At 56.0% G+C, this 108,035-nt stretch carries 122 protein-coding genes (1 of these 122 running past the window's edge); 70 read left to right on the plus strand and 52 right to left on the minus strand.

Going from position 1 to position 108,035, the window contains the following annotated elements; translation table 11 throughout:
• Nucleotides 1-431: 431 nt before the first annotated feature.
• Together A8B84_RS05705 and A8B84_RS22125 are read right to left on the minus strand one after the other, a co-directional pair.
• Nucleotides 432-1,985: a hypothetical protein gene (locus tag A8B84_RS05705; protein WP_064227718.1), complete on the minus strand. Its 1,554-nt coding sequence runs from the start codon at nt 1,983-1,985 to the stop codon at nt 432-434.
• A 678-nt stretch (nt 1,986-2,663) separates the two neighbouring features.
• Complete coding sequence (locus A8B84_RS22125) at nt 2,664-2,846, minus strand: hypothetical protein (protein WP_064227719.1); 183 nt, start codon at nt 2,844-2,846, stop codon at nt 2,664-2,666.
• Nucleotides 2,847-2,960: 114 nt separating this feature from the next.
• Here A8B84_RS22125 and A8B84_RS05715 point away from each other — a divergent pair, with 114 nt between their 5' ends.
• The 3 genes from A8B84_RS05715 to A8B84_RS05725 all read left to right on the plus strand — a co-directional run bounded on the left by A8B84_RS05715 (nt 2,961) and on the right by A8B84_RS05725 (nt 6,342).
• Complete coding sequence (locus A8B84_RS05715; protein WP_227512681.1) at nt 2,961-3,419, plus strand: thiol-disulfide oxidoreductase DCC family protein; 459 nt, start codon at nt 2,961-2,963, stop codon at nt 3,417-3,419.
• A gap of 179 nt (nt 3,420-3,598) precedes the next feature.
• Nucleotides 3,599-4,510: an alpha/beta fold hydrolase gene (locus tag A8B84_RS05720; RefSeq protein ID WP_064227720.1), complete on the plus strand. Its 912-nt coding sequence runs from the start codon at nt 3,599-3,601 to the stop codon at nt 4,508-4,510.
• A gap of 485 nt (nt 4,511-4,995) precedes the next feature.
• Nucleotides 4,996-6,342, plus strand: a complete 1,347-nt coding sequence (locus A8B84_RS05725) for a S41 family peptidase (RefSeq protein WP_064227721.1) — start codon at nt 4,996-4,998, stop codon at nt 6,340-6,342.
• A gap of 89 nt (nt 6,343-6,431) precedes the next feature.
• On the opposite strand, the gene A8B84_RS05730 is transcribed toward A8B84_RS05725, so the two are convergent.
• Nucleotides 6,432-6,737, minus strand: a complete 306-nt coding sequence (locus A8B84_RS05730; protein ID WP_138103061.1) for a hypothetical protein — start codon at nt 6,735-6,737, stop codon at nt 6,432-6,434.
• 31 nt (nt 6,738-6,768) lie between these two features.
• Nucleotides 6,769-7,344, minus strand: coding sequence for a hypothetical protein (locus A8B84_RS21460; RefSeq protein WP_138103063.1), 576 nt, complete (start codon nt 7,342-7,344; stop codon nt 6,769-6,771).
• 314 nt (nt 7,345-7,658) lie between these two features.
• On the opposite strand from A8B84_RS21460, the gene A8B84_RS05745 reads away from it, so the two are divergent.
• Together A8B84_RS05745 and A8B84_RS05750 are read left to right on the plus strand one after the other, a co-directional pair.
• Complete coding sequence (locus A8B84_RS05745) at nt 7,659-8,453, plus strand: substrate-binding periplasmic protein (RefSeq protein ID WP_138103065.1); 795 nt, start codon at nt 7,659-7,661, stop codon at nt 8,451-8,453.
• A gap of 174 nt (nt 8,454-8,627) precedes the next feature.
• A complete protein-coding gene (locus A8B84_RS05750) occupies nt 8,628-9,236 on the plus strand; it encodes a hypothetical protein (protein ID WP_064227726.1) in 609 nt (202 codons plus the stop codon).
• 85 nt (nt 9,237-9,321) lie between these two features.
• Here the strand turns inward: A8B84_RS05750 and A8B84_RS05755 are convergent, their stop codons facing one another.
• Entirely contained in the window at nt 9,322-9,753 is a 432-nt protein-coding gene (locus tag A8B84_RS05755) for a tautomerase family protein (protein ID WP_064227727.1), read from the minus strand.
• A 148-nt stretch (nt 9,754-9,901) separates the two neighbouring features.
• On the opposite strand from A8B84_RS05755, the gene A8B84_RS05760 reads away from it, so the two are divergent.
• From A8B84_RS05760 to A8B84_RS05775, 5 genes are all read left to right on the plus strand, one after another.
• Nucleotides 9,902-10,357, plus strand: a complete 456-nt coding sequence (locus A8B84_RS05760) for a metallophosphoesterase family protein (protein ID WP_064227728.1) — start codon at nt 9,902-9,904, stop codon at nt 10,355-10,357.
• 5 nt (nt 10,358-10,362) lie between these two features.
• The gene (locus A8B84_RS21245; RefSeq protein ID WP_227512682.1) at nt 10,363-10,512 is read left to right on the plus strand and encodes a 5'-nucleotidase; all 150 of its coding nucleotides are present in this window, start codon (nt 10,363-10,365) and stop codon (nt 10,510-10,512) included.
• A gap of 105 nt (nt 10,513-10,617) precedes the next feature.
• Complete coding sequence (locus A8B84_RS21250) at nt 10,618-12,105, plus strand: type VI secretion system PAAR protein (RefSeq protein WP_082905096.1); 1,488 nt, start codon at nt 10,618-10,620, stop codon at nt 12,103-12,105.
• Nucleotides 12,098-12,493: a hypothetical protein gene (locus A8B84_RS05770; protein WP_064227729.1), complete on the plus strand. Its 396-nt coding sequence runs from the start codon at nt 12,098-12,100 to the stop codon at nt 12,491-12,493. The genes A8B84_RS21250 and A8B84_RS05770 overlap by 8 nt, the downstream gene beginning before the upstream one ends.
• 45 nt (nt 12,494-12,538) lie before the next feature.
• Entirely contained in the window at nt 12,539-13,198 is a 660-nt protein-coding gene (locus tag A8B84_RS05775) for a hypothetical protein (RefSeq protein WP_064227730.1), read from the plus strand.
• 57 nt (nt 13,199-13,255) lie between these two features.
• On the opposite strand, the gene A8B84_RS05780 is transcribed toward A8B84_RS05775, so the two are convergent.
• Together A8B84_RS05780 and A8B84_RS05785 are read right to left on the minus strand one after the other, a co-directional pair.
• Nucleotides 13,256-13,690, minus strand: a complete 435-nt coding sequence (locus tag A8B84_RS05780) for a DUF3010 family protein (RefSeq protein WP_064227731.1) — start codon at nt 13,688-13,690, stop codon at nt 13,256-13,258.
• Nucleotides 13,691-13,719: 29 nt separating this feature from the next.
• Nucleotides 13,720-14,064, minus strand: a complete 345-nt coding sequence (locus tag A8B84_RS05785; RefSeq protein ID WP_064227732.1) for a PBPRA1643 family SWIM/SEC-C metal-binding motif protein — start codon at nt 14,062-14,064, stop codon at nt 13,720-13,722.
• A 264-nt stretch (nt 14,065-14,328) separates the two neighbouring features.
• Here A8B84_RS05785 and A8B84_RS05790 point away from each other — a divergent pair, with 264 nt between their 5' ends.
• From A8B84_RS05790 to A8B84_RS05800, 3 genes are read left to right on the plus strand one after another with little or no spacing between them, the layout of a single operon-like run.
• On the plus strand, nt 14,329-15,381 hold the full coding sequence (locus A8B84_RS05790; RefSeq protein WP_064227733.1) for a nuclease-related domain-containing protein: 1,053 nt from the start codon (nt 14,329-14,331) through the stop codon (nt 15,379-15,381).
• Complete coding sequence (locus tag A8B84_RS05795; protein ID WP_064227734.1) at nt 15,378-16,019, plus strand: DUF1294 domain-containing protein; 642 nt, start codon at nt 15,378-15,380, stop codon at nt 16,017-16,019. Before A8B84_RS05790 ends, A8B84_RS05795 begins: the two co-directional genes overlap by 4 nt.
• Nucleotides 16,013-16,579 carry a hypothetical protein gene (locus A8B84_RS05800; RefSeq protein ID WP_227512684.1) on the plus strand — a complete coding sequence of 189 codons (567 nt, stop codon included), beginning with the start codon at nt 16,013-16,015 and terminating at the stop codon, nt 16,577-16,579. The genes A8B84_RS05795 and A8B84_RS05800 overlap by 7 nt, the downstream gene beginning before the upstream one ends.
• A gap of 31 nt (nt 16,580-16,610) precedes the next feature.
• Here the strand turns inward: A8B84_RS05800 and A8B84_RS05805 are convergent, their stop codons facing one another.
• Nucleotides 16,611-17,780: a DUF4268 domain-containing protein gene (locus tag A8B84_RS05805; protein ID WP_064227736.1), complete on the minus strand. Its 1,170-nt coding sequence runs from the start codon at nt 17,778-17,780 to the stop codon at nt 16,611-16,613.
• Between the two features lie 404 nt (nt 17,781-18,184).
• Between A8B84_RS05805 and A8B84_RS05810 the strand changes: the two genes are divergently transcribed.
• Nucleotides 18,185-18,475, plus strand: coding sequence for a hypothetical protein (locus A8B84_RS05810; RefSeq protein WP_064227737.1), 291 nt, complete (start codon nt 18,185-18,187; stop codon nt 18,473-18,475).
• Here A8B84_RS05810 and A8B84_RS05815 read toward each other — a convergent pair whose 3' ends face one another.
• Entirely contained in the window at nt 18,476-18,967 is a 492-nt protein-coding gene (locus A8B84_RS05815) for an MOSC domain-containing protein (protein WP_064227738.1), read from the minus strand. It abuts the gene before it with no gap.
• A gap of 139 nt (nt 18,968-19,106) precedes the next feature.
• On the opposite strand from A8B84_RS05815, the gene A8B84_RS05820 reads away from it, so the two are divergent.
• On the plus strand, nt 19,107-19,541 hold the full coding sequence (locus tag A8B84_RS05820) for an SRPBCC family protein (RefSeq protein ID WP_064227739.1): 435 nt from the start codon (nt 19,107-19,109) through the stop codon (nt 19,539-19,541).
• Nucleotides 19,542-19,666: 125 nt separating this feature from the next.
• Nucleotides 19,667-19,996 (plus strand): rhodanese-like domain-containing protein, encoded by a 330-nt coding sequence (locus A8B84_RS05825; protein ID WP_064227740.1) that lies wholly within the window; start codon nt 19,667-19,669, stop codon nt 19,994-19,996.
• Nucleotides 19,997-20,027: 31 nt separating this feature from the next.
• Here A8B84_RS05825 and A8B84_RS05830 read toward each other — a convergent pair whose 3' ends face one another.
• The 5 genes from A8B84_RS05830 to A8B84_RS05845 all read right to left on the minus strand — a co-directional run bounded on the left by A8B84_RS05830 (nt 20,028) and on the right by A8B84_RS05845 (nt 23,091).
• A complete protein-coding gene (locus A8B84_RS05830; RefSeq protein WP_064227741.1) occupies nt 20,028-20,774 on the minus strand; it encodes an NYN domain-containing protein in 747 nt (248 codons plus the stop codon).
• A 144-nt stretch (nt 20,775-20,918) separates the two neighbouring features.
• On the minus strand, nt 20,919-21,533 hold the full coding sequence (locus tag A8B84_RS05835; RefSeq protein WP_064227742.1) for a PEGA domain-containing protein: 615 nt from the start codon (nt 21,531-21,533) through the stop codon (nt 20,919-20,921).
• Between the two features lie 36 nt (nt 21,534-21,569).
• On the minus strand, nt 21,570-22,121 hold the full coding sequence (locus A8B84_RS05840) for a hypothetical protein (RefSeq protein WP_227512685.1): 552 nt from the start codon (nt 22,119-22,121) through the stop codon (nt 21,570-21,572).
• Nucleotides 22,122-22,452: 331 nt separating this feature from the next.
• Nucleotides 22,453-22,620: a hypothetical protein gene (locus A8B84_RS21650; RefSeq protein WP_162841248.1), complete on the minus strand. Its 168-nt coding sequence runs from the start codon at nt 22,618-22,620 to the stop codon at nt 22,453-22,455.
• Between the two features lie 27 nt (nt 22,621-22,647).
• Nucleotides 22,648-23,091 carry a YHS domain-containing (seleno)protein gene (locus A8B84_RS05845; protein ID WP_064227743.1) on the minus strand — a complete coding sequence of 148 codons (444 nt, stop codon included), beginning with the start codon at nt 23,089-23,091 and terminating at the stop codon, nt 22,648-22,650.
• Nucleotides 23,092-23,360: 269 nt separating this feature from the next.
• Between A8B84_RS05845 and A8B84_RS05850 the strand changes: the two genes are divergently transcribed.
• The gene (locus A8B84_RS05850) at nt 23,361-23,645 is read left to right on the plus strand and encodes a hypothetical protein (RefSeq protein WP_064227744.1); all 285 of its coding nucleotides are present in this window, start codon (nt 23,361-23,363) and stop codon (nt 23,643-23,645) included.
• Nucleotides 23,646-23,839: 194 nt separating this feature from the next.
• Here A8B84_RS05850 and A8B84_RS05855 read toward each other — a convergent pair whose 3' ends face one another.
• From A8B84_RS05855 to ltaE, 3 genes are all read right to left on the minus strand, one after another.
• Entirely contained in the window at nt 23,840-24,046 is a 207-nt protein-coding gene (locus tag A8B84_RS05855) for a cold-shock protein (RefSeq protein ID WP_008172483.1), read from the minus strand.
• A 288-nt stretch (nt 24,047-24,334) separates the two neighbouring features.
• Nucleotides 24,335-24,880: a nucleoside 2-deoxyribosyltransferase gene (locus A8B84_RS05860; protein WP_064227745.1), complete on the minus strand. Its 546-nt coding sequence runs from the start codon at nt 24,878-24,880 to the stop codon at nt 24,335-24,337.
• A gap of 9 nt (nt 24,881-24,889) precedes the next feature.
• On the minus strand, nt 24,890-25,900 hold the full coding sequence (gene ltaE / locus A8B84_RS05865) for a low-specificity L-threonine aldolase (RefSeq protein WP_064227849.1): 1,011 nt from the start codon (nt 25,898-25,900) through the stop codon (nt 24,890-24,892).
• A 280-nt stretch (nt 25,901-26,180) separates the two neighbouring features.
• On the opposite strand from ltaE, the gene A8B84_RS05870 reads away from it, so the two are divergent.
• From A8B84_RS05870 to A8B84_RS05880, 3 genes are all read left to right on the plus strand, one after another.
• A complete protein-coding gene (locus A8B84_RS05870) occupies nt 26,181-26,525 on the plus strand; it encodes a DUF3302 domain-containing protein (protein ID WP_064227746.1) in 345 nt (114 codons plus the stop codon).
• 3 nt (nt 26,526-26,528) lie between these two features.
• Complete coding sequence (locus A8B84_RS05875) at nt 26,529-27,656, plus strand: HlyD family secretion protein (RefSeq protein WP_064227747.1); 1,128 nt, start codon at nt 26,529-26,531, stop codon at nt 27,654-27,656.
• Nucleotides 27,657-27,882: 226 nt separating this feature from the next.
• Nucleotides 27,883-29,646, plus strand: coding sequence for a DEAD/DEAH box helicase (locus A8B84_RS05880; RefSeq protein WP_064227748.1), 1,764 nt, complete (start codon nt 27,883-27,885; stop codon nt 29,644-29,646).
• A gap of 106 nt (nt 29,647-29,752) precedes the next feature.
• On the opposite strand, the gene A8B84_RS05885 is transcribed toward A8B84_RS05880, so the two are convergent.
• Nucleotides 29,753-30,160 (minus strand): hypothetical protein, encoded by a 408-nt coding sequence (locus A8B84_RS05885; protein ID WP_064227749.1) that lies wholly within the window; start codon nt 30,158-30,160, stop codon nt 29,753-29,755.
• Nucleotides 30,161-30,310: 150 nt separating this feature from the next.
• Between A8B84_RS05885 and A8B84_RS05890 the strand changes: the two genes are divergently transcribed.
• Nucleotides 30,311-31,093, plus strand: coding sequence for a helix-turn-helix domain-containing protein (locus tag A8B84_RS05890; protein WP_082905097.1), 783 nt, complete (start codon nt 30,311-30,313; stop codon nt 31,091-31,093).
• Nucleotides 31,094-31,180: 87 nt separating this feature from the next.
• Here the strand turns inward: A8B84_RS05890 and A8B84_RS05895 are convergent, their stop codons facing one another.
• A complete protein-coding gene (locus A8B84_RS05895; protein ID WP_064227750.1) occupies nt 31,181-31,921 on the minus strand; it encodes an AraC family transcriptional regulator in 741 nt (246 codons plus the stop codon).
• A gap of 81 nt (nt 31,922-32,002) precedes the next feature.
• On the opposite strand from A8B84_RS05895, the gene A8B84_RS05900 reads away from it, so the two are divergent.
• The 6 genes from A8B84_RS05900 (at nt 32,003) to A8B84_RS05925 (ending at nt 36,329) form a co-directional block, all read left to right on the plus strand.
• Nucleotides 32,003-32,452, plus strand: coding sequence for a hypothetical protein (locus A8B84_RS05900; protein ID WP_064227751.1), 450 nt, complete (start codon nt 32,003-32,005; stop codon nt 32,450-32,452).
• Between the two features lie 114 nt (nt 32,453-32,566).
• Complete coding sequence (locus tag A8B84_RS05905) at nt 32,567-33,049, plus strand: FKBP-type peptidyl-prolyl cis-trans isomerase (protein WP_064227752.1); 483 nt, start codon at nt 32,567-32,569, stop codon at nt 33,047-33,049.
• 173 nt (nt 33,050-33,222) lie between these two features.
• Nucleotides 33,223-34,212, plus strand: a complete 990-nt coding sequence (locus tag A8B84_RS05910; protein WP_064227753.1) for an aldo/keto reductase — start codon at nt 33,223-33,225, stop codon at nt 34,210-34,212.
• A gap of 183 nt (nt 34,213-34,395) precedes the next feature.
• A complete protein-coding gene (locus A8B84_RS05915) occupies nt 34,396-35,319 on the plus strand; it encodes a DUF4124 domain-containing protein (protein ID WP_227512687.1) in 924 nt (307 codons plus the stop codon).
• A gap of 135 nt (nt 35,320-35,454) precedes the next feature.
• Nucleotides 35,455-35,835 carry a DUF6152 family protein gene (locus A8B84_RS05920; protein ID WP_064227755.1) on the plus strand — a complete coding sequence of 127 codons (381 nt, stop codon included), beginning with the start codon at nt 35,455-35,457 and terminating at the stop codon, nt 35,833-35,835.
• Between the two features lie 8 nt (nt 35,836-35,843).
• Complete coding sequence (locus A8B84_RS05925) at nt 35,844-36,329, plus strand: hypothetical protein (protein ID WP_064227756.1); 486 nt, start codon at nt 35,844-35,846, stop codon at nt 36,327-36,329.
• Here A8B84_RS05925 and A8B84_RS05930 read toward each other — a convergent pair.
• Nucleotides 36,312-36,905 (minus strand): NUDIX hydrolase, encoded by a 594-nt coding sequence (locus A8B84_RS05930; RefSeq protein ID WP_064227757.1) that lies wholly within the window; start codon nt 36,903-36,905, stop codon nt 36,312-36,314. The genes A8B84_RS05925 and A8B84_RS05930 overlap by 18 nt on opposite strands.
• 95 nt (nt 36,906-37,000) lie before the next feature.
• Here A8B84_RS05930 and A8B84_RS05935 point away from each other — a divergent pair, with 95 nt between their 5' ends.
• From A8B84_RS05935 to A8B84_RS05945, 3 genes are all read left to right on the plus strand, one after another.
• Complete coding sequence (locus tag A8B84_RS05935) at nt 37,001-38,305, plus strand: ferric reductase-like transmembrane domain-containing protein (RefSeq protein WP_064227758.1); 1,305 nt, start codon at nt 37,001-37,003, stop codon at nt 38,303-38,305.
• A 130-nt stretch (nt 38,306-38,435) separates the two neighbouring features.
• Nucleotides 38,436-38,900: an AtaL-like protein gene (locus tag A8B84_RS05940; protein WP_064227759.1), complete on the plus strand. Its 465-nt coding sequence runs from the start codon at nt 38,436-38,438 to the stop codon at nt 38,898-38,900.
• Nucleotides 38,901-38,948: 48 nt separating this feature from the next.
• Complete coding sequence (locus A8B84_RS05945) at nt 38,949-39,251, plus strand: hypothetical protein (protein ID WP_064227760.1); 303 nt, start codon at nt 38,949-38,951, stop codon at nt 39,249-39,251.
• Here A8B84_RS05945 and A8B84_RS05950 read toward each other — a convergent pair.
• Complete coding sequence (locus tag A8B84_RS05950; protein ID WP_064227761.1) at nt 39,248-39,532, minus strand: DUF3175 domain-containing protein; 285 nt, start codon at nt 39,530-39,532, stop codon at nt 39,248-39,250. The two genes, A8B84_RS05945 and A8B84_RS05950, sit on opposite strands and share 4 nt — an antisense overlap.
• 159 nt (nt 39,533-39,691) lie before the next feature.
• Here A8B84_RS05950 and A8B84_RS05955 point away from each other — a divergent pair, with 159 nt between their 5' ends.
• On the plus strand, nt 39,692-40,069 hold the full coding sequence (locus A8B84_RS05955; protein ID WP_064227762.1) for a nuclear transport factor 2 family protein: 378 nt from the start codon (nt 39,692-39,694) through the stop codon (nt 40,067-40,069).
• A 175-nt stretch (nt 40,070-40,244) separates the two neighbouring features.
• On the opposite strand, the gene A8B84_RS21150 is transcribed toward A8B84_RS05955, so the two are convergent.
• Entirely contained in the window at nt 40,245-40,421 is a 177-nt protein-coding gene (locus A8B84_RS21150) for a DUF1328 domain-containing protein (RefSeq protein ID WP_014578073.1), read from the minus strand.
• A 101-nt stretch (nt 40,422-40,522) separates the two neighbouring features.
• Complete coding sequence (locus tag A8B84_RS05960; RefSeq protein ID WP_064227763.1) at nt 40,523-40,726, minus strand: hypothetical protein; 204 nt, start codon at nt 40,724-40,726, stop codon at nt 40,523-40,525.
• Between the two features lie 165 nt (nt 40,727-40,891).
• On the opposite strand from A8B84_RS05960, the gene A8B84_RS21655 reads away from it, so the two are divergent.
• On the plus strand, nt 40,892-41,050 hold the full coding sequence (locus A8B84_RS21655; RefSeq protein WP_162841249.1) for a hypothetical protein: 159 nt from the start codon (nt 40,892-40,894) through the stop codon (nt 41,048-41,050).
• A gap of 47 nt (nt 41,051-41,097) precedes the next feature.
• Here A8B84_RS21655 and A8B84_RS05965 read toward each other — a convergent pair whose 3' ends face one another.
• A complete protein-coding gene (locus A8B84_RS05965; protein WP_064227764.1) occupies nt 41,098-42,393 on the minus strand; it encodes an NAD(P)-binding domain-containing protein in 1,296 nt (431 codons plus the stop codon).
• Nucleotides 42,394-42,625: 232 nt separating this feature from the next.
• On the opposite strand from A8B84_RS05965, the gene A8B84_RS05970 reads away from it, so the two are divergent.
• Complete coding sequence (locus A8B84_RS05970; protein ID WP_064227765.1) at nt 42,626-44,011, plus strand: FAD-binding oxidoreductase; 1,386 nt, start codon at nt 42,626-42,628, stop codon at nt 44,009-44,011.
• A 10-nt stretch (nt 44,012-44,021) separates the two neighbouring features.
• Here A8B84_RS05970 and A8B84_RS22045 read toward each other — a convergent pair whose 3' ends face one another.
• The 3 genes from A8B84_RS22045 to A8B84_RS05980 form a co-directional block, all read right to left on the minus strand.
• On the minus strand, nt 44,022-44,267 hold the full coding sequence (locus tag A8B84_RS22045; protein ID WP_319822972.1) for a DUF6635 family protein: 246 nt from the start codon (nt 44,265-44,267) through the stop codon (nt 44,022-44,024).
• Nucleotides 44,188-44,538: a DUF6635 family protein gene (locus A8B84_RS05975; RefSeq protein WP_227512688.1), complete on the minus strand. Its 351-nt coding sequence runs from the start codon at nt 44,536-44,538 to the stop codon at nt 44,188-44,190. The genes A8B84_RS22045 and A8B84_RS05975 overlap by 80 nt, the downstream gene beginning before the upstream one ends.
• 169 nt (nt 44,539-44,707) lie before the next feature.
• Nucleotides 44,708-45,958 carry a porin gene (locus A8B84_RS05980; protein WP_064227766.1) on the minus strand — a complete coding sequence of 417 codons (1,251 nt, stop codon included), beginning with the start codon at nt 45,956-45,958 and terminating at the stop codon, nt 44,708-44,710.
• A gap of 144 nt (nt 45,959-46,102) precedes the next feature.
• Between A8B84_RS05980 and A8B84_RS05985 the strand changes: the two genes are divergently transcribed.
• The 7 genes from A8B84_RS05985 to A8B84_RS06015 all read left to right on the plus strand — a co-directional run bounded on the left by A8B84_RS05985 (nt 46,103) and on the right by A8B84_RS06015 (nt 54,565).
• Nucleotides 46,103-47,026, plus strand: a complete 924-nt coding sequence (locus tag A8B84_RS05985) for a LysR family transcriptional regulator (RefSeq protein WP_064227767.1) — start codon at nt 46,103-46,105, stop codon at nt 47,024-47,026.
• A 151-nt stretch (nt 47,027-47,177) separates the two neighbouring features.
• Complete coding sequence (locus A8B84_RS05990; RefSeq protein ID WP_064227768.1) at nt 47,178-48,731, plus strand: ABC transporter substrate-binding protein; 1,554 nt, start codon at nt 47,178-47,180, stop codon at nt 48,729-48,731.
• Nucleotides 48,731-49,648, plus strand: a complete 918-nt coding sequence (locus A8B84_RS05995) for an ABC transporter permease (RefSeq protein ID WP_064227769.1) — start codon at nt 48,731-48,733, stop codon at nt 49,646-49,648. The genes A8B84_RS05990 and A8B84_RS05995 overlap by 1 nt, the downstream gene beginning before the upstream one ends.
• Nucleotides 49,649-49,669: 21 nt before the next feature.
• Nucleotides 49,670-50,590, plus strand: coding sequence for an ABC transporter permease (locus A8B84_RS06000; protein WP_064227770.1), 921 nt, complete (start codon nt 49,670-49,672; stop codon nt 50,588-50,590).
• A gap of 1 nt (nt 50,591) precedes the next feature.
• Nucleotides 50,592-52,610 (plus strand): ABC transporter ATP-binding protein, encoded by a 2,019-nt coding sequence (locus A8B84_RS22130; RefSeq protein WP_064227771.1) that lies wholly within the window; start codon nt 50,592-50,594, stop codon nt 52,608-52,610.
• Between the two features lie 29 nt (nt 52,611-52,639).
• A complete protein-coding gene (locus A8B84_RS06010) occupies nt 52,640-53,713 on the plus strand; it encodes a hypothetical protein (RefSeq protein ID WP_064227772.1) in 1,074 nt (357 codons plus the stop codon).
• A gap of 42 nt (nt 53,714-53,755) precedes the next feature.
• A complete protein-coding gene (locus A8B84_RS06015) occupies nt 53,756-54,565 on the plus strand; it encodes an alpha/beta fold hydrolase (RefSeq protein WP_227512689.1) in 810 nt (269 codons plus the stop codon).
• On the opposite strand, the gene A8B84_RS06020 is transcribed toward A8B84_RS06015, so the two are convergent.
• Entirely contained in the window at nt 54,550-55,218 is a 669-nt protein-coding gene (locus A8B84_RS06020; RefSeq protein WP_064227774.1) for a glutathione S-transferase family protein, read from the minus strand. The two genes, A8B84_RS06015 and A8B84_RS06020, sit on opposite strands and share 16 nt — an antisense overlap.
• A 90-nt stretch (nt 55,219-55,308) precedes the next feature.
• Nucleotides 55,309-56,202 carry a patatin-like phospholipase family protein gene (locus A8B84_RS06025; RefSeq protein ID WP_064227775.1) on the minus strand — a complete coding sequence of 298 codons (894 nt, stop codon included), beginning with the start codon at nt 56,200-56,202 and terminating at the stop codon, nt 55,309-55,311.
• 230 nt (nt 56,203-56,432) lie between these two features.
• Here A8B84_RS06025 and A8B84_RS06030 point away from each other — a divergent pair, with 230 nt between their 5' ends.
• From A8B84_RS06030 to A8B84_RS06045, 4 genes are all read left to right on the plus strand, one after another.
• Nucleotides 56,433-58,025: a BCCT family transporter gene (locus tag A8B84_RS06030; protein WP_064227776.1), complete on the plus strand. Its 1,593-nt coding sequence runs from the start codon at nt 56,433-56,435 to the stop codon at nt 58,023-58,025.
• A gap of 121 nt (nt 58,026-58,146) precedes the next feature.
• On the plus strand, nt 58,147-58,602 hold the full coding sequence (locus A8B84_RS06035) for a GatB/YqeY domain-containing protein (RefSeq protein WP_064227777.1): 456 nt from the start codon (nt 58,147-58,149) through the stop codon (nt 58,600-58,602).
• A gap of 99 nt (nt 58,603-58,701) precedes the next feature.
• Entirely contained in the window at nt 58,702-59,196 is a 495-nt protein-coding gene (locus tag A8B84_RS06040) for a MarR family winged helix-turn-helix transcriptional regulator (RefSeq protein WP_064227778.1), read from the plus strand.
• Between the two features lie 42 nt (nt 59,197-59,238).
• Nucleotides 59,239-59,667 (plus strand): organic hydroperoxide resistance protein, encoded by a 429-nt coding sequence (locus A8B84_RS06045; RefSeq protein WP_064227779.1) that lies wholly within the window; start codon nt 59,239-59,241, stop codon nt 59,665-59,667.
• Between the two features lie 35 nt (nt 59,668-59,702).
• Here the strand turns inward: A8B84_RS06045 and A8B84_RS06050 are convergent, their stop codons facing one another.
• The gene (locus A8B84_RS06050; protein ID WP_064227780.1) at nt 59,703-60,575 is read right to left on the minus strand and encodes a hypothetical protein; all 873 of its coding nucleotides are present in this window, start codon (nt 60,573-60,575) and stop codon (nt 59,703-59,705) included.
• Nucleotides 60,576-60,666: 91 nt separating this feature from the next.
• Between A8B84_RS06050 and A8B84_RS06055 the strand changes: the two genes are divergently transcribed.
• The gene (locus tag A8B84_RS06055; protein ID WP_064227781.1) at nt 60,667-61,362 is read left to right on the plus strand and encodes a hypothetical protein; all 696 of its coding nucleotides are present in this window, start codon (nt 60,667-60,669) and stop codon (nt 61,360-61,362) included.
• Nucleotides 61,363-61,645: 283 nt separating this feature from the next.
• Nucleotides 61,646-62,128: a DnaJ domain-containing protein gene (locus A8B84_RS06060; RefSeq protein ID WP_413772183.1), complete on the plus strand. Its 483-nt coding sequence runs from the start codon at nt 61,646-61,648 to the stop codon at nt 62,126-62,128.
• Here A8B84_RS06060 and A8B84_RS06065 read toward each other — a convergent pair.
• The 4 genes from A8B84_RS06065 to A8B84_RS06080 all read right to left on the minus strand — a co-directional run bounded on the left by A8B84_RS06065 (nt 62,106) and on the right by A8B84_RS06080 (nt 66,437).
• Nucleotides 62,106-64,016, minus strand: coding sequence for a PHA/PHB synthase family protein (locus tag A8B84_RS06065; protein WP_064227783.1), 1,911 nt, complete (start codon nt 64,014-64,016; stop codon nt 62,106-62,108). The genes A8B84_RS06060 and A8B84_RS06065 overlap by 23 nt on opposite strands.
• A gap of 25 nt (nt 64,017-64,041) precedes the next feature.
• Nucleotides 64,042-64,785 (minus strand): 3-oxoacyl-[acyl-carrier-protein] reductase, encoded by a 744-nt coding sequence (fabG, locus tag A8B84_RS06070; RefSeq protein ID WP_064227784.1) that lies wholly within the window; start codon nt 64,783-64,785, stop codon nt 64,042-64,044.
• A 108-nt stretch (nt 64,786-64,893) separates the two neighbouring features.
• On the minus strand, nt 64,894-66,111 hold the full coding sequence (locus A8B84_RS06075) for a polyhydroxyalkanoate depolymerase (RefSeq protein WP_064227785.1): 1,218 nt from the start codon (nt 66,109-66,111) through the stop codon (nt 64,894-64,896).
• The gene (locus tag A8B84_RS06080) at nt 66,108-66,437 is read right to left on the minus strand and encodes a 2OG-Fe(II) oxygenase (protein WP_064227786.1); all 330 of its coding nucleotides are present in this window, start codon (nt 66,435-66,437) and stop codon (nt 66,108-66,110) included. The genes A8B84_RS06075 and A8B84_RS06080 overlap by 4 nt, the downstream gene beginning before the upstream one ends.
• Before the next feature lie 110 nt (nt 66,438-66,547).
• Here A8B84_RS06080 and mtgA point away from each other — a divergent pair, with 110 nt between their 5' ends.
• Together mtgA and A8B84_RS06090 are read left to right on the plus strand one after the other, a co-directional pair.
• Nucleotides 66,548-67,240, plus strand: a complete 693-nt coding sequence (mtgA, locus tag A8B84_RS06085) for a monofunctional biosynthetic peptidoglycan transglycosylase (protein WP_064227787.1) — start codon at nt 66,548-66,550, stop codon at nt 67,238-67,240.
• Between the two features lie 218 nt (nt 67,241-67,458).
• Nucleotides 67,459-67,815 carry an NADAR family protein gene (locus tag A8B84_RS06090; RefSeq protein ID WP_264753889.1) on the plus strand — a complete coding sequence of 119 codons (357 nt, stop codon included), beginning with the start codon at nt 67,459-67,461 and terminating at the stop codon, nt 67,813-67,815.
• 40 nt (nt 67,816-67,855) lie between these two features.
• Here A8B84_RS06090 and tenA read toward each other — a convergent pair whose 3' ends face one another.
• From tenA to A8B84_RS06105, 3 genes are read right to left on the minus strand one after another with little or no spacing between them, the layout of a single operon-like run.
• Nucleotides 67,856-68,524: a thiaminase II gene (gene tenA / locus A8B84_RS06095; protein WP_064227788.1), complete on the minus strand. Its 669-nt coding sequence runs from the start codon at nt 68,522-68,524 to the stop codon at nt 67,856-67,858.
• 24 nt (nt 68,525-68,548) lie between these two features.
• The gene (locus A8B84_RS06100; RefSeq protein WP_064227789.1) at nt 68,549-68,761 is read right to left on the minus strand and encodes a hypothetical protein; all 213 of its coding nucleotides are present in this window, start codon (nt 68,759-68,761) and stop codon (nt 68,549-68,551) included.
• A 58-nt stretch (nt 68,762-68,819) separates the two neighbouring features.
• Nucleotides 68,820-69,722, minus strand: a complete 903-nt coding sequence (locus A8B84_RS06105) for a DMT family transporter (RefSeq protein ID WP_064227790.1) — start codon at nt 69,720-69,722, stop codon at nt 68,820-68,822.
• A gap of 112 nt (nt 69,723-69,834) precedes the next feature.
• On the opposite strand from A8B84_RS06105, the gene A8B84_RS06110 reads away from it, so the two are divergent.
• From A8B84_RS06110 to A8B84_RS06135, 6 genes are all read left to right on the plus strand, one after another.
• Nucleotides 69,835-70,698, plus strand: a complete 864-nt coding sequence (locus A8B84_RS06110) for a LysR substrate-binding domain-containing protein (RefSeq protein WP_064227791.1) — start codon at nt 69,835-69,837, stop codon at nt 70,696-70,698.
• Between the two features lie 57 nt (nt 70,699-70,755).
• Entirely contained in the window at nt 70,756-71,403 is a 648-nt protein-coding gene (locus A8B84_RS06115) for a DsbA family oxidoreductase (RefSeq protein WP_064227792.1), read from the plus strand.
• Between the two features lie 20 nt (nt 71,404-71,423).
• A complete protein-coding gene (locus A8B84_RS06120) occupies nt 71,424-71,879 on the plus strand; it encodes a DUF4112 domain-containing protein (RefSeq protein ID WP_064227793.1) in 456 nt (151 codons plus the stop codon).
• A 116-nt stretch (nt 71,880-71,995) separates the two neighbouring features.
• On the plus strand, nt 71,996-73,357 hold the full coding sequence (locus A8B84_RS06125; RefSeq protein ID WP_064227794.1) for a glycine cleavage T C-terminal barrel domain-containing protein: 1,362 nt from the start codon (nt 71,996-71,998) through the stop codon (nt 73,355-73,357).
• Nucleotides 73,358-73,423: 66 nt separating this feature from the next.
• Nucleotides 73,424-74,338, plus strand: coding sequence for a methylenetetrahydrofolate reductase (locus tag A8B84_RS06130; RefSeq protein WP_064227795.1), 915 nt, complete (start codon nt 73,424-73,426; stop codon nt 74,336-74,338).
• Nucleotides 74,335-76,071: a formate--tetrahydrofolate ligase gene (locus A8B84_RS06135; protein ID WP_064227796.1), complete on the plus strand. Its 1,737-nt coding sequence runs from the start codon at nt 74,335-74,337 to the stop codon at nt 76,069-76,071. Before A8B84_RS06130 ends, A8B84_RS06135 begins: the two co-directional genes overlap by 4 nt.
• An 8-nt stretch (nt 76,072-76,079) precedes the next feature.
• Here the strand turns inward: A8B84_RS06135 and A8B84_RS06140 are convergent, their stop codons facing one another.
• The gene (locus A8B84_RS06140; RefSeq protein WP_064227797.1) at nt 76,080-77,204 is read right to left on the minus strand and encodes a GlxA family transcriptional regulator; all 1,125 of its coding nucleotides are present in this window, start codon (nt 77,202-77,204) and stop codon (nt 76,080-76,082) included.
• A gap of 117 nt (nt 77,205-77,321) precedes the next feature.
• On the minus strand, nt 77,322-79,892 hold the full coding sequence (locus A8B84_RS06145) for a GcvT family protein (protein WP_064227798.1): 2,571 nt from the start codon (nt 79,890-79,892) through the stop codon (nt 77,322-77,324).
• A gap of 345 nt (nt 79,893-80,237) precedes the next feature.
• Here A8B84_RS06145 and A8B84_RS06150 point away from each other — a divergent pair, with 345 nt between their 5' ends.
• Nucleotides 80,238-81,266 carry a GGDEF domain-containing protein gene (locus tag A8B84_RS06150; RefSeq protein ID WP_161487079.1) on the plus strand — a complete coding sequence of 343 codons (1,029 nt, stop codon included), beginning with the start codon at nt 80,238-80,240 and terminating at the stop codon, nt 81,264-81,266.
• Here A8B84_RS06150 and A8B84_RS06155 read toward each other — a convergent pair.
• Complete coding sequence (locus tag A8B84_RS06155) at nt 81,263-82,006, minus strand: hypothetical protein (protein ID WP_064227800.1); 744 nt, start codon at nt 82,004-82,006, stop codon at nt 81,263-81,265. The two genes, A8B84_RS06150 and A8B84_RS06155, sit on opposite strands and share 4 nt — an antisense overlap.
• Before the next feature lie 95 nt (nt 82,007-82,101).
• On the opposite strand from A8B84_RS06155, the gene A8B84_RS06160 reads away from it, so the two are divergent.
• Nucleotides 82,102-82,494: a DUF2784 domain-containing protein gene (locus tag A8B84_RS06160; RefSeq protein WP_064227801.1), complete on the plus strand. Its 393-nt coding sequence runs from the start codon at nt 82,102-82,104 to the stop codon at nt 82,492-82,494.
• Nucleotides 82,495-82,507: 13 nt separating this feature from the next.
• Here the strand turns inward: A8B84_RS06160 and A8B84_RS06165 are convergent, their stop codons facing one another.
• From A8B84_RS06165 to A8B84_RS06175, 3 genes are read right to left on the minus strand one after another with little or no spacing between them, the layout of a single operon-like run.
• Complete coding sequence (locus tag A8B84_RS06165; RefSeq protein ID WP_064227802.1) at nt 82,508-82,711, minus strand: DUF3185 family protein; 204 nt, start codon at nt 82,709-82,711, stop codon at nt 82,508-82,510.
• A gap of 45 nt (nt 82,712-82,756) precedes the next feature.
• Nucleotides 82,757-82,981 carry a hypothetical protein gene (locus A8B84_RS06170; protein WP_064227803.1) on the minus strand — a complete coding sequence of 75 codons (225 nt, stop codon included), beginning with the start codon at nt 82,979-82,981 and terminating at the stop codon, nt 82,757-82,759.
• Between the two features lie 35 nt (nt 82,982-83,016).
• Nucleotides 83,017-83,643 (minus strand): class I SAM-dependent methyltransferase, encoded by a 627-nt coding sequence (locus A8B84_RS06175; RefSeq protein ID WP_064227804.1) that lies wholly within the window; start codon nt 83,641-83,643, stop codon nt 83,017-83,019.
• Nucleotides 83,644-83,748: 105 nt separating this feature from the next.
• Between A8B84_RS06175 and A8B84_RS06180 the strand changes: the two genes are divergently transcribed.
• The gene (locus A8B84_RS06180; protein WP_064227805.1) at nt 83,749-84,651 is read left to right on the plus strand and encodes a LysR family transcriptional regulator; all 903 of its coding nucleotides are present in this window, start codon (nt 83,749-83,751) and stop codon (nt 84,649-84,651) included.
• Here A8B84_RS06180 and A8B84_RS06185 read toward each other — a convergent pair.
• Nucleotides 84,623-85,300: a class I SAM-dependent methyltransferase gene (locus tag A8B84_RS06185; protein ID WP_064227806.1), complete on the minus strand. Its 678-nt coding sequence runs from the start codon at nt 85,298-85,300 to the stop codon at nt 84,623-84,625. The genes A8B84_RS06180 and A8B84_RS06185 overlap by 29 nt on opposite strands.
• Complete coding sequence (locus A8B84_RS06190) at nt 85,297-86,730, minus strand: PLP-dependent aminotransferase family protein (protein ID WP_064227807.1); 1,434 nt, start codon at nt 86,728-86,730, stop codon at nt 85,297-85,299. The genes A8B84_RS06185 and A8B84_RS06190 overlap by 4 nt, the downstream gene beginning before the upstream one ends.
• A gap of 107 nt (nt 86,731-86,837) precedes the next feature.
• Between A8B84_RS06190 and A8B84_RS06195 the strand changes: the two genes are divergently transcribed.
• Complete coding sequence (locus A8B84_RS06195; RefSeq protein WP_064227808.1) at nt 86,838-87,440, plus strand: pyridoxamine 5'-phosphate oxidase family protein; 603 nt, start codon at nt 86,838-86,840, stop codon at nt 87,438-87,440.
• Between the two features lie 60 nt (nt 87,441-87,500).
• On the opposite strand, the gene ycaC is transcribed toward A8B84_RS06195, so the two are convergent.
• A complete protein-coding gene (ycaC, locus tag A8B84_RS06200) occupies nt 87,501-88,124 on the minus strand; it encodes an isochorismate family cysteine hydrolase YcaC (protein ID WP_064227809.1) in 624 nt (207 codons plus the stop codon).
• Nucleotides 88,125-88,267: 143 nt separating this feature from the next.
• Here ycaC and A8B84_RS06205 point away from each other — a divergent pair, with 143 nt between their 5' ends.
• From A8B84_RS06205 to A8B84_RS06220, 4 genes are all read left to right on the plus strand, one after another.
• A complete protein-coding gene (locus tag A8B84_RS06205) occupies nt 88,268-89,176 on the plus strand; it encodes a LysR family transcriptional regulator (protein WP_064227810.1) in 909 nt (302 codons plus the stop codon).
• Between the two features lie 26 nt (nt 89,177-89,202).
• Nucleotides 89,203-89,526, plus strand: coding sequence for a hypothetical protein (locus tag A8B84_RS06210; protein WP_064227811.1), 324 nt, complete (start codon nt 89,203-89,205; stop codon nt 89,524-89,526).
• Between the two features lie 74 nt (nt 89,527-89,600).
• Entirely contained in the window at nt 89,601-91,631 is a 2,031-nt protein-coding gene (locus tag A8B84_RS06215) for an alkyl/aryl-sulfatase (RefSeq protein ID WP_064227812.1), read from the plus strand.
• Nucleotides 91,632-91,641: 10 nt separating this feature from the next.
• A complete protein-coding gene (locus tag A8B84_RS06220; protein ID WP_064227813.1) occupies nt 91,642-92,547 on the plus strand; it encodes a homocysteine S-methyltransferase family protein in 906 nt (301 codons plus the stop codon).
• Here the strand turns inward: A8B84_RS06220 and A8B84_RS06225 are convergent.
• Nucleotides 92,544-92,819: a hypothetical protein gene (locus A8B84_RS06225; protein WP_227512691.1), complete on the minus strand. Its 276-nt coding sequence runs from the start codon at nt 92,817-92,819 to the stop codon at nt 92,544-92,546. The genes A8B84_RS06220 and A8B84_RS06225 overlap by 4 nt on opposite strands.
• 190 nt (nt 92,820-93,009) lie before the next feature.
• On the opposite strand from A8B84_RS06225, the gene A8B84_RS06230 reads away from it, so the two are divergent.
• The 3 genes from A8B84_RS06230 to A8B84_RS06240 all read left to right on the plus strand — a co-directional run bounded on the left by A8B84_RS06230 (nt 93,010) and on the right by A8B84_RS06240 (nt 97,575).
• Nucleotides 93,010-93,870 carry a LysR substrate-binding domain-containing protein gene (locus A8B84_RS06230; protein WP_064227814.1) on the plus strand — a complete coding sequence of 287 codons (861 nt, stop codon included), beginning with the start codon at nt 93,010-93,012 and terminating at the stop codon, nt 93,868-93,870.
• A gap of 68 nt (nt 93,871-93,938) precedes the next feature.
• Entirely contained in the window at nt 93,939-95,822 is a 1,884-nt protein-coding gene (locus A8B84_RS06235; protein ID WP_064227815.1) for a monovalent cation:proton antiporter-2 (CPA2) family protein, read from the plus strand.
• A 52-nt stretch (nt 95,823-95,874) separates the two neighbouring features.
• Nucleotides 95,875-97,575, plus strand: coding sequence for a BamA/TamA family outer membrane protein (locus tag A8B84_RS06240; protein WP_064227816.1), 1,701 nt, complete (start codon nt 95,875-95,877; stop codon nt 97,573-97,575).
• Between the two features lie 2 nt (nt 97,576-97,577).
• Here A8B84_RS06240 and A8B84_RS06245 read toward each other — a convergent pair whose 3' ends face one another.
• Entirely contained in the window at nt 97,578-100,853 is a 3,276-nt protein-coding gene (locus tag A8B84_RS06245; protein WP_064227817.1) for a carboxyl transferase domain-containing protein, read from the minus strand.
• Between the two features lie 122 nt (nt 100,854-100,975).
• Nucleotides 100,976-101,893 carry a DMT family transporter gene (locus A8B84_RS06250; protein WP_201257861.1) on the minus strand — a complete coding sequence of 306 codons (918 nt, stop codon included), beginning with the start codon at nt 101,891-101,893 and terminating at the stop codon, nt 100,976-100,978.
• 122 nt (nt 101,894-102,015) lie between these two features.
• On the opposite strand from A8B84_RS06250, the gene A8B84_RS06255 reads away from it, so the two are divergent.
• The 3 genes from A8B84_RS06255 to A8B84_RS06265 all read left to right on the plus strand — a co-directional run bounded on the left by A8B84_RS06255 (nt 102,016) and on the right by A8B84_RS06265 (nt 104,755).
• Nucleotides 102,016-102,912: a LysR family transcriptional regulator gene (locus A8B84_RS06255; protein ID WP_064227818.1), complete on the plus strand. Its 897-nt coding sequence runs from the start codon at nt 102,016-102,018 to the stop codon at nt 102,910-102,912.
• 134 nt (nt 102,913-103,046) lie between these two features.
• Entirely contained in the window at nt 103,047-103,673 is a 627-nt protein-coding gene (locus A8B84_RS06260) for an NAD(P)H-dependent oxidoreductase (RefSeq protein ID WP_064227819.1), read from the plus strand.
• A gap of 116 nt (nt 103,674-103,789) precedes the next feature.
• Nucleotides 103,790-104,755 carry a putative zinc-binding metallopeptidase gene (locus A8B84_RS06265; protein ID WP_064227820.1) on the plus strand — a complete coding sequence of 322 codons (966 nt, stop codon included), beginning with the start codon at nt 103,790-103,792 and terminating at the stop codon, nt 104,753-104,755.
• Between the two features lie 20 nt (nt 104,756-104,775).
• Here A8B84_RS06265 and A8B84_RS06270 read toward each other — a convergent pair whose 3' ends face one another.
• Nucleotides 104,776-105,345 (minus strand): NnrU family protein, encoded by a 570-nt coding sequence (locus tag A8B84_RS06270; RefSeq protein WP_064227821.1) that lies wholly within the window; start codon nt 105,343-105,345, stop codon nt 104,776-104,778.
• 125 nt (nt 105,346-105,470) lie between these two features.
• Here A8B84_RS06270 and A8B84_RS06275 point away from each other — a divergent pair, with 125 nt between their 5' ends.
• Nucleotides 105,471-105,905 carry a hypothetical protein gene (locus A8B84_RS06275; protein ID WP_064227822.1) on the plus strand — a complete coding sequence of 145 codons (435 nt, stop codon included), beginning with the start codon at nt 105,471-105,473 and terminating at the stop codon, nt 105,903-105,905.
• On the opposite strand, the gene A8B84_RS06280 is transcribed toward A8B84_RS06275, so the two are convergent.
• Entirely contained in the window at nt 105,881-106,801 is a 921-nt protein-coding gene (locus A8B84_RS06280; RefSeq protein WP_064227823.1) for a helix-turn-helix domain-containing protein, read from the minus strand. The two genes, A8B84_RS06275 and A8B84_RS06280, sit on opposite strands and share 25 nt — an antisense overlap.
• A gap of 118 nt (nt 106,802-106,919) precedes the next feature.
• Here A8B84_RS06280 and A8B84_RS06285 point away from each other — a divergent pair, with 118 nt between their 5' ends.
• Nucleotides 106,920-107,786, plus strand: coding sequence for a DMT family transporter (locus A8B84_RS06285; protein ID WP_064227824.1), 867 nt, complete (start codon nt 106,920-106,922; stop codon nt 107,784-107,786).
• On the opposite strand, the gene A8B84_RS06290 is transcribed toward A8B84_RS06285, so the two are convergent.
• On the minus strand, nt 107,756-108,035 hold the 3' portion of the coding sequence (locus A8B84_RS06290; protein WP_227512692.1) for a nucleoside deaminase. Its footprint extends 212 nt past the window's final position; the window shows 280 of its 492 coding nt (coding positions 213-492); its start codon lies beyond the right edge, outside the window — the gene reads right to left on this strand; the stop codon is at nt 107,756-107,758. The genes A8B84_RS06285 and A8B84_RS06290 overlap by 31 nt on opposite strands.

The following is a 108,035-nucleotide window of genomic DNA, read 5'->3' on the forward strand; positions in this document are numbered from 1 at the left end:
CTATAGTGAGGTGGGCAGTTACACAGATTTATTTACAGGCTCTATGGCAAGGAAACTTCGTGAAAGCGAATCAAGGACCAGAGTAATATAAATGCGCCTGAAATGGTATACACAAAAGCGATCGTGTTCATCTCATTTCCTCCTTGAGTTAAAGAAAGCCAAAAACGAATTATAGATTAATATAGTATCTCGAGTTCTTTATTCCACTGAGGGGCTCTGCGGGCTGCTTCATCGTCAATCTCGTTTAGTATTATAGAAATTAAAAAATTTCATAATATTTCTCAGAATAAAAATTGTGAGTCTATGGTCTTCTGTCACTCCATATCCATGGTCTTTTTATAGCGATAATTGAAGTTTGAAGTTAGGGGCGTAGCAATTGCCGCTTTCTGGTGAGTTGGTTAGCCTATGAATAAGTAAATCTGCCGTAATAATCAAATCCAATCATCCACGGTTATTTCAAGGTGCCCCTGAAAACCCGGCCGTGCCTTCACTGCTGTTCCCACCGGTACCTTTATCTTTCGCTTGCCATTATCTTTGTGTTCATCCGCCAGATGCGCCGGGTTCCCGATACCATGCTTCTGGGAAAATCCATACCGGATGCTCTCGGAACGAATAGCCAGGGTGATTTGCTCCTCATACATGAATCCCTCGAAATGCTCGTCGAACCAGAATGATTTATTAATTTCGAAGAGGGGGACACGAACACCGAGTGTAATTTGGAACATGAGTGCTCGATCCGAAGCCATTCGCGCCGATTTGGTTAAATGGCCAGTGAACAAATAGGTGGGTTTCTTGTTTGTTATGAGCGAGTCAAAGCTACGTAAGATGGCTGATTCCTGGGAATAGCGACGCTCATTCATTACATAATTGGGGCCGGCCCGAACGCTCATGGAAGTATCAAAGTGATAAGAGCCTCGCACTGCAGCACCTTTGTCAAACTTGTCCTGCACGCCTGGGGGGAGGTCCACTCGATCAACATACAGGACGGCTTTTATCCGAAGTGAGCCGAACAAAAAACGCCGTAGATTCTGATAACCAGACTCGGAATTCACGAGGCCGAAGTGGCCAGAGTGGCTACGGTGTGACACCGCGCGAGGAGAGTCTTTCGTATAGGCGTTGGCTATCATGACCAGCCCATCACTTGCTGGCCCTGTCGCACGTTTAGAAAGGCTGAAAAAGGCTTCGTAGTCTTTGTAGTTAGAGCCGATGAAGCAGAAGCAGCGATCTGGATCAAAGCCACCGTCAAGCTCGTTGACCCCTACTGACTCATCGCTAATCTTCAGGTATTCCCGCATCCGATCGCGGTGAAAGTTAGATACCTGGAAGCGGTCAAGAGGTCCCAGATCTGGAACATTGATTCCCAGAAAATCGATCCCCTTGTGTGGAGTGCCGTACGTGAAAAGCTTGTCCACATAGTGTGGGCTGGGCTTGCCATCCGCCAGTTCCAGGCCGGTATCATCCAATCCTTGAGGCGCTCCGTGGCGACAGATGTTTTGCAGATAGCATCTGCTCACAAGGCCACCCATAGAATGGGCCACCAAGTGCACCTTGAAGTTCGCTTTGAGGTCCGGGTTGTCACCGCATGTTGCGTCGCGAACTCTGAGAATAAAGCGCCTTAGGTCGAGTGCGAATTCTTCCATACTCACTCGCTGGCCGTTGCCCAGGAGTTCCGAGGCCCGCTCGTAGTAACGGAATACCCAGACTGATTTGGCCGGAGCGATTATCGATCCAGTCTTGTTGTTATCCTGTAGCGGGTCGTCGAGATATCCTCCGTCTTTGAACGCATCAACATAGCCGTGATCTTTCATAAGCCTGATCAGTGGCGACTCGAAATAGAAAGGAATTGCGTCGCCCTGATGATTCTGGCGCAGAACACTGGAACCGATGTTAAAGCCCATATAGGGATCTGCGGTGGTTTGGTCGATCTCCGACATCGTCGCCGCAAACCCACGGACGTAAATAATTGGATAAAATGGCGCCTGCATATAGTTATCTCCGCCAGAAAAATTCGAAGCTAAAAACTGGTCTATAACGATACATTTCAGAAAATCGGCTAAAAGCGTGGCCTATTTCGATAAACGCTGGAATTTGGAAATAGGGGAGGGTCAGATGAGCGGTCCATGCGTATTCCTTTTCCGAAACTTGGTAAAGGTGCATGCACTACGACTTTACAAACTGAGCGCAACATCGCACTTGGAGCGCATATTCCTAAGGCGCTAAATTATGTCCAGCAAACCTTATACCTTTTGGGAAAAGTTTCAGTTAATTTAGGTGGTTATGTAGATACTGGGTGTTGAAGTGTGGTATTGCTTAAAGTACGTGTAAAAATGAGATTGATCGCCGTTAAATTTACCGACACTTAAAAATATTTCTAATAACCAAGACCTATATTGCAGGCCTGTTTATTCCTTGATGCGTCGCTGGTTTAATGTTCGAGTTCTCGCGTACTCAAAGTTGCTGGGAAAATTTCAAATTAATCATAATGCGTGTAAGAAATCTTGACTATTTTAACAGTACTGGTATCGGTTGATTCTGCCCATGGAGCTGAGATCTTATTTTTCTAAACTATAGGGCTCTATAGGGGAGGCGGAAATACTCATAATACTGAGCCCAAGGACGATATCTATAATTCAGGAAAACCGGGACAGATTTATTTTCCCGATTTATTTTCCTTCCCTGGAGGCAGGTTCCGCGGCCTTTTCCGGAGAGATATCCTCGCCGCCGGCAATACCGGTCAGCTCGGACACCCAGCCAATGCCGGTGATCATGGGGTCACCCCATTCTTCGAAATACACGCGTGGTCGGTTGTGTTTGGGCTTTTCCTTCCGGGCTTTCTCTGGCCGCACTATATCTTGTAATTCCTCTCGCGGGTCATGCCGCGAGATCCGAACGGTTAACGGGAGCCACACATTGGTTTACCGTGTAGTTAGATGAATGCGATGCAAACAAGGGAGAGGGCGATGACGGCACCAGGCGATCAGCTTCGCGTGTTCTACGATGGCGCCTGCCCGAGCTGCGTCAAGGATCGCAGGCTCTATGAGCGACTCGCGGGCAGGACCGGCGAATCGGTGGAGTGGGTGGATATCACCGGCCGTGATGAGGAGTTGAAGGAACGTGGTATAGATCCGCAAGCAGCGCTTCAGGAGCTCCATGTGGAGGATGGCCAGGGCAACATCCACCGTGAACTGGATGCCTATATCCTGTTGATGTCGCGGGTCTGGCTGCTGAAACCGTTTGCCTGGCTGATTGGTTTGCCGGTGATTCGGCCAGCGCTGGCGAAGCTGTACCACAAATGGGTGAGCGAGCGGCTGGAGAGAACCGGGCGCATGCCGGATTCAAAGGAAACGCAGAGAAGCATCGAATCGCGCAAGGCCGAGGTTGAAGCTGAGGAAAGCGCGGAGGACAGAGAGACGTGGTAGGGGGCTCGGAAACCGGAAAACCGGGACAGATCCATTATTGCGGTTATTTGGGTAAGCTGGCCCGCTTTTCCGAAGACATTCTTTTTTCCACTCAGCTTCCTCTCCCGGCGCTGGCAAATTTGATATTGAAGCAATGAGCTATCCTGAGACTCTCGACCTTCCAGCATGCGAGCCAAACAATGATCGAAACGCCCCAGGAATTTCAGAGCGAAGGTACAACCTGTCGCGGAGTTCTTTACACGCCGGATGCCGACAGTAAAGGTTTACCGTGTGTCGTCATGGCCCATGGTTTTGGGCTGACTCATGCCAGTGGTCTGGCACCGTTCAAAGAAGCCTTCTGCAATGCGGGTTACGCGGTCTTTGCCTTTGACTACCGCCATTTCGGTGACAGTGATGGCCAGCCACGGCAGACGCTGAGCCCTTGGAAGGAAGTGGCAGATTGGCTGGCGGCACTGAATTTTGCGCGGCAGCTCGATCGTGTCAATGGCAGCCGCATTTGCCTGTGGGGAACGTCGTTTTCTGGCGGGCTTGTTATAGCGGCCGCGGCAAGGGATGGAAACGTGCAATGCACCATCTCCCAATGCCCGATGATGGATGGCTTGGCGTCTTTGCTGGGGGTTGTCGGTTATGCCGGCCTCATGCAGGCGATGCGCCTGACCTGGCACGGAACGGTCGACTGGCTTCGTCGTGGGCTGGGGATGTCTCCCCGATATATTGCGTCGGCCGGCCGCCCCGGCGAGTTGGGCATGATGACCGCCGAGGACTGCCAGGAGGGGTATGTTCCTTTGCTGGCCGATAACGCGTCGAATTACGTCGCAGCGGGTGTGAGTTATGCAATTCCTCTTTTCCGGCCCATCCGTTTAGCCAGTAAAGTCGCCTGCCCGGCACTGGTGTTGATTTGCGACCACGATACCGTCGCCCCTGCGAGTGCTGCGGTCAAAGCGGCCGAGAGAATGCCGAACGCGGAAGTGAAGCACTATCCGGTGGGTCATTTTGATGTCTATCGGGGCGAAGCTCTGGAGATGTCCATCGAAGATCAGCTTGATTTCCTGGCGCGGTTTTTAAAACAAGTTGGAGCCCGAAGTGATTAAGCCCAGTTGTTACAGTTGCCGACAAAGATTTGAGCCGTCTGAGCTGCGGGTCTCTTACTCGAAAAACTACTGTGAACGCTGCGGTGTTGGTCTGTTTGGTGAGGATTATTTCAGTTTCACCGCTAAGCCCGCCCCAACTATCCGGAAGAACCTGGCTGTCCATTTTGCAGTGCTTCTTTTCGGGGTTGCTGGTTTGTTGTTATGGCTTTTGACTAGCGGATCATGACCACTCGTGAAAACCGGGACAGATCTATTTTCAGCCCCGGTTTTCCCTAACATTGTCGGCGTTTGAAACCAGGTTGCTAAACCAGCGGTATTGAGTTGAATAGACCTGGCTTTCGGATCGGGTCTTTTCCTGTGCGCTACACTTCCTGACAACAGTTATCTTCTCAACTGTCAGAGTGGGAGAGTCACAATGCAGGACTACGAACTCTATTACTGGGGCCTGACGTCTGAAAACAACAGAAGTGGACCTGGAGTCCTCTATGAAAACCGCCCAACGCCGCGGCAGTTCTCTTTCCAGCCCTGATTTTGCGCGCCTGCAGGGTGTCTGGCGTTCCCAGGGTTACGGCACTGTGTTGCTGATCGAGGAAGATTGGTACACCCTTTTTGAAGAAACCAGCATCAGCTGCCTGAAGATTCATGCGGGCAGTATTGAAGAACTTGGCCACTATTACGAAGACTTGGCGGTATCCCCTGGTGGCCAGGCGTTCAGTGCCCATCGGGTAACTGGCGTAGCACGCATCAGATTCCGTCGCCTGAAAGGATTGCCCGCCAGTGTCACTAAAAGTCTCAGGCACAGGGCAAAGGATCCGCAATACAACTTTGACGTTTTCTGGCGAACCTTTCACGAGCAATACGCCCTGTTTGAACTCAAGGGTGTGGCCTGGGACCGGGCGCATCATGACTATCTTCCCCAGATTAACGCGAACACATCACAGGAAACGCTCTTCGCCATAATGGTTGCGATGCTACGGCCCCTGAAGGATGGCCATATTCGTCTGCATTCACCCTGGGGTCATTACAGCGCAGGTGCCCAGCCGGCGCTCTTCAGGCGGCTGACAAAGGAACTTGAAGACGCCAATGATGACCGGGAGCTCTCCAGCTACCTGGGCGATCTCAAAGAGTCGGCGCGTGACGTGATCCATGAGGATTATCTCGCAAGCGCCGTTAGCCATGGCGGCAACCGGCTGGTGGAGTGGGGGCGCCTTAATGACCTCATCGGTTACCTGAACATCCGGGCCATGGCCGGGCAAAGCGGCAAGTCAGGCAAACCGGCTGCGGATCTCAGTGCGGTCGATAGTGTGATGAAGAGGGTGCTGGCAGATGTTGGCGAGCTTCCCAATCTGGTGGTCGATCTTCGCAATAATGGTGGGGGGTACGATGGTGTCGCACTGCGCTTTTCAGCGTACCTGATGGATCGCAAACGGCTGGCTTTCACCAAGTCAGCCCGTCATGGCAATGGATTCACCGGAAAACAGTCTGTCTATGTCACGCCTGTCAATGAGACTTACCAGGGCAACCTGTTTGTGCTGACCAGCGAGCTAACGGCCAGTGCCGCAGAAATCTTCGTGCTCTCATTGCTGCAGCATCCCCGTCTTACTCTTATTGGCGAGCCTACTCAGGGCATCCTTTCCGACACGCTCGAGCGCCATCTGCCAAATGGCTGGCACCTGACCTTGTCCAATGAAATCTACCGGGCCTACGACGGTGAGATTTACGAAGATGTCGGCATCCCGCCACACATCCGTCTCAAGTACCTTGGCCGAAAAGGGCGCGAGGAAGGCAAAGACCCGATGCTGGAGCGGGTAATTAAGCTGGTCGGCGGGTGATGGTTGAAGTATTAATCAGAAAACCGGGACAGATCTATTTCCCCTGTCTTGCCGGTGCGACCGGCAAGGAGTATGCGGATCACGCGAGCCTAAAAAGTAGAGCGATAAATCTCCGTCCCGAAATTGGCCGCAACCTGATGCCGGCAGGCCACTCCATCGAACTGGAGCTGTTTGTCTCGAAGTGCCTGAGCAATCTTATCCAGTGACTGCTTCAGCCAGCCTCGGGTAAAGACTGAAATCCCCATTGTTAATCCGGTCACCAGTTCCTTCATCCTGTTGTTGCATTTGATCAGTTCTTCCATGGCTTGCTCGACAACCTCTGCGGTACGTTCGTTCAGGTTCGGCTTCAAGCCCCGCAATTGGTTATCGTCGAAGAGTATGTTGATGACCGTCATGAGGTCATCCTTTTCCTGCCTCGTAAGCATATTAATGTCCCTCGATTCCTTTCAGGATTTCGTTCTCGATGTCTTGCCAGCTGAAGTTGTCCAGTACCAGCTGAGTAAACAGGTCCGGCTTTCCCGGTGAGGTGAGCATAATGGTGGTTTTTGTGGGGCTGAAGGCAATGTAAGCGGTGAGGTCGCCAACGGTTACCATGCTGTTTTCCTTCTCTTCCGCAGGCTCCAGCGTCATTCTGATTATGCCTTCAAGCTCCCTCCGGAATTCAGGGTCCTGAATGGAACTCAGGTCGCGCCGGAAGATAAAGCCCGGTGCCTGGTTCATCTGAATGGATGGATTGCCCCAGTCCTCCGGTGTGACCACTGTGGCAAAGAGACTTTTCTGGCCGGCGTAGAAGATCATTTCTCCGTCGCTGCCAATAAATGATGCGTTCGCAAGGGTCTCCAACGGGAGCCTGACGGGGTGGCCTGCTCGGCCGATGGTGACTACGGGTGTCTCGGTTCGCGGCTCAGGAGTTTCGAGCTTAATGAGATTCGAAGAGGATGCGCAGGCCGCTGCTGAAAGACAGAGCAGCAACGCGAGAGCGGTTGCACTAAAACGTTTCATTTTCCGGTTCCTTTGGAGGTTTTCAGTCCGTTGGATGCAAGGTTACTGTTTGGATGGTGTGATGGAAAGGTTTGGTCTGGCGTCATATTTGTGGGGAAGTCGTCCCCAAGAGCAATTTCTTCCGCTGCAACCACCCGCGCTGTGATTCCTCCGTGCCCGCCCATAAGCTCACCGCGTGTGGGGCGGATTCCGACTAGGGAAACCGCTACACATCTATTTCTCGGAGGATATAACGACATAGAATTGGCGAATGATATCGACTGTGTGTTTAGGTGGCACCCAGGTAACAAGCTCACAGCTCCTCAGAGGTAAACTTGGCGAATAAGCATCTTTTGGAAGGATTTTCGGCGTCATTTTGCCACGCGCTTCTGGTTGTATTCCTTGCTTTGCCTGGTGTCTCGATGGGAAGCAACAGTTTGAAATTCGCGTTCGGCGAAAAGTCACCGCCTTATAGTTCCTCGCTCGACGAGAGGGCTGTCGGGTTGTTTCCGGATTTGGTGCAGCTGACGTTCAGTTTCATCCCCGCCTATAGCACGGAACATGTGGTGGTGCCCTGGGCCAGGGCGCAGTACAACGTAAGGCTCGGCCTCACCGATGGCCTTCTCACTTATCCCTCGAAGGCGCGAGAGGAATACGCCGTCTTTTCAGCCAGGCCGCTCTTCACGCAGAACTTTGGTCATCTGGTTTACTCGGCTGACAACCCCAACATAGACCTGATCGAATCTGCTACCAGCTTTGCTGACTTGTCCAGTCTGACGGTGATCGTTGAAAGGGGCTCTCAATGGGAAGAGGACAATATTCCCGGCTATCTGGAGCGCGAGCCGGGCCGGGACATGAAAGCGATGATGCATCTTCTGATGCTGCGGAAGGCCGGCGATTTTATGGTGCAGCCCGCTGAAGACGCCCGATTCATCGCTCGACAACTTGGCTATTCGGAGAAGCTGAAGGTTCGAGAGGTTGATTTTATTCCAAATTCCCAGATCCCTTTCCACATTGGCGTTTCGAGGCAGCTTCCGTCCGCTATGGACGTGATCAATCAGGTTGATGCGGTCATGCAGGATCCTGACTTCCAGTCACAACTGAACGCTTTGATCGAAAGTTATCGGTAACGCGGTTAGAACCGTTAAAACCGCGCCGGATTAAGTTTCTGGGTTTCTTTGAAGACTCGGAGCTAATCTGGGTCACTACCAAGCCGCTCTGCAATTCAGTTAGTATCATTCGCCAGTCCACAGGGCGGGTTCTGTGGTTAAAAAGTAAAGTAGGGAAACGACAAGGAATCTACAATGCGAAGGAAACGCACAACAGACTGGCCGCTGCTCTGGTCAGCCGTGAAAGATCATGCTGGCGCTTTTTTCACCCTCCTGATCATAGGGCTGATATTCGGATTTGTCGGGGGCGGAATTTTCTTTCTTGGCTTTGGTGAAGCAGGGGCCATGGTTTTCGGTGGATTCTTTGCGCTGATCGGTTTGGCTCTGTTTGTCTATGCCTTTGTGAGCGCCCACTCAAGCATAGGTTACTACTACGGTCAGGCCCTGCTGAGACAGTACGGCATGGACGTGGATGGCGTTCTGACCCGGAAAGAGGCGGATTGCCAGTTGCACCAGGTTCTCGACAATAACAACAGGGTGAACGGTGAGTATTACAGCTGCAATCTGCTTGTTGAATTTGATTTCCAGTTCAACGGACGCAACCACAGTGGGGCTTTTTATCTGAACAAGGCCGATCTGTTCGATAAACTTCGAGAAGGGGATCGATTGCCGTTAAAGGTGTTGCGGCTGGACCCTTCGGTTCACAAGGTCCGGGAGCGGCGGCTCGCCAACATGCTCAAGGGGCGTGAACCCGAGCAACCTTCTCAAATTCCCTCTGGTGCCGAGATTACCCAATTGGCGTGAGTGAATCTTCACATGCAGCAGCAACAGGGAAGCTGGGACAGGTTTATTTCCTGTCCCGATATTCTGGAAAGTCGGTACAGATCTATTATTTGGGTAGCCTGGCCCGCTTTTCCGGAGTCATTCCTTTTTCCCACTCAGCTTCCTCTCCCGGCGCTGGCAAAAACCGGCCAAATTCGATCATCTGCGCGGCGGGAATGTCCTGCAGATAGATCCAGACGTCCTCGGCCGTTATGCCCGCAATTCGCACTATCTCTTCAAGCATCTGGCCCATCAGCGCTTGCTTGACCTCGGTACTGCGGCCTTGCCGCACCAGGCCATGAACATACACCTGGGGCTCCCGGTTCACGGTGCCACCCACAAAGTGCCCACCCTCATTGGTAGCAAAAAACAGAACCTGGGCAAAGAAACTGGGCGCGCCGGTTTGCGTGTTATGGGCCGTTGTTATGGCCTCCGCTATCTGCGATTTCTGCTGCTGTGAGAGGGAAAGATTCGCGACCGTGACGGTATACGTGGGCATGGGGAAGTCCTACCGGGAGTGACATGGTTTTACCTGTTCTGGCCGACATTGAGAATCAGGTGGTCTTGTTTCACTATAGCAACGCTTACCGGCATAGCCATGCGTACGGGCAGGGTGGGCGCAATTGGGAAATCTGGAGGGCGTAAGCATGCAAATCGGAGTGATCGCGGACACCCACAGCAAGATGCGTCCCGAAGCCCTGGAGGTTTTGAAAGGCTCGGATCTGATCCTTCATGCCGGTGATGTGGGGCGGGACGAGGTTCTGGATGCGCTGGAGGCGATCGCGCCGGTGGTTGCGATCCGTGGCAATATCGACAAAGCAGGCCGCGCAGCGACTCTTCCGAACGTTCAGGATCTGGAATTTCTCGGCCACGCCTTCTACATGCTCCACGACGTCAAAACCCTCGACATCGATCCGCAGGGCCGTTACCGCGTGGTGATCGCCGGCCATTCCCACAAACCCCGTAACGAGTGGGTTGGCGATGTGCTTTACTTCAATCCAGGTGGCGCCGGGCCCCGGCGCTTTACTCTGCCGATCACGGTGGGGCGGCTGCAGGTGAGTGAAGACGGTGTAGTGGGTGAGATTATTGAACTGCGGGTTTGATCGGGTTGGATAAATCGAAAATCATCAAGACGTTCAGGGCGCACGTCTTCTTCGATGATCAGGATGTGCATCTGGAGCCTGCTGCCAAATATACCCCTGCGGGGAAGGTGCCTTACAGGACCGTGTCGCCTTTGAAGGATTCTGAGAAACAATAGAGAATTTGGGCATTGTAGATTCTTTGTTTACTATTGCGGACCAGGTTGCCAGTGACGGCAGCCACATAAGATGGATAAACCTTCAAGGACAGAAGGAATAAAGGAATGAGCAAGAAAGTCGTATTGTTGGGCGATATTGGAACCGATCATGAGGGTTTCCCTCCCACACCCGTTATCGCCGGCTCCCCCAATGTGCTGATTGACGGCAAACCCGTCGCCCGCGTTGGCGATCCCCTCGCGCCTCACTCCAAGCCCAAACACCCTCCCCACCCGAGAGCGATTGTCGCAGGATCGGCAACGGTGCTGATCAATGGCATTCCCGCAGCGGTGACTGGCGGTTCCATTTCATGCGGGGGTGTGACCATTGGCAGTGGCAGCGTTGTGATTGGGGATACGCATAAACCGGCACCTTTCTCTGGTGTCTCGCCGGCGCCGTTGAAGCGTGCTTCAGGGAAGGAGTCATCTTATGTTCGTCATTCTGGTGACAGCACGGACGCCACCTTATCATCGGCCGCCAACGGTCCAGCGAATATTGCAGATGGCGCGACGGCTGGCGTGGCGGCTGCACCTAGTGTGTCCGGTCCACTCCCAATTACTTCTGAACGGGAAGGTACCGTCGAACCTGGCTACTATGTGGTCCGGAGCCCGATGAGCAGAACGCAGTTGTTGACTGCATTGTACGGAGACGCATCCGCAAAGCCGGATCACTTTGATCGGTTGAACCCGGGCCTCGGAGACAGGGTTCTGCCGGGAGAGATGATTGTCCTGGGTGACCCGGAAGGAAAGGCGTGCACCACGGAAGAAGCTGATCTGATGGAGGTGGCGGCACAAGTAAATGCTCAGGTTCGGGCGCTCGATCCAGGCGAGGCGCAGTTTATCGTCGATTACTACGATCTGCTGGAAGCGGTCACTTCGACAGGGTCGGCGGGTTTGGGAGCTGGCGCGGTAATGGTCTCCAGGCAGATTGGCAGTATTGAGAAGACACTGAAGAGTATTGAGCAGCTTTATCAGGACAGTTACCGAACGCATGGCCATCTTAATCATTCCGGGTTCTTCGATAAGCGGCGGGCGCTTTTAAGGGAGCTGGATTTCGCTCTAGGTCGTGTCGCACGCAAGGGTATGTCAATAGACAGCGATGAAAGGCTGAGGCGAGCGCTGGGATTGTCATCCAAGAGTATCGTGCATCATTGGAAGACTTCAGGGGTTGGTGCCATTCCAGGTTACTCCACGTACTATGAGCGACTGGCAGCAGGAGCCCGCTATGCCCGAAATGTCGGCTATGTGGGGATCGCTCTGGATGCATCTATCTCGGCATCAAAGATCAAAGAGGCATGCACCACTGGAAGCACGAGCGAATGTCAGGTCGTTGCTTACCAGGAGGGAGGTAAATTTTCTGGTTCGCTTGTAGGAGGCAGTATTGGTGCAACCGTTGCAGTTTCGGCTTGCACAGTCTTCGCTGTGACTACCGCAGGAATAGGTGGTATTGCTTGTGCAGTTATCGCTGGAGGGCTCGGCGCAGCGGCTGGTGGCCAAGTTGGTGGAAACACGGGTGAGGCCATTGGCGAAAACCTCCGGGAGGTGATTCATGAGTGAGGAGCAGTGGACAGAGTTAGCGGCCATCACCGGCGCTGCTTCGCTCGTTCTTGCCATCATTTTGATGTTCCTGATGGTCACGTTTTTTTTCCGAAAAACCGAGGAAGTTGAACGGAGAATTGCGACTCGAGGCAAACAACTGGATAGCATTCGCATCATCTGGGGGAACGGCCCAATTGGTCGATGGATGAGAATTTCGCATGTTTACGTGTTCTTTCTATTCAGGCACCTGCCGCGAATCGGGCCGCGGATCGAAGCCAGAATGGGTGACGAGAATGAACCGCTTCCGCTTTCGCTGAAATTGTGGGTGATTGTGCCTTTCTCCGTGTATGCGGTCTCAGTGGTTTTGTTTTTTTTCACCGGTTGGTACTTGGAGGCGTACGACTAGCGGAGGCGTCCGGAGTCGCGTTCATGAAGCTCAAGGAGGAGCGATATGCCTGTCAAATACGTACGGGGCCACAAAAAGGCGCTCGCTGTTAGCGGAGTGATCCTGGCCATTGTCCTGACATTATTTCCTATGATCTATCGCACCTCGGCTTTCGGCTCGGATGCCTGGGGGCTCACAGTTATCGCGCTTCTTGATCCTGAAGAAATGCCGTGGAGTCCTTTCGACTCCGATAGCCTGGCGATCAGGCCTGCAGTAGCGTATTGGCTATTAATGCATTCCGACTGGCCATATGAGCGATGTGGAAAAGCGATGAGCGCGATGGGCGGCTGTTCGCAACCCCTGATCAATTTCGTGGGCGCATCGTTAGATACACACGATGCTGATTCGATCATGAGGAGACGTGGTTACGCGTTGCTTCGACATTTTGCGGCAAGGGGAGAGCCCGTTAACGGCTATTACCACGGGCTTGCACCGGTGCATGAGGCGGTACTGTACGCCAATATTGACTACCTACACGCATTGCTGCGCCTGGGAGCGGATCCGGAACTACCGATTGATAGCCCCGAAAAGGCTTTCCACGGTTTTAACGCTTTCGAGTTTGCTGCGTTTTTGGAGTCGCGGAATCAAGAGGCTTATCGAGACTTCCGGAGAGAGCTTGAAGCCTATGCTCATCAAACACATTTCTCATCCGGGGTCCCGAACTGATCAAACTCAATTGTTACAGTTGTCGGAGAAAAATCTAAGCCGTCTACGCTGACAGCTTCAACGACCTTGCAGCTGCCCCACATAAGCAGCGATAAAAGCAGTTTCCTGAAAGGCCTTCAAACCCGTATCGGCAAACGCAATCGGCAGCGGATTGGCTGCCAGGGTGGACTTGATCAGGGCCGGGGGCAGCAGGGTTACCGTCAACTCAACATTGCTGATCAGTTGAATGGCCGCTTCCATTTTGAAGCTGATGGCACCGCCGGCAAATTTGCCTTTGGGCATTCGCTCTTTGATCGCGACCTTGCTAACCCCATACTCGGCCATTAACTCCGCAAAGGCCGCCTGGAACCGCTGCAGATCTTCACGGCTATGATTTTTCGGCAGTGACAATTTGCGCACCTTGCACTCCGGTAGGTTGAACTGCCCCCTGTCCATATTCAGCAAACACACCACCGCATCGCTGCCAGTCAGCTCAACCCCGCAAATAATCATAGCCATTGCCCTCTATGCCCCGGCTGTCGTTAGCCGCAGCACTTCTTGAATTTGAGTCCGCTACCGCAATTGCAGGCGTCGTTGCGGGAGGGCGGTTTTACCGTGGTGACCGTTCCTCCTTTATTCAGGATAGCGGTGAGCTCGTTGATAGATTCAACGGCGCCCTTGCGGGTATCAACCGAAATACTCGCGTGCAGCTTCGCCCCGGCCACCTGTGCCTCAACCTCCTGCTTGCGCGCCTCACTGGTAACCACCAGCGTGAGCGGATACTTCCGGCTGCCACTCTTCTGGCTGGCGTTGGTCTGAAAGCCGCCGTAAGCGGTGTGGTGCTGGCGTGCGTCCTGCCGGCCCTTGAAGAAAAATTTGTCTGACATGCTGAGATCCTGATGGGAAGAATGCCCGAGCTACTGCCGGGTGGAGTCTTTTAGCATGGTTGTGGGAGCGGGGATATAGGGAGATATAATTTCCTGAATCGAGAAAGCCGGGACCTTGAGAGACGGGAAAGCTCTGGTTTCCAGGCCATAATGGCTTGGAGTTACTCCAAAAGGCGTTACAAAAATCCTAAGGCACTGAAGTAAAGACTGATTTATCTTTCAGGTCGGATTGTTTGAAGGACGCGAAACAAGGATGTCTGAGAAATGGATTTGAGCCCGGTCTACCAGCCTCTTATTGCTGCACTCTGGTATCTGTTACCTCTGGCCGTAGTGGCTGGCCTGATCAAGTCGCCCTGGTTCAAAGGCAAGTTCGGTGAATTTCTGGTGAACCTCTCTGCACGGTGGTTCCTGGAGAAGTCCCGCTACCATCTCATCAAGAACGTTACCCTCCCCACGGAAGATGGCACTACGCAGATCGATCATGTTCTTGTTTCGGAGTTTGGGGTCTTCGTTGTCGAGACCAAAAACATGAGGGGCTGGATCTTCGGTAGCCCTCATCAACGCACCTGGACTCAGAAGATTTACCGGTCCAACCACAAATTCCAGAATCCGCTGCACCAGAATTACACGCACGTTAAAACACTGCAGACGCTGCTCGGGCTGGGTGACAATCAGATGCATTCGGTGGTGGTGTTCGTGGGGGACAGCACCTTCAAAACGCCCATGCCGGCAAACGTGACTCAGGGGCTCGGGTATGTCCGCTTTATAAAATCCCATCAGGAGTTGGTGCTGACCCCGGAGCAAGTTGCGGAGGTTCGTGAACAGGTGGCGTCCGGTCGCCTCAAGGCATCCTTCGCCACCGACAAGGCGCATGCTCGCCATGTGAGGGCTCTGGTGGCCGAACGCTATGGTGCTGAGCCCCGGCGGCCCAGTAGGGGACTTCTAAAGTTCCTGATCTTCCCGGTATTGATGTTGGGGGTTGGTGCGATCGGCGTAAATGCCTATTCGAACTTTGTCTCGGGGGCGATGGCGACAGGCACCAAAAGGAACGCTGAAAACAGGATTGAAGTCGCACCGCAGGCAGTTCCTCGTCAATCCGTCGGCGAACCCAGAACTGATTCGGGAGCCGTTGCTCGATCGCCTTCCTCAGCCAGCGGTGTCCAGCGTGTGAACCAGCCGCCCTCCGAGTTGTTTTTGGCAAGGCAGGAATGTAACGCCCTGATTGCTGCAGCTCTTGGCAATCAAGATCCGCGCCTTCTCAGAGACAGGGATAAGGCGTGTACTCGGTATAAGGTTCTGCAAGGGGATGTGCATTGAATCAGAAAGGGTTACTCACCGCATGGAATGATACCAAGGGGTTTGGCTTTATTACGCCGGAGGGCGGTGGTGAAAGAGTCTTTGCTCATATCAGCAGTTATGCCGGCCGGGGCCGGCCGGTTTCCAATCGCAAGGTGACTTACACCATCACAAAGGATGCTCAAGGCCGGCCAAGGGCAGGGCGCTTTCAATACGCTGGAGCGGCAAAGGTGGGCGCCAGCATGGCCCGGGGGTTCTGGGTGGTGGCTGCTTTGGTGCTGTTGTTTTTCACCACTCTGGCCGGGCTGTTCTATCAGAGGTATCTGCCGGTCTCAATTCTGGCTGCCTACGGTGGGGTGAGTCTGGTTTTGTTCGTGATGTACTGGATCGATAAGCAGGCGGCGCAGCGGGGTGGCCAGCGCATCGCAGAGAAAACGCTGCACCTTTTCGAGCTTTGTTGTGGCTGGCCCGGTGCACTGGTGGCCCAGCAGGCGTTTCGACACAAGACGCGGAAGGGCAGCTATCAGTTCGTTTTCTGGCTGGCGGTCTTGTCCAATCTTGGCGCTCTGGGGTGGCTGCTTGTGGCCCCGGAGGCAATGAGCTGGCGTCAACAGTTGGGCTTTGATTTGTCGAAGTCTTTGCAGCCGCATGTTTGGTAGTAGACAAAGGAGAAACCTTTATCGGTTTTTCCGATTCTGGACTAATTTCGGAGCATAAAATCTTGGACCCGGTGAGTTTGGTGTTCTCCGCATACCTGAATACCCTGCAGACGACGGTATCGAATCATTTCAATGAAACCAGAAACCTTGAGATTACTCCCGTCGTTGTCGAATACGAGGGTACGCCTGTCTCATACCAGCATCAGCTATGGCGAGTGCGTCCGGAAAGTGTATGTGCGAATTACCAGCAAAATATCAGCAAGTTCTCCAAATGCACTGTTAAGGCCTCAAGGCTATTCAATGCCCTTTGTCTGGAGTTGAAGCAATCAGGGGTAGAAGGCTTGCGGCAGGTGCAGGTTCAGAATATGTACTGTAATGCTGCAGTGTCTTTCAAACCTACTGTTGCCGATATCGGTTCCGCACAAACGCTCTCCGGGCTGGAAGAGGCCCGGCGGGCGTGTAATGCGGCGACCGTATCCTCTATGGGCAATAGCGATCCCCGGTTGGCGCGAGAACGAGATAAGGCTTGTGAGGTTTACCGGGATTTGAAGCGGCGGTGACATTAAGCTCTGAGAGCCGAGCATTTTGCACTCAGTCGGGACTCGAACTTAACCGGTCCAAACGTGGCCTGAACGTATTCACAAAAGCGTTCACAGTGTCCGAAAAATAGGCTTTTGTGTTTTGATCTTCCACCGGAGGCCAGTCACCCCGAATTCGTTTATGTGTAATGACACGGCAATTTTTGTCATCCCACTCGATCGGATACGGAAGCTCACTCCCAATAGTCTCGGCGTCCTCTTTCAATGCATGGTAAAGGGAGACACCTTTATCAGAGCTAGAGAGTCGTAAAAAACAGCCAATCTCAGAAGAAGCTTTTAAAAAATAGAGAGTTATCCAAGCTGTAGTAGAGGAGGGCGGCAATGAAAAGAAAACGTTACCTCTTGCGAGAGGATTCGCCATTGGTTGGTCTGGATCGTCGAGCCTAAGTTCACCAATGAACTCTTTCCAAAATTCATGGTATTGCTCGGAAAGAGGATTTATTTCTTCTTGAATCTGTTCTTGCTGTGATGTGGGCTCCGCAAAGTCCGAAACGTAAACCGTTCGCTGAATCTCTTTCGTTTGGAACAATGTACGCGGCTGGATAAATGTCAAGTCCTTGTCCTCGGTTTGATATACCGCAGTTTCGATCATTGCCAGAGTAAATTTCATGTTAGCGGTGAGATCTAGATATTGAACCATCGCCTGCGTGTCACTGCGAATTCCGTCGCCTGCGATCACGAGCATGAAATCACCTTGTGCGAGCGAGTTACTGACGCCATCAACAAATTCGCTTTCCTCTGTGTTTGGAAAGTGTCGTTTGACCAGCTCATAAGGAATATTTCCTTTATCCCCGGTTCTACGAGTGACCTCGCGTTGGAGGTCGGAATAGCTCCAGGTTTGTAGCTCCTTCGCGTAGTCGAGAATCTGGCCGATAACTTTTCTTCGAGCTTCCGGGTTTCGCCAGAGCTTGGTTTCCACGATGACCACTTTCCCTTGTGGGGTTACATAGACGATGTCTATTGGTCCAGCGCCTGTTCCCATCTCCATGCACAGGGGAACCACATCTCTATAGCCCGGATTGATTTCGCCGAAAGGCAGGCTGTTGGGGTTTTTAAACAGTTGTTCTTGTAGCCACTGCTCGGAGAAACCCTCATGGAAGGCGAGGCGAAAAAGTCGCCGGGTGTTTGAGTTCGCATCTATGAGAAAGGGTGCTGCGCGCAAAGTTGTGATCCTGATGAAAGTGGTTTGTTTAGTATCCTAGTTGAGAGGGTATGGACTTCAAGGGTTTGGGGAGGGGCCGAGTAAAAACGGGACGGCTCTAAACAAAGCTCGTGCCGGTCTGGGCAGGTTTCTGATCGTTACTGAACGTCATAGACCTTAATAACCGTCTTAGTCAGTTCAAGGTCATCTCATTCGCCAGCGCAAGCTGTCTCAATGCCCGGATGGTTGATGCTTTCCCCGAGGGGGGTAATACCCAGTATATGCTCCATGTTGTTCACTTGTTTGTTTAAACCGGGGCTAGATCAGAACTATGGTAGATGGATTTAAGAGCATAGAATTGGCGAGTGGTATCTACTGAGTGCTCATGTGCGCCCAGATTACAAACGCAGCGAAAGGCTCCGATTATGCACGTGGATAAAGCAAAGAAGCGTATTGCAAAGCAGGTCAAGAAGGGCTTTCACGGCTATCCGTTAGTTTCGCTGGAGTACTTTGGTAAAACGCCGGATTCAGCCAGCGAGGTTGTGATTTCATTTACCGAGGAAGAGGGCGCGGAACCCCAGAAGCAAACGTTTGTGAGTGGGGGTGACGCCCGGGAAGACGAAACCATTCAGTCCACCCTCCTTAAAATCATTGAGCGGGCGGATGCCAAAACGGTGACTGAGGTCAGCGGTATTTCCATTCTCAGTGAAACTTGATTACAGACAGGCCCGGACGTCGTCTCCAAGGGCAATGTCACCCGCTTGAACCACCCGTGTCGTGATTCCTCCGTGCCCGCGCATGGCGTTGTAACCGCCGGGCCCCAGTGATGTTTCCATTTTGCTGCAGGGGTGGCAAAGGCCAGTGTATTCCAGCACCACATTGCCGATTCGGAATTGCTTGCCCTTCAGGGCCAGCAGGTTCAGGCCGGATACCACGATGTTGCGCCGGAAAACCTCGGGTGCGATGGCCTCACGTTGAAGGCAGGATGCAATGGCGTACAGGTGTTCTTGCTGGATCAGGGTTACCTGCCGTTTGCTGGTTTCGCGACCCTTGAATCGGTCGCCCTCCAGGCCCTTGCCAGGGGTTATCGCCACGCTGTCGAGTGCCTGCATTGGCTCACCGCGTGCCGGGCGGATTCCAATCCATTCCACGCGACCGCATTGCGGGAGGGTGTCTAGCAGGGTTTGAAGTGGGGTTGGTTCAGACATCGGCGCTCGCTCGTGCACAGAGGCGAAACAGCTCCGCCTTTCCATTTTCAGGAAGGTATCAAAAAATAGAAGAAAACCCATTCTTTTGATGAGGCGTAAGCGTATCGTTTTGGTCAGCGCGTTTATTTGAGGAGTAGGTATGTTTCGCATTCACGTCGAGAGAGTTGTTGGAAAGGATATCGACACGGTCTTTGAGGCCATCGCAGACCATGCCAGCTATGATCGGTTCCCAGGGGTTAGCAGGTCTGTGCTGATTGAAGAGGGAAACGACGAGAAAAATGGGACCGGTGCGCTCCGGGTTATCGGAGCCGGCCGGCTTGAGCTGACTGAACGTATTACCCGGTTTGAGAGGCCAAACCGGATGCACTATCGCATTGAAAAATCGAGCCCGTTCTCCGTTCAGCACACGAAGGGGGAAATTGTTTTAACGCCCGAGGGTGATCAGACGCGTGTGATCTGGATTTCCGAGGGAGCTGTGCAGGTGCCCTTGCTTGGTCGGATGATGGATCGGATGGCTGAACGCAGCTTTTCGAAAGCCTTTAGCTCCCTCCTGAAGTCGATTGAGAAGCTTTAGATCACCCTTCATGGGGGCTGGTCGATGTTTATGCAGCCAATCTTCGGGACCTAAACTCGCAGTGAACTTATCTATGAGGTTAAATCGTAAGATCAGTTGTAATCGCACATTTCGAGGAGCTTGTTATGGGTAGGTTTGTTTCGGTGAGGGCTGTACTGCTTTTTCTATCACTGGTGCTTACACCGATGCTCGCCCAGGCGAAGCCGGTTTGGATTGATGTTCGTACGGAAGCGGAGCACAGGCAGAATCACATTGATGGAGACCCTCTCATTCCACATCAGAACATTGTCGCGCGGGTTGCCGAACGGTTTCCGGACAAAGATACGGAGATTAACCTTTACTGTCGCAGTGGAAACAGAGCTGGCAAAGCGAAGTCTGCTCTGGAAAGTGCGGGCTACACCAATGTGAACAACATGGGTAGCGTTGCCGAGGCGCGGGAGGCGCGTAATCTTTAATTGATGGGAAACCGCGAAAACCGGAACAGGTCTATTTTTCGGGGCTCTTGATATAGAAAACGTTTTTATCCCGGACGCTTATCTCGAAGAGTTCACTGGCCCGGATGAGATCGCTCAGTTTCTTGTACCCGTAGTTCACAGGGGAGAAGGAGCTGTTATTGGAAATGTACTGGCCAACCTTGCCCAGATGGGCCCAACCGTCGTCGTCAGCCGTTTGCTCCACCGCAGTGCGCAGAGTCCTCACCAGCACGGTGTCGCCCCTCAGTTTGTTCCGCTCCCACTTGGTTTCCACAGCTGGTTTGGGTGTGCCGCCGTTGTTGACGCTGTCGGGCTCCTCCACATCTTCGCGCAGGTTCTCTGTGTAGATGAATTGCGAACAGGCGTTGACGAAGGGCATGGGAGTTTTACGCTCGCCGAAGCCAAAGACTGGTAGGCCGGCCTCAAGAATTCTCATGACAAGGGGCGTAAAGTCGGAATCACTGGTCATGAGGGCAAAGGCATCGACGTTTCCGCTGTAGAGCAGGTCCATGGCGTCAATGATCATTGATGCATCGGTAGCATTCTTGCCGGTCGTATAGGCAAACTGCTGAACTGGTCTGATGGCGTTGGCGTGGAGCTTTTCGATCCAGCCGCTTAGTTGGGGGCCGTTCCAGTTTCCATGGGCATGGCGTACGTTCACGGCACCGTACTTGGCAAGTTCCTGAAGTACACCTTCGATGGATTGATGACTAACGTTGTCGCAGTCGATGAGTAGAGCAATTTTGTAGTTGCTGTTCATTGTCTTTGAGCTGTCCCTGTCTCAGATGGCGGGTTCCTATGTTAGCAGTAAAAAGCTGGACAGATTTGAATCCCACCTTATGACGATCCCGGGAGAGCCGGAACGGATCGAACATTGGTCCGTCCCGGTTTCGACAATGGACCGTTACTGAACGTCGTAAACCTCAATAATGGTCTTGGCCAGCTCCAGGTCGTTCTCATTGGCCAGAGCAAGCTGGTTTAGTGCCCGGACGGTTGTTGCTTTCTCCGAGGCATCGACACCCAACAGTTGCACGATGGTGTCGACCTTTTCACCGCCGCCGCTCGCCAGTTGGTGGCGAAACTCTCCGCTGAACGCGATGATGATTTCCTTGATCTGTCGCGGTTTGGAGGTTGAGATTCCCGTCGGGGTATCAGGCTTCAGAGTGACGAAGTACTGGTCCGGGGAAAACTCGTGAATGGCACCGGAAACGCCATCGGTGGTGGAACCCAGCAGGCCGCCAATCACAATGTTACCGAAGAACCACGGATTGGTTGTGGTCGAAAGCTGAGCAGTGTAGGTCTCGTAGCCTTCCTTTTCGAAGGTAATAGACTGGTTAGAGCCGCGGTCCACCGGAACTGTCAGCGGCGTTTTACCCAGCACGCGGCCGGAAACTGTAACGGTGGCTTCTTCAGGTTCGCTGTTGAATGTGAGTTTCTGGTCGGTTCCGGAGACCACCGATGCGCAACCGGTAGACAGAAACGCGATGGCGGCCAGAATAATTAGTAGCGGGTATTTCATGGTGCTTCCTTTCAATGGAGCTGAGTTCCAGCAGGGTTATTGCGTGAGGGACACATCACCGGGTTGGATCTGCAGTTCGGAAAGTTTGTCGAGCAGACCCCGGATGTTGGCTTTTCCGGAGCCTTCGTTGGCCAGCCTCAGGCGCTTGATGGCAGCGAAGGCATCGCCAATGGTGGCGGTGTAGGGGGCGACAACCGTTTCGTTCAGGATTACAGTGCCGTTGTTTTCACGGTCGGTGAGGATGTACCTCACGTGGGTGGTTACCTCGAAGTCCAGCCCGAACATGGGTTGGTCAACTTCCAGCAGGAGCGCTTCGAGCTGATAGCGGCCGGAGCCTGCGAGCAGACCTTGTTTCTGAAGGGTTTGTTTCAGGGCGCCTGCGAAGGCGTCGTTGTCGATTTCGGAGGTCCATGCGGGGTTCGTTTCTTCACCGCCTGATACGTCGGTGACATCCACATTGTCCTGCAGGGCTGTGTCATAGGCCTTCATTGGCCCTTCATACACCATGTTGCCCATTTTGGCGCCGGAAGCGCAGCCGGTGAGGTACAGTAGAGCAGCCAGCACTGCCAGGATCCTTGCATTTCGCACAGTAGATTCCTTCTTACTTAATTGATTATTTTGGTTTATTTCCCGCCGTTAAGCCGGAGCCTACGGCGGCGCGCTATGGTAGCTGAGCGTTGGTGAGCTTGCTATGAACTGAGTGGGTAACCGAAGTAAAATCTCGTGAAATCGCATTGAGGGGACTGGCAGGATGCGAAACTTGGGCGGCAGGCGTTGGAGATTAAACCGGGCATGCTAATCAGGATTCAACGGAACAAAAAATCTGCTCGAAGTAGCACTCGTGGGGCGTTGATGAAAGCGCCGTGGGTGAGAAGTGAGCGGGAAGGTTTATTTCCCCGGAAGACTTCGTAGTATTTCTTTAATCTCCCTTTTTGAATTTTGCTTTGCAATTGCCGCTCATGCACATGGTGCAGTAGTGCTCACGGTCCTCGTGTTTCGTGCCCTCTGCGATCGTGATGCCGCACCCGTTGCAGAGCAGTACGGCAACGTCTCCTTTTACTTCTACAACTGCGTGTTCGTAGTTCATAAAAAACTCCGGTCTGGGCTTTTCTCGTCATTCCAGAACTTTCGGCCAGTTTGCGTTGGCTTGCCGAATGAAACCGTCAGTGTCCTTCAGCCATCGGTCCTGAACAGACTGGTTATAGTTCAAATACAGACGGCCGTCCCGAATGGCCCAGTGTTGTGGATCTCCCTTCGCAAGATAGCCCTGGGCGACGGCCCAGGCGCAGTAGCCGCCATAAGCGGGTACAAAGCGTTCAGGGCTGGCTTCAAAACGTGCCTGGTTTTCTGCGTTCGCAAATCGCCAGGTCACGCCCTGATAGTCTGCAGTATAGTCGCGCGAGCCTTTGGTTGGTTTTCCGGTCTCAAAATAACTGACTGTGTCGTAGCCGCCGGCTCCGGTATTGCTTAGCAGACCCGTGTAAACGGCAGGCTCGGAAGCCCAGGCGCCGGCAGTGAAGAATAGGGCGAAGGTGATGAATAGCAGTTGTCTTTTCATGTCGGTTTCTCCTCCGTCTATAGACACGGGCGAGGTGGATTTGTTTCAAGCGCCACCGGTAAAGCCGGAGGTGGTTACCAGGGCAAGGCATTGAAACCGGTAGGGCTCGTTCGGCCGTGAAGGTTTTGTGACCTCTCCTTTACCGACTCTTGATCGGGCCGTGACGTCCACGTAAGCGGTACTGTTTATTCTGCATTCTCACACTGACGGCCTTCAGGCAGGGGCCGGGCAGTGTCGAATAGAAAATATTCCACAAAGGAGAATGCATAATGAAAACCCTGACAGCCACTATTCTGGCTCTTGGCACCACCCTGGCCCTGATGTCCCCGGCCCATGCGGACGACATGGATAAAGAAAAAAAGGGCATGGACGAGACGATGATGCATGACGATATGAAAGATGACGGCATGGCAAAAGATTCCATGAAGGCCGACACCATGGATGACGGGATGAAGACCGAAAGCATGATGGATGAGGGGATGAAGAAGGAAGATATGGACAAAGACACCATGAAAAAGGATGGAATGTCCGACGGGGATCAAACGTCAATGTAGTAGACGCGATTCCATAGAATCAGCACGTTATGAGACTGAGGGTGTCGCAAATCCTATCAAGGATGCCATCTTAGTGCGGGTTGCGCTTCCATCGCCTTGACTGGGTCTTGGTCTTTCGCTCGATGACGACTTCCCTGTTCCAATAAAAAAGGCAGCCCGAGGGCTGCCTTTTTTGATCACGTATTGGCTGTTATTTACAGGCCAATAACGTTCTCTGCCTGCGGGCCTTTCTGGCCCTGGGTCACGGTGAACTCAACTTCCTGGCCTTCGGCCAGAGTTTTGAAACCGCCACCCTGAATATTGCTGTAATGAACAAAGACGTCTGCGCCGCCTTCACGAGTGATAAAACCAAAACCTTTTGCTTCGTTGAAGAACTTAACGTTGCCGGTAATTGTAGACATAAAGAATTATCCTGAAATTAATCAATAAGGTGCCGCTAAAGGATCGTTGTGATCTTTAATCAGCGATATGCGGGAAACAAAAAAACGTGCAGGATCAAAAACAGGACAAAAGGTGTGGCAACACAAGAGGTCTTATTCGTGAAATGCTTTGCTAAATCTTTCCAACGAGAAAGACAGTACGCTAATTAAAGGGCCCTGCATAGCAAAGTTTTTAAATATTAATAAAAGACCATAGGTTTTCTTTAATCTGCGTGCCTTTGTATACCGCGGGATTTGAAGTGGGGGTTTTCAGGCATGGGCCACTGCCTGCACGCAGCGGCGAAAGAGCTCTGTTGAGAAGAAGTGATGCTCGCCTGGCTGGTCCGCGACGAAGAGCTGGCCACCAGAACCGTAGATGCCGCCCTCAATCATAAGGTTGTCGCTCATTTCGAAATCCTCAATGGTATGGCCGAGCTTGTCCATGTCGGTGCCGCCTGCCCGTTCCCGGTAGTACCGGTTATTCAGGGTAAACCCGAAGGCGGGCTTGCCCTGTCCGATCATATAGCCGACTTCGAAGACCGTACCAGGGTCGGCACTGATGCCACGAAAGGGCGTCAGGTTGGCGATGATGGCATCGCAGCTGTCCATAAGTTTGCGATTGGCCCTGTAGATCCGATGGCCGCGCCTGAATTTCGACTCGTTGTCGGACGAACTCAGCTCGGTGTCCAGCGGGTCTATGCCTATCAAACCATGTCCCAGTAGCAGACGCTTTTTCTCGGCCACGATGGCCTGGTGTTCTTCAGCCGGGAAGAAGACTTCCGGGCCGGCGAGATAGATTCGTCTTGGCTTTGCCATGGGGACCTCTTATAACTGGTAGAACCGCCGGATAGCATCCAGCAACCGGTCGACATCCTGGCGGTTCACATCCAGATGTGTCACGAAGCGAATGGGGTCTCCTGCTGTGATCAGGATGCCCTGGCCAGCCAGGTAGTCCCGCAGCTGCGCCGCTTTGCCTGACCGGCAGCGTGCGTAGACGATGTTGGTCTGGGTGCTGGCGGGGTTTATCTCCAGCTGCGGGATGTCGGCCAGGCTGGTGCTCAGGTACTCGGCGTTCTCGTGATCTTCAATCAGGCGCTGCGGCCCTTTTTCCAGCGCGATTCGCCCGGCAGCGGCCAGTATGCCGGCCTGGCGCATGCCACCACCCACCATTTTACGAAGCCGTGTTGCCCGCTCGATAAAGGCTTTGGAACCCAGCAGAAGCGAACCGACAGGCGCGCCCAGCCCTTTTGAGAGGCACACGCTGACCGAATCATAGTGTCTGGTGATTTCGGTAACGTCGCAGTTGGATTTCACTGCGGCATTGAACACACGGGCGCCATCCAGATGCAGCAGCAGGCCGTGGTTGTCGCAAAAAGCCCGGGCCTGGCGCTGGTAGTCCAGCGACAACACTTTGCCACCGATGGTGTTTTCCAGGGAGAGTAGGCGAGTAGGGGCGAAATGGAAATCGTCGGGTTTTATGGCGGCTTTGGCATTCTCAAGATTGATGCTGCCGTCCGGCTCGTTCTCGATGGGTTGCGGTTGAACGCTGCCAAGCACAGCGGCACCACCACCTTCGTAACGATAGTTATGTGCCGACTGGCCACAGAGGTATTCCTCGCCCCGGCCACAGTGGCTCATGATCGCCAGCAGGTTGGCCTGGGTGCCAGTGGCGGTAAACAGCGCGGATTCGAAGCCCAGCCGTTCGGCGGCGTACGCCTGCAGGCTGTTAATGGTAGGGTCATCACCGTATACGTCGTCTCCCACCTCGGCGCTGGCCATGGCTTCACGCATTTCAGGGGTAGGGCGGGTTACTGTGTCGCTGCGGAAGTCGATCATGTTTACATCGTGCTCACCTGCATCGATGGCTGCTTTGGAATCAATCATCTTTTATAGCCCTGGAGAAAATCTGGTTCCAGCTTATCGGGAAATCGGAGCAGATCAATTTTTTAGTGCGGGTTTAGTGCAAAACCGGGACAGGTTTATTTTCTGTTCGGTCTCGGCTCATTTTGGACGGATCTGGCATGCAGCACTGGTTAGCATGTACTAATCTGAACGTGGGCCTGACAATGACTGCTGCTCATGTTAGAGATTTGTGATTGGTGAAAAGGATTCGCTAATGCTCAGCTACGTCGCTCTGTTCCTGTTGATTTTCGTGGTTTTAGTGCTGTTTTATGGCGTCATTGCCATCCACGACATTCCCTACGAAATTGCCAAACACCGTGATCATCCCCATCAGGATGCTATTCATGTGGCAGGCTGGGTCAGCTTGTTCACCCTGCATGCTATATGGCCGTTCCTGTGGATCTGGGCAACGATTTATCGGCCTGATCGTGGGTGGGGAATTAGACGGCCAGAGGAGGCGCAACGGGCGGATGAAACCCTGTTGAACGAGCTGAATGAAAAACTGGCGGAGCAAGCCCGGCGTTTGGAAATCCTCGAGCAGAAGCAGGGAGGGGAGTAACTTATGGACCTCCTTCTACTTCTGACCTATGCCGCTATCTGCATCGCTATCTTCAAGGTTTTTCGAGTTCCTCTCAATAAATGGACGGTGCCTACCGCCGTGCTCGGTGGCGTGGTTCTGGTCGGCACACTGGTGCTGTTAATGAACTACAACCACCCGTTTACCCACAAGGCAAGGCAGGTTTTTGTGGTGACTCCTATCGTGCCGGAGATTAAAGCCAGGGTGGTTGATGTTCCGGTATCGCCAAACACACCCCTTCAGCAGGGGGAGCCCATGATCGTCCTGGACGACACTCGGGTCATGGCCCGTATCCGCCAGCTGGAAGCCCAACTGGCAGATACAGGCCAGGGTGTGGCCTCTAATGTTGCCAGTGTCTCCGAGGCCCGTGCCAGAGTGGCTCAGGTGACAGCGATAAGGGACCAGGCGTTGCAAACCCTGCGCCGTTACGAAGGGGCGGCCTCCGCTTTCAGTCAACAGCAGATCGACACCCAGCGTCAAAGGGTGGCGGCCAGCAATGCAGATCTCGATGCGGCCAGGGCGGCATTGGAAAGAGCGGAGGCGCAGCTGAGTGGCTCGGTGGATGGCCAGGATCCGGCAGTGGCGGCCATTGAGGCTCAGCTAGAGGAAGCTCGTTTTGATCTCGAGAACACCATTCTGCGGGCACCAACGGATGGCTTCGTGACTCAGTTGGCGGTTAGGCCGGGAATGATGGCGGTGCCGTTCCCGCTCAGGCCAGTGGCCAACTTTGTAAATGAAGAGGAGCGCCGTTTCGTGGCTGCTTTTCGCCAGCAATCACTGTTGCGCCTGAAGCCGGGGTACGAGGCAGAGCTGACCTTCACCGCGTTGCCCGGCGAGGTTTTTCCAGCGCGGGTGGTTGAGGTACTTCCTGCCGTCGCGGAAGCACAGCTTGCTGCGGGGCAACAGTTAATCGGTGGCGAAGCGTTCCGGAGAATGGACAATGAGACGCTGGTTGTCCTGGAAATGGAGGATGCCAGCGCGATCGAGGATCTACCTCTTGGCGTCAGCGCCCAAGTGGCGGTGTATTCCGATCACATGCACCATGTGGCGATCATGCGCAAGATCCTTCTCAGGATGTTGAGCTGGCAGCACTACCTTTACCTGGACCATTGATCCTTACGCCTTCAACGCGCCGCCTTCTGATCAGTATCTTATGCAGTTTATGGGGTCATGGAGGATAGGGAGTGCCGGGTACGGGAAGTAGGGGCGCCCTTGTGCTGGAGGGTTAGGCGAGGCGCTTATGCGAGCGCCGTTCTCGCTTTCTGCGCCAGCAGGTAATAGCACCGTTATTTGTTAGTATGGCTGCACTATTATCCTGAGAACGACCAAGCCCGCCAGAATGAATGCTCCTTTCAAACTCCGGCCATACCAGCAAGAAGCGGTTGATGCCACGCTGAATCATTTCAGAAAGTCCGATGAGTCCGCTGTTATCGTGCTGCCAACCGGTGCTGGCAAAAGTCTGGTTATTGCCGAGTTGGCGCGCCTTGCCAAGCGGAAAATCCTGGTGCTGACCCACGTAAAGGAGCTGGTGGAGCAGAATCACGCCAAGTACCAGAGTTACGGGTTAACCGGCGGAATCTTCTCCGCCGGGCTGAAGCGGAAGGAAAGCCGCCACCAGGTAACCTTTGCCAGTGTGCAGTCGGTGTCGGCGAATCTGGACCAGTTCCGGGATGAATATTCGCTGGTCATTATTGATGAGTGTCATCGGGTGAGCGGAGAGGAAACCAGTCAATACCAGCGGATCATTGAGCTGCTGCGGCAGCAGAACGACGCCCTCAAGGTGCTCGGGCTAACCGCCACCCCCTACCGTTTGGCCATGGGCTGGATCTATCGCTATCACTACCGGGGCTTTGTCCGGGGTGGGGATGACAAGCCCTTTCAGCACTGCATTTACGAGCTGCCGCTGAGTTACATGATCAACCGGGGGTATCTCACCCGGCCGGAGCTGGTGAACGCGGCGGTGGCGCAATACGATTTCTCAGCGCTGCCCCAGGACCGCTTTGGCGAATACGCCGAGAAGGACGTAAACGAGCTGCTGGGCAAACACAAGCGTGTGACCCGCGCCATCGTTGAGCAGGTGATGGAGCTGGCTGCCGAACGTCAGGGCGTGATGATCTTTGCGGCGACGGTAGACCATGCCAGAGAGATCACCGGATATCTGCCGGATCACCAGACCGCCCTGATAACCGGCGCGACCGATCTGAAGGATCGGGACTTGTTGATTCAGCGCTTCAAGCAGCGGGAGCTGAAATATCTGGTGAATGTGTCCGTGTTGACCACGGGCTTTGATGCGCCCCATGTGGACTTCATCGCCATTCTTCGGCCCACCCAGTCGGTGAGCCTGTATCAGCAGATTGTGGGGCGCGGGCTTCGTTTGAACGAGAGCAAGCAGGATTGCCTGGTGATCGATTACGCCGGCAACCATGTGAATCTGCATCATCCGGAAGTGGGGGAGCCAAAACCGAATCCCGACAGTGAACCGGTGCAGGTGTTTTGCCCGGGCTGTGGGTTTGCCAATATCTTCTGGGGCAAAGCCGATGGTGACGGCCGTGTGATTGAGCACTATGGCCGACGGTGTCAGGGGCTGCTGGAGCCAGCGATAGGGGATGACTCTGCAAAGCTTCAAGGGCGCCCGCAACAGTGTGATTACCGTTTCAGTTTCAAGGAGTGCCCGCACTGCGGAGCCGAGAATGATATCGCAGCCCGCAACTGCCATCAGTGCCAGAAAGCCATTATCGACCCGGATGATCAACTCCGGGATGCCCTGAAACTCAAGGATGCCATGGTAATCCGCTGCGCCGGGATATCGCTGGTTGCTGATGGAAGCAAACTGAGGATCACCTATCACGGTGAGGATGGGGAGGAACTCAGCGAGTCGTTTGATTTCAGCAAACCAGGACAGCGCACTGTGTTTAACAGACTGTTCGGGCGTCGTTTTGCCAATAGCCAGGCTCCGAGAGTGTTCAGCTCAGCGGATGAGGTGTTTGAATTGCAGACCCTGTTGCCGGCACCGGATTTCGTGATTGCTCGAAAGCAGAAGCATTATTGGCAGGTGCAGGATCGGATTTTTGATTATCAGGGGAGTTTTCGTAAGGCGTATTAAGTGTAGGGCTTCATGGAAATCGCCAAGAGGTGCGCCAGTAATATCGTGAAAACCCATATTGGGTAAAAAATCACCCAATATGGGTAGCGTCCGGAGTGATGGGCCATCATCCGAACGCAGGCTGCTGAGGCTTACTGCCAGCAACCCGCTTCATCCACGCCATGTCCAGTGGCACCAAAACGTTCAGGGCGAACAGCACCCAGCCCAGGGGCTGCAAGCTCTCTGCAAACCAGACCATCAGGGCGGCGGCCAGCAGGCTCCAGGCAACATCGGCAGCAATCATCACGTTCAGGTACCTCTCCTGCCACCGTTCATTGATGGCCATGGCGGCCATATCCACGCACCAAAGTAGCATCACGATGCCGACCACCAGGTAGAAAGTTGCACTGGGGCCACCGGCCCATTGGGCAATCGGCTCAGCGGCCAGAATGAGAGCCAACGCCAGGGGCGTGGAGACGAAGACATCGCTCAGAAGGATTTGCTTCACGCTGAATCGACGGATTAAGTTTTTCATGGGATCACCTCAATCGGGTTTCGCAATGTGTTGAACTACACTGCAAAGCTTCTACCCGGGCGGTGATAGTCTCAATTACCTGTGAGGTAATGGTTCCGCCTACCCTCAGCTACGATAATGGCTGAACACTCGGAATTTACGGGAAACCCAATGAGCGCCTTCGGAACGCTGTTCAGAGAAATGCGGCAGGGCAAGCGCCTGAGCCAGATGGATTTTGCCCTGGCGTGTGAGGTGTCGCCGAAACACATCAGCTTTCTGGAAACCGGCCGCAGCAAGCCCAGCAAAGGCATGGTTCTGCATTTAGCGCAGATGCTACAGGCAGACCTGGCCGGCACCAATCGGCTCTTGTCGGCGGCGGGATACAGCCAGGTCTATTCCGACCAGGATCTGAACGCGCCTGGCATGGCCATGATCAGGGAGGCGCTTGGGCACCTGTTGCAGGGACACCTGCCTTACCCGGCGGTGGTGTTCGACCACGAGTATTATCTGGTGATGGCCAACCAGGCCATGCAGGCGATGATGGCGAGGATGATTGAGCTGGGGGCCCAGTTTCCGGTCCGGCCGAACTTCTTGCTGTCGCTGCTGGATGAACACGGCATGAAACCCTTCGTGGGTGATTGGGAGAATATTGCCTGCCACATGCTGCAACGCGTCTACCATGAGCATCTTGCCGGTCCCTTCCGGGATCAGCCCAACCGATTGCTGGAGCAGGCTCTGACCGTACCCGGTGTTCCTGAGAACTGGAAAAGCCACGTGGTGGAACACCTGGACTACCCGGCGATTCCTTTCACGCTGAATCTGGGGGATCAGCAGCTCAGGATCTTTTCCACCATCGCAACTATCGGCACGCCGCTGGATGTGACTGCTCAGAATTTGCGGATTGAGCATTTCTTTCCGATGGATGAGCAGAGCAAGGCGTACTGGTGCAGATAGGGGAGGCGAGGGCCTTTGACTCGTGATTCCCTGGGCCGGATATGTCTGACCTTCCATAACGGGATAATCGCACAGTGCGGTTGCCGGTCATTTCAAAACATGCAAACCCTGCAGATCACGAAGCACCTGCGTTGGTGCCAGACCAATCATATTCCGGAACATCCGGCTCAGGTGGGCTGAATCATGCATGCCAGCGCTGAGAGCGGCATGGGTGAGTGATTGGTTTTTCGCCACGTGGTAGAGAACCGAACGCAGGCGCGACCAGCTACGGTAGCGGCGAAAACTGATGCCCACCTCGGCCCGGAACAGGTGGTTAAATCGCGATTCCGACAAGTGCACCTGATCTGCCAGGTCGGCACGGTCGGAGGGCAGGTCGTCAAGGTTGCGCAGGTAGTTCAGGCTGAGGGCGATTCGCTTGTCCAGGTCAGTCTGTCGCCCCAGGGCGGAGGTGGGAAGGAGCTTTGCAAGATCGAAGGATTGCAGAGTCCGCGTCAGAGAACGGGAGCGCTGAAATGGCTGGATCGGGTCAAACACCACCGGTCGATCATTCAGCCATCCGGCATTCAGAAGCCGGGTTTCCGGCGCGTCTGGTTCCAGATAGAGCGAGGCCATGTATTCGCCCCCGCTGTCCATTTCGTGCTCGACATCTGCATCAACCAGGGCGCTGTGGCAGGTTTCACATCGGCCATCCGGGAACCTGATCGTGATGGGGCCGCTCAGGCCAATCAGCAGTACCGGCGCGGCATGGGCGTGCAGTCGTGCGGGAGGCAGCTCGCCCAGGAATAGTGCCCGGTCACGCGCAAGCCAGATTTCTTTATCCTGTGTCATTGAACAGCCCAAACGTACAAGTTCTGCCGCAGGCCCCCGCAGCATAATTCGGCTTCACAACTATAACCAAGGAGAAAACGTATGTCTCTGGCTGAAAAAATATGCCTTTCAGCGGCTTTTTTGTTTTTCATGACCGGGCTACTCACCGGTATCTGGAAGTACATGCACATGGCCAGGAGCGAGGACGCTTCCTCGCCGGTGTATGTTGATATCGCTCATCGCAGTTCGCTGCTCTACAGCTTTGCAGCACTTTTGTTAGCCGCGTTCAGCGGCTACAGCGTTCTGGCAGCCTGGATCAATGCCGCTGCAGCCATCGCGGCTCTGGCGTTTTTCGCGTTTGCCATTGGCACGTATGTGCTGCACGGTTTGCTCCGGGATACTGACAACCAGCTTCGTCGTCCGCATCGCCTGGGTAAGCGGATACTCCCACCCTGGATGACCGGGTTGTTCATGGTTCTGCTGATCGTCGGAGAAGTGGGCGGTACCCTGGTTCTTGGAACCGGTGCGATGCTGGGCATCTGGAAGGGCTGAGGACCAGTGGCCCGAAGAGGCCATCCCTACTGTGAACATCCAGTTACCTGTGGCGCTGGAGTCAATTTAAACGCGGGTTATAATGGCGCATCATGAATCTAAGCAGAGCCCCTTATGCCAATCGAAAAGAACCAAGTCGTCCTGTTTCATTACAGCGTACGCGATGAACAAGACAACGTTGTTGAAAACTCCCATGGCGGCGAGCCGAATGCCTATCTGCATGGTCATGGCGGCATTATCAAGGGCCTGGAAGAAGCCCTGGAAGGTCGCGATGCTGGCGATACATTCAGTGTTACCGTCACTCCGGATAAGGCCTACGGGCCGCGCAAGGCAGATGCCATCCAGCGGGTTCCGATCAAGCATTTGATGGGTGCCAAACGCTGGAAGGCGGGCATGGTCGCCCAGGTTCAGACCGAGCAGGGCCCTCGCCACGTGGTTGTTGCCAAGGTAGGCCACAAGTTTGCCGATGTAGACACCAACCATCCGATGGCCGGAAGAACCCTGACGTTCGATATTGAAATTATTGACGTACGCGCGGCCACCTCGGAAGAGCTGTCCCACGGCCACGCCCATGGCCCCGGTGGGCACCATCACTAAGCGTTCGGTTTGATCGATTCAGTCCGCCAGTTTCGCCTGATGATGCAGAGCGAATTTGAATCGATGTTGTTGTCGGGGTTGAATTCATGCGCCCTCCCTCGCATGTCCATGGTACGAAGCATTCACAGTGCCACATTTTCTCCAGATGATTTTCACGACAACCGGGGGGAAGCATGGAGACGCGAAGATTCGGAAACACCGACATTCAGGTAACACCGGTCGGGCTTGGTACCTGGGCCATCGGCGGCTGGATGTGGGGCGGAACGGACGAAGCCCAGTCCATTGAGACTATTCACCGAGCTATTGATAAAGGTATCGGTCTGATCGATACGGCACCGGTTTACGGTTTCGGGCGCTCCGAGGAAATAGTGGGCAAGGCCCTAGCCGATGGCCGGCGAGATCAGGTTGCCCTGGCCACCAAAGTAGCTCTGAACTGGAACGATGATCACGACAAAGTCTGGCGGGATTCTACTGCCTCACGCATCGAGCGGGAGGTCGAGGATTCTCTGAAACGCCTTCAGACCGACCGGATCGATATTTATCAGGTTCACTGGCCCGATTCGAAGACGCCCATGGAGGAAACTGCCCGGGCGCTGGAAAAGCTGTACCAAGCTGGGAAAATTCGCGCCATTGGCGTCAGTAATTTTACGCCGTCCCAGATGGATGAGCTGCAAAAAAATGTGCCTCTTCACAGTTTGCAGCCCCCGTATAACCTGTTTGAGCGCGATATCGAGCAGGAAATTCTTCCGTATTGCCGGGAAAACGGTATTGTCACCATCACTTACGGCGGGCTTTGTCGCGGTTTGCTGACCGGCAAAATGCGGGAATACACCCAGTTCACTGGTGATGATCTGCGCAAGAATGACCCGAAGTTTCAGGGTGAGCGCTATCGCCAATACCTGAACGCGGTGGCTGAGCTGGATGCGTTCGCCAAAGAGCACTATCAGAAAAATGTACTGGCCTTGGCACTTCGCTGGCTGGTGGACCAGCCAGGCGTTACAACCGCACTTTGGGGCGCCAGACGGCCTGACCAGCTGGATCCGGTGGACGAGATCGACGGCTGGTCTCTCGACAAGGATGCGATGGCCGAAATCGATGGCATTCTGGAACGGTGCATAAGTGATCCCGTTGGGCCCGAGTTCATGGCGCCGCCGACTCGGTAAACTTCCGCCATGGCCGGGTTCTTTGCAGCGGTGAGTGCACTGACTGCTGGGAGCCCGGTGGCTACTTCACGCTTAGCCAGCATTCGTGTTGGCACATCCTGACTTTCGCTGTACCTTTTTAGCTGCCGCAATCACTTTTCATCTGTCGGGTAAAGCGCAGTGTTTAAAAGGTCAAGGAAAGTCGTGTATCCGTTTATGTTGTTTGCGTGGCTTCTGACGGTTGCAAGCTCTGGCCACGCAAAGATCTATAAATGGGTGGATGAGGACGGAAAGGTTCATTTCAGCGACCGACAGGACCACAGGGTTAAGCAGGAAGTGGTCAACGTTAAGCCGGGTACCTCAGAATGGTCACGCTTTGAAATCGATATCAAAACGGTTGATGTTAAGCTGAGCGAAGAGGAACACCAGCAGATCGTTGAGGGCGTTAACAACGTCTATGAGTTTTTTGATCGGGTGATGTCCTTTGATATGCACAGGACGGTGCCGGTCAACATTCTGATCCTCAAGGACGGCGCGACATACCGGAACTACCTCGTCCGTCGGGACGGGGGCATGGCTGTTGCTTCCTACGGGCTTTACATACCTTCCGAACACCAGATCGTCGTCTATATACGGAAAAACAGAAGCCTCACCTTCAAAACAATCAAGCACGAAGTGAGTCATGCGGTTGTTGATTCCATCGTTCCGTATTCGCCTGCCTGGTTGAATGAGGGGCTGGCGGAGCAGATGGAAATGCTGAAGCGGGATGAATCGGGTTTGTACTTTGAACGCCACCACGAGAACCGGTGGGTTGTTGATCAAGCCCGTGAGCAGGGCCGTCTAACGGCCATCGACCAGTTGTTGAAACTGTCCAGCAATAACTGGCGACACTCCGACTTTTCGGGGCGAAGCAGCCTGCGGGCCCAGTCTGGACAGTTCGTTTATTTCCTGCTTTCCAAACCGACCAGCCGTAACTTTGTGGTGCGGCTGATGCACAACTTTAACCGGGGAGATCGCACCCTCTCGTATTATCTGGTGGATGATAATTACATCGGTGGTGTAACCATGCTGGCTCTGGACTGGCGGCGGTGGTTGCACGATCAGGGGGACAGTGTCGTTCGGCTTTAGTGGTCTGCTGCTGTTCGGGCACGAATTGCAGGCTTACCTGTCCTAGTCTGGTGTAATGGCAATCTCGTACATTTTCCTGAACATTGAATTGTGCGTGAGTAATTGCCCTGATAAATCGCGATAAGAGGATTGGATATGCCTCAGCTTCGTTTTGCCTATCTCGTTTGTTTCGCTGTTCTTGCTGCTTTTCTCGCCGCCTCTGCTGCGCAGGCCCATCACGGTTGGGCGTGGGCAACCGACGAGGAGTTTGAAATCACCGGTGTCATTCAGTCTGTGCGTCTTGGTAATCCCCATGGCGAGGTCACCATCAGCGTGGATGGAGAGGATTGGGTTGTGGAAGTCGGCCAGCCTTGGCGTAACGACCGCGTTGGGCTCACAAAAGAGATGTTGAGCCAGGGCAGGGAAATCACCGTGCATGGTCATCGCTCTGCCCGAGAAGGCGAGCGCCTGGTCAAGGCTGAGCGGGTTGTGATCGACGGCAAGGACTACGATCTGTATCCGGGCCGTAAGTCCTGATTCCGGGGATGTTTGAGCAAGCACTGGTTTCCGTCGAAAATCTGGCCTTTGTCTCAGCCCTGCGCAACTCTACATTGATGTACCCGGTGGTAAACGCCGGGCATATTCTCGGGGTTTCGTTGCTGGTTGGTGGCATTGTGCCGCTGGATTTGCGATTGATTGGTTTCTGGCGTACATACCCCGTGATGGTGTTTGTCGATGTGCTGCGCATAACGGCAGCAGTTGGTCTGGCGCTGGCGGTTATCTGCGGAGCGCTGTTGTTCGCCACCGCGGCCCCGGATTACGCCAGATCCCCGCTGTTCCAGGCTAAAATTGCGCTTGTCTTGCTGGGCGTGTTGAACGCGTTGACTCTGGGGCGGGTAATGACACGCCGGGACATACGGAGCCTGCCGATGGAGTCACCCATGCCTTTGGACCTCAGGGCAGGGGGCTTGCTTTCGTTGGTAGTCTGGATCAGCGTACTGATTCTCGGCAGGTTACTGGGGTATTTCTGACCTTGTGTTGATGCCCGTCGCCAGCAACTCCTGCAACATGCTGTAGCTCAGCCCCCAGATACAGGCACCTTGATAGCGGCAACAGGGCATGTTCAGCGTGCCGATGGGCGTAGGCCAGGGAAGCTGGCTCTGGTTCTCGCAGGCGGCGAGGTAGTCCAGAGGGACCCAGACCACCCGCTCGACTTCATGGTTGAGCAACACGGCCTTGGGCCCCTGCCATTCAAACACATAAGGGGTGACAACCATCGGGCGCCAACGGCTGTGATGGCGGGTTATCAGGTCGGATAGCCGGGCCAGATAGCGGCCATGGCGGTTGAGTTCAATGCCGGTTTCTTCCAGTGTTTCCCGCTCGGCGGCAGCCCGGGCAGACCTATCTTCGGGTTGCAGCCGGCCGCCGGGGAAGGCCATGTCGCCGGACCAGGGATCACCCTCCCGTCGGGCCCGCTGAATGAAGAGCAACTCCTTTCCCCCGCTTTCCGTTGTTCTGACGATCAGCGCGACGGATGCTCGAGCGAATCGGCGTCGAAACGGTATTTTGTGAGGGCGCAAATGGCTTACCCAAGACTTAGGACGCACGAAAAACTGTCCTCTGCTGATTGATGACTATAGTTAAACACATCCTGTATTCGCCGGGTGTATGCATTGCGACCTCGCTGCCATAGGTTCTGGAAATGAAACCGTTTTTATTGATCATTATTTACCTCGGTGCTGTTACCTTGCCATTGATCTTGTCCGCCGTGGTTGGAGGGCCGCCGCGCGAATGGCACCAGGAACTTGCATCCGGACTTGGCATTCTCGCCTTTTCGATGATCCTCATGGAATTCATTCTGTCCGGCCGTTTTAAGGTCATTTCAAATGGCGTGGGCATGGATGTGACCATGCGGTTTCACCAGATCATGGCCCGCACCGCGCTGGTCTTTGCGCTTGTCCATCCCTTCCTCTATCAGGGGACGCCCTCAGGGGGCACACGCCCGTGGGATCCTACCCGTCAATTGACGCTTTCGACGGATGTTTCGGCGTTATTATCCGGCATCGGCGCCTTCGTGCTTCTCCCAAGCCTTGTGCTGCTGGCCATAGGGCGTACCCAGCTCGACTATAAATACGAAACTTGGCGCCTTATGCATGGAGTTGGCGCGTTCCTGATTGCACTGCTTCTGTTGCACCACACGGTCTTTGGCGGGCGCTACGGGGCGGAGCCTGTGATGAGCTGGGTGTGGCTGGTTATGACGGTAATCGCTGTCGGATCACTACTGATGGTTTACCTGCTGGTTCCTCTTCTTCAAAAGGCGCACCCGTGGCGTGTGAATTCGGTAGTTCAGTTAACGCAAAAGCAATGGGAATTGACCGTGACGCCAGAAGGTCATCGGGGCCTGGATTACAAAGCCGGCCAGTTTGTGTGGCTGAATGTAGGACACAGCCCTTTTTCGATGAAAGAAAACCCATTCTCGATTTCCTCAGCGCCTGCAGCCAGGCCAAAGCTATCCTTCATGATCAAAGAGCTCGGCGACTTCACGCGAACCATAGGTCAGATAAAAGCTGGCACTGTGGCCTATCTCGACGGGCCCTATGGCAATCTTTCGGTGGAGGGTCGCACAGAACCGGGAGTCGCTCTCATTGCAGGTGGTGTCGGCCTCTCTCCGTTGCTGGGCATCCTCCGACAAATGCGTCTGACCGGCGATTCGCGCAAGGTAAAGGTGATCTATGGAAATCGGGTGATCGACCAGATTGCCTGTCGTGATGAATTGGATGAAGAAGATGTCGTCTATGTGCTCTCAGAACCACCAGAAACCTGGCGAGGAGAGACGGGCGTTATCGATGGAGGGCTGATCAATCGGGTTTTTTCGGAGGAAGAGTTCCGCGAATGGGTTTTCGTGATGTGTGGTCCGGCGATCATGATGGATGTCGTTGAAGATCAGCTGGTCAAGCGGGGCACGCCCGGTCATCGCATCCTGTCGGAGCGGTTCCAGTATGACTAATCCAATCAGACGCTTGAGCCAGCGACAGCAGGTTTCTTTGACCATCTGGGTTGTGAACATCACGATAGGCGTGACGCTTCTCGTTTTCGTATTGCGCTAATTCATGTCGATTGAGTCTTGAGGAGGCCAAGTGACCTTTGAACACATCGTTCAGATAAACGACGTGACCAAGCCAGAGATACCGATGCTGACCCGATTCCAGGTATGGGAAGGCCTCGTGCTCCGAGCCCGGCGCCCGGACAAATTCCTGGTAGGTGTTGACGATTACGAGATTCTCGAACAGGAGCCGGCCTACATGAAGCGTTGCCTGCAGCTCCCGGGGCTACAGGTGATTGATGAAGTTACGTTTTGGCATGAGGCGAGGATCGAATATCGAACCCAGCCAACTCAGACCGTTCCGGCAGCAACCCTTGTCATGGATATTGAGGAGCCGGAACCCGAATCGCTTTTTGTTCGGTTCCGGTATCATACGGCGAGCATCGAGAATCGCGGTGATTCAATGCCCTATGATCAGTATCTCCACGAGGCGTATGTGGCCACAGATGTAGAAACCATTCAGATCATACGGCAATTGGCGGAGACGGGTGTTTTCTGAGATCTAGTCAATCCGGTTTTCATCACCCAGATAGGAAGTGAGAAGTCCATGAAATTTCTGATCGTCGGCATTTTCGTTATTGTCGTTGGATTTCTGATCTGGCGAGCCAAAAAGAACATTGATCCGAAAGAACAGGCCTGTGCCAGGGAAATTGGTCAGTTGCTTAAATCGAATCCGAATGCCGAACCGCAGTTCATCGCCAACGTTTTCGAGAAGCACAACATCCCCCGATCCCGCTGCAAGAGTATCGGTCGAATGGTGATGCCGCAGTTGGCAAAGCAGGGCCTTGAGCCGGATGATGCACGGATTGCCATGGAGAGGGTTAGGGCTGCGTATTCACGGGTTTCCTAGCGGTGGTGCTTGCCGAACAGGGCTCGTAGCTCTTCCTTGGCGGCCTCCAGCCGGTCTTTTTGTTCTGCTGGCAGTTGTTTGCCCGCACGATTGATGTAGAACGTCAGCATAGACATCGCGGACCGGTAAGGGTCCGATTTGCGCCGGGTGCTCTCTTCAGCAGACTTTTTAAGTGACAGGGCGATTTCCCTGGGATCTTTTAGGGAGAATACGCCATGCTCAAGCTTCAAGGCATCGCTGGATTCAGTTACTTTCTGCGACCAGTTTTCGGCCTTAGCCATGCTCCACCTCCGCCAGTTGCCCGAGTGCGGTTTTCTAAAAGCCTTCAGCCCTCTGCTCAAGGCTAGTTAGAGGCTTTGTTGCTGCCGGGGCCGAATAGGCTACTGTTTATGGTAGTAGGAGCAATCAACATTGTCAGTGCCTGATTCTGGAGTGTGTTCATGCAGCCAAAGGAAATTGTGGCTCAGTTCATCGAAAACATCCGCGCCCAGCGGTTGGATGAAGCCAAGGACCTGCTTGCCGACGAGGGCTTTGAATATGTGGGACCAAATATGCGTTTCCTCAGCCGGGATGACATGTTGGCCTATCAGTTCGGTATGTTTGCCATTCAGAAAGACCTTGTTCTACGACAACTGAGTGCCGAGGGTGAGCACGTGTTTGCGATCCTGGATTACCGGACCTACTTCGAGCCAATCGGAGATGTGCGCCTGGCAATCTGGTTTCGTGTGGGAGAGGAAAAAATCCAGTGCGTTGAAACTTTCTACAACGCGGCGGTGATCGAAAACATGTTGGGCGGGAGTCTGCCCGCCGCTGATTAAGCGTTTCAAAGCTCCGGGCTCATTCCTCAATGACGTCCCGTTCAAGCCCCAGAAGCAGGGCCAAACCCACGGCCATCAGCAGGCGGACGGTCATGTCCAGTGGTGGGATTTCGCTCCCTAACATGCTTGATCTCCTGCGGACAATCAAACCCGGTTTGAACGGCCCAGCCACCCGCTAGACTTTTGGTCCCTTGCCGCGGAAGACATTCACGATCAGTGACACGACCAGCAGTACCAAGAAGATGAAAAACAATATCTTCGCAAAGCCGGCGGCCGTTCCCGCAATACCTCCAAAACCAAGAACACCCGCAATGATTGCAATTACCAGACAGACGATAGCCCAATAGAGCATTTTCTATCCTCCTTTCGAGAGCTGTCTTTCAACCGTGGCACGCGGATGGTGTATGCGCAAATTTCAGGCGTGTTTGTGAAAGGATAGTAACGGGGCATCCATCAGAGCTCGATAAACCGAGGCATAACCATCAGCCCCACACCCACGGCCAGCATCTCCCAGGCGCTGCTGGCCAGATAGGGATAAAGAATCATGGCAATTCCGCAGTATCGGGTGACGATGTTTTTTCTGCGCCGCCCGTACATGAAATACCCGAAGCCGATGCAGCCGAACAGTAGCGACAGGAAGATGTCAGCGGTTTCCATGCAGTGAAGTCCTCCGGTGAGTTTGTTCGCATAGACTGATACTAGCGCAAGCAGAATCAGGACGGGGCTACACGTGATCTTTAGGAACCGAACAATTTTTCGCCATTTAGGGTATGATGAAGGGCCAATGTTGGTAATCAAGCCAACGTTAACCTGGATATCATTATGAGCAAGAAGCCCGAAAAAGTGACGTTAACGTCTGCAACGATTGAAGAGCAGACCGCTGCCTTTTTGAAGTCTGGCGGGTCTGTTGAATACGTGGGCAAGGGTAAAAGCGGGCAGGTTGCCTATCAGGGGTCGAAGCAGATTAACCTGAAAAAGTAACAGGCAAAGGCGGATCCACGCTCCGACTTCGAGGTATGCATTGCCCCTCAAGGAATAGGCATCGGTCGTTTCCAAGGGTGACATAGTGCGAGCCAGAGGTACTTCAGGTACCAGATGCCTGATGTGTAGTTCTCGCGATCCTTGGTCGCCAGTAGCTTGATGAGATCGAAATGGTTGGTGAAGGCTTCACTTGGGGGCTTCACAAACACCGGTCTTCCCCTGATGTGAGACATGATGGATTTGGCCACATGGGCATAGGCCCAGGGCGTTGAGGTGTTGGTGTCAAGTACGCCTGGTGCCAGAAGGAAGAGGTTGGGCGCGTCGGCAGAGAGGAAGCCGGAGTAGCAGCGACTACCAATCTCGTTAAGGTTCTTCGCCTTGTTGATGGCTTCGAGGCCAAGAAATCCGAAATCAACGCCATACCCGGTGCCCCAGAGCAGCAGATCCGTTTCCAGCTCTTCCCCGTTTGACAGCTCAATGGTGTTGCCGCAGAGCGAGCGCACTTCTCCCCGATGTCGCTCAATGTCTGCAAAGTGAATGAGCATCCCTGGCCGGCCAGGGATGAGCTGGTCGCGGCGGATGTCGAAATCGCCCTCCGGCATTATTCCGGTTATACCCGCTTTCGCGTACCTCGCCCGAAGATCCTTGTTAGTCAATCGATGTATCAGACCGGCGGGCAGGCAGAGCATCTGGTACCTGGCCAGGACTCGCATGTCGATTCCAAGGTGCTTGATTCGTCGCGTTGGTCGCATCCACTTGGTGGATCGATAGATCCACGCAACACGGTCTGCACCGTGAGCGAAGCAGAGATCCAGCAGATCGTAAGCAGACGCGCCACCTCCCACCACGGTCACCCGTTTGCCTCGCAACTCCTCGGGATCGCGCAAGGCGGAAGAGTGATATTCGGTGATTGAAGAATTGAACCTTGCGACTTGCGGTACGGTGGGGCGATTGTGCCCACCAGTGGCGGCAATGAGCCATTTCGCTTGGTGTGTTCCAGTGTTGGTGAATATCTGCCAGCCACTTTCGTTCGGCAGTGCGCTTGTGACGGTCGCATTCAGGTGGATATACGGAGATAGCCCAAAGCGCTCCACCCAGGCTTCAATGTTGCCCAGTATGTTGCGCTGGTCCTCCCCGGCAAGGGGCAGGCTGCCAAGTGTCCAGTCTTCCTTGCGGAACTGAATGTCCTGCCAGTAAGGGAGGTCCCGCCATAAGCCACCGATGCAGTCACCGCGCTCCAGAAGAATGACATTCAGCCCGGCGTCTTTGGCGTATTTCAAGCAGATGATGCCGCCGATGCCCCCGCCGACGATAACCAGATCAAGGTCTTCATTGGTGTTCATGGGGTGCTCCTGCAAATGCGGTGGCATCCCGAAGAGGGTAGGGGTGATCGACGCATTGCGTTCAATTTTTAAACTACACCCTCCCGGTGCCCAGTGCCAATGTTCCTCACTCCCCTGGCCAAAAGCGGCTAACAGTTCCGCCATAGTCCTTAAACGGTCTAATAACCCGCTGGTGTTCCCCTTGAAATGGCGCAGGATGAAGAGTGGAGTCCTTCGGGGCAAGGAGATAGCTATGACTCAGTTGCAGCAAGGAACGATAGACACCTTCAGGGGGCTGTTTGGTGGCCCTGTGTTTGAACCGACAGATGCGGGGTATCACGAGGCCCGCCAGATATGGAATGCGATGATTGATCGGAAACCGGCGCTGATTGCCCAGTGCCATTCGGCGGAGGATGTGGTGACCGCGGTTAATTTCGGGCGGGACCAGTCGATGCTGGTCTCGATCAAGGGCGGTGGCCACAACATCGCGGGCAACGCTGTGTGCGACGACGGTTTGATGATCGATCTGTCGCAAATGAAGGACGTAGAGGTGGATGTTGAAAACCGGAGAGCCTTCGTTGGGCCGGGTTGCACACTGGCAGACTTTGACGCGGCTGCACAAATGCATGGGTTGGCCACGCCGCTGGGGATCAATTCCACCACAGGCGTGGCAGGCCTGACCCTGGGCGGCGGCTTTGGTTGGCTCAGCCGAAAACATGGCATGACCGTTGATAACCTGATCTCCGCCGATATGGTGACCGCCAATGGCCGCCAGACTCGCGCCAGTGCTACAGAGAATCCAGACCTCTTCTGGGGCACTCGGGGTGGTGGTGGCAATTTCGGTGTAGTCACCCGGTTTGAGTTCCAGCTACATCCGGTGGGGCCTGAGCTGTTGAGTGGCTTGATGGTATTTCCCTTCGATCAGGCCAAGTCGGTATTGACGCAGTTTGCACGTTTCACGGAAACCATGCCCGACGAACTCAATGTGTGGCTGGTGATTCGGCATGCGCCTCCGTTACCTTTCCTGCCTGAGTCGGTTCATGGCGAGCCCATTGTCGCCCTGGCGATTTGCTACGCGGGGAACCCGGAAGTGGGCGAGAAGCTGATCGCACCCTTACGTTCGTTTGGTGAAGCGCACGGCGAGCATGTTGGCGTTCAGCCCTACGCCAACTGGCAGCAGGCGTTTGACCCGCTGCTGGCGGACGGAGCGAGGAATTACTGGAAGTCCCACAACTTTGTGAAGCTGACCGACGATGTGGTCCGGGTTGCGTTGGAATTCGGGGAGAAGCTGCCATCGCCCCACTGCGAGATTTTTATTGCCTCGATCGGCGGCCAGACCGGGCGCGTGGCGCATGACGCCATGGCCTATTCCAGTCGCGACGCAAACTACGTGATGAATGTTCATGGACGCTGGGAGACACCCGGGGAAGATGAGCATTGCCGCCAGTGGGCGCGCGCGTTCTTTGAGGCTGCCAAGCCCTATGCCAGTGGTGGCGCATATATCAATTTTCTTTCACACGACGAGACGGAGCGGGTCGAGTTTGCCTACGGCGACGCCTACAAGCGATTAATGGAGGTCAAACAGAAGTATGACCCGGAGAATCTGTTCCGGGTGAATCAGAACATTCGGCCGGGCTAGAGTTCGTTCACTAGAGCAGACTCGATCTGATCATGTCGAACGTGTCCAGAATCCTCGCAACAAACTGGTCCTTTGGTCGGAAGCTGCTTTGGGTGTGGAGCGTAATGTCTCTCTGCAGATGATCAAGCAGTTTGTGCAGTCGCCTTCGGTGTAAACCCACCGCAGCCTGGATGGGGTCAAAGATCATGCCGGATAAAGCCGCAAACGCAGCCAGTGCGGCCATGACGGCAAACAATACGCCGGCGGTTGTTGCCAATGAAGGCTCCGGTGGAAATACGCTGCAGTACCAGCCACTTAAGCACGCAGGCGAGTGCATAGACCGGCGCCCACAGCAAATTGATCGGTGCCCGAAGCATGTCCCATCCAAGTGCCATCCGATTGGTTGATATAGCGCCTGGATAATGAAAATGTCGGTCGATGAATGCCGGGATCCGGGCCCGACAATCGTCAAAGTAGCGCTCGACGGCTAAACGGATTGCCTGCTCTACCTGGGCTTCGGAAACGGTTTGGTCCTGCGTTTCGGGCATGGTTGGTCACTTGGATGAAAGTGACTGATAGAGTGTCATCGGGCAAAGCGACGTGCAATGGCATCGAGAAATTGAACTGAACATTTGAGCATGATGCCCAAGGCTTCTATAAAAAAGCCCCTGCATGGCAGGGGCAAAAGACCACAACAATGACGCTGTGTGGAGTGTTCTAGAATTTCACTCGCAAGCCAGTCGTAACCAGAATAATGTCCTCATACTCCGGCGCATAACAGGTGTTGCCGGAAGTGGTGCACCATTCGGCCCGCTCGTGGCTGTGAATCTTTGCGCCGGCGTAGGCGTCAAACAGATCGGTTGGGCTGAATACGTAGCCGACACCAATAACAGACCCCTTCTCGTCGTTTTTGTTCCGATCCCGGGTTTCGCCGTAATGGATGTCGAATGCGTGCGTCCGGTTCGGGCGGTACCCCAGCTTTACATAGCGAAATTGGCCAAGCTCTGAGTCGGTGGCGTCAAAGGTGTCAGTCGCTTCTTCCGGGGTAAGCTTCTCTGCGCGGTTCACGGCAGCCAGCGAGAGGTTCAGGCCGGTATCACTGTGGAAGTAAGATACGGAGCCGCCGTAGGTGTTTACGTCTGGTTCGTCGCTGCTGAGATTGTCGATGTTCTGGGTTGAGCGGGAATACCCTGCGCCAATCAGCATTCGGCCGCCCGGAACCCGCAAGCCGGATTTAACGCCCATCTGAAGAATGGAATCCTGGCCGTCGTCGCCGTCATGGCCGGCACTCACGGAGATGGTTACCGGGCCGATGCGAGGGCTGTCGTAACGGATACGGTTGTGGCGGCCCTCAAAGTTGTAATCTCGAATACTCCCGGAAATGCTCACCTCGTTGCCGAACGGGTTGGCTTCGTCAAAGGGGTTGGTTTCAGGGGGCGTCCTGTTCGGCCTGGAGCGAAACGATGCCGGGAATGGTTTCAGAGCAAACCGGAGTTCGCCGCCAATCAGGCTGGGGTTGCGGAAACTGATCACGCCCGTGCCGGAATAATCCCGGCGCCCGGCATTGTAGGCGGCGCCTTCGCCAAGGCCTACTGTGAGCTTGCCGTAAGGAGTGTCGAGAAACGCATCGGTGATCCGCTCATCAATTTCCGGGCCGGTATTCTTCTGGGCGGGATCGACATCATTGGACGCGTTGGCGAATACGCCGACTTCGATCAGAGCCCCGGCGGTCCAGCCATCGATAATGCGCTGGGTACCGCCGATGTTGAACCTGGTCGGGCTGTTGCGGTTGTCCACATGATAGATCTCGGTATCAGAACCAAGCCCCAGTTCGTTCGCGTTGTAACCGTCCTTCGCGTACATGATTGCCCGGTTAACCTGGCCACCTACTTCCACTTCAAGGGCCGATGCCGGGGATGCTGCAATGCTGAAAATCCCAGCCGCCAGCAGCGTTTTTGAAAACCTCATATTGCCTCCGGTTTTTGTTTTGTACTGATTGCTCAGTGGCGTTTTCTGTGTTGACACCCTCTTTATCGGCTACAGTTGATACCTATGTAAATTGAAAACATTAGATAGATATATGCGTTTTCTGCATCTGATCCGGAGATCAACATGAATATCAAAAAGTTGAGGTGCTTCCGTGCGGTGGTAATTCATGGCTCATTGGTGGCGGCGGCGTCTGTGATGAATCTGAGCCAGCCAGCAACCAGTCGCCTGATCTCTACGCTTGAAGACGAACTGAAGCTCAAACTGTTCAAGCGGGAGAAGCGCCGTCTGGTGCTTACACCGGAGGGCAAGGAGTTCTATCGAGAGGCGGAAAAAATTCTGGCCAACCTCGATGATTTGCCGCGCATCGTGCGGGAAATCAAGGATGGTGGCACTCGCACCCTTCGTATTGTGGCACTGGCGCGGCTTGCGAATAGCCTGGTTTCTCCGGCGCTCGCCCGGTTCGTGGCAGAACATCCCGAACAGCGTTTTAGTGTAGACGTTCGAGGCCATCGTGATATCGAACAATGGGTGGCGGGCAGGCATTACGATATTGCAGTGGCACTGACCAAGCCCTGCAACCATCCGTCAGTGATCCAGCGGCCCTTCTTTGATACTGATGCCATGGTGATGGTGCCAAAGGGGCATCCACTGGAGCTGCTGGAGTCGGTAACGGCAGAGCAGATGGCGGAACACGACATTATCGCTTTGGCGCCGGGACTGCGTCCCCGCTTTCAGATGGAAGAGATCTTTCATTCCGCCGGTGTAGAACTCACCTGCAAAATCGAAACAACCTCCAGTGTGCTGGCCTGCCAGATGGTGGTGGAGGGTTTGGGGGTAACCATTATTGACCGACTGGCAGCATTGGCGGTGGACGAGAGCCGGTACAGTCTTTTGCCCCTGAACCCCTCCTACAGACTTCAGTTTGTTCTGCTTTTCCCGCCAGGCTTTGAGGAGACACCGGCGACCAAAAGCCTGGTTCGTTGCCTGAGTAACCAGGTTCGTGAGTCGCTGGGGGAGCACGCCGTGATGACAGGCGACACCGATTAAGGATGCATTAATTGCATAGAAATATGACTTATATTCAATTTTAAAATCAATTCGCCCTACCTAAACTGGCCTCATTCAATGATCGCCCGTCAATGAACCTTGCCAGGGTGGGCTGATCAGATTCTCCAAATAATGACAATCAGGAGGAGAGATGAGGACCCGGACCCCGGTGCCATTCAAAAATCGACTGATAAGCTTGGTCGTCGCTGGCCTGTTGCCGGTGTGCGCAAACGCAGGCAAGGATGACAACACTCTGGTGGTTGCGTTTGAAAAGCCACTCACCACCGTCGACCGATTGTATTCGATTCAGCGCGAAGGCCTGATCCTCTCCCGGCTGACCGACGACGGTCTGTTTTATGTGAACCCCGATTCCCTCGAGTTCGAACCACTGGCCGCTGAGTCTTATGAATGGGTCGACGAAACCACGCTGGATGTCACCGTTCGGGATGATGTGCGTTTCCACGATGGCAGCAAGCTGACCGCCGACGATGTGGTTTATACCTTTGAATGGGTACTCGATGACGAGTCCGACACCAGCCGTGGACCGGTGATTCAGTCGTGGCTTGAGAGTGTCGAGAAAACCGGGCCGAGAACGGTGCGCTTTAATCTCCATCTACCATATCCCATGGCGCTGCGGGACATGGCGATCAGCATTCCGGTCCGCAAGGAAGGTACTTATGAGGGCGCCGATGGCATGGATAACGCGGCCGAAGACCGGCCACTCAATGGTATCGGCCCATACAGGATCAAAGAGTTCAGCGCCGGCCGAGAAATTGTGATCGAGCGCTTCGAGGGTTACTACCACACTAGCCCGAAAGCCAATCCGGCCATTGAAACCATGGTATTCCGGGTGATTCCCGACCAGGGAACCCAGCAGGCGGAGCTGCTCAGCGGCGGCATAGACATGATGATGGGGGTGCCGCCGGATGTGGCCGATAACATCAGCCACCTTCCGGGCGTAGAGCGCAAGGAAGGCAACGATATCCGCATTGGCTACATTACCCTGGACGCTGCCGGCTATTCAGACCCGGACAGCCCGTTTACCAACCTCAAGGTGCGTCAGGCGATCAACCACGCTATCAACCGGGAGGAAATCACCCGATACCTGGTGCGCGGTAGTGCAGAGGTGGTTCCCTACGCCTGTCACCCGCGGCAGTTTGGCTGCAATGCGGACGGGCCTGTCTATCCCTACAACCCCGAAAAGGCGAAACAGCTTCTGAAAGAAGCCGGTTTCCCCAATGGTTTTTCCTTCAAGCTGTGGGCCTACCGCGAGAAGATCATTGCCGAGGCGGTCGTCAGCGACCTGAAGGCGATCGGTCTGGACGTTGATCTTCGGTTTGTGAAGCTCAATGTGTTCGCCAAAGTACGAAACGACAAAGACATGGAAGCCTTCTTCGCCTCATACGGCAGTGGCGGCACCGCCGATGCTTCCGCCTCCACCGGGGTGCATTTCGCAGCAGGTTCTGCCCGCAACTACACCGATGACGAAGAACTGGCCGAAACCGTATTGGCGGCCGAACGCACCATTGATCCCCTTGAGCGCAAACGCCTTTACAGGGAGGCCCTGAATCGCATTGCCGAGCAGGCCTACTGGGTTCCCATGTTTTCCTACAGCCAAAACTACCTGCTGTCGCCGGGGCTTGAGTTCCCGGTTCCCAAAGACGGCGTTCCGCGTTTCTGGCAAGCCAGCTGGAGCGACCAATAATGTTTAACTATATCCTTCGACGTGGGCTGATGGCCCTGCTGGTAGCACTTACCGTGTCTTTCGGCACCTTCGCTCTGTTCCATTTCGCAACGGACCCGGCCCAGACCATTGCCGGTGAAGATGCGCCCCAGGAGATGGTTGACGACATTCGCGAGCAGTACGGCTTCGATCGGCCGGTGTCTGTCCAGTACGGGGATTGGCTAGGCAGTGCCCTTCAGGGCGATTTTGGCCAGAGCTACTTCTGGAAACAGCCAGTGGTAGAGCTGATCAAGGAGCACGCCAAAGTCACCATCGTGCTGGCGCTCTCCGCATTGGGTGTCACCATCCTGATCGCACTGCCGTTGGGGATAAGTGCCGCGCTGAAACCCAACAGTTGGGTTGACCGGTTTGCACTATCGACGGCGGTATCCGCGCAGGCCATTCCGAACTTCTGGCTGGGCCTGATGCTGATCATCCTGTTTTCGGTGACCTTTCCGATCTTCCCGGTGTCTGGCGACGCCACCTGGAAACACTACGTACTGCCCGCCCTGGTGCTTGGCGCCAGTTCGGTGCCGGCGGTGATGCGCCTGACCCGAACCGGGCTGTTGGACGTGCTCTCCTCTGATTACATTCGCACCGCTCGCGCCAAAGGCTTCGTCGGCTACCGGCTGATTCTTCAACAGGCCATGCGCAACGCGTTGCTGCCCATCGTCAGTGTGTTGGCAGTGCAACTTGGCCACAAGCTGGGCGGCTCGGTGGTAACCGAATCGGTATTCAGCATGAATGGCCTCGGCCGCCTTGCCGTGGAGTCCATTTTTAACTCGGACATTCCGACAGTGCAGTCTCTGATCCTGATCTTTGTACTGACTTTTGTACTGCTCACGCTGGCGGCTGATCTGATCAACGCCTGGCTTGACCCACGGATTCGGATGGGGTGAACCATGACTGTTAGAAACACTATGAGTCCGTCTGAATTGACCGCCGACGAATCTCGCATCGATTCGGAAGAGACCGGCCTGGGCCTGAGTCCGACCATGGCCGCCCTGAAGCGTGCCCGCAATCACTATGGCCTGAAAATTGGTTTCGGCATTCTGCTGGTGATGGCTGTGTTTGCCCTGTTTGCTCCGTGGCTGGCGCCCCATGATCCATACCTTCAGAACCTTCCGATGCGCATGTTGCCACCGGTCTGGGTTGAGGGTGGCAGCTGGGAATACCTGCTGGGTACTGATCATCTTGGCCGGGATTACCTCAGCCGAATCATCTACGGCGCGCGCATTTCCATGACCATCGGCATTGGTGCTGCCACCATTGGCATGATCATCGGTGTCACCCTTGGTCTCATCGCCGGGTACTTCGGCGGCTGGCTGGACCAGGCAGTGAACTTCCTCGTGACTTGCCAACTAGCGGTACCCAGCCTGCTGTTGATCATGGCTCTGGTGTTCGTGATTGGCCAGTCAATAACGGTGGTGATCTTTGTGATTGGCGCGACGCACTGGGTGTTCTATCTGGTGGTCACCCGGTCGGCAACTCTGCGACTGCGCGAGCTGGACTTTGTTGCTGCGGCTCAGGCCATGGGGTGCAGCAGGTTCCAGATTGCGGTCAAGGAAGTGCTGCCGAACCTGGTGAACCAGATCATGGTGATTTTCACCCTCGAGGTGGCGGTGGCCATCCTGAACGAAGCCACCTTGTCATTCCTCGGCCTGGGCATTCCATCGCCCATTCCGTCCTGGGGCCTGATGATCGCTGAAGGCAAACAGGCGATGTTCTTCCAGCCCTGGCTGGTGATCCTGCCCGGCATCTCACTGTTCATTCTCGTTATTGCCATCAACCTGCTGGGCGATGGCGTGCGGGACGTGACCGTTACCAATCGGAGGAATTGATATGAGCACTGCATCCATTCTGGATATCCAGGATCTGTCAGTCGATATTCCGACCGATTCCAGCACGCTGCATGCAGTGCGGGGCATCAGCCTGGAACTCAAACGGGGCGAAACCCTCGGTATTGTGGGCGAGTCTGGCTCCGGCAAGTCCATGACAGCCCTGGCACTGATGAACCTTCTGCCACCGGCTGCCCGCCGACAGGCGTCCTGCATCGACTTTGATGGCAGTGACCTGACTCACGCCACCGAGCGGGAGCTGGCCAGCAAGATCCGGGGCCAGCGCATCGGCATGATTTTCCAGGAGCCGATGACCAGCCTGAATCCGGTGTATTCGATCGGCCGGCAGCTCAAGGAAACCATGACGCTGCATAGGAAGGTATCCGACGCAGAGGCCGAAAAGCGGGCAATCTACCTGCTGGAGAAGGTAGGCCTGCCAGACCCTGCCAGCCGGCTTAAGCAGTACCCCCATGAATTGTCCGGTGGTCAGCGTCAGCGGGTGATGATCGCCATGGCCCTGATGAACGAGCCGGAACTGTTGATTGCCGATGAGCCCACGACGGCTCTGGACGTGACCATCCAGGCCCAGATCCTGCATCTGCTTCGAGACCTTCAGCGGGAATTCGGCATGTCCATGATTCTGATCACCCACGACCTGGGTGTGGTGTCGCGGGCTGCTGACAACATAGCGGTTATGTATGCCGGTGATATTGTCGAAACCGGCAAGACCGCCGAGGTACTGGAAAACCCATGCCATCCCTATACCAAAGGGTTACTGGAGTGTGTGCCTGGCTACCAGGGGCACAGCCAGCAAAGGCTCGGGGCTATTCCGGGTATTGTTCCTGCCATGACCGGCGAGATCTCGGGCTGTGCCTTTGCTTCCCGGTGCCCGAGGGCGGCAGATGTTTGCAGGACAACGAATCCGCCAACAAAGAAGCTCCATCAAGGCAGGTACTTTGTGTGCCATGAGCCTGAAATTGAGCAAGGAGAAGGAACTGCGGAGCAGCCAGTCGGCAGTGAAAGAACCGGAAAAACCGATTGTCGCGGGGCCGAAGACATTCTGACGGTGGACCACGTCAGCTGTACCTTTTCAGTGCGCCGGGGCCTCTTCGGCAAGCGCAAACCGCTGCAGGCACTGGATGACGTCAGCCTGACCCTGAAAAAGGGCGAGGTCCTGGCACTGGTGGGCGAGTCAGGCTGTGGCAAAACCACGCTGACCCGAACCATCATGGGTCTGCAGGCTCCCTCAACCGGGTTCGTCACGCTCAATGGCCAGCGGATTGGAAACCTGCCGCCCATGGAACGGGCCCGCATGATCCAGCCGATTTTCCAGGATCCATATTCTTCTCTGAATCCCCGGAAAACCATCGGCGAGATTATCGCCAAGCCCTTGGTTGTTCACGGCATTGGCTCGACACAAGAACAACACCAGCAGGTCCGGAAGATGATGGAACTGGTCGGCCTGCCCTCAAGGGTATTTAACAGCTACCCCGATCAGCTTTCCGGTGGTCAGCGCCAGCGTGCGGCCATCGGACGTGCGCTAATCCTGAATCCGGAAGTAGTGATTTGCGATGAGCCTACCTCGGCTCTGGATGTTTCGGTACAGGCCCAGATCCTGAACCTGCTGCTGGACCTGCGGGACGAGCTGGATCTGACCTATCTGTTCGTAACCCACAACCTTTCTGTGGTTCAGCACATGGCGGATCGGGTAGCGGTGATGTACCTGGGCGAAATCGTCGAATGCGGCGAGCGTGACCAGGTAATGTCCAGCCCGAAGCACCCCTATACCCATGCGCTGATGGATTCCGCGCTGAGTATTTCTCCGGGCGAGAGCGTGCCTGATCCAGGCTTGTCCGGCGATTTTCCGAATCCGATGAATCGTCCCAACGGGTGCCCGTTTCACCCACGCTGCCCCATTGCCGGGCAGCAATGCCGTGAACAGGCTCCGGGGCCGGAGCTCATCGACAACACGCTGGTTCAGTGCTGGAAAGCAAAAACCGCCGGCAGCCAGTTGAAACCCTGAACCAAACAACAAAACAGAGGACCTGTGCCATGAAACTCATCGCCATATTTCTAGTAGGGCTTATGTCAGTCCTCTCCGGTTGTGCCTCGGTGCAACCCGGTAGTGCGGCATACAGCGAAGAATCCGAATCTGAGCTCTTTCAGCCGGAAACCTTTGAGAGCTACGGCTCTTTTGTGGTCTCTGCTGGCACTGATGCCAAGCCGGTGGACATGCGGCTTTGGTATTCCCGACCCGATCAGATCACACCCGACACACGGGTCATCATGGTGATGCACGGCGGTCGTCGCGACGCCGACAAATACCGTGATTACTGGGGCGCTTACGCAAAACAGTACGGCGTACTGATCGTTGCTCCGGAGATTTCAGACGAAGACTTTCCTACGGGCTGGGGGTATCAGACCGGTAACTGGGTAACGCCGGATTCCGATTCTACAGACGAAACCAAGGGTGAGCGGGTGCCCGTGGAGCAGACCTCCTTTGCTGCCTTTGAACGGGCATTCGATGAACTGAAAAACCACTTCAATCTGGATGCTGAGACCTACGATATCTGGGGCCATGGCAGTGGCGCACAGTTTGTTACCCGCATGATCATGCTGTATCCCCAGGCCCGCATAGGCACGGGCATCGCCGCTAACTCAGGCACATACACTTTCCCGGACTGGACCTTGCCACTGCGTTACGGGTTGAAGAACACCGGTGTTGAGCCTGAGGACCTGAAAGCGTCCTACAAGCATCACCTGGTGATCATGCTGGGCACCGATGATGACGATACCTCTCATCGTCTGCTGAGCCAGCTTGAGATTGCCAGGGCCCAGGGCGCGCATCGCCTCGAGAAGGGTAAAAACTTTTACCGGGTGAACAGGGAACAGGCCGAAAAGCTGAACACGGAATACAACTGGGAGCTGCAAACCGTCTACGGCATTGGCCACAGCGGTCGCAAAATGTCGGAAGCCGGGGCCGAGTACTTGTTGGAGGGTAAGGCTGAGGAGCCATTGTTCACTGACGATATGCAGCTGAACGAGTCCTATCGCTCGGACGGTGATTCCGGAGAAGAAAACGAATTGCTGAAAGGCTCAGACGACGGTGAAGAATCTCCGTTCTGAAGACACCCAACTATGAGCGAAGGGACCACTATGGAAAAGCAAATGCCCCGATCGATTGTACGCCTCGCGCATGGTCGGCTTAGCTATCTGGAAAACGGCAGCGGTACGCCGGTGCTCTTCCTTCACGGCCTTAATGGTAACGGATCGAGCTGGGTTGACCAGCTGTCGGGCCTGGCAGCATCAATGAAGATGTGGGCCTGGGACGCACCGGGCTATGGGCAGTCCGATGTTGCTGGTGATTCGGTTACAGAGCTTGCAAAAGTCGCCATCGAGTTTCTTGAGACCTGTGCCACCAGACCGGTCAATCTGGTCGGGCATTCCATGGGGGGGCTGGTGGCCATGAAAGTAGCCATCATGAAACCCGAGCTCGTGAGGCGACTGGTTCTCTCATGTACGCACCCCGGCCACGGTTTGACAGACGGTGCCAATGAGCGCTACCAGCGCAGGTTGCGTGAACTGGAAGAGCTGCCCAGGGAGGAATACGGCAGGCGACGCGCCAAGGGCATGTTGCCGGATGAAACCAGCGAGGCACTGTTCCAGCGGGTTGCAGCCATTGCGGCCGAATCCCGGCCGGGTGGTGTTGTGAATGCGGCCTGGGCCATCCAGACCGCCAACCTGATACCAGAGCTGGCAAGAATCAAGGCAAAGACTCTGGTCATCACCTGCGACAAGGATTCGGTGGCACCGCTGAAAAAGGCCGAGCCGCTACTGGAGCATATTCCGGATGTCCAACACCTGGAATTGAGTGGCTTGGGCCATGCGCCTTACCTTGAAGACGCGAAGCGTTTTAACGCTGTCGTCTCGGACTTCCTGCTGGGGTCGGGACAACCTGTCATTCAGGCAAAGTCGTAGTCACCGCCTTTCTCCAACGCCTTCTGATAAGCCGGTCTGGCGTGAACCCGTTTCACCCAGCCGGTGATATGAGGGCGGTTTCTGCCGACGATACCTCTGGCTACCGAGGCCTCGAGAGGGAAGCTCATCTGGATATCCGCAGCGCTCAGTTTGTCACCCAGGAACCAGGTATTTTTCGCCAGGTGGCCTTCCACAAAATCCAGATGGGTCTTGATCATCGGGCCGATGAAGATTTCATTGGTTTTGTCTGAAATGCCTTTGGCGACCGGTTTTATAAAGAACGGCATCGGGCTGGTTTTGACCTTTTCAAACACCAGACGCATAACCAGTGGCGGCATCAGTGAACCCTCGGCATAGTGCAGCCAGTAGGTGTAGTCGAGCCAGGCCTGGCCGCCGCTCTCGGGCAGCATCGTGTCTTTGCCGTAGGTGTGGGCCAGGTATTCAATAATGGCGCCGGATTCGGCCACCACCAGATCTCCGTCGGTAATCACCGGAGATTTACCCAGAGGGTGCACCTTTTTGAGGCTTTCTGGCGCCAGCATGGTTTTGGGATCACGCTGGTAATGCTTGATCTCATAGGGCACGCCCAGTTCTTCCAGCATCCAGAGAACGCGTTGTGAGCGGGAATTGTTGAGGTGGTGGACTGTAATCATGCGCAAGCTCCATTCGCATTGAAAAATGATCGGGTGTGAAGAGTAGGCTTCAAACAGCGTTTTGGTTCACCGCTGACGATGATTGAGTGGCTAATGCCGATTGCGCACCGCAAAGCCGTGGCGTTTGAGTTCCTTGAGAATCTCCGGCACCTTGAAGGGCATTAATGTCCGGGTTGTTTTCAGAAGACTGATGGCAAGGTGCATCCGCTTGTACCAGAGCACCTGGCGGATCTTTTTCTTCATGGGGTGATAGCCTTCCAGGTACAACTCCTCAACACGGTCTGCGTTATTGGTGAGGCTGTAGTCGCTCAGATCCAGCGGTACCGCTATGTCGGCGTTCCTGAGTTGCTTGCGGGTGTTGAAATCGATGCCGATGTTGATGGCGTTGGTAATCACATCGAAGGTGTTGTCTGGCTTCGGGTAACGGCTGACATGGCTCAGATCAACTGCCACCGTAATCCCGGCTCCCATTTTCGCCAATGGTGAAATCGGTACGTTCTCAACCAGCCCGCCGTCCACAAGTGTTCGCCCATCGATCTCTACCGGTACAAACAGGCCGGGCACCGCCATGGACGCGCAAACAACATCCGCCAGGTTGCCTTCCCGGAAGATCAGCTGTTCGCCGGTTTCGATATCGGTTGCACAGATTGCCAGCGGAATCTCAGCGTCTTCGATCCGGACATCCCCCAGGTCACGGTGGATCATCTCCCGAATGGCATTGGTGCTGAAAAGGCCGCCACGCTCGAAGGTAAAGTTGATGATTTTCGAGAGGTTCAGGGTCGAGCATATGGAAAGGATAGACTCCGCCGGGCGGCCGAAGGCGTAATAACTCGCGATGAGGGCGCCTGCGCTGGTGCCGGAAATACAGTGAATCCTGATTTGCTCCTCCTCGAAAGCTTTGAGAACGCCGATGTGGGCAATGCCTTTTGCCGCGCCGCCCCCCAGGGCCAGGCCTATCCGGGTGTTAAAGGGGTTGAGTCTCATGGTTCTGGGCCTGTTGCCGTGTTCGAGGAGGTAAAGTCTACCAGAGTAAGTGGCGTGTTTGATTCAGCGTAATGCGAACAAAGTTGGATGTGTGATTACCGGGGGCTTGGTCTGGGTTCCGGAGACAGGTTGGAAATTTTAATTCTTAGAGTTCAAAATATTGGCGTAGCACTTAAGGAGGTAAATTTTCCAACCGACTGCCGCATTTTGCAGTCATAGGAGTCCTCACATTGGGTGACGTCATTAAAGATGATTATCAGACCGACTACGTAGCAGGTCAGGATAATATCGAGAAGTTTGGATTTGATATCCACAACATCGTGTTTCCTCTGACCGCATTCCTGATCGTTGCTTTTGTTGTCGGAACACTCATTTTTCCTTCGGGTGCAAAGGAATTGCTCGATAGCGCCAAGAATGGTGCGATCGCTGTCTTCGACTGGGGCTTTCTTCTCAGTGCAAACCTGTTTGTTCTCTTCTGCCTGGCACTGATTTTCATGCCGGTGGGCAAGATTCGGATTGGTGGGGTTGATGCCAAACCCGAATTCTCCCTGCTCTCCTGGTTTGCCATGCTGTTCGCTGCAGGCATGGGCACGGGGTTGATGTTCTGGTCGGTTGCAGAGCCGGTTGCCTATTACACCGACTGGTATGGAACGCCGCTTGGCGTTGAGCCTAACACCGCAGAAGGTGCGCGCCTGGCGATGGGGGCAACCATGTACCACTGGGGCCTGCATCCCTGGGCGATTTACGCGATTGTCGGGCTATCATTGTCTTTCTTCGCCTTTAACAAGGGCCTGCCGTTAACCATACGCTCTGCGTTTTTCCCGATACTCGGGGACAAGGTCTGGGGTTGGCCGGGGAACGTGATCGATACTGTGTCCGTTCTGGCAACGATCTTTGGTCTTGCGACCTCGCTCGGCTTTGGTGCCCAACAGGCGGCATCGGGTATTTCCTACCTGTTCGATATTGAGGGAGGTCTGAATATTCAGGTGGGCGTCATTGCCGGCGTTACGGCCGTTGCCACCTTCTCTGTGATTCGAGGCATTCACGGCGGTGTCCGGATTTTGAGTAACGCCAATATGGTGATGGCAGGGTTGCTGCTCTTGTTTGTCATCTTTGCCGGCCCCACGCTTGCTGTATTCCAGTGGCTGTGGGATACGTCTGTGTCTTACGCCTCCAACATGGTTGCACTCAGCAATCCGTTTGGCCGCGAAGAAGATACCACCTGGTTCCACGGCTGGACTGTATTCTATTGGGCCTGGTGGATCTCCTGGTCACCGTTCGTGGGTATGTTTATCGCCCGTGTGTCCCATGGCCGCACGGTACGTGAATTTGTCACCGCCGTGCTGATCATTCCGACCATCATCACGCTGTTCTGGATGAGCGCCTTCGGTGGCGGCGCGCTCCATCAGGTTCAGAACGACATTGGGGTGCTGGCGTCCGAGGGGCTGACCGATGTATCGCTGGCCATGTTCCAGGCACTAGAGAATATTTCTCTTTCGGGGATTACCTCTTTTATCGGGATTACGCTGGTGCTGACCTTCTTTGTGACCTCTTCAGATTCGGGTTCGCTCGTGATTGATAGCATCACGTCAGGTGGCAAGACCGACGCCCCGAAAGCTCAGCGTATTTTCTGGGCAGTTATTGAAGGTTCGATTGCCGGTGTGCTGTTGTTTGTGGGCGGAAAGGAAGCGCTGAGCGCCTTGCAGGCCGGCGCCCTGAGTGTTGGGCTGCCCTTTACCCTGGTGCTGTTGGTGATGATGTATAGCCTGTTCAAGGGCCTTCATCACGAACGCCGCTTGCTGATCGCGGAAGGTAAGATGTAAATGGCAGGCTGCCCCCTGCAAACCCTCCTACGACGTCAAAGGCCCCTCACCGAAGGGGCCTTTGTATTTTCCGGATTCTGTCCCCATATAAACAGAAAACAGACAAAGCAGGAGATCGGAAATGACGGCACCAACTCTGAAGGAACAACTGAGCAGTGCGGTAAAAGAGGCAATGCGGAACAAGGATAAAACCCGGCTTGTTACCCTGCGCATGGCCCAGTCTGCGGTGAAGCAGATCGAGATTGACGAACGCCGCGAGCTCAACGACGAGGATGTTCTTAAGGTGCTGGACAAGATGCTCAAACAGCGCCGCGACGCCGCGAGCCAGTATGATGACGCCGGCCGTGAAGAGTTGGGCGACAAAGAGCGTGCTGAAATGGTGATCATTGAGGAGTTCATGCCCGCGGCCCTGAACGAGGATGACCTGGATGGGTTGATCCGAATGGCCATCAGTTCAACCGACGCCCAGGGGATGCAGGATATGGGCAAAGTGATGAACGAGCTCAAGCCTCAAGTGCTTGGTCGGGTTGAAATGGGCCATCTGAGCAAGAAGGTGAGGTCCGCTTTGGCGGGTTGATTCTGATTCGCCCCCGTCTGGCCGAGACTGGCGGGGGTTGCAAACTGACTACTATTTGGTTAATTTAAATCGTGCACAAGGTAATCGCGAGCAAGTTAAATGTCAGAGCATGAATCTTCAGATCAATCGATTCCCGGCGCAGATCTGCTGACACTGGATCGGCAGATGTGTTTTGCCCTCTATTCCGCGTCTTTAGCCATGACCAAACTGTACAAGCCGCTACTGACCGAGCTTGGGCTGACCTATCCGCAGTACCTGGTAATGCTGGTGTTGTGGGAGAAGGATGGTATTCGGGTGTCGACCCTCAAGGAGCGTTTATTTCTGGATTACGGCACTCTGACGCCCCTCGTCAAACGGCTTGAGAAACACGGGTTACTGGTTCGCCAGCGTTCACCGGAGGATGAGCGGCAGGTGATCGTTCGCCTCACGGAGAAAGGCCGGAGTCTCCAGCAAGCAGCAGTCGGGGTACCGCAGCGGGTAGCCAGTGCATCTGGTTGTTCACTGGCCGAACTGGAGGGTTTGAAGACCGAGCTCTGTGCATTGAGAAACCGCTTGCACAGTCATCTGGATACTCATCTTGCAGAGAGTGCCTGAACAGGCATTCCTGTTTAAATCCAAAGCAGAGAGGAAAGCGTTATGTCTATCGAACAAGTGTTGTATAGAGCCCATGCAGAAGCAACCGGTGGTCGTGACGGCCGGGCCATTTCTTCAGACGGTATTCTCGATGTCGAGCTGGCAACGCCGAAAGAAATGGGCGGTGCCGGAGGCAAGGGAACCAACCCGGAGCAGCTGTTTGCCGCAGGTTACTCTGCCTGCTTCATCGGCGCGATGAAGTTTGTAGCCGGTCGTGACAAGCTTAAGATGCCGGAAGATGCTTCCATCGAAGGTGTTGTTGGCATTGGCCAGATTCCCAATGGGTTTGGCATCGAGGTGGAACTGCGCATCAGCCTGCCCGGTATGGATGATGCCGAGGCCAAGAAGCTGATCGATGAAGCTCACAAGGTTTGCCCTTACTCCAACGCAACCCGTGGCAACATTGATGTAACACTGAACCGGGTGGACTGATACCCGGTTGGTAGAGTCAGGCTCTGCTTCTGGATCTACCAATCGAGCCTGAGGCTGGCCAGCAGCGCCTCACCCAGGCTCAGATCCACCGTGCCCGTGTTCAGGTCCTCATACCGGACACGGGTATCCACACTGGCGCCTACGCCAACAACCACTGCCGGCCAGGCTCCGCCTCCGTCGTGAATCCGGTACGTCAGTTCTGTTCTCCACTCTTCTAAATAGAGCGCGCTTTCAATTTCCCTGGCCTTATCCAGCGTGGCCCATCGATCTCCGTTTCGCTCTACCCGAAACTCCCAAAGCTGCACGGGGCTTTGCCATTGGATCAAAACCGGCAGATCGAACAACCAGTGCCCACGTTCGTTGCTCTGTTGCCAGCGTACCCTGGGAAGCCATCGGAAAGATCCGAAGCGATGGTCACCGCCGATGCCGAAGCTGAGGTCGCTGGTCTCATCCAGGGCCCGGAACAGGGCCATACGGCCGTTTATCATATCACTGTGGAAGTCTTGGTACTTGAACATGTTGGAGGTGCCGGCAATGCCGGCCTGTGCTTCCAGGCGGTAAAGCTGATGCTGCCATTCACCACCGAAGGTTAACCGATGCAGGTGCCCGTTGTGGGCCGGGTCGCCGGTGCGGATGCGTAGTGGCTGGTAATCGTAATCGATACCGAAAGTGCCGGCAGAGCCCTGTTTTTGCCAGCCGAGCCCGCGCTGCAAACGGGTCACCTCGTTGGCAGATGGCTGATTCTCCGGCCAATCGTAGGGCTGCCATTGCCGATAGAGCAGGTAAACGTTGTTTGAGGCCTGCACCACGCATGGCAGCGCGAGAGAGACGAAAAGAAGCGGGGCCAGAAGGATAAACCGGGATGTGGCCAAACGCCTGATTCGATAACAGCGCCCTGATTTCACCATGCGTTGCCTCTTGCCAAGCCTGTGAATTGCGCGATCTATGCCCTACTATTTTAGCGTCAGATTCTTCAGTCGCTGCGATTTTCAGGAGCCTATGTCCGACAAAGAGTTACGCACCCGATCCGACAAACAGGCGATCGATCAGTTCATCAACGAGGTTCGCACGCTGCCTAAACAGGGCGGCGGGCGGGGGCGGCTGATTTTCGCGCTGGACGCGACCGCAAGCCGGGAAGCAACCTGGGACCAGGCCTGCCATCTGCAGTGCGAGCTGTTTATGGCAACCCGCGATCTGGGCGGGCTGGCCATTCAGCTCTGTTACTATCGAGGCTTTGGCGAGTTCAAGGCCACGGGGTTTGTGACCGAGACCGGCCAACTGCTGAACCTGATGAACGGCGTTTCCTGCCTGGGCGGCCGTACCCAGATCAGCCGGGTATTGGCCCATGCGGTGAAGGAGACCCGCGCAAAGCCGGTCAAGGCGGTGGTGTTTATCGGAGATTGCTGCGAGGAACCGGTGGATGAGCTTTGCCATACCGCCGGGGAGTTGGGCATGCTGCGCACGCCGGTGTTTATGTTCCACGAGGGCAACGATGCCCATGCCAGAGCGGTCTTCCAGCAGGTGAGCAAGCTGTCTGGAGGCGCATACGCGCCATTCGATCGTAACAGTCCTCAGGTTCTGAAGGATCTTATGGCGGCGGTTGCGGTCTATGCTTCCGGGGGAGCGAAGGCGTTGCAGGACTTTTCCAGCCGTAGCTCTCCTGAAGTGAAGCGCCTGACCAAGCAGATCCGGTAGCGCTGCTAGACATCCACTGAGGGGCCTGTAAGCCCGGAGTAACCGAGTGCCATTAACGCTTGTTGCCATCGTTGTTGCGGTTGTTGCCTGGATCTGGTTGCGTAACCAGCCGGCCAGCCAGCGCAATGCCGCCATTCTCAAGCTTGCTTTGTTGGCGGGTATCGGCGTAGTGGTGTTGCTGGCTGCGACCGGCCGCCTGCATTTCCTGTTCGCAGGGCTGGCATTTCTTTATCCACTGTTGCGTCGCTTGCTGCCCTCCCTGTTGCGCGGAGGGCTTGGTGGTATGGCGGGTGGTACCAAGGCCAAATCTGGCAACCAGTCCCATGTGTCCAGCGATATTCTGGAAATGACTCTGGACCACGACTCAGGAACCATGAGCGGCAAAATCATCAAAGGCCCGATGGAAGGGAGAGAGCTGGCAGACTTGAGCGAAACCGAGTTCCTTGAACTACTACGCTATTGCCGCGGCCAGGATGAGGATTCCGCCCGCCTCCTTGAAACCTACCTGGATCGCCGGTTCGGAGACTCCTGGCGAGCAGACGATGCTGCTGCCTCTGAAAACGATCAGTCGGGCGATAATGGCAATACTAGCGGCCCGCTTAACGAGAGCGAAGCGCTAGACATTCTGGGGCTCGAGCCGGGGGCAAGTCGAGAAGAAATCATCAAAGCCCATCGGCGGATGATGCAGAAGCTGCACCCGGACCATGGTGGCAGCAATTATCTGGCGGCACGTATCAATGAGGCTAAAGAGTGCCTGTTGGGCTGACTTTCTCGGATGATGTGGCCTTCTGCTTATCAGACGCCGATTTCTTTTGTGGCGGTTGCCGCCGCTTCCGGGCTGCCGGGGTTGGCGGTGCCGGCTCGTTGCGCAGGTAGGCTCCCGGTGCGGGCTCTATCAGGGGCAGATTGCCCTCTCCGGGAGTGCGTGCACTCACTTGGCCGCCACTGAACTGTTCAGCCCAGGCTACCCAGTCTGGCCACCAGGAACCTTCGAACTGCTCGGCACCTTTCAGCCATTCCTCCGGGTTGGATGGGTTGTCTTCGTTCAGGCGATAACCGTACTTCTTCTTCTCGGGCGGATTGATGATGCCAGCGATGTGTCCTGAGCCGCCAAGCACAAAACGCAGTGGGCCGCCCAGGTTACTTGCGCCTTTGTAGCAGGAGACCCAGGGTGCGATGTGGTCCTCAATGGCGGATGCGAAGTAGCTGGGAATCTTCACCTTTCTCAAGTCGATCGGCGTGCCCGCCAGGGAAATGCCACCGGGTTCACGCAGCCGGTTGTTCAGATACATGTTGCGCAGGTAAAAACTGTGCATGGCCGCTGGCATGCGAGTGGCGTCCGAGTTCCAGTACAGCAGGTCAAAGGGGGCCGTGTCGCGGCCGAGAAGGTAATTATTGACGAAAAACGACCATATCAGGCTGTTGGCCCGCAGCATGTTGAAAGCCGTTGCCATGGAGGCGCCCTCAAGATAGCCCTGTTTGTTCATGGCCTTCTCGATTTTGGCGATTGAGTCCTCGTCGATGAAGACAGCCAGATCTCCGACGTCCGAGAAATCCATCATGCTGTTAAGAAACGTCGCGCTTTTTACGCGATCATCCCCGCGAGCAGCCAGCCAGGCCAGAGTGCAACCCAGCAGGGTGCCGCCGATGCAGTAGCCGACAGTATTGATTTCTCGCTCACCCGTCGCTTGCTCAATGGCTTCCATGGCGGCAACCGGACCTTCGAGCATGTAATCCTCAAAGGTTTTGTGTGCCAGCTCTGGACCGGGATTCACCCAGGAAACCACAAACACGGTGTGCCCCTGTTCCACCCAATAACGAATGAAGGATTTTTTCTCGCCAAGATCGAGGATGTAGTACTTGTTGATCCAGGGCGGTATCACCAGCAAAGGCCGGCGATGGACGGTCTCGGTGGTCGGCCGGTATTGGATGAGTTGCATCAGATCGTTCTGGAACACCACGTCGCCGGGTGTGTTGGCAAGGTTGTCCCCCACCTCGAAGGCGTCCGGGTCGGACATGCGGAAAGGCATGGGGCCCTTGCCTTCGTCCAGATCGCGAAGCAGATTTGCCAGGCCTCGCAGCAGGTTCATTCCCCGTGTCTTGACGGTTGTGCGTAATACTTCCGGATTGCTCAGAATGAAGTTGCGCGGGGCGAGGGCATCGGTCATCTGGCTGGTGAAAAAACGGACTTTCTGTCTATCGTGTTCGTCCATATCCCGGACATCGTCAATAGTGTCCATAACCCAGCGAGTTGACAGTAAGTAGGCCTGCTTGACGGCGTTGAAGGCTATGACGTCGTTCCAGGCCTGATCCCGGAAGCGGCCGTCGCCGGGCTCCGGCTCGGCTACAGTCAATGGTTTCTTGCCTATACCGCTGGCCAGCAGGCCAGACCAGAACAGACTGGTGTCCTTTAGCAGTCGCATCTGCGCAAAGAGAAGCGTGTCAGGCTGGGTTGCAAGTTTGCCGGTCAGGGTGACAAAGGGTTTTGTCATGCTCCCGACGCTGGCCGGATTCGGCGGGCCACCGCGCAAACGGCGCATTATGGAGCGCTTGAGCAGGTGGCCACCATGGACACCCACTCGTGCCAGAGAGCGGCTTACCACATTGGGTTCGAAGTCAGGCGTTGATTGCTTTTTTATTGGTTTATCAGCCATTTTTTCGCCTTCTGCCTTTCACGTGTTACATGTAAACGCCGCCGTTAACGTTGATCTGCTGGCCGGTAATGTAATCCCCCTCTGCGGCCAGAAAAACCACGGCGCGGGCAATTTCCTCCGGTTTGCCAAACCGGCCCATGGGAACCCGGGCAATGATCTGTTCGCGGATGTTCTCTGGAACCTGAGCCAGCATTTCGGTTTCTGTGAAGCCCGGGGCAATGGCGTTGACCGTAATGTTGTACTTGGCCATTTCCAGTGCGAGGGTCTTGGTAAACGCGATAATGCCGCCCTTACTGGCCGCGTAGTTGGCTTGCCCGAAGTTGCCGGCCTGCCCGACAAAGGAAGTGATGTTGATGATGCGACCGTATTTCTGATCCATCATGATCTTCAATACTTCGGAGCAGGTGGCGTAGACGCTGCCCAGGTTGGTGTCGAGGACGTCGTTCCAATCGTCGTCGGTAAGCTTTTTCATGGATTTGTCTTTGGTGATGCCGGCGTTGTTCACCAGGATGTCTATGCGGCCCCACTGATCCTGAACCTGACGGACCAGGCTGCGCGCTTCCGGCATTTTGGACAGGTCTGCTTTGAAGGAAAGTGCCCGGACGCCAGTTGCCTCAATTTCCCTGGCAACCTCTTCTCCTTCGGACTGGCGGGAGCGGTAGTTGATGGCGACGTCGGCGCCGCGTTGAGCAAGTTGCAGTGCGATGTGACGACCGATACCGCGTGAGGCACCGGTTACCAGGGCGACCTTGCCCTTGAGATCCTGCATGAAACCCTCCCTGGAGCGGTAGTCCGCTCTGATTGTTATTCCTTATTATTGATCACCTCATTCAAGCTAGCAGAGCACCTGAATCGCGACAAGAAAATGTGACGCCTGTCACGCATTGCGAATGAATGTCTTTAGTCGCGGCGCAATGGATCCGCGCCATTGGCTGCCGTTGAAGACACCGTAGTGGCCAACCCCCTCTTGCAGGTGGTGCAGCCGTCTGGCGTCCGGAATATTCACGCATAGGTCGTGAGCAGCGCGGGTCTGCCCGGGGCTGGAAATGTCGTCCTTCTCGCCTTCAATCGTCATCAGTGCTGTTTTTTCGATAGCCGCCGGATTCACTTTTCGGCCCCGGTGCATGAAGCAGCCCCGGGCAAGGTGAAATTCTTGGAAGACACGCTGGATAGTGTCCAGGTAATAGGTGGCCGGAAGATCCATGACCGCGAGGTATTCGTCATAGAATTCACGATGACGTCTGATCTTTTCGACTTCCTTGTCACGCATGGACTTGAACAGGCCCCGGTAGGCATCAACGTGGCGGTCGAAGTTCATGTTCACGAACCCGGTCAGTTGCAGAAAGCCGGGATAAACTTTCCGCATGGCTCCTGGATAGGGCGCGGGTACCGGGTGAACCAGGTTGCGCCGGAACCAGGCGAGATTGTGTTTGGTGGCCAGTTCGCAGGGTGCGGTGGGATCAATGCGTCCGTCGATGGGGCCGCTCATGAGGGCCAGCGAGCGCGGTGTCGCCGGGTTTTTATCTTCGGCCATGAGGGCGGTGGCTGCGAGCACCGGCACTACGGGCTGGCAAACTGCCAATACATGGGTGTCTGGCCCAAGCTGTTCAATAAAATCGATTACATAGTCGATATAGTCGTCCAGTCCAAAATCGCCAGCGGACAGAGGGACTCGGCAGGCATCGCGCCAGTCGGTGATGTAGACGTCGTGGTCTGGCAGCATTTCCTTCACAGTGCCACGCAGCAGTGAGGCAAAGTGCCCGGACAAGGGCGCAACGATCAGGAGTTTCGGGTCATCGGGGCGGGATACGCTGCGCTGGAAATGCTTGAGTTGGGCAAAGGGTTTGCGTTTGACGATGACTTCAGTGATGTCGACCTCCTCCCCATCGCACACTGTTGTGTGCAGATTGAAGGCCGGTTTCGGGTAGCGTCGAGTCAGATCGCCGAACACACCGTAGGCCGAAGCAATACTGCGAGCGCCCGGCAAGCGGGACAGGGGGCTGAGAGGATGCCTGAGCAATTTGCTCTGTGTGTCTGTCATCATGCGCAAGGGCATCAGCGCAGCGCGGCTCATTTCATGGGCAAAATACATCATGATACTGTCCTGCTTGAGTTATGGAGTCCGGAAGTCAACGCAAAACTTAACAGCCATCGATTTCCGCGCTCGATCTTTGATACCCGATGCTGATAAAGATCCGGGCGAAACAGATACAATCTTCCAAAAAGGTTGAAAATGTTCTTGTCGCAGATGAATTCGCCACCGGCTTTGGGTTTGGCCAGAACCCAATTGAGTTTGTAGAGCCGGCCCTCGGAAATCATGTCCACGTGCGGCCCTACCTTGTGGCCTTCTGGATATCGGACCAGGTATATATTCAGGCGTCTGGAATTAAAGAGAATCCGGGTTCTTACTTTTGCAGGCATGGTAGTGGCATACGCTCTTGCAGAGTCACTAGCAGCAGTTTGCGCGCTATGCTGCGCGTTGGTCAATTATGGCCGGGAACTTGCTCATACAAAGATGAGGATTTGAACTGATGACCAGAGCATCAGGTGGTCGCAAGCTTTTGCGATGGTTTTTGCTGCTATGCGCTGGCGCTATCGTGCTGATCCTGTTGGTGGTTCTGATGTTCCGGTTTGTAAATCCACCCACGTCGGCCTTCATGCTGGGCTATCAGATTCAAAGCACGGGCAAATCCCTCGCTCAGGAATGGGTGCCCATGCGCGAGATCTCACCCTGGATGCCCCTGGCAGTGGTTGCCAGCGAGGATCAGCGATTCCCGCATCATGTGGGCGTGGATTTTGAAGCCATTCGCCAGGCTTTGTCCGAATACAGGGCGGGCGAGGGGCTTCGAGGGGCGAGCACCATCACCCAGCAAACGGCCAAGAACCTCTTTCTCTGGAACGGGCGTAGCTTTATCCGCAAGACGATTGAGGCGGGATTGGCGCTTGTTATAGACGGCTTTTGGTCAAAACAGCGGATCCTTGAAGTCTATCTGAATATCGCTGAGTTCGGTCCCGGTATTTATGGTGTTGAAGCCGCCAGTCAGGCCTACTTCGGCAAGCCTGCCCGTCACCTCACCGAGTACCAGGCCGCGCTGCTCGCGGCCGTACTCCCGAATCCGAAAGTCCTGCGGGTCAATTCGCCATCGTCGTATGTGTTGGAGCGAGTGGCCTGGATTCGGGGCCAGATTGCACAGCTGGGTGCTGGATACCTGCGAGATCTCTAGTCTTGCAGATGAGCAGATTTATTGGCGTGACCCCTGGCGCGGACTCGTTGATACTAGGGGTATTGCAGGACCACTTATTTTTAAAGGATTGCACGAATGTCTCTCTTCCCCGACGACAACGGCGAGAACGATCTGTTCATGTCACGAACCGACCCGGAAAACCCGCTGGGCACCCATGCTCCCTATAATTTGAGTTGGAAGGCAAGATCTGGCCAACCGTGGAACACTATTTCCAGGGCATGAAGTTTACCGACGATAACCGCCAGGAAAAGGTGCGCAACGCCGATACGCCTGGAAAGGCCGGAAAGCTTGGGCGCAAACGCCACAAGAGCCTGCGGCGGGACTGGAAGCAGGTGCGCGAAACCGTTATGACACGGGGGATCTACGTGCGCTGCCGAACCCATCCCGAGCTGGCGGAGGCTCTGCTGGATACCGGCGAGACGAAAATCGTTGAAAACAGCAATTTCGATTATTTCTGGGGCTGTGGCCGGGATCGGCGGGGCGAAAATCGTTATGGGAAAGTGTTGATGAATGTGCGGGCCAGGTTGCGGGAGGAGCGGGCAGCGCAGGATTGAGCTTCAACCTGCGCGCCACCTGCCACACCAGTAGTGCAGGTCAATCGCTCTGCTTCAGGCCCATTTCCCAGAAATCGATCTCAAGCCGGGTGGCGTCGCTGAAAATCCGGGTTAGTTCCTTGAAGCGGGCAGGGGAGGCTTCGGCCAGTCGCTCGTTGAGCCAGCTGATCTCTGCCTGCATAGCGTCCTGGAACTCTTCGCTTTCGTACATGGCGATCCAGGCATCGTAGGGGTTGTTTTCACCCCGAATCGTTTCCGACCGGCTGTTCAGCCAGTTGGCGATTTCACCGTAGCCCACCATGCATGGCGACAGGGCGACGTGGAGGTCCAGCAGATCACCACGGTTGCCGGTATCCAGAACATAGCGCGTGTAGGCCAGCGTGGCGCGGGCTTCCGGCAGGTCGGCCAGCTCTTGTTCGGAAATGCCCCACTCCTTGCAGTAGCTGACGTGCAGATCCAGCTCCACATCCACGATGGCCTGCAAACCCTCCTTGGCCTGGCGAAGGTCCGACAGTGTCGGGCTTTTATAGGCTGCAAGAGCAAAGGCACGGGCAAACTGGATCAGGAACAGGTAGTCCTGCTTCAGGTAATGCTGGAACGCCTCGGGCGCTAATGTCGCATTACCGAGTTGCTTTACGAAGCTGTGCTCGATGTAGGCCTGCCATTCGTTTTGGCAGCTCTTTTTCAGGTCTTCGAACTGATAAGGCATGCGCTCTCCTGAAGTGCGGTAGGCTCAGTAGCAGGAATTGGGTGACGAGTCCGGGTTGATTTCACCGGAGACTTCTTCCGGATCAATGCCGTGACTGATCAGTATTTCCCGCACAAAATGTACCTGGGCCAGGATTCTGTCAGCATCATCCCCGTATTCAAACCGGTTGATCTCGACCGGCTGGGGCATGAAGGTAAAGGCGGTTTTCAGGGCGGTGAGCGTATCTTCGTCGGCCATTGGCATACTCCTCGTGCGATTTGAGTTTCACAGGAGGAGTATACGCAAGTCTTCAGGTTCAGGCCCGCCGACGGCTGGATGCCACCAGCGAACCCAGAACCACGAGTATCGCAGCCAGCGGAAGCCGCCAGTCTGGCGCGGCAATCCCGGCCAGTACCAGGAAAAGAGCGGCCAGCACGGGCACCGCATAGGCGAGGCTTCCCACCAGGGCTGTAGGCCCCTTCCGAAGGGCCAGATCCCAGGCCACCATGGCCAGTCCGTATGGCCCCAGGCCCAGGGCGACGCCAGCGGCCAGCGCGGTTCCTGAAGGCAGCGCATGGGCAGTGCCGGATACGGTGTCTGCGGCTGCTGCTCCGGCGCCTGCCAGAAGGAACAGGCCGGGCATTACCGGAGCGATCGCAACAGGTGTTGCCTGGCAGATCCACGAGTACAGGGCCCAGCAGCCCCCGGCCAGAAGAGCCAATCCGTAACCAGTCAGATTGCCTGAGAAACCATTACTCAGGGCCTCCGGGCCCAGCAGCAAAGCCGCCCCGGAAAAGGCAATCAGTGCCCCCGCAACAACCGGGAGGGCGATCCGCCGATGGAAAGCCCACTGGCTGATCAGGATAAACATAACCGGCCAGGTATAGGTGATCAGAGACGCCTCTGCGGTGGGCGCCATGCCCAGGCCGGCCAGATACGCGCCGACCGCCCCCAGTACCAGCAAAGGCACAAGACCGAAAATCACCAGTTTCCATTGCCAGGACACTTTCACAGATCTGCGCGCTTCGCGCCCCCGGAAACTCATGGGCAGCACCGCGAGGGCGCCACTGATCAGGGCGATGGTTGTAAGTTGAAACGGAGGGATGGAGCGCGCTGCATCCACCAGCAGAGGTGCGACGGCCCACAGCACCACGGCAGCCAGAGCCGCGATGATGCTCAGGATGTTTGGCAGACCGATGGTCGCGTCAAGAATCCTCATGGGCAGTCCTCCTTTAGCCGGTGTGTTGCGATCTGACAGTGGGAGGATATACTCGGATTAAAGATCACAAAAACAACGGTTTTTGATACAAAGCATCACAGGAGTTGATGATTTGCGTCCCAGGATTCTTGATCTGAACGTGCTGCAAACGCTGGTGGCGATTGCCGACACCGGTACGGTTACCGCGGCGGCAGACCGGCTTGCTTATACCCAATCAACTGTCAGCATGCAGCTGCATCGCCTGGAGTCTCTGCTGGAGGTGCCCCTCCACGAGCGGGAAGGGCGGCGGATACGGTTTACCGCGGAGGGCGAGCAGCTGATCGGTTATGCCCGGAAGATGCTGGCCCTGAACAATGAGGCATTGGATTCGCTTCGGCAGAGGCAGGTTTCAGGGCAGCTGAGCCTGGGTATCCCGGAAGACTATGCGTTTTTGCTGACCTCCGTTCTTTCCCATTTCAGCCAGTTGTTTCCGGCGGTTCAGCTGCAGGTTATCTGCGGGTCGAGTGTCAGGCTGCTTCAGCAGGTGCAGGCCGGTGAGCTGGATCTGGCGGTTGTAACACGCCAGACCCGTTCTCCCGGGGGCGAGGTGATTCGCCGGGAGCCACTGGTGTGGGCCGTGGGCGCCGAGAAACAGCCGTCCCTCACAGATCCCATCCCGCTTGCGCTCTACTCGCCGGGCGCTGATGTGTTCAGGGAGGTGGCGGAGCAGGCGCTGTTTTCTGCGGGTCGGCAGTGGCGCCTGGCCTACTCAAGTCAGTCGATGACGGGGCTGATGCCGGTGGTAGTGGCCGGATTGGCGGTGGTACCGGTAACCCGCGATATGCTCACACCCCAGTTGCGGGTTCTGGACGAACGAAGCGGTATGCCGGCCCTGCAGTCCATCGAGATGGCCCTGCACCGGCCACCGGGCCGCCCGACTGAACCTGCACGGCAGATGGCGGAGCTGATCCGGGAGCATCTGGCGGGAGATGGCTGATCTGTCTCCGTGTTAGGCTGACAATATCGTGTCTAAATGCAATGAACGGGATATGCCATGAAAACGATCAACATCGACATTGTTTCCGACATCGCCTGCCCCTGGTGTGCCATTGGCTACGCCCGCCTGGAGCAGGCCATGAAACAGTTGGCGTCTGAGTACGAATTTGGCCTCCAATGGCATGCCTTTGAACTGAACCCGGATCATACGGGTGAGGGTGAGCCCATACTGCCGGCTCTGGCCCGCAAGTACGGCCGGAGCGAGGATGAGATGCGCGCTACCCAAAACCAGATGATGACGATTGCGAAGGATTTGGGCCTCAATTTTGAGAAAATGCAGGAGCGTTTCACCTGCAACACCTTCGATGCCCATCGGCTGGTCAAGTGGGCTGCTGAGCAGGGCAAACAGACGGAGATGAAGCAGGCGCTGTTCGAGGCTTATTTCGGAAAGGCAGAGGATGTTTCAGACCCGAACGTGTTACTGGGCTGCGTCGAGAGCCTTGGGCTGGATCGCGACAAGGCTAAGCAAATTCTGGATTCTGATGAATTTGCCGACGTGGTCCGGGAGGACGAAGCTACCTATCAGCGGGCCGGCGTTTCTGCGGTGCCGGCATTCATCGTGAACGGGAAATACCTGATCTCCGGCGCCCAGGAACCCGATACCCTGGTACAGGCGTTCGAGGAAATCAGCGCAAAACCTGAGTGAGCGCCTGAACTGGAGAAGAAATGCCGAAACCTTCCGAAGCCCGTCAGCGGGCCATTCTCGAGCGGCTGGACAAATTCAGCCGGTTCACCGATAGCAATATTGCTATTCCGTTTACCAATGTAAGGATAGGTGCGGAGGCAGTTATTGGCTTGTTGCCCGTGGTGGGAGATGCCGTGGGCCTGGTGCTGGCCGGCTACGTGTTGGTGGAAGCGCAGAGAGCGGGCGCCAGCAAGGCCGTTAAGCTTCGCATGCTGCGCAACATGGGCATTGATTTCCTGGGTGGCCTGCTGCCGGTAATAGGTGATGGCTTTGACGCGGTATACAAAGCCAATACCCGCAACACCCGCTTGCTCAGAAACTACCTGGAAAAAGAGTTGGCGATTGAACCGCCTCCTCCGCCTTTCCCCTGGATGACCGTAATCTGGTTGTCCGTGCTGTTCGCTGTTGTTACCGGTGGCTTGACGCTGATCCTTTAGAGCGGCTGCGGTCACTCTGACGTTTTTAGTCGACTCAGTGTCGTATTGGTTCCTTCCGAAAAGATCAAAGAGGGCCACATTAGGGCTATCGACAACCCGGGAAGGGGGAGATAGCAATGGCTGTTAAATTCGAGCAAGCACTTCTGGATTATCCACAACAACGGGCCGGTGCGGCACGCCAGCCCGACAGCGTCGACCAGTCTGATCGACGCGTTCCCATCAACCTGCGCCAATCTGGACCCACGCCGGTGGAGATGCTGATTTCCACTCGGGTCCGCAAGTCACCTTACTGGCATCTGGCCTATGAGGCGGGCTGCTGGCGCGCGACGGTCTACAACCGTATGTACCACCCCCGGGGTTATGTCCGCCCGGAAGACGGCGGCGCCATGCTGGAGTACGAGTCGCTGATCCACGACGTCACCATGTGGAACGTGGCGGTTGAGCGTCAGATCCAGGTTAAAGGCCCGGATGCCGAGCGGTTCGTGAATTACGTGATCACCCGGGATGCTACCAAGATCAAGCCCATGCGTGGCAAATACGTCATCCTCTGCAATGAAGAGGGTGGCATCATCAATGATCCTGTTCTGCTGCGGGTCGCCGAGGACGAGTTCTGGTTTTCGCTCTCCGACAGTGATCTTGAGCTGTGGATGCGGGGCGTAAACGTTGGCATGGGATTCAATGTCACCATTGCGGAAATCGATGTGGCGCCCGTGCAGATTCAGGGGCCCAAGTCTGAAGCCCTGATGGCGGACCTGTTTGGCGACGCCGTCCGGGACATTCCTTACTACGGCTTGATGGAAGGCCAGGTGGCCGGCCACGACGTGATCGTGTCCCAGACCGGCTTTACCGGAGAGAAGGGGTACGAGATTTACCTCAAGGATGCGACCAAATACGCCGAGGACCTCTGGTACACCGTGCTTGCCGCGGGCGAGCCCCACAACCTTCGGGTCATAGCGCCCGCCCACCATCGCCGGATTGCCGCGGGCATTCTGTCCTGGGGCCAGGATGTGGATCAGGAAACCCTGCCGTTCCAGTGCAACCTGGCGTACCAGGTGCCGCGCAACAAGGAGGCCGATTACATCGGCAAGCAAAAGCTTGAGCAGGTCCGTGAGCAATTGGACGCCGGTCGCCCGCCTTTCAGCCACATCATGGTGGGCATTCGTTTTGGCGGCGGCCAGGTGACCGACTACTCCAACGATTTCTGGCTGATCAGCCGCCCGGACGGCGGCGAAGCGGAGGGCTATGTTACCTCCCCCTGGTACTCCCCGGAGCTTGAGACCAACATCGCGCTGGCGTATGTGCCGTTTGACCTTCGGGCTGTGGGCACGCGGCTGACTGTGCATCTTCCTGTGGAATATGCCGCCGCGGATGGCTCAACCGCTGTAGAGGCGGAAGTGGTGGAAGTGCCCTTCCGGCCTTCGGTGAATCCCAACGCCCGCGAAAGAGCCCGGGCCAAGGGGATCGACTTCGCCGATTAACCGAACGGCAGGAACCGGCGATAGCAGCTGTCGGGTAAACACCGTTGGCAATGGGGTGCGCGGTTTATGACACTGGTTAGCGAGAGACAGGCGTTCAATCGGCCCGATGACGAGGCGGCAGCAAGGTTTCGTGATCTGGTGCGCTCGGCATCCATCGAGGCCACACCCCGCCAGATCCTGACGACAGAACATTTGCCGGATCTTCTGCCGGCAGGCACCTGCGTGTACGTGCCCTTCCTGCCAAAGGGGCAGTTCAGTGACACGCTGGAAGCTTCCCGTCGTCTGCTGGATCTGGGTATGCAGCCAGTGCCGCATGTGCCCGCCCGAATGGCCCAGAGCCGGGGGCAGTTGCGGGACTGGTTGGCCCAATTAGATGAAAGCGGGGTAGACCGTCTGCTGCTGATCGCGGGCGACAGCGATGCGGTGGCCGGGCCGTTTCCCGACACTTTAGCCGTGCTCGAATCGGGATTGTTGGCGCAGTTCCGGTTCCACGGTATCGGTGTTGCGGCTCATCCGGACGGCCATCCTATGGCGGATCGGGCAACCCTGGCTCAGGCATTGAGCGTCAAGCGTGAATACGCCCGTACGACCGCTACCAGGCTCTGGGTGGTCACCCAGTTCACCTTCGACGCTGAGGTGGTGATCGACTGGCTGCAAGGGCTGGGCAATATTCTGGAAGAGGTGCCCGTCTATATCGGCATGGCGGGCCCAACCCGGGTTAAAACGCTTATCGCTTACGCAGCTATGTGCGGGGTAGGCGCATCCGCACGTATGCTGCTTCGTCGCCCTGGCAGTGCCCGGATGCTGGGTGCCTGGAAACCCGACGATATGGTCCGGGCACTGGTGCAGTATTGCCTGGAAAATCCGGAGACTTTGCTGCGGGGCATTCATCTGTTTCCGTTCGGAGGCCTGCGCCAGTCAGCGCAATGGATTCGGGAGCACAGTGGGTCCTTTGAGACCAACAGGGAGGCAGTGCCATGAGTCTTCAGTACAGTAAACTGACACCCGACACGCCAGCGCCGTCCGAGTTTCCGCCGCCGGGCACTCCGGATATCGAGATTGCCCGTTCGGTTCAGCCACAGTCTATCCTTCTGTTGGCCCAGCAGCGTTTCGGGTTGCCGGCGGAGAGTCTGGTGCCCTTTGGCCATTACAAGGCAAAGCTGGACATGGCCTACGTGGATACGTCCGACTCGGCACCCAGAGGCAAGCTGGTACTGGTGACGGCCATTACGCCAACCCCGGCGGGGGAGGGTAAGACCACCACCAGTGTAGGGCTGAATGATGGCTTCAACCGGCTGGGTGTGCGTTCCTCCGTGTGTCTGCGGGAGCCGTCCCTGGGGCCCTGCTTTGGCATGAAGGGTGGTGCTGCCGGCGGAGGCCGGGCTCAGGTGATCCCGATGGAAGACATCAATCTGCATTTCAATGGCGACTTCCACGCCATCACCAGTGCTCATAACCTGCTGGCGTCACTGATTGATAACCACATTCACTGGGGCAATGAGGCCGGGCTGGATCCGCGTTACATAAGCTGGCGCAGAGTCATGGATATAACCGACCGGTCGCTGCGAAACATGGTCTGTGGCCTGGGCGGGGCGGCACACGGCGTGCCCCGTGAGACCGGGTTCGACATCACTGTGTCATCGGAAATCATGGCCATCCTTTGCCTGGCGGATGGCCGGGCGGACCTGAAGCAGCGATTGGGAAATATCATCGTTGGACGGCGTTCGGACATGTCGCCGGTAACCGTTCGTGATCTGGGTGTCGAGGGTTCACTCACCGTTCTGCTGAAAGAAGCCCTGCAGCCAAACCTGGTGCAGAGCCTGGAGCACAATCCGGTGTTTATCCATGGCGGCCCCTTTGCCAATATTGCCCATGGCTGCAATTCCGTCACCGCAACCCGGGCTGCGCTGGCCCTGAATGACGTGGTGGTTACCGAGGCCGGTTTTGGCGCCGACCTGGGCGCGGAGAAATTTATTGATATCAAGTGCCGGCACACGGGATTGCGCCCGGATGCCGCCGTAGTGGTCTGTACCATTCGGGCTCTCAAAATGCAGGGCGGTATTCCCCGCAGCCAACTGGGGATTGCCGACCTGGCAGCGCTGCGAAAAGGGGCCGCCAACCTTGAGCGGCATATCCGCAATCTGCAGCAGTTTGGCCTGACCCCGGTGGTGTGCATCAACCGTTTCCCGGATGACACCGAGGAGGAGATGGCGCTGGTCCAGTCCATCAGCGAGGAGCTGGGCGTGCGGGCAGTGCCCGCGGATCACTGGGCAACCGGTGGTGAAGGCGCCACTGAGCTGGCCCAGGCGGTGCTGGACCAGATGGATGAGGGCGAACCGGAGGTGAAATTCCTCTATGAAGACAGCCTGCCCCTGGCGGACAAGATTCGCACGATTGCCACCCGTATCTACCATGCCGGAAGTGTGGAGTTCACAACGGTCGCCAAACGACAGCTGGAAGAATACGAAAGCCTGGGCTTTGGCCACCTGCCGGTGTGCATCGCCAAGACCCAGTACAGCTTCTCGGTGGACTCGTCGGTGAAGGGCGCGCCGTCCGGGCATATGTTGCCGGTGAGAGAAGTGCGCCTGGCGGCGGGAGCCGGGTTCGTGGTGGCGGTCTGTGGCGATATTATGACCATGCCGGGGCTGCCACGGCGCCCTGCCGCCCTGGACATCGCGCTGGATGAAAATGGCCTTGTGGTGGGGTTAACCTGAGACTGGGTTTAACCTGGGACAGTATGCCCCGGGGAATCCTCAAAGGTTCCGTAAGTGGGCTCGGTTCTGGCCCGCTTCAGGGCTTGCAGTGATGACGACGGCAAACTGGCCATGGTTTCGGTCAGGAGGCCGTCGGCCCTGGCCGGAGTAAAGACTTCCATTCGTTCATACTTGGGCGCGCGCCCCATTGTCTTGCGATAACAACGGCTGAAGTGGGTGGCGGAAACGAAGCCGCACATAGAGGCAATCTCCACGATGGAACAGGAGGTCTGCTTCAGCAACCGACGGGCACGGTTCAGTCGCACCCTGAGGTAATAGCGCGACGGCGTGCACCCCATGTGCTTCAGGAACAGCCGCTCCAGTTGACGGCGTGATATGCCGGCCAGAGTCGCCAGTTCCTGCAGTTCGATCGGCTCTTCGATATTGGATTCCATCAGCTGGGCAGCCTCCGCCAGCTTGGGTTGCGCCCGGGCCAGGCCCGGATGCATGGGCATGGGCTGTTGCTCACTCTCCTCCCTGACCCGGTCGCAGACAAACATGTGGGAGATGGCATTGCTGAGCTCCTGACCATGCCGCCGTGCCAGGAAGCTGAGCATCATGTGCATTGGCACGGTGCCTCCGGTGCAGGTCATGCGTTCACGCTCTACCGTAAACAGGCGGTTGTTGGTCTGAACCCGGGGAAAGTCTTCCTGCATGGCTTCCAGGCATTCCCAGTGGGCACTGCAGGCGTAGCCGTCGAGCAGGCCGGCACTGGCCAGCACATAGGGGCCGGTACAGACAGCGCCAAGCAGGACATGCTGCCGGGCCATCTGTTTCAGCCATTGGACCTCCCGGCGTGAGAAACTGCGGGTGACGTCAATTCCGGCAACCACGATGACCAGATCGAAGCTGTGCTCTTCCTGAATTGAGGCATCCGGCACCATGGTGATGCCGTCACTGGCGCGGGCGTAATCGCCCTCGGCAGTAAGCAATTTCCAGGAATAGAGTTCGGTGCCCGCCAATTGGTTGGCCATTCTGAGAGGTTCCACCGCAGTGGCAAGGGCAATCAGGGTGAAGTTGTCGATCAGAAGGAAGCCGACCCGATAGGGCTGCTGGACGGGCTTGTCTGTTTGCGAACCGGTATCAGTGGTCATAAACAACCCCCTTTGCCCTGTCTGGGCCAGTCGCAACGGCCAGCACCGGGATTGCCTGTACTGACCACCACCACTACCTGAACACTAGCTGTTGCACCTAAATCGTGCAATAAATGATCAGGATTTGACCCGCTCGTTATCCGGATCAAACAGTGCCCGGTAACCCACCGCTTCGATTCGGATAGGGTAGTGCTCCTGGAAGTATTCCAGGGTGAGCTCACGCCCTTCCTGGGCATACTCGGCGGGGATGTAACCCAGCAGAATGATCTTCCCTACTGAGGGCCCCCACGCCACACTGGTGTTGTAAGAGCGGCGACCGTGGCTATCCACCAGCACTTCACCGGTTTGTGGGTCCAGAATCGGCCATTGGCCAACCGGGTAGCGCAGAATGCCGTTGGCATCCCGGTGCTCGGTCATGGTCATGGTGCACAGGTAGGCCGATTGCCGTGGCCACTCCCGCTGCTCCAGATACGCGGCCTTGCCGTGAAAATCGGCTTCCTTGACCTTGGGCCGTTGCAAACCGGCTTCGTAGAGATTGTATTCCGTTTCCAGGTCCACGTTCTGCAGTCGCAGGCTCTTCTCCAGGCGACGGGTATTGGCGTAGGTTTCAATGCCCACCGGCGTAACGCCCGCATCGTAGAGCAAGTCCCAGATTCTCAGGCCATAACTGAACGGGAAATAGAGCTCCCAGCCCTGCTCGCCCACGTAGGAAATCCGGAAGGCCCAGACCGGGACCCCTCGAATGTTCAGTTCCCGGGCGGTGGCAAACGGGAAATTGTCCGCGGACAACTGGTCCGGGTCGGTCACGAACTGGGCCAATGTCTCCCGGGCCTTTGGTCCCCAGAGGCCAAGGGTCGCCAGCTCGTCGGTGCGGTCATGCACCTGGATGTTGTCCAGCCCCTTCTCCCGGGCCATACGGGTGATCCAGCAATAGTCCCGGTGGCCGGTGTCGCCGCCGCAGACGACCCGATAGCCTTGCGCGCCCCGCCGAATGATGGTCAGGTCGGAACGCACGCCCCCGCGCTCGTCGAGGAAATGAGTGTAGACACCTTTGCCGTTGGGCGTGGTACCGCCGACTTTGGCAACCGACAGATATTCCAGCAGCGCTTCCGCGTTGTCACCGGAAATGTCGAAGATGGCGAAGTGCGAGAGATTGATCATGCCCACGGATTCGCTCATCTCAAGCTGTTCAGCGTTTGATACCTCCCAGAAGTGTCTGGCGTCCCATTCGTGTTCCCGCACCGGGATCCGGTCGCGATATTTCGCCAGCAGGGTGGACTCGTTGGCTGCATAACCGTGAGCACGCTCCCAGCCTGCGGCCTCCATGAAGTAAGCACCCAGACCCACTTCCCGCAGGTAGAAAGGGCTGGTTCGCATCTTGCGACCGGTAAGGTACGGCTCACGGGGGTGAACCGCCGGGGTGTAGATCTTTTTGGCGGTCTCGTAGCAGCGGTTATACACGTAGTCCGGGGTTTTCTGCAGCGGGTAATGACGCGCAATGTCGATACTGTGGGGATCCATTTGCGGGGAGCCGTGGGTCATCCAGTCGGCCAGTACCTTGCCCGCTCCCGGGCCGTCCTTCACCCAGACCGCCTCGCAGAACCACAGATTACGGACTTCCGGGGATTCGCCCATGAGTGAACCGCCATCCGGTGTGACGGACAGCAGCCCGTTGAAAGAGTGTTTCTCCTCCCACCCCAGTTCGCCGAGGATTGGCGTCATCTCAATGGCCTTTTCGTAGGCATCCATGACCTGGTCCAGTGAAAGATCCCGCATTGAGGGGGACATCCGCGCGTCACCGGGCTCCGCAATGGCGCCGGGGTAGACCAGCCGCGGGTTCTCCGCTTCGTAATAGCCCCACTCGATACGGCCGCCTTCGGTGGTGGTCGGGTCGCCGGTGTCCCGGACATAGGCGGAATTGCCCTGGTCGCGGAACAGGGGATAGACAATCTGCTTGCCGGTGCCATTGAGCTCTTCGTAGGGGCCGAAAAACAGCAAGGGATGCTCCAGTGGCATCAGTGGCAATGGTGAGTTGGCGGTGTTGGCCATCAGGGGCCCCCAGATGCCCATGGAGAGCACGACGTATTCAGTCTCAATGTAGCCCTTGTGGGTTTCAACGCCACGCACCTGTCCGTCCTGGACATCAATGCGGATGGCCGGCGTATAGGCAAAGGCCTGAAGTTTGCCGGTGGCCACGGCTTCTTCCACCAGGTCGCCAGCAACACTCTGGGACCGGGGCACCACCAACCCGGCATCCGGGTCCCACATCGCGCCCTGAATCTGACTTTCATCCAGCAATGGAAACAGCTCCTTTGCCTGTTTGGGCGAGATCATGCTGACATTGGTGCCGAACGCTTTTCCGGAACCCACCTTGCGACGAAGCTCGTCCATTCGCTCGTCGTCGTCAGACCGGGCCACTTCCATGCCACCGCATTTCACGTAATTGCCGCGTTTTTCATAAAACGCCTGGCTGTATTTGGTGGTGTATATGTTCAGCTTGTCGTGGGAGGTGGTGAAGCAGAAATCCGATGCGTGGGACGTTGAACCGATATCCGAGGGAATCGCGGATTTTTCAAGACCCACGATGTCATCCCAGCCTTGCTCGATCAGGTGGTGCGCTACCGACGAGCCAACGATACCGCCCTGGCCAATGATTACGACTTTTGCCCGTTTCGGTAGTTGTGCCATTTTGGATCCCCTCTACCTGCATTGAATGCCACCGCGCTGCCGCATTTCGGGCAGGGCCTTTAATCAATGTGGCTCTAATTGCTGATGGCAGGTAAATCCAATACGACACCGAGCCGTCTAAAAGCGGCAGAGACTCGGCCAGTCGAATGGTGGAAATTCTGATTTTCGAGTGAGGCCTGGATCAAAACTGTACAAGTAGTACCTCTTTTGATCCGCATATTTACTGGTGGTCAGGGCGAGAATTTGTTTAGATTCGGCATGTACAGGGAATAAAGTGCGTTGTGAGCTCTTTTTATGCCGACCCCTTCGGTTGAATCAAATACCGTATCCCCACGCGACATGCTTATGCTGCGACTCTCCATCGTGGTTGGCGGCATTCTGATCTCTTTGTTCATGATTGGTGACCTTCAGTTGATTCCGCCTGAACTGGCGGGCTCCTACATCACCAGCAGAGCCCTAATTCAACTTCCGATTCTTGCTGGCTTGCTTGCTTTCACCTTCGCACCGCAATTTCTCCGTTTCGCACAAACGGCCTTCCTGGCGACCGTTCTGAGCATCACCTATGCCAATTACTACCTCATCCATGTGGCCTGGGAACAGGCGGCATTCAGTTTTCCCTACGAGGGCACGCTGCTGTATGCCTTCTTCGGTTTCTTTGTTTTCGGAATGAAATTCTATTACGCGTTAACCGCGATGCTGATCAGTTCCCTCGGCTTTGTCGGTTTGATGCTGCTGGATTCGGTCTACGGTGAGCGAACCTGGATGAATGCCGGGTTCGTGGTTGGTTCACTGTTTGTCGGTGTGATTGGCAGGCACAGGATTGATCGATTGCTGGGGAAGCTCGAGGATGCCAACGAGCAGTTGATTGGGCTGAGTACCGAAGATGGTCTCACGGAGTTATTCAACCGGCGAGCATTGATGAGTGAATCGGAGCGCCTGTTTTCCTTGCAGCGGCGTTCCAATCAGCGACTCGCCGTGTTCATGATGGATCTGGATCATTTCAAGCAGTTTAACGATCGCTATGGCCACCAGGAGGGCGATCGAGCTATTCGTCTGCAGGCGGACATCATGAGGCAGGTATTCAAACGGCAGACAGATATCCTCGGACGCTATGGTGGCGAGGAGTTCATGGCTGTGATTGAGGGCGAGCATGCCGACCGGTTTGAGCTGCTTGCTGCGGAGGTTCTGAAGCAATGGCAGGAGAGTGCTGTGCCAAACGAGGACAGCCCGGATAGCAAGGTGCTCAGCTGCTCCATCGGGGTCTGTCAGGGCCTGGCCAACGAGTTCGATTCAATTGACGACATGATCCGAAGGGCCGACGAAGCCCTGTATTGCGCGAAAAAACAGGGCCGCGCCCGATACGTAATGGCCTAATCCTCGGGCATGTGTTCGAACAGAGTGCCCAGTCCCGACTGGGGAGTGAGCTTGCTGCACAGTCGCAAAGCCTCCCAGAAACTGACCTGATTAGCGGTCAGTATCGGCTGCCCGATTGCCTGCTCCAGATCGGTGAGCCAGGCTGAAGAGTGGAGCGCTGTGTCTGGCATCAGCAGGGCGTCGGCCTCTTCCCTGACGTTAGCCAGGGCGAATTCGATAACTGCGTCTTTCTCAAGCAGACCGACTTCCGCAGCTGTGATGATGCCGCGGCTGGCCAGGTGCACCACCTCTATGTCGAAATGATTCAGGAATGCCCGGAATCGCTGAGCGACCTCCTCCGGGTAGGTGGCAGCAATGGCCACTCGTTTGGCGTCAATAGCTTTCACCGCTCTGGCGAATGCCATTGCCGTTGTCGAAGCCGGTACACCCAGCAGCTTCTCGAGCGTATCGATCTGCTGGCGAATACCGTCGAGGCCGAGCACAAAACTGGCGCTGGTGGAGGTCCACATAACCGATTCAATCCCTGAGCCAGCCAGCGCTTCTGCACCTTTTGAAAGCCGGCTGACGCTGCCCATCTCTGTGAGGGCTTCAACGGTATGGGCGTCCTCCAGGAATTCGGTGTGGATGAGGGTTACCTGCGCCGGGGGCTCTATCATGGAGCCCATCAGGGGATAATCGTCTTCGGCCGCATGGCCCGGGTAGAGGAACCCGAGTCTGGCTGGAGGCGGGGTGTGGCTCATAGAACGCTCCCTCACTGGCAGAGATTGACGTGCCTGTACAATAGACCAAAACTGGCAAGTCAGCAGTCTTTGGAGAGTAGTGATGGAGAGTAGCGATGGACAGCCAATGGTTACTGATCTTTGCTGATGCGCTCCTGATCCTGCACACGATACTGGTGGCCTTCGTCATCCTGGGGCTGGTGGCGACCTTCGCTGGCTATTTGCTGAATTGGCGGTGGGTGCGCAATTTCTGGTTCCGCCTGAGCCACCTGGCGGTTATTGCTGTTGTGGTTCTGCAATCCTGGCTGGGCTTGTTGTGCCCGCTTACGAGCTGGGAAATGGCGCTTCGGGCTAAGGCCGGGGAGGCAGGCTATGAGGGATCGTTCATCCAGTACTGGCTGCAGTCCATCCTCTACTACAGCGCTCCGGACTGGGTGTTTATTCTGGCTTACACGGTGTTCGGCGCGCTGGTCCTGGCCAGTTGGTTTCTGGTCAGGCCCCAGAGATGAAAAACAGGCAGGGTTATTTCTTGAAAAATGTCAGGAAAACACCCGCTGCAGCCGCGGCGGCCCCGCCGATCAGATACCACATGGTGTCGTCGGTAAATCGGCCTGTGACCGTCTCGGTAAGCTGGTTTCCCAGGGACTGTGTTGATTGGTAGCCGAAGTAGAGCAGCCCAATACCAATGACCAATAAAACAATGCCGACCAGTTTGGAACTTCCCATTGAATTCTCCTTATGATTGGCACTGCCATTCAGCGTGCCTCGGGTTCAGGGCAGCTTGCCATCGGATTCCGGATTTTCCAATAGATCCTTTCGTTCTCGCTGGTATTCCTCAAAGGATTTATTCGCACGCTCTAGGCATTCAAAGTAAGTCGGCGGTGGTTCGTCGGCGCAGTCGTTGCGTTGATTGATCCTTACGTTTTCGTAGACAGCCCTGTGGCTGCAGCCGGTGGCCAATGCCAGCAGGGTTATTAGAGAAAGTACTGTCTTCATCGGTCGACATTGCTCTTCTGAGGATGAGCCCAGCCCTATTCTGGTTTCTTGGCAATCAGGAAGTAAACGTCTTTTGAAGTTTCCGGTACCCAGCGACAATCGATATGGAATCCGGCATTTTCCAGATGCATTTCCAACTGACGACGCGATACGAATTTTACATAGGGTGCAAATCGCAGTAGGCGGGCCAGGCAGGCTACTGGCTTGAGATATGGGCGCGTGTCCTGAAGGCAGGCGGTATTGCTGACGAACACGCCGCCGGGTTTGAGCATGCTGAAAACCTGGTTTATGGCGCGCTCCGGGTCACGGAGCAGGTGCAGGATGTTCAATCCCAGAATAGCGTCGAAGGCTTGCTGCCGATGTTGCATGTCCTCAAGCGTGGCAACGACGAAACGAAGATTGTTGAGAGTATTTCCTGCCATCCTTTCCCGGGCAATGTCGATCATTCGGGAGGAAGCGTCGGTTGCAAGGTAGCTGCGGACTTTTGGAGCATGAATTAATGCTGTGGAACCGGTACCGCAGCCGAACTCCAACACGTCCATTTCGGGGTGGAAGTATTTTTGGGTAAGGGCAATCTTTCTTAAATAGGCATTCTGATCTGAGATAGGGCGACGGGCGTAACGCGCTGCGCTGCGGTTCCAGAAATTGACAGACGAGCTCATGGATTCCCCTTTCCAGCCTGGCGGCATAAATTCAGTGAACCCATTCTATCTGTGCGAAGCTGTTGGTAATATTGCCAGAATCGAATGTCTGGTATGCAAATCTGAATGAATTGGCAATCTGTAAAGTTTGATTGGAACCGGGCTCGAGCCTTTCTCGTGACTGCCGAGGAAGGGTCTCTGTCTGCTGCAGCAAAGGCTCTGGGGGTATCTCAGCCAACCCTTGGCAGGCAGGTCGCTGCGTTGGAGGAAGAATTGTCCACCGCGCTTTTTGAGCGGGGCGGTCGGGGGTTGGAGCTAACGCAGGCGGGTCTCGATTTGCTGGCGTATGTTCGAGCAATGGGTGAGGCTGCCAGCAGCCTTTCGCTCGCGGCAACCGGCCGGGCAAGGTCCATTGAAGGCGAGATTGCGATTTCGGCGTCGGAAATCACCGCCGCTTTCATTCTGCCGCCGATTCTTCAAAGGCTTCGGTATGAGTATCCGGGTATTCGCGTTAACCTCGTTGCCTCCAACGAAGCCAGCGATCTTCGCCGCCGCGCAGCAGACATTGCTATACGTAATTTTCGACCTACCGAACCTGATCTGATCGCCCGAAAGGTGGGTGAATTCTCTGCGACTCTTTTCGCCACACATGAAATCCTTACCAATCTGCCATCACTGTTGCCTGAGGATTTTTGTGAGGGCCCGTTCATAGGCTTTCTTTCGAATAACGCTGCTTACCTGAGTGCTCTATCGACACGTGGCATCAAGCTGCGGGAGGAGAACTTTGTTGCAAAGACCGACAGCCATCTGGTTCATTGGCAAATGGCTCGGGCGGGTATCGGTATTGGTATGATGCCCGTCGAGTTGGGCGATGCAGAGCCTGACGTTGAGAGGGTCTTCGAGGATAAAGTTTTCGGCGGCGATGTCTGGCTCGTCTCCCACCGGGAGCTCAGGATGAACCTTCGGGTTCGGACGGTCTTTGATTTCCTCGCTGCTGAACTTACCGAGTACTTTGAACCACAAAAATAACCGATTGCGGCGGTTGGCCCCCGGTTGAAGGTTCCCTGATCTCCCGCAACGTCAATCCCGTTTTCGTGAACAGGTTCAGCCAACCAGAGAGCGTTCGAAAGTACCAGGGAGCAGGCTCGCCGAAATCGCCAGGAAGGCCAGCCCAGGTGCCAGGCTTCCAGCCATCCGAGTATTCCCCCTCATGGAAAAAGGCGACAGGGTGCAGCGTCTGGATGACGCACGCGCCACTGGGGTTGAGAAGCTCGGACAAAGCTTTGAGAAACGCACAAGTTGAGGTGTCTCCCAGCAAGGCAAAGTTGTTCACAACAAGATCAAACGTTCCCAGATCGGCATTTTCCAGTTGTTCGTAATTGAGGACCCTGAACGTTTCATTTCCCTGCTGCCGGGCGTATTCGATCAATTCCGGCACGGCATCTGTTCCTGTGCCCTGGTAGCCAAGTCTGGTTAATTCTCTGATCAACCAGCCCTCGCCACATCCTGCGTCGAGAATTGAGCCGCCCGAAGGGGCGTAATCTTCAATCACTCTTAAAACACTACTGCTGGAGAGGTTGCCTGGCGCTCGTATGCCTGCTTGTTCCACAGCCTTGATCCAGGGGCTGGCATTCGAGTTCCATGCGGCAAGAATTTGTTTTTCGTGCTTGGATGTCATGGTTTGGTGAGCCCCGATCGCAGGGTGTTGACGCATTCTCTGATCTCGCGCTCGTTGGCGCTAGCAAATCCCATTACCAGGCCGGTTCTGGCAGAATCTCCCAGAAAATGCGCGCTCAGCGGTGTACTGCCAAATCCCCTGGTTTTCAGCCATTGGCTGAGCGCCCAGTCGTCAAAATCTCCTTCAAGTACCAGATGCATCCCGGCGCTTTCCGCCACCGGTTGAGCAAGACCGCCGAGCTTTTCCGTAACCTCGCTCTGGAAGAGTTGCCACTTGTCCCGATATAGCTGGCGCATGCGCCGCAGATGGCGTGTGAACTGACCACTCTCAATGAATTCGGCGATGGTTGCCTGGGTAAGAAGGGGCGTTTCGCCACCGCTAATCTGCTTCGCCCAGAGCAAGGGTTCGACCACCGCCTCCGGGACCACCAGATAGCCTATCCGTAATGCCGGCAGCAGCGTTTTGCTGAAACTGCCCATGTAGAGCACGGGCGCATTTTCGAACAGGCCCTGAATGGCAGCGAAGGGCTTGTTATAGAAGTGGAACTCGCTGTCGTAGTCGTCCTCGATGATCCAGCACTCATTGCGCTGGGCCCATTGAACAAGCGCCATTCGCTGGGACAGGTCCAGGATGCCGCCCATGGGGTATTGGTGCGTGGGTGTGCAGAAAAGGAGTCTGGCCCTGGCAGGCTCAAGGCCGGGCAACGCTTCCACGTCCAGAACCTGGTTTCTAAGGGGTATTGGAATCAGTGGGTTGCCAAAACGGCCAAGTGCATTCCGGGCGCCACGGTATCCGGGGTTTTCACACAGGATGCTGTCATCTCGCTGCAGAAACACATCCGCAAGCAGCGAGAGCGCCTGTTGTGCGCCGTTGGTGATGATGACTTGACTTTCTTCGCAGCGAACACCGCGGGAGGTTCTCAGGTAGGCGGCGATGGCGCGTCTCAGGGGCTGATACCCCTGGATGCTGTCATATCCCCGCAGTGACCGGCGGCTTTCCTGATGGTGCATGATCCGGTTCCAGGTACGGATCGGAAACGCGTCAAGGTCCGGCAGGCCCGGCTGGAATGGCAAACTGGCGTCTTCAACAGGCTTCGACTTCCCCCGTGGAAGGGCAGGCAGCGGGGGCAGTTCCATAGAGACGCCACGAGGTTTGCCAAAGCCAGGCCCTGAGGGGTTCACGGCCGATTTGATATCTTCATGGACGAAAATGCCCTTGCCAGCACGACTTTGAAGAAAGCCCTCGGCCTTGAGCTGTTCGTAAACCGCGTTCACCGTGTTGCGGCTGATGCCGAGGTCCTTTGCCATCTGGCGGCTTGGCGGCAGCTGGCGCCCGGGTGGGTATCGCTGGTCGAGTATCCGTTCGGATAATCGTTGATACAGCTGATATTGCAGCGGATGCTTGCCGTCCAGCCGGATATCGTCGATCACATCAACTGGTCCTATAAAAATTCACGATCTGGATCTTTCGATGGTATCAGAAGTGCCTTTCAATAGAAGTACATTTTGTGAAGTGCAAGTGCGGAAAGGAGCTTTTGATGACAACGACTGATCTGGCAGGGACCACAGTGTCCCCTCTCACTTCCTGTCCACGCAGCAGGGTGCAGAGGGCAGTAAAGCGAGCAAGCTATGACAGAGAAACAGCGTACAGGCTGATTGATCGTCTCAAAACGGCGCATGTCGGATTTGTGGAAGATGGCGAGCCTCGCATCATCCCGATCACAGCCTGGCGGCTTGGTGATGATCTTTATCTACACACATTGAACGGCGGACGCTTGTCCCGACGCCTCGGGTCTGGAGCGTTGCTTTGCATCTCGTTCGCAGTGACGAATGAATGGGTGATGACCAAGTCGGCGTTCCATCACAGCGCTAATTACGAGTCACTGGTGTTGTATGGACGAGCTGAGCCGGTACATGACGATGCCGCTTTTGATGCCGCGTTTCGCTCGATCATTAACCAGATCGAGCCGGGGCGGTGGGAGCAGGTCAGGGCGCCCAATGACAAGGAGCGAAAGGCAACGGCGTTATTCCGGATACCGATAGAAGAAGGCGCGTTCAAAAGCCGCACCGGCGGTCCGAATGACGATCCGGAGGATCTGGGGTTGCCGGTCTGGCATGGGACCGTTCCTGCCAGGGGCTGATTCCCGGCTGAGCACCTCCAGCCAATCCGCTCTGGTGGCAGGTGGCGCTCAGCCTGGATATCACTTTGAGGTCAACGCTGTGTAGCTGTTCATAAGGTTCCGGTAATCGGGAATGTGGTTGGAGAACAGCTGGCCGAGGCCCTCAATGTCGTTTCTCCAGTCCCTGTGCAGCTCGCAGGCCACGCCAAACCAGGTAATCAGCTGGGCACCGGCTGCCGACATACGATCCAACGCCGAGTCCCGTGTCAGTTCATTGAATGTTCCGGAGGCGTCGGTTACGACAAACACATCGAAGTCTTCAGCAAGGGCCGACAGGGTCGGGAAGGCCACGCATACCTCGGTCACCACGCCTGCGATGATCAGTTGTTTCTTACCGGTTGCCTTGACGGCCTGCACGAAGTCTTCGTTATCCCAGGCGTTGATCTGGCCGGGACGGGCAATGTACGGGGCGTCCGGAAACGTCTTTTTCAGTTCTGGAACCAGCGGGCCGTTCGGGCCGTCTTCAAAGCTGGTAGTCAGGATTGTCGGCAATTGAAAGTACTTTGCCAGATCCGACAGAGCGAGAACGTTGTTCTTGAATTTGTCCGGGTCGATATCGCGTACCAGAGATAGCAGGCCGGTTTGGTGGTCTACGAGGAGCACCGCGGCATCGTTTTTGTCGAGGCGAACATAGGGCTTGCTCATGATTATCTCCTTTCAGATGTTGGGGCCGAATCCGCTGGTAATAAAACCAACGGTGGTCAAATTCAGGGTAAATCAGAGTTGAATTGGCGATAAGAGTGCTAAAATAGGCTTCAGTGTTCCATTTTTAGAACATCGGTTAGGCCATGCAGGATCTGAACGATCTTTATTACTTCGTGAAAGTTGTCGAATCCGGTGGTTTTGCGCCGGCGGAGCGTGCCATTGGCATTCCCAAATCAAAGCTCAGCCGACGCGTTGCTTCGCTTGAGGATCGGCTTGGCATAAGACTCTTGCACCGATCGACCCGGCGTTTTTCAGTTACGGATATTGGGCAGCGGTATTACGAGCACTGCCAGGCAATGCTGGTCGAAGCGGAAGCGGCTCAAGAGGTGGTGGAGCAGGTTCGGGGAGAGCCTTGTGGAACAATAAGAGTCACCTGCCCGGTGGGCCTCCTGCATTTTCATGTTGGCGAAATGGTGGGTGAGTTCATGAGTCGCTACCCGAGGGTGTCGGTCGAGCTGGAAGCAACCAACCGTCGTGTGGATGTGCTTGCGGAGGGTGTGGACGTGGCGCTTCGTGTTCGTCCTCTGCCGCTGGAGGACAGCGATCTGGTATTGCGTATTTTGTCGGACCGCGGGCAATGTCTTGTGGCCAGCCCGGACCTTGTCGACCGAATGGGCGGGCTGCCGGAGGATCCAGCAAGTCTTTCGCAGTGGCCGGCCCTGACTCGCTCCGGCTCGCTTTCAGAGCAGGTATGGACTCTGTATGACAAAACCGGCGAGCGAAAGGACATCGCCTACACTCCTCGCTACGCAACCACGGATATGGAAGCTCTCAAGAAGGCGGCTCTTTCAGGAGCCGGGGTTGTCCAGCTACCCTTGCTCATGCTTAACGAGGAACTCAGCAGCGGTGCCCTTGTCTGGTTGCTGCCTGATTGGGAACCGCGGCGGGAGGTCATCCATTTGGTGTTCCCCTCACGTCGAGGGATGTTGCCGGCGGTGAGAGCCTTCATCGACTACCTGGCCGAGTGCTACTCTGAGATCAGTGAGAACTGAGCGTTTGTCTTTGCATAAGGATTCCAATGTCTGAAGATCCCCTGAAAACCCTCTCCGACCTTGCCAGCGATGCCCATGCCCGCATCCAGGCAACCCACCAGCACATCAATCCGGTGGTGGAGGTTCGCCGTGGTATGCGCGACGCCGGTATACCGGCGGATGTGATGACGATTGACTGTCTGCGGACCCGCCGAAGGATTACGCTCATATTGCATGATGAACAGCCCGGCACTCTTCTTTTCCAGTTCGTGACCATTGAAGATGAGGTAGGGAATGACTTCCAGCAGATGGCGCTCGGTGACATGACAACCACCAAGCTGTTCGAGTGGATTCAGGAGTATTTTGGCTGACTTGCGCAGATTCAGGCCCACTCTGAAGTAAACTTGGGGTAACCAATAACAACAGACCGACAAGGTTTCCCCGCATGCCACTATCTCGAAAGCTTCTTCTTGTTCCTCTGCTGGGTATTGCCCTCGTCATTACGGGGTGCGATTCCGGTCCCGATTCTTCTGCAGCCAACAGTGCCGGACACAGTTCGCCCACTGCCACTACCGGCAAGGCCAATGAGGAGGTGCTTGAACAGCGACCATTTGAAAACCGTGATGATTTCGAAAATGCGCGACGCGGACTGATTGCCCAGGATCCGGATCTTGTTATCGATCATCTTGAGGGTGGTGAAGTCTGGAACATGCCGGCCTATGGCTTTATCGATAAGGACGGAGAGAACGCGCCATCCTCGGTAAACCCAAGCCTCTGGCGCCAGGCTGCCCTGAACAATATTCACGGGTTGTTCAAGGTGACTGACGGGCTCTACCAGATCCGGGGTTACGACCTGGCGAACATGTCGATTATCGAGAGCGAAACCGGGTGGATTCTGGTGGACCCGCTGACCGCCCGGGAGACTGCCAGTAAAGCTTTCCTGTTTGCCCGCGAACACCTGGGCGAAAAACCGGTGCGGGCGATTCTCTTTACCCACAGCCACATTGATCACTTTGGCGGTGTGCAGGGCATTCTCCAGCACCTGTCGGACGAGGAAAAAGCCAACCTGCGCATTATCGCACCAGCCGGCTTTGAGGAAGAGGCAACCAGCGAGAACATCATTGCCGGCCCTGCGATGACACGGCGGGCCATGTTCATGTATGGCAAGCGCCTGGAGAGGAATGAACGTGGCCATGTTGGCACGGGGCTGGGAAAAGGACCGGCGTTCGGCACCTTTGGCTTTGCCCCGGCGACGGACCTGATCAGCGAGACCGGCACGGAACTGACCGTGGACGGTGTGCCCATGGTGTTCCAGATTGTCTCCGGTTCCGAAGCGCCTGCAGAGTTCACCTTCTATCTCCCCGAGCAGAAGGCGTTTTGTGGTGCCGAGCTGGTAAGCCGCAACATGCACAACATCTACACCCTGAGGGGCGCGAAGGTTCGGGATGCCCGTCTATGGAGCAGCTTTATCGACGAAGCAAAGACTCTGTTTGCCGACGCCGATACCTACTTCGGCAGCCACCACTGGCCGCTGTGGGGGCAGGAGAATATCCAGGACTTCCTGGCTGTTCAGCGGGATACCTACAAGTTCATTCACGATCAGACGGTGCGCTTGATGAACCAGGGTGCCACGCCGAGGGAGATCGCCGACCAGCTCAAGCTGCCGCCGGAGCTGAACCGGGCTTTTCATAACCAGGGCTACTACGGCACCGTGTCTCACAACGCCAAAGCGGTGTATCAGCACTACCTGGGCTGGTTTACTGCCAACCCGGCCCAGCTCAATCCACTTCCGGAAAGTGAATCGGCACAGCGTTATGTCAAGATGATGGGAGGCGCTGAAAAGGTTCTTGAAAGAGCCCGCGAGGATTTCGAGGCGGCTTCGGACATGGGCGCCAATGAGGGGCGCGATACCTACCGGTGGCTGGCGGAATTGCTCAATCATGTGGTCTTCGCCGAGCCGGGGAACGACGATGCAAAACAGCTTCTGGCCAGCGTCTATGACCAGCTTGGCTATCAGGCGGAATCCGCGCCCTGGCGTGACTTCTACCTGACGGGGGCATACGAATTGCGGCACGGTTCGCCGGAGGAGGGTATCAAACCGGCGATGATGAGAGAGGTGCTGCTGAACACACCGGTATCCCTGTTCTTTGACAGCATGGCGGTGAGGCTGAAGGCTGAGGACGCAGGAGGCGAGAGCACCACCATCAAGATTAACTTTACGGATCTGAACGAAAATTATTTGTTGACCCTGAAACATTCAGTACTTCATAACCGTCTGGTCAGTGAGGACACTCCCGCTAATGCCACCTTGCGTCTGACGAGGCCTCTGTTTGTAGACCTGTTGATTGGACGGGCAGGGCTGAAGGAACTTCTGTTCAGCGACGAGATCAGCTTTGAGGGAAGCAGACTCGACCTGATAGGCTTTTTCAGCATGCTGGACAAGCCTCAGGGCCGGTTCAACATCGTTACACCCTGACGAGTACTTTATGAAATCTGTTGCACTTCTTGATGGCGGCCTGGGCCAGGAAATCTACCGCAGGGCCATGAATGTTACGTCACTGCTCTGGTCAGTGGCGGTAATGCGGGAACAGACGGACGTTGTTACCGATGTCCATGCCGATTTTATCAGGGCAGGCGCCCGTACCCTGACACTGAACACCTATGCCGCAACGCCAACGCGACTGGCCAGAGAAGGCCTTGGCGACGAGATCGGTGCAATCCATCAACGGGCGTTCGAGGTATTGGAGCGCGCCATCGCGTTAACGGGCGCCGACGTTGATATCGCCGGTTGCCTGCCGCCCCTGGTCGGAAGTTATCGGAGCCAGCCTGCCCGGACGTTTGAGGATTTGAAATCGGAGTTCGATATTATCGTTGAACTGCAGCGTGGGGCAGATGTCTTCCTCATCGAAACCATGACGAACTCGCTGGAGGCGAAAGCTGCCTGTGCCGCCGCCGCTGAATCAGGCAAGCCCTTTGGGGTGGCGTTCCGGCTGGAAACGGATGGCAAACTTCGGTCCGGGGAAACGCTTGCAGAGGCTGTCGAAGCGGTTAAGCCGTTCGCGCCAACGGCTATCCTGCTCAATTGCTGCGATCCGGAAGTGATTTCGCGGGCAATGCCTGAACTGGCCGGCCTTTTCCCCTTAACGGGTGGCTACGCTAACGCGTTCAAAACGGTTGAGCCGATGGCCAGCGGAGCATTGGTGGATGAACTGGAAGCCAGGCCGGACGTGTCTCCCGGAGTGTATGCGCTTCAGGTGAAACAGTGGCTGGAGGACGGCGCGGGCGTTGTTGGTGGCTGTTGTGAGATTACGCCGGAGCACATCAGCCATCTGGCCGATGTGCTGACAGGCGAGTTTAACCTGGTACGGTTCTCGGAATTGGCCCGCAATTAGCCGGCGAGTCGAGGGCTTTTTGTCCTGCGCGCTTCCATGGCACGTTTGGAGCGACGTGCCTCAATGTATTGCATCGCATCGTTCCGGATAGGAAGGTGCAGGGCGCCTTCCAGATCGTGGCGGTCGTAGCCGAGATCTGACAGCGTGTCATCGTTTTCCTTCAGCAACGACTGCGCCATACGGCGGAATTTCTGGCGCCTGGCATACCCTTCAAACCATGAGGTGATCGGCTGGATTGCGGCGCTTGATTGATGCTCTGTGCTCTTCTGCATGTCTACGGCCCCGACAGTTGGTAAATGGCTGCACCAGCTCGCTTGGACGTTGTGTAACTCGCATACGGGTGCCTTCAGTGAGTATTCTGATCTCCTCTAAGTCTTCAATCAAACGAAAAGAATTTAAGATCTCGTTCAGTTATGCTTAAGTCAGTTTCAGGCCACAAAAATCGACTCGAGAGGTGCATTCGTGAAGATCCCGCTACTTGATAACGATGTCTTGAGGAGTTTCGTAGCCATCGCTGAGAGTGGCACATTCACCAGTGCGGCCAGAGTAGTGCACCGAACACCTTCCGCCCTGAGCATGCAAATCAAGCAGCTCGAAAGAAACCTGGGCAAAACCCTGTTTATTCGAGAACCGCGGCGCGTCACCCTGACGGCGGAGGGTGAGGTTCTGCTCGATTACAGCCGGCGGTTGTTGCGGTTGAACGAGGAAGCCGTCCAGCACTTCATATCGCCGACCCTCGAAGGAAAAGTGGGAATTGGTACGTCCGATGACGTCGGCACCCGGATTTTGCCTGAGGTGCTTGCGGAATTCGCCAGATCCTATCCCGCGGTTCTGGTTGATGTGGTTGTGGGCTCAAGCAAGCAAAACCTGGCTCGCCTCGACGCGGGTGAGCTGGATATGACCCTGGTTACTGTGGCGGACGAGGCCGGTATTGGCCGCGGTGAGCTGGTTCATGAAGAGCCTTTGGTCTGGGCTGGTAGGGAAGGGTCATCCGCTTACCAGCGTTCACCGTTGCCCATCGCCATGGCTCATGAAGGGTGCGCCTGGCGCCGGATGACGCTGCGGGCACTGGACAGAGCGGGTATTTCCTACAGAATTGCCTATACGTGTGAACATTGTTCAGGTCAGGAGGCGGCGATGCTGGCAGATCTTGCTGTGGCACCGTTTCCGCAAAGCCTGATACGCCCGCCCCTGAAAGAGGTGGTCAGTGGCAGCCTGCCGGAAATCGGCTCTTATCAGCTGGCCCTGGTAAGGCGGGGTTCCAACCCCTTGAACGATGCGCTTGCGTCTCACGTGAAGGAAGCATTTCAGGGCCTGAGCTGAATAGCTCTTCCATGAATGATCTTCCGGAAAATCTTTAGCCGATCGATTCGGAATCAAGGAAACCATTGATGACAGTTTATTTCGTCCAGGCCTTTATCTACCTGGTGGCAGCGGTGATCGCCGTGCCCCTGGCAAAACGCTTGGGGCTGGGCTCTGTCCTCGGGTATCTCGTGGCCGGTGTGGTGATTGGTCCGGTTACAGGGCTGGTGGGTCAGGAAGCCAACACCATCCAGCATTTTGCCGAGTTCGGCGTGGTAATGATGCTTTTCCTGGTTGGTATGGAGTTGGACCCCAAAGCACTCTGGGCCATGCGTGTCCGCCTGGTTGGCCTTGGCGGGCTTCAGGTGTTGCTGACGGCGGCAGCCGGCATGGCGGTGGCCGCCTGGCTCGGGCTCCAGTGGCAGACGTCACTTGCCGTAGGCTTGATCTTTGCGTTGTCTTCCACTGCGATTGTCCTGCAGACCCTCAATGAAAAGGGGCTGGTCAAAACCGAAGGTGGTCGCAGTGCCTTCTCGGTGCTGCTGTTCCAGGACATTGCTGTCATCCCGATGCTTGCGCTTATTCCATTGCTGGCATTACCGGAACTCATGGATGCCTCGGGTACCTCCGATGGTCATGGCGGCAACCTGAGCCTGGTGGACAGCCTTCCTGGCTGGGCCCATGGGCTGGTTGTGGTTGCAGCCATCGCGGCCGTGGTTGTAGGTGGTCATTACCTGAGTCGGCCCCTGTTCCGTTATGTGGTGCAGTCGGGTTTGCGTGAAGTTTTTACGGCCACTGCGTTGATGCTTGTGATCGGGATTGCAGCCCTGATGAGCCTGGTGAACCTGTCGCCGGCGCTTGGGGCTTTCCTGGCCGGCGTGGTACTGGCCAACAGTGAATTCCGGCATGAGCTGGAAGCGAATATCGAACCATTCAAGGGACTTCTACTGGGGCTGTTCTTCATCACCGTTGGCGCGGGCATCAACTTCGATGTGTTGTCTGAGCAATGGAGTACGGTGGTGTCACTTGCGGTTGCGGTGATCGCAGTCAAGGCCGCGATTCTGCTCGGCCTGGCTTTGCTGTTCCGAGTTCATGGCAGTAATGGCTGGCTGTTCACGCTGTCCCTGGCCCAGGCTGGTGAATTTGGCTTTGTGCTTCTGACCTACAGTGTCCAGAACAGTGTGATTGCCGTGGAAACCTCCCAGGTCCTCTCACTGGTGGTGGCGCTGTCGATGTTCCTGACGCCGTTGCTGTTTATCGTGTACGACCGGATTGTGTTGCCCCGTTATCGTCGTTCACAAAACGATGAGCGGGAGGCGGATACCATCGATGAACAGGCGCCGGTTATCGTTGCCGGTGTTGGTCGTTTCGGCCAGATTGTCTGCCGGCTGTTGCGGGCCAATAATGTTCCTATTGTTGCATTGGACCACGAGATCGAGCAGATCGAGAACCTCCGGCAGATCAACATCAAGAGCTTCTTCGGGGATGCGAGTCGGCCGGATTTGCTGGAAACTGCAGGCATCGAACAGGCCCGACTGTTGGTAGTGGCTATCGATGATCGTGACCGTTCGGTCCAGATGGTGGAGCACGTGAAGCAGTTCTTCCCCGGTGTCTGGGTACTGGCTCGCGCTTTCGACAGAGGCCACGGATATCGACTGCGGGAGGCCGGGGCCGATGATGTGGTGAGTGAAACCTATCATTCGGCACTTGAGCTCGGCGGTCATGCACTGACCGCCATGGGCGTGCACCCAATGCGTGCCCGTCAGATGACCTGGGCTTTCCTGGATAACGAGAAAGCCCACGAGGATGAGCTGTTCGAAGCCTGGAAAGAAATCGAGGAAGGTATCCGGTTCAGTCCCCGCTACGGTGAACTCTTCATGAAGCTCGAAGAAGCGCTTAGCAGCGCCATGCATCGGGACTGGGAAGAACCAAAGCAGGAGGATGTTCCCATATGGCGACCGCCGGACCGCTGACAGTGAGGAAACGCTAGGCTAAATTATTGCCTATGCGGCTGTAGAGGTCAGTATGGTGTTCAGGAAAACGCTTGTTGTTTCAGGTCTGGTTTTCGCCGGGTCCTGCGCTGCTGCCGAGTCGGGCAGGTACGATTGCATTGCCAGCAGTATTCAGCCGGAAGCCATTGATCTGGACAAACCGAGGGATCAGCTCGCCCGCCAGAACGATCTGTTGATTCCTGAGGGCGCGCGCATCGGCAGCATCCGAATTCTCCGCCGTCCGATCTTTGATACCACTGATCCGGAGCAGAACAACGCGCTCTATCGAACTTTGAACGCACTTAACACGCCTACGTGGGAATCTGCCTTGCGTGCCCAGTTGGTATTCGAGGAAGGCGATGTCTACGAGGCCGAGCTTATTTCCGAGTCCGAGCGGGTGCTGCGCCAGCGGGATTATTTGACTGCTGCATGGGTGGGCGTCACCCGGGTTTGTGGGGACGAAATCGAGGTAAGTGTTCTTACGCGGGATACCTGGACACTTTTCCCCAGCGTTGGCGTGTCGCGATCTGGCGGTGAGAACACCACCAACTTCGGGCTGTCTGATCCCAACTTTGCCGGGTCAGGCAAAAGCCTTGGCATCGGCTATGCGAAAGACCCGGACCGCACCGAAACCAGTCTGTATTTTGATGACCCGAACGTCTTGGGCTCTCACTGGCAGGCGGGGTTCTCGTTCGATGAGAGAAGCGATGGACGGGGTCGCGGCGCCTACCTCGAGAGGCCTTTCTTCAGTGAGACCACAAACTGGCGGTTTGGCCTGAGCGGCATTGATGACGTACGGGAGGAATCCCGTTATGTGGGTGCTGAGTCTATTGCGGATTATCGACGCAGCCAGGAGTTTTTCAGTATTGATGGGGGCTGGCGCCTGGCTGAGCGGAATGAACGCCAGCTCCGATTACTGGCGGGTTATCGATACGATGCCCTGGAATTCGAGAGGCTCCCCAACGAACCCAATCTGGACATCCTGCCCGACGACCGGACCCTGAGTTACCCCTGGATTGGCTTCGATTACCGCCAGAACCGCTTCCGGGAAATGACCAATCTGACGCGGCTCCAGCGAGTGGAGGATGTGCGTGATGGCTTCGTGTGGCGAACCGAGCTGGGCTACTCCGGCAGCGGGCTTGGTGCCACCGAGGACCGTGTGGTTCTGAATATGGATTTCCAGGATGTACTGCATGCATCGGAAACCAACTACGCCAGCTACACCCTCAGCCAGAGTGGCACTTACCGGCTCGACGAAGACCGGGTGGAAAACCTGTTGGGGACAGTGAGCGTTCAGTATTTTCACGGTGGCTCCGAGCAATGGAATAGCTGGTACACCAACCTCGCGTTCACGGCAGCGCACAATCTGACAGCGGACCAGCAACTGCTCATTGGCGGTGAGAACGGTTTGCGCGGGTACCCTAGTGAGTACCAGCAGGGCAACCGCCGCGCGCTATGGACCCTGGAGCGGCGTTATTTTCCGGACTGGCATCCGTTCAAGCTGTTTCGGGTGGGCGGCGTACTCTTCACCGATGTGGGCCGGGCCTGGTTTACCGATGACCGGAACAATGGACCGGACGAAGGCGTGCTGAAAGATGTTGGCTTCGGCATGAGGCTGGCGTCCAGCCGCATCGAGGTGCAACGCATGCTGCACCTGGACTTTGCCTTCCCCCTGGATGGCGACGACAGTATCGATGATGTTCAGATTCTGTTGCGGGGGCGTAGCCAGTTCTAGCGTCACCAGGTGTCGACAAACTGTCCGCCGCCGTCAGAGCAACCTCCGGAAGCGGAATTAAGCCCTCGTATTAACCACGCCCGCGTTTCCTGCGGGTCGATGACCGCATCAATCTCCAGGTAGCTGGCCACGTTGAGCGCTTTACCCTGCTCGTAGGCTTTGGCCACCAGGGCATCGAACATGGTCTTTCGTGATTCTTCGTCGGGCTGGGCGGCCAGCTCTTTGGCAAAGCCCAGACGCACGGCGCCTTCCCAGCCCATGGGCCCGAACTCACCGCTGGGCCAGGCTGCGGTGAAAAAGGGCGTGAGCATGCTTCCCGCCGCCATGGCCTGTGCGCCAAGCCCATAAGCCTTGCGCAGAACCACGGTGAAGAAAGGCACGTTGAGCTTGGCTGCTGCCACGAACATGCGCGAGACATGGCGAATGGTGGCCTGTTTTTCGGCGTCAGGCCCTACCATGAAGCCCGGGGTGTCGCACAGTGACACGATCGGAAGGTTGTGGGCGTTGCACAACTGCATGAAGCGGGCCGCCTTGTCCCCCGCGTTAGCATCGACCGCCCCGCCCAGGTGGCTCGGGTTATTGGCGATCAGGCCCATGGGACGGCCTTCAATCCGCACCAGTGCCGTGATCAGCCCGGGCGCAAATTGCCTGCGGAGTTCCAGAACACTGTCCTGATCTGCCAGGGTTTCGATGACCTGGCGGATATCGTAAACCCGCATTCGGTTTTCCGGAATCAGGTGGCGGAGCCGTCGTTGATCGGCGCACTGCCAGTCCTTCAAAGTGCCCTGGAAGTAAGACAGGTATTGCTTCGCCACGCGGACTGCCTCGGCTTCGTTCTCAACCAGGATATCAATCACTCCGTTGGGGCCCATCACTGAAACCGGCCCCACTTCTTCCGGACTGAACCGCCCAAGGCCGCCGCCTTCAATCATCGCGGGCCCTGCCATGCCCAGGTTGGCATCTTCGGTGGCGATGATGGTGTCGCAGCAGCCCAACAGGGCCGCATTGCCCGCGTAGCATCGGCCGGAGACAATGCCGAGCGTGGGCACCACGCCTGAGAGCCTGGCCATGCTGACAAAGGTATGACAGTCCAGAAAGGACACGCCGTTGGTGTCGGTGTCGGATGGGCGACCACCGCCGCCTTCCGCAAATAGAACCAGTGGAATTCGCCATTGCTCGGCCAGAGCCAGGATGCGGTCCGCCTTGCGGTGGTTGGCCAGCCCCTGTGTGCCGGCAAACACGGTGTAGTCGTAGGCCATGGTGGCGCAACGGCCGGCCTCTGCTCCGAATTCGGGGGCGTTCACGCTGCCGATGGCGGTAATCAGGCCATCCGCCGGGCTCATTTCAATCAACTTATCCACCGAACGTCGGCGGCGCTGTGCCGCCAGTGCGAGGGACCCGTATTCGTTGAAGCTGTCCGGATCGAGCAGGTCTTCAACGTTTTCGCGAGCGGTTCGCTGCTCGGTTTTACGCCGTTTTGCGACCGCCTCCGGTCGGCGCTCGTCAGTCAGCAGGTCATGGCGCTCCAGAACCTCTGCTAAATCGGCCCGGATGTACTCCAGATCAACCGTCTCTTCATCCTGAATGCCGCTCGCGTCCACGTCGGCGGGTTCCAGATACGCTAGCGCTTGCCCTTGGTTCACCGTTGCCCCTGGTTCCGCGGCAAGTGTATGGATGATGCCGGATTGTGTTGCCTTGACCACGAATTCCATTTTCATGGCTTCAAGTACCGCTATGGGATGGCCAATGGCCACTGCATCTCCGGATGCGACATCAATACTGACAACTGTGCCGGAGCTGGGCGCTGTGATGCCGATCGTTCCAGCCGGCGCGGGGCTGGCCCCCGAGCTTTCGATCGCCTCCGGGGCATTCGTGTTGCCAAAGTGCAGACTTGGATGGGATGAGTGGGTTTCTTCCGGGAGCAGGGTTTCCAGATGGTTTTCGACAAAGCGAGTGGTAACCGCCCAGGTTTCGACGCTCGAGTGGCGGACCAGGTTCTGAAGCAGACCAATATTGCTGCTGACACCGGTCAGCCGAAACTCGCACAGGGCCCGATACAGCCGGCGGAGCGTTGATGAATAATCGCTGCCATGGGCAACCAGCTTGGCGAGCAGGGAGTCAAACGACGGGCTGACGGTATAGCCGGCGTAACCATAGCCATCGACTCGTAAACCGGGGCCCGACGGTGGCTCGTAGGTGCTCAGTGTGCCGGTAGCGGCGGTGGCATGACCATCGGGGTGAAGCGTTTCGCTGTTGATCCGCGCCTGAATCGCGAATCCCCGCACCGTTGGTGCAGACTCAAGGGCCAGATCCGCGAGGCTGTGGCCCGCTAGTAACTGCAGCTGGGTTTGCACAAGATCAACACCGGTGATCTCCTCGGTGATGGTGTGCTCAACCTGAATGCGGGGATTGGCCTCCATGAAATAGAAACGGCCGGGCTGGTCCTGGTCCACCAGAAACTCAAAGGTACCGAGGCCACGGTAGTTAACGGATCTGGCCAGCTTCAGGGCGCAGTCGATCATGGCATCCCGGATCGAGGCGTCCAATGAAGGACTCGGCGCAATCTCAATCAGCTTCTGGTTGCGCCGCTGTAGGCTGCAGTCGCGCTCCCAGAGGTGGCTGACGGCCCCGGTACCGTCGCCAATTACCTGGATTTCAATGTGTCTCGCCCGCCCGATCAGCTGTTCAATGTATAGCGATCCATTGCCGAAGGCCGACTGAGCCTCAGACTGGCAGCGCTGGAAAGCCTGCTCGAGCTCTGTTTCGGAATAGACCGCGCGCATGCCGCGGCCGCCACCACCGGCAATCGCCTTGAGCATAAGAGGGCCATGCTCCCTCAGGAAAGCCCTGGCTTCGCCAAGGCTCACAGGTTTGTTGATGCCCTTGATCAGAGGAACGTCGCAGCTCTGTGCCAGAGCCCGGGCTGCTGATTTGTCGCCAAACCCTTCCAGCACCTCTGGCGACGGGCCAATAAAGACCAGACCGGCCCGCTCGCATTCGCGGGCAAAATCGGCGTTTTCCGCCAGAAAGCCGTAGCCTGGATGGACCGCCTCGCAGCCATGGGTCTTTGCAATGTCTATCAGTTGTGCCCCATCAAGGTAGGCCTTAACGCCACGGCCCGTGAGAGCCACTGCCTCATCGGCCATGCGGGTATGCAGGCTGGCGGCATCGTCTTCAGAGAATACGGTGACCGCCCGCATACCGAGCTCGCTGCAGGCTCGGGCAATGCGGATTGCGATTTCGCCGCGATTGGCAATCAGTACGGAGCGGAAAGTCATGGTACCTGGTTCCCCGGGGTGTGATTCTTATTGTGGGTGACAGAAGTCACCATCCTAGGAACGGGGCTCCGATTAGACAAATGAATTTGCTTGAGGGATGGTTATGAATCTGGTTGATGAGTTCAGGTTTCGGCAGTTTGCGCGCTCTTCCTGTTGCTGATCCTGAGCCCAAGGATCACCAGGAAGGCTCCCAGCCAGATGGTTAACGAGTAGTTTTCCCTGAACCAGATAACTCCGATCAGCAACCCGAATACGGCCGCTACGGCACCGAGCTGACTGTAGAAAACCGGGTTGGAGCGACGCTGCAGCTCAAAGGCGCAAAGGTAGGTCAGCGCGGTTAGCAGGCCCTGAAGAATGACAATGCCAGGGAGGTGAAATCCTGTGCTTTCCGGGAAAATGGAGGTCCCCGTCAGACCTGCGAAAAGGCCAAGCGTGAAAGCCGACGCCAGCAGCGTACCCGATGCAAGGATCATGGGTTTTACATCATCAGGCCAGGCTACTGAGCGATAGACGTTACCGATGGATAGCATGGCCGGGATAATCAGGCCCATGGCAAACCAGAGTATGTTGGGGCTGCTGATTTCCGAATGACGTTGCAGCACGATCCAGGCGCAGGCGACGACCGCAATCGATAGCCCGGTCAGTTTGATCCAGCTGCGTTTTTCGAGCCCGATGCCAGTGGCGATCAGAAACGTAAATATCGGTGGCAGGGCGTACATAATGCCCGTGAATCCTGCCCCCAGTTTGGTCACCAGATAGAATCCGATGACATTCGGGACTGCGATACCGGTCAAACCGCTGATAAGAAAATAGCGGGTCAGGCGACGTTCCAGCAGAGAGCGGCGTTTCTGGGAGAATACCAGCAGAACGGATCCTGCAATAAGCGTTTGCCAGAAAGCATAAGTGACGGCCGGCATACCCTGGGATGTTGCTGCTTTTGCCAGCGCCAGCATCAGAGCGATCAGAAATCCGTTGGCCAGCAGAAGTCCCCAGACTGCGGCCTGGGGCGGGAGAATTGCACGCTGCACTGAGGCTATCATCACCAAGTACTCCGGGTTGTGGAGGGATATCACCAGGAACCAGTTTGCCGCAGTTGATTCAGTTGATAATTGGGTGCATTCGAATAATACTCCTTCCAAATCAGAAATAATCAGGGGGTTCTGTGGCCACCGACAAGCTGGTAGCGATGACGATCTTCAGGCGCGTTGCGGAGCTGGGCAGCTTTACCCGGGCTGCGGACGACCTTGAGATCACCGCAGCAACGGTCAGCAAGCATATTGCCTTTCTGGAGCGGGATCTGGACACGAGACTCATCAACCGAACTACCCGCCGCATGAACCTGACCGATGCCGGGCTCGCCTTTCTGAAACGCACCCAGTCCCTGTTGGATGAGCTGGAAGACGCCGAGTTGGAGGCAAGAGGGTTTCAGGCGGAGCCCCGAGGGACGATAAGACTGAATGTGCCCATGTCGTTCGGTTTGACCCACATAACAGAGGCCATCGACAGTTTTCTCCGCGACTATCCTGAAATCGATATCGACCTTCAGCTCAGTGATCGAATGGTTGATCTGGTGGAGCAGGGCGTAGACATCGCTATTCGGATTCGAAGCTCACTGGCCGATTCGAGCCTCATGGCCAGGCCACTGAGAACGTCCAGAAATATTGTTTGCGCATCGCCTGGGTATCTGGAAGGTGCCCCGGAGATTCACGATCCGGAGGATCTGACACAGCACAACTGTCTAACGTTTTCGCTGCATGACAGACCGAGAGTCTGGGAGCTGGGCGATCGGGAGGTAAGGGTTAGCGGCAACTATCGAACGGACAGTAGCCTGGCGATTCGCCAGAGTCTGTTGAGGGGGGCCGGCGTTGGTTTATTGCCGCGGTTTCTGGTTCAGGGAGATATTGAGAAAGGCGCACTGATTCCCCTGCTGCCTGACTTCCCACCCAAACCCTATACTGTATTTGCCCTGTTCCCGCCGGGGCGCAAGCAACCCACGAAGGTCCGCCTGCTGCTTGATCACCTCGATCAGCATCTGGGGGAAAAACCCTACTGGGAGTAGTGCAAAGTGCACGAGGTGTTTACGGTGACCAGCTCATTGTTTCCGTGCCGGAAAATATGTAGTTCTATTCTATCCGTTTTTTTACTCGCTACGGTCTCATAGAGTTGCTACTTCATCCCGAAGGAGACAACTTTATGAACATACACGAAGCCCTGGACTGGCGTTACGCCGTCCGTGAATTTTCGCCCGAGAAGCTCGATGCCCAGACGGTGGAAACACTGGTTGATGCGGCTCGCAAGAGCGCCTCTTCCTACGGACTGCAGCCCTACAAAATTCTTGTCGTTGAGAGCAAAGCGGTACGACGGGATCTACTGGCTTATTCTTTCGGTCAGCAGAAGGTGTTGGACTGCTCACATCTGATTGTCTTTGCGGCGCACGCGGATATTGGCGATCACACCGTCGACAGGTATGTCACACAGTTTGTGAAAACCCGAGGCGTGCCTGTAGAAGACATTTCGGGCTACGTGAGCCACATGAAACAGGCACTTGCGGCCAAATCCCGCGCGGAGAAGCAAGCTTGGGCGCACCAGCAGGCCTACATTGCACTTGGTACTCTGCTTACCGCGGCGGCCTCAATGCGAATCGATAGCTGCCCGATGACCGGTTTTGACCACAGAGCCTACGATGAGGTACTCGGATTGGCGGAGTTAGGTCTGGAGAGTTCTGCCATTGTTGCCCTGGGCTATCGCAGCGCACGTGACAGGAGTTCTGGCTTGCCCAAAGTGCGTTTTGATTACGACGATCTGGTGATCAGGATGTAAGTGCTGGCCTGGCCGATTGATCGCTCTGGCTGGTGTTCCTTTGCCATAGGGTATAGGTTCGGAAGAACGGCGATACATTTTCAAGCAGACTGCCGTTCAAAAGGAGCACCAGCTCTATGAAGGTTTTTTCCAACCCGGTTGGTTCCGGAAATCTGTGGTTTGATAATCTCACCACGGCACAGGGCACGCCCGTCGCGTACGATCCACAGGCGAGGGCCTTCGTTCCCATGCCTCCCTTCTGTGTAAATCGGGATATTATCGGCTGCAACTGGATTGCGCCGGAAAAAGGGGCCTTCTGTCGGTCTTGCGCGATGACGGCGCTGGCACCCGATCCCAATATTCCCAATGCCATGCCGAACTGGGCCGAAACTGAGGCGGCAAAGCGCTGGGTGCTGGACAATCTCGGCCGTTGGCACTGGTTCCGCCCTGAGGATCCAGGCACGCGCCCGGTTTTCCACATGTTGGCCGAGGGGCTGACCCCGGTTGCCATGGGGCACGCCAACGGGGTGGTAACGATCAGTGTTGCAGAGGCGGATCCAGTGGTTCGTGCCACCCGGAGGCAAGCCCTGGACGAACCCTATCGAACCATGGTCGGCCATATGCGCCATGAAATCGCCCATATGCTATGGTGGCGCCTTAGCTTGCGTGAAGACTTTCTGGATGCGTTCCGGGAGATGTTTGGTGATGAACGCGCCGATTATCCGGCGGCCCTTGAACATCACTATCACAAAGGTCCGCCGGAAGACTGGAGGCTGTTCTATCTCACCAGCTACGCCTCGGCACACCCGCACGAGGACTGGGCGGAGACTGCCGCACACCTGCTGCACCTGACGGACATCACCGACAGCTTGGTGTCATCCGGTCTGACCTCGCCCGAGGTGCCGAGACAGGGTTGGGATCCCTACTCGGAGCCCGACACGGCAATGCTGATTAACGTTGCTGCGTCACTGGCCATCCGGGTTAACCATGTGAACCGCTCCATGGGACTGTCTGACCTGTACCCGTTTGTCCTGTCCGAAACGGCGCAACGCAAACTTGCGTTCGTGCACGACTGGTTACGCCGCGGGGCCCAGGGCCTCTAGTCCAGGTGAGCGCCGGTCAATCAGGCCGGCGACACGCCAAAGAGCCACTGGTGGGCCCACACCACCATAACCACATACACGGCAAGGCCGCCAACGATCGCAATGACGTCATTGGCTTTGGTGGCTGGCAACGTTGTGATGGCTCGCTGGGTTCTGCGCTTCATGGAGATCCGGTCGGCTACGGCCCAGGCCAGGAAGGAGCCGAATAGCAGAAGGTCGTGGAGCATCCCGTTGGCCAGCAGGTGAGCCAGAGCCCAGAGTTTGACGGCAACGAGCATGGGGTGCTTCAGTTTCGCCTTGATCTTGCCAGGCAGGTAGGTGGCAAACAGCAAGGGGAACACAGGCACCAGAAGCAGGAATGCCACGTGCTTGAGCCAGGCCGGCGGCACGTAGATCACTGTCGGATCCATCCGGGCGGCGCCATAACCCCAGACGATCAGAACCAGACCGACGAGGGACACCACGGAATACAGTCCTTTGAAGGCTCCCTCGCCCATGGACGCGTTCAGTCGGTTGCGCAGGGGCTCGTTTATGATTGAAAGCGAATGCACGCCCAGAAACAGAATGAGACCAACGATCAGTGTGGTCATTTGCAAAACTCCTTTTGGCTTGAGCGACAGGGTTGTCTGATTGGCAGGGCGCTTTTCTTGGAAAGCCCATTTGTGTGAAATCCAGATAAGTATAGGAAACCGGGACAGCAGATGCCTGAGCGTTTATGATCGGCGATCTGATTCACCGGATTGAAAAGGCGCCCATGAAGTTTCCCAAGGTCACTGTTGTACTGGTATCTGCCGCCCTGCTGTTTGTTCTATGGGACCAGACCCGTGAACAACCCGACCCCATCGATGCAAACCGCCTGACCAATTTGCGGGCCAATCCTGTTGAACTCAGTGCTGCAGTCGACTGGATTTTCACTCAGATTCCGGACTTCTGTTCAGACGCCACGGGCGAGGGCAGTGGCACGAAGTTCCACGCTGATTGCGTCGAAAAAGCCGAGGCAAGAACCTCTACTTGCCGTCGGATGCTTTACGATCGATTCCCGAGTGTTGTTGCTTCAGAGGCGACTTTCCGGGATGTTTCGCTCACGGCGATGGAGTGTCTTGTGCCCCGGTCGGGCCTGGTGAATCAGTCAGCGCAGTGGGATCGATAGCCTGAAGGGCTGATTCCGAATCTGGCCTTGAAGGCCCGGCTGAATTGACTGGAATCGTTGAATCCACATGAAAGTGCAATGGCAGTGATTTTGTCTCGGCTATTCCGAAGCCGGTCCCGGGCCAGGACTAATCGTTGCTCCTGGACATATTGATAAGGCGCACAGCCGAACGTAGCCCTGAAAAGCCTGGCAAAATGATAGGGGCTCAGGTTGACCCAGCTGGCCATGCTGGCAAGCGATAACGACTGGCCCAGTTCCGCGTTGATGCGTTCCTGCAAAAGCCGGCGGTACCGAAGCGACAACTGCCCCGTGACTTCCGGCAGTGTCTGTCGGACGCCGGAATGGCGACTGACAACCTGGAGAAGGAGCCATTGTGCGAGGTGGTCCATGGCCATGGTCTGGCCGGGAGCCTGCCAGTCGCTGAGCGCGAGGAGCTTTCCGGCCTGGGCGAGAACCGGGTCTTCGGCGTGGTACAGCTCGGAAAGCTGGCGCTTGTCCGGATCCGCATCCCATGTCTGTTCTGCGCACCGGGCGACGTCCAGGTCATTGAAATAGAGATGAAAAAATTCGAACTGTCCGCTGATTTGCCAACTTGAGCGGCTGCCTGCCGGGAACAGGCAAACGGCGCCCGGAAAGCCCTGGCTTACAACCTTTCCGTTCAATACCCTTCGAGCCTGCTCGCCCTTGTCTATGTAGATGCTCAAAGCATGGTGTCTGGGCCGCTCGTAACGCACCTCGCCCTGACGATTCTGCCATTGCGCCAGAGCCCGCCCCTGATCCAGTTCAAGCATTCGCTGCGGAGCGACGCCAGCCGTTCTCAGGGTATCGACAATGTCGCGATTGGCCGGCTGCAATTGCTTTGGGCATTCGGGCATGGGTTCGGAATCAGTCTGCATAGGGAGCCTCCGCAAGAATCATCCATGGTTCAGCAGGATCTGACAAGTTTTGGTGTGGTTTGAGCCCTATGCTGGCCCTGCTCAACAATTGTTCCCGATAGCAACAGGAATTAACGCCATGCCCATCTCTGTTCACTATGGTCTGACGGTACTGATCTGGGGGCTCACCTGGACAGCGATTCGTTTGCAGGTTGAAGCGGCGCCGGTCGACATATCTGTTTTCTACCGATTCGTCATGGCCTCTGTCGTCGCATTGCTGGTTGTAGCTCTGGTGCGCAGGCTGGAAAAACTGACCCTCAAACAGCACGGTTGGCTGGTGCTGCAGGGGGCAACCCTGTACAGCATCAACTTCCTGTTGATTTATCGCGCCGCAGAATCGATGACAAGCGGTCTGCTGGCGGTGGTGTTCTCGCTGGCCGCCCTGTTTAACGCTTTGAATGGCTGGCTCTGGTTGCGCCTGAAACCTACCGCTCGGCTTTATCCGGCAATCTCTCTGGGTATCACGGGCGTGGCCCTTCTGTTCTGGCATGATCTGCAGCTTGGCAATGCCACGGCGACCAGCATTCTGTTCGCGATTGCCGGAACCTTCTGGTTTTCCATGGGTAACCTGGTCAGCATCAAGGTGCGAATGTCACAGGTGCCGCTCTTCCTCGCCAACGCATGGGCCATGGTCTACGGCGCGGTGATTCTTGGCATCTGGTGCCTGATTCAGGGTGTGGAATGGGTGGTTCCGACTGCGGCGACATTCTGGGGGGCAACCGTCTTTCTGGCGGTGCCTGGCTCCATCATTGCCTTTTATTGCTACATCACCGTTATCCAGACTCTCGGAGCCGACAAGGCTGGCTACGCCACCGTGCTTTTCCCGGTGGTCGCCCTGAGTGTATCGACCTGGCTCGAGGGTTTTGAATGGACAGCAACCGCGGTGCTGGGCGCATCCCTGGCCCTGCTGGGAAATTATGTTTTGTTCCGATCGGCCAAAACATAACGCTGGTGTAGCTCGCGCACTGCGTCTGAGAGCGCGGGGAAGGGGCCCTCGGTGGGCACGCCCGGAACCACCTGGTTGATTGGCAGGGTTGCAACGGGCGGTGGCGCCACATGCAGTTCGTCCAGCCAGCTTGAAAGCTGCTCTGACGAGCTTGCATAGACGATTCGCCCAAGGCCAACCCAGCCGTGTGCAGCCGCGCACATCGGGCAGTGCTCGCCAGAGGTATACACCGTTGAGGCGGCTCGCTCA

Source organism: Marinobacter sp. EhC06, from assembly GCF_001650915.1.
In the GTDB taxonomy this organism is placed as follows: Bacteria; Pseudomonadota; Gammaproteobacteria; order Pseudomonadales; family Oleiphilaceae; genus Marinobacter.

What these genes read in the sequence shown, in the direction of transcription:
- A8B84_RS05705 (WP_064227718.1), bottom strand. Translation starts at nt 1,985, where the DNA reads ATGCAGGCGCCATTTTATCCAATTATTTACGTCCGTGGGTTTGCGGCG.
- A8B84_RS05715 (WP_227512681.1), top strand. Translation starts at nt 2,961, where the DNA reads ATGACGGCACCAGGCGATCAGCTTCGCGTGTTCTACGATGGCGCCTGC.
- A8B84_RS05720 (WP_064227720.1), top strand. Translation starts at nt 3,599, where the DNA reads ATGATCGAAACGCCCCAGGAATTTCAGAGCGAAGGTACAACCTGTCGC.
- A8B84_RS05725 (WP_064227721.1), top strand. Translation starts at nt 4,996, where the DNA reads ATGAAAACCGCCCAACGCCGCGGCAGTTCTCTTTCCAGCCCTGATTTT.
- A8B84_RS05730 (WP_138103061.1), bottom strand. Translation starts at nt 6,737, where the DNA reads ATGACGGTCATCAACATACTCTTCGACGATAACCAATTGCGGGGCTTG.
- A8B84_RS21460 (WP_138103063.1), bottom strand. Translation starts at nt 7,344, where the DNA reads ATGAAACGTTTTAGTGCAACCGCTCTCGCGTTGCTGCTCTGTCTTTCA.
- A8B84_RS05750 (WP_064227726.1), top strand. Translation starts at nt 8,628, where the DNA reads ATGCGAAGGAAACGCACAACAGACTGGCCGCTGCTCTGGTCAGCCGTG.
- A8B84_RS05755 (WP_064227727.1), bottom strand. Translation starts at nt 9,753, where the DNA reads ATGCCCACGTATACCGTCACGGTCGCGAATCTTTCCCTCTCACAGCAG.
- A8B84_RS05760 (WP_064227728.1), top strand. Translation starts at nt 9,902, where the DNA reads ATGCAAATCGGAGTGATCGCGGACACCCACAGCAAGATGCGTCCCGAA.
- A8B84_RS21250 (WP_082905096.1), top strand. Translation starts at nt 10,618, where the DNA reads ATGAGCAAGAAAGTCGTATTGTTGGGCGATATTGGAACCGATCATGAG.
- A8B84_RS05770 (WP_064227729.1), top strand. Translation starts at nt 12,098, where the DNA reads ATGAGTGAGGAGCAGTGGACAGAGTTAGCGGCCATCACCGGCGCTGCT.
- A8B84_RS05775 (WP_064227730.1), top strand. Translation starts at nt 12,539, where the DNA reads ATGCCTGTCAAATACGTACGGGGCCACAAAAAGGCGCTCGCTGTTAGC.
- A8B84_RS05780 (WP_064227731.1), bottom strand. Translation starts at nt 13,690, where the DNA reads ATGATTATTTGCGGGGTTGAGCTGACTGGCAGCGATGCGGTGGTGTGT.
- A8B84_RS05785 (WP_064227732.1), bottom strand. Translation starts at nt 14,064, where the DNA reads ATGTCAGACAAATTTTTCTTCAAGGGCCGGCAGGACGCACGCCAGCAC.
- A8B84_RS05790 (WP_064227733.1), top strand. Translation starts at nt 14,329, where the DNA reads ATGGATTTGAGCCCGGTCTACCAGCCTCTTATTGCTGCACTCTGGTAT.
- A8B84_RS05810 (WP_064227737.1), top strand. Translation starts at nt 18,185, where the DNA reads ATGCACGTGGATAAAGCAAAGAAGCGTATTGCAAAGCAGGTCAAGAAG.
- A8B84_RS05815 (WP_064227738.1), bottom strand. Translation starts at nt 18,967, where the DNA reads ATGTCTGAACCAACCCCACTTCAAACCCTGCTAGACACCCTCCCGCAA.
- A8B84_RS05820 (WP_064227739.1), top strand. Translation starts at nt 19,107, where the DNA reads ATGTTTCGCATTCACGTCGAGAGAGTTGTTGGAAAGGATATCGACACG.
- A8B84_RS05825 (WP_064227740.1), top strand. Translation starts at nt 19,667, where the DNA reads ATGGGTAGGTTTGTTTCGGTGAGGGCTGTACTGCTTTTTCTATCACTG.
- A8B84_RS05830 (WP_064227741.1), bottom strand. Translation starts at nt 20,774, where the DNA reads ATGAACAGCAACTACAAAATTGCTCTACTCATCGACTGCGACAACGTT.
- A8B84_RS05835 (WP_064227742.1), bottom strand. Translation starts at nt 21,533, where the DNA reads ATGAAATACCCGCTACTAATTATTCTGGCCGCCATCGCGTTTCTGTCT.
- A8B84_RS21650 (WP_162841248.1), bottom strand. Translation starts at nt 22,620, where the DNA reads ATGAACTACGAACACGCAGTTGTAGAAGTAAAAGGAGACGTTGCCGTA.
- A8B84_RS05845 (WP_064227743.1), bottom strand. Translation starts at nt 23,091, where the DNA reads ATGAAAAGACAACTGCTATTCATCACCTTCGCCCTATTCTTCACTGCC.
- A8B84_RS05850 (WP_064227744.1), top strand. Translation starts at nt 23,361, where the DNA reads ATGAAAACCCTGACAGCCACTATTCTGGCTCTTGGCACCACCCTGGCC.
- A8B84_RS05855 (WP_008172483.1), bottom strand. Translation starts at nt 24,046, where the DNA reads ATGTCTACAATTACCGGCAACGTTAAGTTCTTCAACGAAGCAAAAGGT.
- A8B84_RS05860 (WP_064227745.1), bottom strand. Translation starts at nt 24,880, where the DNA reads ATGGCAAAGCCAAGACGAATCTATCTCGCCGGCCCGGAAGTCTTCTTC.
- ltaE (WP_064227849.1), bottom strand. Translation starts at nt 25,900, where the DNA reads ATGATCGACTTCCGCAGCGACACAGTAACCCGCCCTACCCCTGAAATG.
- A8B84_RS05870 (WP_064227746.1), top strand. Translation starts at nt 26,181, where the DNA reads ATGCTCAGCTACGTCGCTCTGTTCCTGTTGATTTTCGTGGTTTTAGTG.
- A8B84_RS05875 (WP_064227747.1), top strand. Translation starts at nt 26,529, where the DNA reads ATGGACCTCCTTCTACTTCTGACCTATGCCGCTATCTGCATCGCTATC.
- A8B84_RS05880 (WP_064227748.1), top strand. Translation starts at nt 27,883, where the DNA reads ATGAATGCTCCTTTCAAACTCCGGCCATACCAGCAAGAAGCGGTTGAT.
- A8B84_RS05885 (WP_064227749.1), bottom strand. Translation starts at nt 30,160, where the DNA reads ATGAAAAACTTAATCCGTCGATTCAGCGTGAAGCAAATCCTTCTGAGC.
- A8B84_RS05890 (WP_082905097.1), top strand. Translation starts at nt 30,311, where the DNA reads ATGAGCGCCTTCGGAACGCTGTTCAGAGAAATGCGGCAGGGCAAGCGC.
- A8B84_RS05895 (WP_064227750.1), bottom strand. Translation starts at nt 31,921, where the DNA reads ATGACACAGGATAAAGAAATCTGGCTTGCGCGTGACCGGGCACTATTC.
- A8B84_RS05900 (WP_064227751.1), top strand. Translation starts at nt 32,003, where the DNA reads ATGTCTCTGGCTGAAAAAATATGCCTTTCAGCGGCTTTTTTGTTTTTC.
- A8B84_RS05905 (WP_064227752.1), top strand. Translation starts at nt 32,567, where the DNA reads ATGCCAATCGAAAAGAACCAAGTCGTCCTGTTTCATTACAGCGTACGC.
- A8B84_RS05910 (WP_064227753.1), top strand. Translation starts at nt 33,223, where the DNA reads ATGGAGACGCGAAGATTCGGAAACACCGACATTCAGGTAACACCGGTC.
- A8B84_RS05920 (WP_064227755.1), top strand. Translation starts at nt 35,455, where the DNA reads ATGCCTCAGCTTCGTTTTGCCTATCTCGTTTGTTTCGCTGTTCTTGCT.
- A8B84_RS05925 (WP_064227756.1), top strand. Translation starts at nt 35,844, where the DNA reads ATGTTTGAGCAAGCACTGGTTTCCGTCGAAAATCTGGCCTTTGTCTCA.
- A8B84_RS05935 (WP_064227758.1), top strand. Translation starts at nt 37,001, where the DNA reads ATGAAACCGTTTTTATTGATCATTATTTACCTCGGTGCTGTTACCTTG.
- A8B84_RS05945 (WP_064227760.1), top strand. Translation starts at nt 38,949, where the DNA reads ATGAAATTTCTGATCGTCGGCATTTTCGTTATTGTCGTTGGATTTCTG.
- A8B84_RS05950 (WP_064227761.1), bottom strand. Translation starts at nt 39,532, where the DNA reads ATGGCTAAGGCCGAAAACTGGTCGCAGAAAGTAACTGAATCCAGCGAT.
- A8B84_RS05955 (WP_064227762.1), top strand. Translation starts at nt 39,692, where the DNA reads ATGCAGCCAAAGGAAATTGTGGCTCAGTTCATCGAAAACATCCGCGCC.
- A8B84_RS21150 (WP_014578073.1), bottom strand. Translation starts at nt 40,421, where the DNA reads ATGCTCTATTGGGCTATCGTCTGTCTGGTAATTGCAATCATTGCGGGT.
- A8B84_RS05960 (WP_064227763.1), bottom strand. Translation starts at nt 40,726, where the DNA reads ATGGAAACCGCTGACATCTTCCTGTCGCTACTGTTCGGCTGCATCGGC.
- A8B84_RS21655 (WP_162841249.1), top strand. Translation starts at nt 40,892, where the DNA reads ATGAGCAAGAAGCCCGAAAAAGTGACGTTAACGTCTGCAACGATTGAA.
- A8B84_RS05965 (WP_064227764.1), bottom strand. Translation starts at nt 42,393, where the DNA reads ATGAACACCAATGAAGACCTTGATCTGGTTATCGTCGGCGGGGGCATC.
- A8B84_RS05970 (WP_064227765.1), top strand. Translation starts at nt 42,626, where the DNA reads ATGACTCAGTTGCAGCAAGGAACGATAGACACCTTCAGGGGGCTGTTT.
- A8B84_RS05975 (WP_227512688.1), bottom strand. Translation starts at nt 44,538, where the DNA reads ATGCCCGAAACGCAGGACCAAACCGTTTCCGAAGCCCAGGTAGAGCAG.
- A8B84_RS05980 (WP_064227766.1), bottom strand. Translation starts at nt 45,958, where the DNA reads ATGAGGTTTTCAAAAACGCTGCTGGCGGCTGGGATTTTCAGCATTGCA.
- A8B84_RS05985 (WP_064227767.1), top strand. Translation starts at nt 46,103, where the DNA reads ATGAATATCAAAAAGTTGAGGTGCTTCCGTGCGGTGGTAATTCATGGC.
- A8B84_RS05990 (WP_064227768.1), top strand. Translation starts at nt 47,178, where the DNA reads ATGAGGACCCGGACCCCGGTGCCATTCAAAAATCGACTGATAAGCTTG.
- A8B84_RS05995 (WP_064227769.1), top strand. Translation starts at nt 48,731, where the DNA reads ATGTTTAACTATATCCTTCGACGTGGGCTGATGGCCCTGCTGGTAGCA.
- A8B84_RS06000 (WP_064227770.1), top strand. Translation starts at nt 49,670, where the DNA reads ATGAGTCCGTCTGAATTGACCGCCGACGAATCTCGCATCGATTCGGAA.
- A8B84_RS22130 (WP_064227771.1), top strand. Translation starts at nt 50,592, where the DNA reads ATGAGCACTGCATCCATTCTGGATATCCAGGATCTGTCAGTCGATATT.
- A8B84_RS06010 (WP_064227772.1), top strand. Translation starts at nt 52,640, where the DNA reads ATGAAACTCATCGCCATATTTCTAGTAGGGCTTATGTCAGTCCTCTCC.
- A8B84_RS06015 (WP_227512689.1), top strand. Translation starts at nt 53,756, where the DNA reads ATGCCCCGATCGATTGTACGCCTCGCGCATGGTCGGCTTAGCTATCTG.
- A8B84_RS06020 (WP_064227774.1), bottom strand. Translation starts at nt 55,218, where the DNA reads ATGATTACAGTCCACCACCTCAACAATTCCCGCTCACAACGCGTTCTC.
- A8B84_RS06025 (WP_064227775.1), bottom strand. Translation starts at nt 56,202, where the DNA reads ATGAGACTCAACCCCTTTAACACCCGGATAGGCCTGGCCCTGGGGGGC.
- A8B84_RS06035 (WP_064227777.1), top strand. Translation starts at nt 58,147, where the DNA reads ATGACGGCACCAACTCTGAAGGAACAACTGAGCAGTGCGGTAAAAGAG.
- A8B84_RS06040 (WP_064227778.1), top strand. Translation starts at nt 58,702, where the DNA reads ATGTCAGAGCATGAATCTTCAGATCAATCGATTCCCGGCGCAGATCTG.
- A8B84_RS06045 (WP_064227779.1), top strand. Translation starts at nt 59,239, where the DNA reads ATGTCTATCGAACAAGTGTTGTATAGAGCCCATGCAGAAGCAACCGGT.
- A8B84_RS06050 (WP_064227780.1), bottom strand. Translation starts at nt 60,575, where the DNA reads ATGGTGAAATCAGGGCGCTGTTATCGAATCAGGCGTTTGGCCACATCC.
- A8B84_RS06055 (WP_064227781.1), top strand. Translation starts at nt 60,667, where the DNA reads ATGTCCGACAAAGAGTTACGCACCCGATCCGACAAACAGGCGATCGAT.
- A8B84_RS06060 (WP_413772183.1), top strand. Translation starts at nt 61,646, where the DNA reads ATGGCGGGTGGTACCAAGGCCAAATCTGGCAACCAGTCCCATGTGTCC.
- A8B84_RS06065 (WP_064227783.1), bottom strand. Translation starts at nt 64,016, where the DNA reads ATGGCTGATAAACCAATAAAAAAGCAATCAACGCCTGACTTCGAACCC.
- fabG (WP_064227784.1), bottom strand. Translation starts at nt 64,785, where the DNA reads ATGCAGGATCTCAAGGGCAAGGTCGCCCTGGTAACCGGTGCCTCACGC.
- A8B84_RS06075 (WP_064227785.1), bottom strand. Translation starts at nt 66,111, where the DNA reads ATGATGTATTTTGCCCATGAAATGAGCCGCGCTGCGCTGATGCCCTTG.
- A8B84_RS06080 (WP_064227786.1), bottom strand. Translation starts at nt 66,437, where the DNA reads ATGCCTGCAAAAGTAAGAACCCGGATTCTCTTTAATTCCAGACGCCTG.
- mtgA (WP_064227787.1), top strand. Translation starts at nt 66,548, where the DNA reads ATGACCAGAGCATCAGGTGGTCGCAAGCTTTTGCGATGGTTTTTGCTG.
- tenA (WP_064227788.1), bottom strand. Translation starts at nt 68,524, where the DNA reads ATGCCTTATCAGTTCGAAGACCTGAAAAAGAGCTGCCAAAACGAATGG.
- A8B84_RS06100 (WP_064227789.1), bottom strand. Translation starts at nt 68,761, where the DNA reads ATGGCCGACGAAGATACGCTCACCGCCCTGAAAACCGCCTTTACCTTC.
- A8B84_RS06105 (WP_064227790.1), bottom strand. Translation starts at nt 69,722, where the DNA reads ATGAGGATTCTTGACGCGACCATCGGTCTGCCAAACATCCTGAGCATC.
- A8B84_RS06115 (WP_064227792.1), top strand. Translation starts at nt 70,756, where the DNA reads ATGAAAACGATCAACATCGACATTGTTTCCGACATCGCCTGCCCCTGG.
- A8B84_RS06120 (WP_064227793.1), top strand. Translation starts at nt 71,424, where the DNA reads ATGCCGAAACCTTCCGAAGCCCGTCAGCGGGCCATTCTCGAGCGGCTG.
- A8B84_RS06125 (WP_064227794.1), top strand. Translation starts at nt 71,996, where the DNA reads ATGGCTGTTAAATTCGAGCAAGCACTTCTGGATTATCCACAACAACGG.
- A8B84_RS06130 (WP_064227795.1), top strand. Translation starts at nt 73,424, where the DNA reads ATGACACTGGTTAGCGAGAGACAGGCGTTCAATCGGCCCGATGACGAG.
- A8B84_RS06135 (WP_064227796.1), top strand. Translation starts at nt 74,335, where the DNA reads ATGAGTCTTCAGTACAGTAAACTGACACCCGACACGCCAGCGCCGTCC.
- A8B84_RS06140 (WP_064227797.1), bottom strand. Translation starts at nt 77,204, where the DNA reads ATGACCACTGATACCGGTTCGCAAACAGACAAGCCCGTCCAGCAGCCC.
- A8B84_RS06145 (WP_064227798.1), bottom strand. Translation starts at nt 79,892, where the DNA reads ATGGCACAACTACCGAAACGGGCAAAAGTCGTAATCATTGGCCAGGGC.
- A8B84_RS06150 (WP_161487079.1), top strand. Translation starts at nt 80,238, where the DNA reads ATGCTGCGACTCTCCATCGTGGTTGGCGGCATTCTGATCTCTTTGTTC.
- A8B84_RS06155 (WP_064227800.1), bottom strand. Translation starts at nt 82,006, where the DNA reads ATGAGCCACACCCCGCCTCCAGCCAGACTCGGGTTCCTCTACCCGGGC.
- A8B84_RS06160 (WP_064227801.1), top strand. Translation starts at nt 82,102, where the DNA reads ATGGACAGCCAATGGTTACTGATCTTTGCTGATGCGCTCCTGATCCTG.
- A8B84_RS06165 (WP_064227802.1), bottom strand. Translation starts at nt 82,711, where the DNA reads ATGGGAAGTTCCAAACTGGTCGGCATTGTTTTATTGGTCATTGGTATT.
- A8B84_RS06170 (WP_064227803.1), bottom strand. Translation starts at nt 82,981, where the DNA reads ATGAAGACAGTACTTTCTCTAATAACCCTGCTGGCATTGGCCACCGGC.
- A8B84_RS06175 (WP_064227804.1), bottom strand. Translation starts at nt 83,643, where the DNA reads ATGAGCTCGTCTGTCAATTTCTGGAACCGCAGCGCAGCGCGTTACGCC.
- A8B84_RS06180 (WP_064227805.1), top strand. Translation starts at nt 83,749, where the DNA reads ATGAATTGGCAATCTGTAAAGTTTGATTGGAACCGGGCTCGAGCCTTT.
- A8B84_RS06185 (WP_064227806.1), bottom strand. Translation starts at nt 85,300, where the DNA reads ATGACATCCAAGCACGAAAAACAAATTCTTGCCGCATGGAACTCGAAT.
- A8B84_RS06195 (WP_064227808.1), top strand. Translation starts at nt 86,838, where the DNA reads ATGACAACGACTGATCTGGCAGGGACCACAGTGTCCCCTCTCACTTCC.
- ycaC (WP_064227809.1), bottom strand. Translation starts at nt 88,124, where the DNA reads ATGAGCAAGCCCTATGTTCGCCTCGACAAAAACGATGCCGCGGTGCTC.
- A8B84_RS06205 (WP_064227810.1), top strand. Translation starts at nt 88,268, where the DNA reads ATGCAGGATCTGAACGATCTTTATTACTTCGTGAAAGTTGTCGAATCC.
- A8B84_RS06210 (WP_064227811.1), top strand. Translation starts at nt 89,203, where the DNA reads ATGTCTGAAGATCCCCTGAAAACCCTCTCCGACCTTGCCAGCGATGCC.
- A8B84_RS06215 (WP_064227812.1), top strand. Translation starts at nt 89,601, where the DNA reads ATGCCACTATCTCGAAAGCTTCTTCTTGTTCCTCTGCTGGGTATTGCC.
- A8B84_RS06220 (WP_064227813.1), top strand. Translation starts at nt 91,642, where the DNA reads ATGAAATCTGTTGCACTTCTTGATGGCGGCCTGGGCCAGGAAATCTAC.
- A8B84_RS06225 (WP_227512691.1), bottom strand. Translation starts at nt 92,819, where the DNA reads ATGCAGAAGAGCACAGAGCATCAATCAAGCGCCGCAATCCAGCCGATC.
- A8B84_RS06235 (WP_064227815.1), top strand. Translation starts at nt 93,939, where the DNA reads ATGACAGTTTATTTCGTCCAGGCCTTTATCTACCTGGTGGCAGCGGTG.
- A8B84_RS06240 (WP_064227816.1), top strand. Translation starts at nt 95,875, where the DNA reads ATGGTGTTCAGGAAAACGCTTGTTGTTTCAGGTCTGGTTTTCGCCGGG.
- A8B84_RS06245 (WP_064227817.1), bottom strand. Translation starts at nt 100,853, where the DNA reads ATGACTTTCCGCTCCGTACTGATTGCCAATCGCGGCGAAATCGCAATC.
- A8B84_RS06250 (WP_201257861.1), bottom strand. Translation starts at nt 101,893, where the DNA reads ATGATAGCCTCAGTGCAGCGTGCAATTCTCCCGCCCCAGGCCGCAGTC.
- A8B84_RS06260 (WP_064227819.1), top strand. Translation starts at nt 103,047, where the DNA reads ATGAACATACACGAAGCCCTGGACTGGCGTTACGCCGTCCGTGAATTT.
- A8B84_RS06265 (WP_064227820.1), top strand. Translation starts at nt 103,790, where the DNA reads ATGAAGGTTTTTTCCAACCCGGTTGGTTCCGGAAATCTGTGGTTTGAT.
- A8B84_RS06270 (WP_064227821.1), bottom strand. Translation starts at nt 105,345, where the DNA reads ATGACCACACTGATCGTTGGTCTCATTCTGTTTCTGGGCGTGCATTCG.
- A8B84_RS06275 (WP_064227822.1), top strand. Translation starts at nt 105,471, where the DNA reads ATGATCGGCGATCTGATTCACCGGATTGAAAAGGCGCCCATGAAGTTT.
- A8B84_RS06280 (WP_064227823.1), bottom strand. Translation starts at nt 106,801, where the DNA reads ATGCAGACTGATTCCGAACCCATGCCCGAATGCCCAAAGCAATTGCAG.
- A8B84_RS06285 (WP_064227824.1), top strand. Translation starts at nt 106,920, where the DNA reads ATGCCCATCTCTGTTCACTATGGTCTGACGGTACTGATCTGGGGGCTC.